The sequence below is a fragment of the Shewanella marisflavi genome (genome assembly GCF_023283925.1).
GTDB classification, from domain to species: domain Bacteria; phylum Pseudomonadota; class Gammaproteobacteria; order Enterobacterales; family Shewanellaceae; genus Shewanella; species Shewanella marisflavi.
Map to the genome: position 1 here is coordinate 57672 of NZ_JAKIKX010000004.1, position 115343 is coordinate 173014.

A 115343-nucleotide genomic window follows, 5' to 3' on the forward strand; every position below is an offset into this window, starting at 1 on the left:
TCTATCGCCTGCAAGGGAAAAACAGAAAGCGCGTTAGTCAGTTAGCCTATCTTCTCGCCCGTTTCAGACAGGGGGCCGAGGCATTGCCCGATGCGGCTGTGGTGCTCGATTCAGAAAACAATATTGCCTGGTGTAATAAGCTGGCACAGCTGCTACTTGGCCTGGTATGGCCCCAAGATAATGGTCAGCGGATCGACAACCTAATCCGTCACCCTGACTTTGCTAAATACCTAAGGCAAGCCGATTTCGATGAGCCATTCGAGTTGATCGATACCCATAGCGATGGCCGAGTGTTAGAGATACGCATCATGGACTATGGCTCGGGGCAACGTTTGCTTATTGCCAGGGACATTACCCGTATTCGGCAACTTGAAGGGATGCGCAAGGAGTTTGTGGCCAACGTCTCTCACGAGCTCAAGACGCCGCTGACGGTGTTGCAAGGATACCTCGAGATGATGCAGGGGATGGCTGAGCCAGATTCGCCCAATCTCAAGGCGGTTTCACAGATGCAGCAACAAACCAATCGCATGCGATCTATGGTCGAGCAGCTGCTGGTGTTGTCGCGCATCGAAGATGGCAGCGCCGTTAACCTGGAGACCAAGGTGAATATGGGGCACCTCATCGATACCTTAAAAGAGGAAGCACTGGCCTTGGCCATGGATCAGTATGAGCTGACGATTCAGGCCGAACCCGGGCTGAACCTCTATGGCAGTGAGGTGCAGTTACGAAGTGCCTGCTCTAACTTGGTGTCTAATGCGATTCGTTATACGGAGCCCGGCGGCAAGATCACCATCTGCTGGAAACGGGTGCCTCTGGGGGCCGAATTTAGCGTGACCGATACGGGAGAGGGGATAGCGCCCCAGCACCTTACCCGACTGACCGAGCGCTTTTATCGGGTCGACAGCGCCCGTTCGCGTCAAAGTGGTGGAACCGGACTTGGCTTGGCCATTACTAAGCACGCCCTTAGTCACCATCAGAGCGATCTCATGATTGAGAGTAAGCTAGGTGTGGGGAGTCGCTTTAGTTTTATCATTCCTAATCACCTGCTCGATATACAGCGTTAGTCAGGGTAAGCTTGCTCACACGCCGTCATTATTGACGGCGTTTTTTATGGCGGCCAACCATGACGCAATCTTGACGATTTAATGTCAAACTCAATATAAAGAGGTGAAAATCGGCGTTTACGACAAGTTTATTAGCAGTTGTCATCTAAGTGTCACATCACAGTCATAGACTTGTCACTGTTGCGATTGATACTAGCTGCAACTTAAATGAAACGAGTAAGCAAGTCCGCTTAACACTGGAGCATAGAATGAAACTTAAACAGCTTGTCGGTGCGGTGAGTTTAACAGCCGCTAGTGTATTCTCAGCAGCCTCTGTGGCCGCTCTTGATCCATCACTGCCAACTTATGAGAAGAGCAGCGGTGTATCAGGTAACCTATCTTCTGTAGGTTCAGACACTTTAGCCAACATGATGACCCTATGGGCGGAAGAGTACAAAGAGATGTACCCTAACGTTAACATTCAGATTCAAGCCGCGGGTTCTTCTACTGCGCCACCAGCACTGACTGAAGGTACTTCACAGTTCGGCCCTATGAGCCGTAAGATGAAGCCTAACGAAATCGAAGCCTTTGAAAAGCATTACGGTTACCAGCCAACAGCTATCCGTGTTGCTATCGATGCCCTGGCGGTATTCGTACACAAGGATAACCCAATCAAGGGCCTAAGCATCGAGCAGATCGACGGTATCTTCTCTGCAACACACAAGTGTGGTGGTAGCGATGTTCAGCGTTGGAGCGATGTAGGCTTGGACGGTTCTTGGGCGGCTAAAGACGTACAGCTATATGGTCGTAACTCAGTATCTGGTACTTACGGTTACTTCAAGAAGAAGGCTCTTTGTAAGGGCGACTTCAAGGCTAACGTGAACGAGCAGCCTGGTTCTGCATCAGTGGTTCAGTCAGTTTCTCAATCACTTAACGCTATCGGTTACTCAGGTATCGGTTATAAGACAGCAGGTGTGAAAGCGGTTGCTATCTCTAAGAAGGGTGACAACTTTATCGAAGCGACTGCCGCTAACGCCGCTGACGGTAGCTACCCACTATCACGTTACCTGTACGTATACGTGAACAAGCATCCTAACAAAGATTTGGCACCACTTGAGCGTGAATTCCTGCGCTTCGTACTGTCAAAGCAGGGTCAGCAAATCGTAATGAAAGACGGTTATGTACCACTACCACGTAGTGTGACAGCTAAAGACCTGGAAAAAGCGGGTATCCGTCTGTAAGACTACCGCTTGATATAGAAAAGGCCTCCTAGTGAGGCCTTTTTTGTCTTCCAAATAAGACGATATTTTGTTTGCTTGAGTCGTATTTGACTGCAATCTCATTTGTTGAGTGTGTTTGAATGGCTCACCTTCATGGCAAGTTAACGCCTGCCGGGCGGGTGCTGTACATGGAAGTATCAATGTCGCGGTCACATGGTCAGTGATGTTCCATACATTACTCTGACATTTCCCACATCCCTATGGGTCAGATGTGATGGAGCGACGTATGTGCAGATTGTTAGAAGTTGAAACGTCAACCTGAGGATTAGCTTGATAGGTTTTTGATGGTCAATCCATTACTGTTACTAATAGCCTGCGGCTCGCTGATGTGCAGATACATCTGCTACACGCCGTGCATCCGTCCGTGGAGGCTCGACGATGGCATCCCTGCCATCGACGTCCGCAGATGCATCTACACTTGGTATCTAACGTATCTTCGATTTGGCCGTGTTTGGGGGTGACAAAGGGAATGAAAAAGCTGATTTGGTTTTGCCCCGAAGTGAGTTGTTGGTCAGCCAGTAAATCGCAAAATTACTACTCAATAATTTCTTATCTAAGTCCTGTTTGTGCGATTCACCACAAGAAGTAGAAACTGGACAGATACACAGTCATATTTAAATTATGTGACTTTTGGGTGATTTTAAGCCTAAATTCGTGCGCGTTTTGCCGTTGTTGATGATGTAAACCATCTTAAAATCAACTGATTGCAATCCTTGTCAAGTAGATAATAGGTTTGGAAAAAGCGCATGCGCGTTTTTCCAGATGGATTACTTATATGAAAAGCGGCAAAATGTTGATAAGTTCATTACATACAGATAGTTAACTGTGCGCGTTTTCACTGGTCCAACGAGGTAAATGCGCATGCGCACTAATAAAATGTTATGAGTATTGATATGGAATACAGTGTTCATTTTTCACTGACTATTCAAAGTCTTGATGGTTCGAAAGCGGCATCGTTCGGTAAGCGAATGACGCTGCCGTTTGTGCCATTTATAGGTCTGCGATTGGCGGAGAGAGAAGGAGCCACTGATCCCGTGGTATCTGTGGTTTGGTCCGCATTAGATCAGGAGTTCCGCTGTCATATCGACTCCTCAGAAGTTGAAATGGCCGACGGCTACGATTTGGACATGGCCTTTCTGATCGACCAAGCAAAAGCCAATGGCTGGGAAGGAGCTGGTCGTATTTATGACACCAACTCATAACAAGGCCATTAAGGTCGTTCCGGGCCGATGGCCCTCCACCGGACGGCTTTCAGCCGCCGCTTATGGCTGGCGTTAGCTCTATAACAGAAATGGTAACCGAATGAATGATCTATATACTCAAGTGATCACCGTCTTTTTAGGTTTTTTTGCCATCATGAATCCTATCGCTAATACCGCAGCCTTTGCTGGTCTGGTAGGAGGTAAAAGCAAAGCAGAGCAAATTAAAATTGCATCGAAAGCACTCATTATTACATTTATTGTAATTCTATCTTTTGCTCTACTTGGAAAGGCAATTTTTCATTTATTTAGCATCACCATCTCCGCATTGAGGATAACTGGGGGCATTTTGGTGTTTCTTGTCGGGTATCACATGCTTAATGGGCATAGTTCCAAGATGCATTCAGCTGAAGGTAGTGAAGAAACGGATATCGCGGTATCGCCCCTGGCAGTCCCTCTTCTTGCTGGGCCTGGAACCATAGCAACGGCAATGAATTATTCTTCCTCAGGAGGAATAGCGGGGATATTAGTGACTGTTTCTGTATTTGCAGTTATGTGTCTTATCACTTTCGTCTGCTTTATTTTTAGTTCAAAGATTCTGGCAGTAATAGGTGAAAGTGGTCTTAGTATTGTCACTCGACTAATGGGGCTAATTCTTGCTGTCATGGGAACGCAAATGGTGATTACTGGGGTAACCACTGTTGTCAGTAACATCAGCTAGCAAGGCCATCCCAAATCGCCCTTCAGGCAGGACGTCGCTGACGCTCCGCTTTTTTAGTGGCGTTATCACATAGAAAACTCACATATATAGATCTGAGGTTCTAACTCGGTGTGAACACAGTTATGACCTTGTGAGGCACATCCATTTATTGACATCTATGTCTAACGCCCTGTTTGGCATCCATGTCTCTTGTTCATAGGTATGAAGCTTGGCATCAGTCACTGTGTCACAAATGTGTTTGCACATAAGCCTGCCGCAGGCAATTCAAAACCATGAAGGTAAATGTCGGCAAATTCAGGATAAAAAAAAGCGACCTTGATGAGGTCGCTCTAAGTTCCAAATTCGGAATCTAAGGATAGTTGCGCTAGAAACTATCTAAAGGGAATGATGATGAACGGTCAACACACTGATGATTAATTAAGACCTGTCACTGGATTAACTAATCGATGCAAATTCTGTTCATATAATCAGAGTACTTTCATCGGGTTTAGTTCAGAAAATTTTTTAAATATTTTCATATTTTTCAAAAAACCTCATTAAATCAATTAAAAAACTTCATGTTAAGCCTTGCCTAAAGTAGGCTTGGGTATCTGATTCATTCGCGACTTTAGGGACAATCTTCCATGAAATCTTCTTTCCTAACTGTGCCATTCGCGCCATTAACCATATTCTGCGTGAGTATCACATCCTTCTGCCTAGCCGCTGAGCCGATAAAAGCTGAGCAGATAAATGCCGGGCAGATAGTGGCAGGAGAGAGGGCGGCAGGGGAGAGCGCTTTAAGTGCGATTGAGCTAGGAAAGGTTGAAATCTCCCGCACTCAGGTCTTTGAGCTCACAGACCCCGTGAGTAAGCGGGTGTATCCACTTTGGGTCAAGTTACCGCGCTCTTATCAGCCTGATAGCACGAGGCGTTATCCTGTGATCTATGTGTCCGATGCGCCTTACGCCTTTCAGATCGTCTCGGGCATGACCCGCTTTCCCATGAATAGCGGCAAGATGCGTGAGGCCATCATAGTCGGGCTCTCCTATGCCAAAGGAGATAAGGGGCCGCAGAGCCGAGTGCGCGACTATACCCCATTCACCGATACAGATTGGAAGCTGACCACTGGCGGCGCCAGCCACTACGCAGATTATCTGCAGACTCAGGTTTTGCCCTTCATGGCCGAGCACTACCGGGTGGATGACAAGGAGCGCACCTTCGTGGGCAACTCGCTCGGTGGCCTGCTGGGTGCCTATCTGCTGCTTGAACGGCCGAATCTGTTTGCTAATTATGTGCTGGGCAGTCCGTCGGTGTGGTTTAAAGGCGAGCAGATCTTATCCCTGAAGGCCAAGGAGAGAGCCAAGGAGAAACAGCTGCTAAAACGCCGGATCTTTTTGGCGGTCGGCGCGCTGGAGACGCCGGATAAAGGTGACATGCAACACGACATGGTGGCCGGGGCGGATAAACTTAGGGCGCATTTAAAGCATCAGCTAGGCGATCTCATAGAGCTGGAGTCGCTCACCATTGAGGGAGCGCGTCACGAAATCGCCTTTCCCACCACGGCGAGCCAAGGCCTTTATTGGCTCTTGGCACGTGATGGTCAAAACAGCACTCGGTAAGAGGCTTAGCCTTAAGGCGTTTGATTTGAAGAGGCGCTGGCTGGATTCAGACGCTTAAGCCAGGCCTGAAATTCTGCATCCATGCTGGTGCCCCATTGGGTAACCAGGGCCTGATACCTGGGGTAGTCGCCCTTGCGGGTAAAGCCGAGCATAGTCTCTATTTTGTCTCTGTGGTGCTCCATCATGAAGCGCACCGCCAGATAACCCCAGCGATAGATGCGATCTGTCCCGCCATTTTGCTCATAGCTGGTGTTAAACAGCTCGCTGAGTTCGAACTGCTGTTTGGCGATGATCGCTATGGCCGCCGGGTTGTCATCGCCCTGTGAGATATATTCTCCCAAGCCTTCACTCCACCATACTAAATGAGGCAGTAGCGGCGCAGGTTTAGGGCAATACTCGGGGGCGCTGTGAGAGTCATGTAAAGATGCGCAGAAATCGCCATAGAGATTGAAGTGACCGTCGAGGTAATGCACATACTCGTGGGCCAGATTCCAGATCTGCCCGTTGCGCTCGTAAGCCACAAATTCGGCCTGATTACCTTCCTGATGAGGCAGTCCCTCTAAAAACATGCCGCCGTTGTCGCTGGGCACGTTAAAGTGCGCCGTGACATAACGGGTGTAGTCCTCGCGGCTGTGGTAAACATTGGCGCGCATGCGCTGATTGTTGTCATTGGCTACCGGCTTACCTTGGGTACCAAATAGCTGGTGGAACTTGGCCTCTTGTTTCTGCATTAGTGTGCAGGCTTGGGTGATTTGCTCCTTAGTCAAAGCCTGGGAGCGTATGGTGATCGTGGGGCTGCAGTCGTGGTGTTGACTTAAGACCTGTTGCAAGGAGGCAACGGGAGAGGTTTCACCTGCCTGCAAGGCAAAGCAGGTCAGCAAAGGCAGAGCCATCGCTGTAATACGTGTTAGGGCTGGCTGAGACACTGGGGTTTCCTTATTGTTATTTTTGTATAAAATATCCCAATTGTTCCATTTTCAATCGGTGAAGTCAATTTACACCCGCTTATCAAGATGAGCCCTTTGCTAGCGGCGATGACATTCGAGGCTACCGGGACTAAAATGGCACCAGCCCTTCATCATAAAAAAAGGATTCCTTGTGGCAGAGCAGTGGGATAATCAACAAGACCATCATTCGTTTGCTAATGTCGATGACCTCAGGGTCACACACCTGAGTCTGGCCTTAAGCGTCGACTTTGCAGCGCAGCAACTGAGTGGCAGCGCCCGTTTAACCTTGGACTATCGCGATGGCGATTGTCGCAGCCTCTATCTCGACACGCGTGAACTGACTATCAAGAGTGTGCATGACCAGGCTGGTAATGCCTTGGCATTTCAGCTCGACCAGCAAGATAGCGTGCGCGGTCAGCGCCTGGTGATCACACTCGTCGAGCCCAGCAGCGAGGTTATCGTCAATTACCATACCTCGCCTCAGGCCCAGGGCTTACAGTGGTTATCGCCAGAGCAGACCAGCGGCAAGCTGCTTCCGTTTCTGTTCAGTCAGTCGCAGCCTATCAATGCGCGTAGCTGGGTGCCACTGCAAGACACCCCAAGGGCCAGAATCACCTTTGATGCCGAGATAAAAGTGCCCAAAGGGATGCGCGCCGTGATGAGTGCCATGAATCATGGTGATGCCCCCTTAGAGGGAATATTCCATTTCGAGATGGAAAAGCCAATTCCTACCCATCTGTTGGCCATTGCCGTCGGGGATCTGCACTTTGGCGCTATCGGTCCTCGCACTGGGGTATACGCCGAACCTCAGATGTTGAGTGCGGCGGTGAAGGAGTTTGAAGATACCGAGAAGATGGTCGAGATCGCCGAATCCCTGCTGGGGCCTTATGCCTGGGGACGATACGACATGTTGGTGTTGCCGCCAAGCTTTCCATTTGGCGGCATGGAAAACCCCAGACTCGCCTTTATGACGCCGACGCTGATCGCAGGAGACAAGAGCCTGGTATCGACCGTTGCCCATGAACTGGCACACTCCTGGACTGGTAATCTGGTCAGCAATGCCACCTGGCGTGATCTCTGGCTAAACGAGGGCTTTACCACCTATTTCACTAACCGTATTGTCGAAGCTGTGTATGGCAAGGAACTGGCTGAGCTTGAGGTGGTACTGGAATATGGTCGCCTCAAAGAGGAGCTTATCAGTATGCCTCTCACCTCGCAGACTCTGCCGGCCAATGTGCAGGCGGGTGACCCAAATGATGCCTTTAACCGCTTTACCTATGATAAGGCCTCCATGTTTGTTCATGAGCTGGAGCATCGCCTTGGCCGCGCCGACTTCGACCGTTTTCTGTTTGATTATGTAAATCATTTTGCCTTTCAGGCGATCACCACAGAAACCTTTGTCGAGTACGCCAAGTCAACCCTGCTGACCCAATATGGTGATAAGTTAACTGAGGCCGAGTTGCTGGAGTGGCTCTATGGCACTGGGATGCCATCTTGGTTTGTGCCGCCCACTTCCAATAGTCTGGAGAAGGTCGATCATCTGCGTACTGCCTGGCTCGCCGGTGAGCCCCTCAATAAGGCCAATACGGCTGATTGGCGCGTACACCATTGGCAATATTTTTTAAACAGCCTGCCCGAGGTGCTCGACCAGCAGGCGCTGATCGATCTCGATACCTGTTTCGATTTCAGCCGTAGCACCAATGCCGAAATCGCCTGTGATTGGTATCGAGTGGCGATCCGTAATCAATATGATCCTGTACTGCCTTTCGTTGAGGCATATTTGATTAAAATAGGTCGGGGGAAGTTTGTCAGGCCCCTGTATAACGAGCTGTTGCTGGCGGGATATCAGCAGGAGGTGCGTAGCATCTATCAAAAAGCGAGAGGAGGGTACCATCCATCGCTGTCGGTACACCTAGATAAACAGTTGCTGGGCTAGGTAAAAAAAATGGCAACCCAAGGGGTTGCCATAACAATTAATATGGAGAAAGAAACTTGTGCGCTAGCGAAATTTCTTGGCTCCAGAGACCAACAAGGTCTCAAAGGGAGATGATGAACAAACAATGATGAAAAATCTGTTACTCCTTATCAGAGTCATCATCTTTCACTTAGTTCCCCAGTGATTCAAAAAAAATTGATAAATTGTCATTTTCTCGCCTTAGGCGCTTCCAGGCTCAAAAATCCCATCAAAAAGACAAAAAAAATGGCAACCAAAGGTTGCCATAAAGCTAAATAGTGTCGAGTTATTAACCTATTGCGCTAGCGAGGTTAATGCTCTTGGGACCAATCGGTCGCCAAAGGGAAATGATGATGAACAATGAAACATAAACCAGGTATTCGCAGTAAAGCTTACTTTGCAACGAGTTACCCAATCCGCTAATCCGTTCACTTAATCAGAGTCAGCAAGTCCCGATTAGTTCAATAAAGCTTATAAAAATTTCAGATTTTTTTTCTAAGTCCCAGGAAAGTGGCCATTTTTATGGGTTTTCAACGGGCCTGTATCTTGAGGCCTTGTATGCCTCTGTCCAACTTAGATGTCCATTCGATGACAGACATTTAACGACTAAATTTTAATTAACATTATGATAATTATGGATTAATAAAAAAAGGCAACCAAGGAGGGTTGCCTGTCGATCTATGCAGATCTAGGGGGACTGCGCTAGAAGTCCCTGGGAGAATGATGAACATGAAAAAGCAAATCTTCGCGTTCAATATTTGGAGTATTCAAACAGTGATAAGTTCAAAAAATAAACAAAAATGTTTGAAAATATTTCCAACATTCTCTTATCTACTTGGATTGGTTAACTAAAGCTGAAATTTTTTCTGACAATGATTCGGGGGTCGTGGTGGGAGCGAAGCGCTCCAGCACTTTTCCTTCGCCATCTACCAGAAATTTAGTGAAGTTCCATTTAATCGATTCGCTACCCAACAGGCCTTTAGCCTCACGTTTGAGGTATCGATACAAGGGATGTGCCTGGTTGCCGTTAACCTCTATCTTGGCAAATAGCGGAAAGTTTACGCCAAAGTTTAATTCACAGAACTGACTTATCTCACTTTCGTCTCCCTGCTCCTGCTGACCAAACTGGTTGCAAGGAAAGCTAAGTACGGCAAATTTTTCCGGGCCAAACTGGTCATAGAGTGCTTGTAGGGCCTGATATTGCGGCGTAAAGCCGCACTTACTGGCGGTATTGACGATAAGCAGTACCTTACCTTTGAAATCTGCCATCGACTGGGTGCTGCCGTCGATACGGGTCAGTGAAAAATCATAAATAGACATAGTCGCTTCCTCTCGTTGATGGGATTAGCCTAGCAGTAAAATAGATTGCGCGCAATTTAAATAAGGTTCATTAGGGAAGACACCGACATTGGAGGTGGACTGTGCGGCTTATCTGTTAGCCATCTTTGTAGGTGGTTTATTTCAGTTGTAATAAGGTATCGTTAACTTATGTGGTGAAATGTTATAAACCCCTTTTAAAACAAGTTGATGAAGTATATTTAATGGTGGCATCTGCATCAGTTTGATACCCTGCGGCGATAGTAAAAAGACCTATCAAGGGGTGATGATGAAAACAAAATTGGCGCTGATGATTGTCGGCTGCTTCAGCCTGACGGCTCAGGCGACTAACCTGAACGTGGGGATCAATGATGATGTTATATCCACAGATCTGCAGATGGAGCTTAGTCCGTCGGCCAATCTGGTGATGGGGTATCTTTATTCTGATGATGAAGGCCATAGTATCTCGGCGGCGGCCCATATGACTCATGATGCTGGGGCTCATCATTTTGAGGTTGGCCCTAAGTTTTCGCATTATTGGGCGAAAAACAGCAGTAACGGCAGTGCAGTCGCCATTGGTGGCCGCTATTCGTTAGCGCTGGGATCAAACATTGCGCTAAAAGCCTCGGCTTATTATGCGCCTTCGGTACTCAGTTTTGGCAGCGTCGACGGGCAGTATGAGTTAGATGGTAAGGTCCAGTATCAGGTAAATCCAAGCCTGGGGCTATTTGTCGGTTATCGCAACATACGCTTGCAATATGATGATCGCCGTGACAATACCTTTGACACAGGTTTCTACATTGGCGCGAGCGCCAGTTTTTAAGAAGGTTTCCCCGGTGAACGCCAATTGGCGTTCACGCGCGGCTTGTCAAAGCGCTAAATCTTAACGCCACAGCTTATCCCAAATCTCTTGGTCGAACTCGTCATCATGCTCGTAACGCTTAGGCTGATTAGATTGATGTCGACGCCTCTGCTTGCTGCGCTTGCTACGTAATTCATCCTGGGCATCGAACTCCCACGTTGGGGTTTCTCTAGATGCCATCTCAAACTCATCATAGTGTGACATGATCTCACCTATCTCTTGTGATTGAACCTTAATGCAAGTGGCATGGTAAATAGGCAAGATGACGTTTAGGTGACAGGGAAGAGACGAACTCATGACACGAGCGCCGTGAGGCCACGGCGCTGAAGAAGCTAGGGGACGACTAGTCTTGGCGTATCATCTTAGCGACAAACATACCGTCGCTATCTGCCTGATAGGGCAGTACGGTCAGCATTGACGTCGCCTCGCCGGTAAAGGGATGAGTCAAGGTCTGCAGACTAAAATCAGTACGCTTCTTTAAGAAGGCTTCTACCACGGCCTGGTTTTCAGCTGGGCTGATAGAGCAGGTGGCATAGACCAGCGCGCCGCCGGGTTTTACTGCCTCACAGGCGCGACTTAAGATATCCAGTTGTAGGCTGGCCTTGTCCGTGATGGCGCTGACATCATCTAACCAGCGCATATCTGGGTTGCGACGCCAGGTGCCGGTGCAGCTGCAGGGGGCATCGACCAGTACGCCATCGAAGTGGCGAGCGGGTACCGGTAGGGCATCTGACAGCCAAGGCTGGGTGGTGATCCCTTTGAATTTGGCGCGTTTGGCGCGTTTGGCCAGTTCTTCGAGTGGCTTGCGACGAATATCTGAGGCAATCACCTTGCCACTGGCCTGCTTATCTTGTTTTAGCATCAAGGAGCGCAGTTGCAGACTCTTGCCGCCGGCGCCGCTGCAGGCGTCCCACCAGATCTCATCGGCCTTTGGCGCGCAGATATTGCCTATCACCTGAGAGCCCAAGTCTTGGATCTCTACCTTTCCCTCACTATAGAGAGGCAGGGCATTGAGGTTGAGACTCTTGTGACCCAGGTTGATGGCATCGCTGAAAAAGTCGCTGCCGCTTGCCGTGATGCCTTGCTCGGCGAGTTGGGCTTGAGCCTTTGCTAGGGTGATCCCTTGCAGACGGCCCCAGATAGGCGGACGGCTACACAGGGATTCAACCAGCTGTTGGCGCATCTCTGGTGAAGCAGGAAAGTGTGCCCAAAACCAGTCGGGTGCCAGGTCGTCAAATGCAAATGCTTGGCCGGGAATAGAAGTTTCAAGCAGGGCCTGTTTTTCTGTCAAATTACTGTCGGGCTTTAACTGGCCAAGCTCAGCTAAGCCGCTAAAACCGCGCCATGCCTGAATGATCTCCTGCCAGCCGTGGGATTCAAGGGTGGCGGTCAGTGCGAGCTGGGCAAACCAGTGTTGGGTGGCGTCTTGCTGAGGCAAGCCTTTAAGCCAACCATGCCAGCGAAACAAGCCAAACAGGCTCTCGCGGATCACTCGTCTGTCTTTCGAGCCATGTTTCTTATGGGCGCGAAAATAATCGGCCAGAATACGATCCCCTGGCAGTTTGCTGTTCAGCGTCTCACAAAATAGGTGATGTATGGTCAGGCTATAACTTAGGGCGCGTTTTTCGGCGCCGCTTTGGGCGTCCACCGCCTGATGCAGCGCTTCACCCGATAGGCTGGCAATGGCCAGGTGGGTGGCTGGTGGTGTGTTTGTCGAAGATGTGGAGTCGCCCATGAATATACGCCTAAGCTAAGATCTATTACTAAGGGCGCAAGTGTACCAGAAGTCGGCCTATTTGCTATCACCAAGGTGGTTGCTGACTTCTTAAGATAAGGGGCTCAGGCCTTCATCTTGCTCAAGCATTTTTTCATCTTGTTTGACGCTGTTAATTTCGACTGTCGGTGATCCTTGAGCCCTATTGCCTTCTCAAAGTCTAAGCCAAGGCGGTGGATGATTTATCGCCGTGCTCAGCCTTTGTCATTAGTGCAAAAGCAGAGCAAGTGATAAGCTAGTATTGCTTTTTTTCTAATTGGGGCATGAGTCTGGAAATTTTTTCTGGTATGGTGCGGCTGAAACGAGAGGAGATTATGGAAAAGTACGAACAACTACTGATTTCGCTGCGCCGCGTGATCCGCGCCATCGATATACATTCTCGGCAGCTCAATAAGCAATCAGGTCTTACCGGGCCCCAGCTGATGGTGATGCAGACTATTGCCGCCTATGATCGCCCGCTAGCCAAGGAGATCGCCCAGGAAGTGGCGCTGAGTCCGGCTACGGTTGCCACCATTATCGACCGTCTCGAGGCACGAAACTTGGTGGTGAGAACCCGCAGCGAGTCAGATAAGCGCAAGTGGCATCTGTCGCTCAGTGAGGCTGGTATCGAGATTTTAAGGGCAGCCCCTAAGCCGCTTCAGGAACATTTTATCAAGCGTTATCAAAACCTTGAAGATTGGGAGCAGAGCCAGTTACTTTCAGCCGTTGAACGTATTGCCTCTATGATGGATGCCCAAGAGCTAGATGCCGCCCCTGTGTTGTTAGTTGGGCAGATCCAGGCGGAAGAGTAAGTGGCTAGCGCAGATTCTCCATCGCTTCATGCGCCTGAGCAGCACAGAACAACGGGTCACAATAGTGATGTGTACGCTGGCGAGCGAAAGATAGATAACTGCGCCTTGGTATTGGAAGGTGGCGGGCTGCGCGCCATCTACACCGCGGGTGTGCTCGATGCCTTTTTACAGGCTGGGCTTCATTTTCAGTACTTGGTGGGCGTGTCGGCTGGTGCTATTTATCCTGCCTCTTATCTTTCACGCCAACAGGGTCGTAACCTGACCATTCAACAAAATTTTCTTGCCGATAAGCGCTATATGGGGCTTAAGCATCTGCTGCGCACCGGCAACTATGTGAACACAGATTTTACCTATCGTCGCATGGCCCATGAGTTAGTGCCCTATGATTTTGACGCCTTTGCTCACAGTGAGGCTGAGTTTAAGGTGGGCGCCTTTAACTGCCTCACTGGCGAAACTGACTTTTTTGGCATGAGTGACTTTAGCGATCATGACACCTTATTAGAGGTGCTTATTGCCTCAAGCAGCCTGCCTTTTATCTCAAGACCGACCTGGCTCAAGGGAACGCCCTATCTCGACGGTGGTATAGGCGCGCCGATCCCCTTGGCACAGGCTCGTAAAGATGGTTTCAAGCGCCAGGTGGTGATCCTGACCCAGGAGCAGGACTATCGAAAATCGGCCTTTAAGGCCAAATGGCTGGCTAAGCGTCTCTATCGTCGCTATCCCAAGGTGGCCAATGCCCTGATTGAACGTCACAATACTTACAATCGGGCGCTCGATGAGTTGGCACAGGCGCAAGCTGACGGCACGGCTTTGGTATTGCAGCCCGCGACGCCCCTTGGGCTGTCTCGTCTTGAGCGGGATGTGACTAAGGTAGAGGCCGTTTACCGCCGCGGTCTTCGAGAGGGTGAAGCCTTTATCCCTCAGCTGATGGCGTTTATCGCTAACACCTAGCACCTAGCTACGAGCTACGAGCTACGAGCTACGAGCATCTTGCACGAGTTCCATATTGTCCTGCCACGTAAGGCGCAATCTTTCCTGCAAGCGGCAAGCTCAATCAATATAGCCGCAATCTATCCCTTAACCTTGGTATTAATCAGCTCTGGTGCTTTAGTCGCATTGGCATTGATTTAGGTTGACCTTTGGCTGTTTTACAAGCAACTTAAACAGCTGTTTTATTAAAGTATCAATTTAATCATGATGTTAAAGGAGTCCCCATGGATAAGGCCAAATACGATCAAGGGTTAGCCATCAGGCGCGAGGTGATGGGCGATAGCTTTGTAGACAAGGCGCTGTCATCGGCCAGCGATTTTACCCAGCCACTACAAGAGTTGGTGACCCGCAACGCCTGGGGAGAAGTGTGGGCCAGAGAGGGGCTCGACAGGCGAACCCGTAGCCTGATCACCATAGCCACCCTTGCGGCGCTCAAGGCATCTACCGAACTCAAGGGGCATGTACGCGGCGCACTGCGTAACGGCTGCACCGTCGAGGAGATCCAAGAGGTGTTGCTGCACTCCACCGTTTACTGCGGCATGCCGGCGGGCGTCGAGGCGTTTCGCGCGGCGAATGAGGTGATAGCCGAGTGGGAAGGGGAGTCATAAGGGGACTCTTCCCCTTTTGTTTCTGTTTTTTGCGATTACCGGGGTTGTTGTTTGAAGGGGGGTTGAAGGTTGTACCTTAATGTTAGTTAATTGCTTGCAGCAGGCTTTTGTGCAGATACTGCTGTGACACGCTGTGCGCCATCCCTGGCCGCTCTGCGGTTTCATCCCTGAAACCGAAGGTCACAGCCGTATCTACACTTGGTATTTAACGCTTCTTCGATTGGAGCAGATCCGGGAAAGTGGGCTCAAGCCACTATTCTTGTTAGTAAAACTCTTTAATTAAATGTGACATGACATGTTGAATGCCAGCCAGAAGATAGATTAAAGTATCACCAATTACGGACAGAGCTAGGCCAACTCGAATCAAACATCGACTACGCCATTCAGGGAATGAAAAAGCCAACCACATGCGCCAATCTCCTCCTTTAGTAGATTACTCTGACCCTACTTATTTACATGCTTGGTCTCCTACCTTACAAGGTAGCGTACCTTGCAAGGTCTCACTAATAAGTTTTTATATGGAAAGGAGAATTTATGCCAGATAGAAGTTTTGAAGCATGGAAAAGCTGGAAACAAGCACAACAAAAGTTTGATTATTATATTGTTGCTCTTGGTAGCGCATTGTTTGCATATTTAGGTGCTAGTTTCAAAGTTGAGCATTCCTTAAATTGGGCATATTGTCTGGAGCTACTTTCCTTAACCTCCATTACTGTATCAATCTTATTCGGTATTCTTCGCATTCAATCTGATTTATCTATTCAGTCCATTGACTATAGGAAAACGTACGCGAATGAGCATCTAGATATAGCGAATAAGGTCATTACATCAAATGGACGAGCAATAGACGGTGCGACAGGCAATTTCATACCAACAGAAGATGCAAAAAAAAGACAAATAGACTTAACTAAATTTATTGAAAGCGCTGATAATTCTTTAAAAACTCTAGGTAGCAGTTCGGAGCGCTTTTTTAATATCAGAAATATCGCATTATTCCTAGGATTTTTATTATTGTTGTCATCCAAGGCAGCTGTACTGTGGAATTATCAAGCAACCATATAACTATCACATTAAGTCGCTCGCAGGGTCGCTGGGACAGTAATACATGGGCTCTGTCGCTTCGCTCGGATTTTAGCCCATGTGTTACTGCCCCTTATGTGGGTGTTAATTGGGGGCGAGCTTGAGCTTTGGCTTGGGCTCGCCTTGTTTGTTTTAGCCCTTTAGGACTGATGCTGTGTTAGCCGTTGACGGCGATGATGGAGGGGCGTTGTTCCATCTTGGCGAGCCAGGCGGTGAGGTGGGGTTGGTCGTCGCTTGGGGTGATCTCTAGGTGTTTGATGAAGCTCATCATTACGTAAGCGGTGATGTCGGCGATGGAGAATTGCTGGCCGGCGATAAAAGGCTGCTCGCTGAGCTGTTTCTCAAGCGTGGGTAGAAATTCTATTACGCGCTGGCGGGATTCTTGGCCCCAGGCCTCGACGCAGCGCTCTCTGTCTTCATATATCTTGGTGATGTTTCTAAAGGCCTGGAAGGCGACGAACAGGCCTTGCAACTCACTGATCCGTTGCCACATCTCAATCTGGGCCTTCTCTAGCGCCGTATCGCCAAACAGCGAGTGTGCTGGTGCAGTGATTTCGTCGAAGTAGCGGCAGATAGCAACCGATTCACATAGGGTCTGACCGTCGTCGAGTTCCAGCACCGGAATGCGGCCATTGACACTGATGGCCTTGAACTCATCACTTAGGTTGTCACCGGCGCGCAGGTTAAGACTCACGCGCTCAAGACCTATCTCTTGTTCGTTTAGACCAAGTTCCTTAAGGAAGATATTGACGCGTCTGGCGCTGGGGGTCATGGCTAATTCGTAGAGTTTCATCTATCCCTCTCTGACTCTTGTGGAAGTTGTTGTGGTGGCCTCAGTTGAAGGTTTTTGCTTTAACTGAACGCTCGTTTAGAATAGAATCTAATTCATAACTGAACGTTCGGTCAAGAAACTTGTTGCGAACGCTTAACTAGGGTCTGTTGAACTTTTGCGTTCATTTTTTGCAGCATTCTGTATCGATTTTATACAAGGCAGAGCGATTGCAGTGTAGTGTGCTACATCAATGAGCGATAACGCAGTAGAAAAATGATACAGACGCTGCCCGAAGGGTTCGTCTTGAGTACGTTCAACTTTTTGTTACTCGGCTTTTATATAGAATTACTATACCTCAAGCCTGGTGCCTCAATTTGAACGTACTCAATTAGAACAAAATTTGTTCTCAAAAGATAAACAGACCCTATAAACTCAGAGCAAAATCATCTATGGCAAGAAGTTGTAATTTTGATAGGCAGGAGAAGCTGATAGCGGCCATGGAGCTGTTCTGGCAGAAGGGTTATGCCGATACTTCGGTCGCGGATCTGGTCGAGCACCTTAAGATCAATCGTTTTAGCCTGTATAACAGCTTCGGCGATAAGCTTAGCCTGTACCGTGAGGCGCTGGGCTACTATTTCGATAACCACGCTATGCCTAACCTTTCACCGCTGCTGGCCGAAGAGGCGGGCCTAGACGAGATAGTGACCTACCTTGAAGCCTTTATCGTCAAGCAATCGACCCAGCCTTTTGGCTGCTTCTTGCAAAATGCCGTGCTGGAAAAATACCTCAGCGATGAGGTTGTGCAGGGGATCTGCGCTCGCTTGTTTGATGAGTTGCACCAGACGTTTGAGCGTGTGCTCGGCGCCGCACAGCAAAGGGGTGAGTTAGTGGCCAGCGCCCAAAGTGCGCAGCTGGCCAGCTTTCTGGTGATGCAGATGCAAGGAATACGCGTGCTGGGCAAGGCCAGGCAACAGGCGCGTATTGCCCAAGCGCGTGAGGTGCTACTGAGCTATCTTCATTCGCTTAAATCGAACACAGCTGTCATCTAAGGCCGATTATTTGGCACCTTTAATCAGAGGGATGCCGTTGGTGCCGACCGGAATATAGACAGTGGTATGGTTGGGCGAGTCGGCCATCTTCAACTGAGCATTAATCGCCTCGTGCTGCAGATAGTTAGGCGTTAGCGTCTCGTTGATGATCTGCTGCGCCTTGGCTATCCCCTTGGCCTCTTCGATACGGATCTCCGCATCCTTCTGGGCGATCTCTTTCTGGGTTTCTTTCTCCGACAATAGCTGCTGGGCGGCGAGTTTTTTCTCAACCGCGATAGCGACTATGTCGGGGTAGTTGATGTTACCGACAATCACATTGTTGAGCTGGAAGGGTGACGTCTTGAGGTAGCCGTTGAGTTTGACCGATACTGCCTCGGCGATCTCCGAGCGGTTCTCTTTTAGCGCCACACTGTCATAACGCTGCACCTCGTCACGTACATAGGTACGGAAGGTCTCGCGCACGAAGCGGACATACCAGTTTTCAGCGCCATATTTTTCCACCACCTCTTTTACCGTGCCTGATTTGATGGCGATCACCGCATGAAAGTTAAAGCTGATATTGAGATCGTCCTTGGCGAGGATCTTAAAGTTTTCCGTGTAGGTGTTGGGGCGCATATCTATGTTGATCACCTCGTTGCGCCACAATGATACCCCATAGTTGCTTGGGCCAATCAGGGTGCCGCGATAGCCACCAGCGCCAAAGATACGCGGTTTCTCAAACACATAGCCCTCTTCTCCCGCAGGGGTGTTGGGGTTGGTACAGCCCGTTAGGCCTGTGGCCAGAGGCAGTACGATAATCAGCGGCGCAATAAATTTTAAGCCTTTGGCGTTAAAGCCTTGCGGGGTAAATAGCTTGTTGGGTTTGCGGTTAAACATTAAAAGTCCTTTTTAATAATCAAGATCCAGGGCAAAACAGAGGTAGCCCATCAGTTTATTGACCTGGCTAAATTGCTCGGCGCACCAGGTATCGAAATGGTTAGCAAACAGCTGCTGTGGGTCGAGCGGTTTGATAGCGATAAAGTCTTTGCGTTTAAGCTCGTCTAGCATGGGGTGGTGCTTGTCATAGCCTTTGGGTGGGCGCTGCAGGCTATCCCCCTCCATGACAAAGCCTGCAGCGCTGAGCTGTTTAAGCGCTTGTTTGTAGGCATTAGGGTTGTCGTCGATGCAGCTGCGAATTTGGCTTAGCGCCTTGCTGTCGGGGTGCCAGATCCCGGCGCCGAGAAAGCAGCCGTCATTGGCGATATGCAAATAAAGTCCGGGAGCGTGTACATCTTTGCCCTGAAAATGGCGAAACTGTATGCCGACGTTAACCTTATAGGGGGTCTTATCCTTGCTAAAACGGGCATCACGCTGAGGACGCATCAGGCTACCGCCAACCTTCTTAGGCTCGGCAGTCAGCCGCGGCGAGAGCTGCTTGATATGAGGCGCCATAGCATCGATAAACTTGAGTGCGGGAGTGCGTACCTTAGCCTCATACTCGGCTTGATGGGTCTTGAACCATTCGCGCTCGTTATTGCTTGCCAGCTTGGCGAGAAAATCGAGACAATCCGGGCTAAATAGCGCTTCCTTGGGGGCTGATGTGGTCATAATCTATCTAATAAAAATCAATATCTTGAATAAATTACCATAATAGTTCCTTAGAGTGTTAATACCGCTTGCTGAGGAATAAGGTCACTCGTTATAAAGCGCGATAGCTATGCTATAGTGCTCGCAGCCATGATTGACTGTGATGACAGGAAGAAGAGATGAAGATTTGGGTCGATGCCGATGCCTGCCCCGGCGTGATTAAAGAGATACTGTTTCGCGCCGCCGAGCGCGCCGAGATTGCCGTGACCTTAGTGGCGAACCACGCCATGCGTATTCCGCCGTCGCGCTTTATTCAGCTGGTGACCGTCTCCTCCGGCTTCGATGTGGCCGACAATGAGATAGTGCGCCGCGCCGCCCCAGGCGATCTGGTGATCACCGCCGATATCCCTTTGGCCTCTGAAGTTATCGACAAAGGCGCTCTGGCGCTTAATCCAAGGGGTGAGCTCTATACTGAGCAAAATATTAAGTCCATTCTCAACATGCGTGACTTTATGGATACCATGCGCGCCAGCGGCGTGCAGACCGGCGGCCCGGCGGCTATCGGCCAGAGTGAGAAGCAGGCCTTCGGTAACCAGTTGGATCGCCTGATCACTAAGCACCATAAGCGTTAAGCTGTGCTGCCACTCGATGAATGAGCGCCTGTTTGGCGCTTTTTTTGTGGCTAAAAGTGAGTACTTGCTGACGCCTCAGCGCCTATCAAGATGGAATATCTGCTGCAGGTGAATGAGGCGAGCCTCACATAACTACTTGATTCTGATTTTGTTTCTCTTGCGCCTTCTGTTCAAATCGATTATTTTAAAACAAAAGTTTGCTATACAAACATTTGTTTGTTGCGGCGAGCGATACCTATGCTTAGAGAGATCGCCTGAATGACGGAACGTGAATTAGAAATCTTAGCACTACTCAAGCAAGACCCTTTGATCCCACAGCAGGAGCTGGCCGATCGCATTGGCATCAGCCGCTCAGCGGTAGCGGGACATATCATGAATCTGACCCATAAAGGGGTTATTCGTGGCAAGGGCTATATTCTGGCAGAAGCCAGGTATGCCGTGGTAGTTGGCGGTGCCAACATGGACATTCTCGGTCGCCCCGCGTCTAGTCTGCGGGTGGGGGATTCTAACCCGGGTAGCGTAAGCTGCTCGCCTGGCGGAGTGGGGCGTAACATCGCCGAGAACCTGGCTCGCTTGGGGTCTGATACCCGTTTGATGACCGCCGTGGGTAAAGATGCCTATGGTCAGCAGATCGTCGAGTATTGCCAGCGCGCCGGTATCGACATGAAACCTAGTCTCCAACTAAGTGATGGCGTGACCTCAACCTATCTTTCCGTGCTCGACGGTGATAGCGACATGCATGTGGCGATCAACGATATGGCGATTCTCGAACGCCTGAGTGTGGATGTGCTCAAGGCTCAGCAAGCCATGCTAAAACGGGCGAGTCTTATCATAGTCGATGCCAATCTCAGTGAGCCGGCTTTAGCCTATCTTCTGAGTAACTTTGCTGATATTCCGCTGTTTGTCGATACGGTTTCCTGCGCCAAGGCGGAGAAGATCAAGCCCTATCTTAGTGCCGTGCATACCCTTAAGCCGAACCTCAAAGAGGCGGAGCAGCTTTCGGGGATCTCAATCGCCAACTACAACGAACTGCCGACGCTGGCCAACTGGTTCCATGACCAAGGCGTTAAGCGCGTTTTTTTGAGCCTGGGGGGAGACGGCGTCTTCTACAGCGATGGTCTGGAGCAGGCCCATATTCCGGCCATTCCAGTTGATATGGTCAATGCCAATGGCGCCGGAGATGCCTTCCTGGCGGGCCTAGCCCACGGCTTTATTCAAGATTGGTCGACTCGCAAGTCGACCGAGTTTGCCATGGCGGCGGCAGTGGTTGCCCTGTCGGATCTGGCAACCATCAATCCCAATATGTCAGAAATATCAGTTAACCGAGTTATCAAGGAGTCTCTATGTTAGCGCAGTACCTAGATATCAACCCAGAAGTGAAAGCGGCACTGGATGCCGGCCGTCCTGTGGTGGCGCTGGAATCGACCATCATCTCTCACGGTATGCCCTATCCGCAAAACGTCGAGACCGCTCTCAAGGTGGAGCAGATTATCCGTGACAACGGCGCGGTGCCAGCCACCATCGCCATCTTAAAGGGGCGGCTCAAGGTGGGCATGACCCATGACGAGATCGAGTATCTGGGTAAGGCGGGCCAGGCGGTGATCAAGACCAGTCGCCGTGACATTCCTTTTATCGTTGCTAAGCAGGCCGATGGCGCGACCACTGTGGCCTCGACCATGATTTTAGCGGCGATGGCAGGCATCAAGGTATTTGCCACCGGCGGCATTGGCGGTGTGCATCGCGGCGCTCAGCAGACTTTTGATATTTCTGCCGATCTGCAGGAGCTGGCTAATACTGATGTGGCCGTGGTGTGCGCCGGCGCCAAATCGATTCTGGATATCGGTTTGACCCTGGAATACCTAGAGACCCAAGGTGTGCCGGTAGTGGGTTATGAAACCGAGACGCTACCTGCTTTCTACACCCGCGAGAGTGATTTTGGTGTCGACTATCGTCTGGATACGCCTAAGCAGGTGGCCGATGCTATGACGGCCAAGTGGCAGATGGGTCTCAAAGGTGGCGTGGTGGTCGCCAACCCTATTCCGGCCGAATATGCCCTGGATAAGGCGATGATCGATCAGGTGATTAAAGATGCCGTGGCAGAGATGGACGCCAAGGGTATATCAGGTAAGGCCTCGACGCCATTCCTGCTCGCCAAGGTGGCTGAAAAGACAGAGGGCAGCAGCCTGGCGGCCAATATTCAGCTGGTGTTTAACAATGCCAAGTTGGCGGCGCAGATCGCCTGCGAGTACAGCCGTTAATTGCTAGCAATAGGTATAAAAAAGAGCGCTTAGGCGCTCTTTTTTGTGGGGTTACGGGCAGTTTATCTTGAGGTGACTTTCATTAGTGAGTAGCTCATCGCGGATCAGCCTGAGTAGATAGGTCTCGCGCTCGATAGACAGTCCCTTCTTTTCGCTGTGGGCCATAGTGTGCTCGTTATGGGCAATCGCCTGGTGTATATCGATCCAGACCGGGCGCATGCCATTTTGCAGCTCATGGCTCTCAAGTTTGGTATCGCCCAGCTCTTCGCCAATGGTGCAAACAAAGCAGAAAGATTCCATCTGCACAAAATCGAACCCAGGCTTGTACCAGGGACGAAACTCTTGATAGCGGCCGAACTCGCTTAATATCTCAATAGTGTGGGCGCCGGTCTCCTCTTCCAGCTCGCGCATCAGGGCCTGGCGAATATCTTCGCCCTCATCCACGCCGCCACCGGGAATACTGTAATCGTGATAACGCGCCGTGTAGAGCATCAAGATTTCACTGCCCCTAAGCACTATGGCGCGCGCTGCGCAGCGGGTGAAGCCTTGCCCGACTATCGCATCGGGCGTAGCGGCATTAAGGTCGGGATGGATAGTGGATTTAAGCAGGTGCATAAATGGACTCGGTTGAAGATGATAAAGAGCAAGCCTTAGATGCCAAGTTGATTGAGCTGAGCTTGGTAGTCTTGAATGGCGCGGCTAAGCAATTGGCGTTGCTCGATTGGATTTTCGCCCCTAAGCACCTGGGTGTAGTGGGTTAATAGACGAGTAAGGTAGGTTTGTTGAATCGCCATGGGCGCCGATGACCATAGCCTGTCGCCAATCGCCGTGATGGGATGCTCTGCCTGACGTGCCAGATGCAACAGCTCATAACAGCGCTTGTTCTCGCTGATAAGTCGCTCATCGAAGCGCTTTAGCCCGAGTGCATTGAGCCTCTCTCTGAGTTGATAGGTGTGATGCACAGGGCAGAGCAGAAATTCGATTTTTTGTCCTAGGCTATCGGCTTTTTGCTGAATAGCGCTCACCAACTCATAGGTTAGCTCGCCACCAACGCCTGCGATGATCACCAGATGGGGCGCATCGGTAACATAGTCATCAAGCGGAAGTTTGGCCACATCCATGCAGTGCACCTGCCAGTCGGCGCTATCTGGTCTTGGCGGATAAAAGCGCCTTAGCTTGTCGGTGAGGCCTTGCATGATGTCCGGCACAATATCGACAAAATGTATGGTCGGTGCGGCCTGGCGTTTTAGCAGGGCCGCGCCGAGCAGGCCGTGATCGCAGCAGCAATCCCAGATATGGCCGTAGCGACCATCGACCATGTTTTCTAGCTGAGTGAGGCGTTGACTGAGTTTCAAGCGGTGGACTCGTTATAACCTTAAAGAGGGGCTGTGAGGTTTGACTGGTCTTAGTTTCCTGCCTTGCATTACAGCAGGTCGATTTCCAGCAGAATATCGGTGCAGCCTTTTTTGCAAAACACGCCGTAGTGACCGGTTTTTGCCTTTTCGGTGGGCACGACTAACTTTAGTGGTTGTTTGCAGGTATCACACTGGGCGCTGTTGCCCTTAAACAGTCGCTTGATCAGATTTTTCTGCTCGTTAAAGGACTTCGCCGTGGTCTTGTTGATGGCGGAGAAATCTAGCTTCTGGGTGTTGCTGCTACTTGGCTCTGTCATGCTTAATATCATCAGTTGATAAATAATGGCACTAGTATACCTGTCTGAGTTTCAGGCAAAAGGGGGTCTATGGCCTATTGTGACCATATTAACTCTGGGAGCTAGTCTATATTAGTTAGCTATACTTTAGAGCAAGCGAAGGTATATGAGGTTGAGTGACTGGTTATATGCGTAAGTTCTCTGTGTCTGTGACGCTATTGATGTTTTGCTCAGCCTGGGTGAGGGCTGTTCCTCTTGAGGTCGTCGCCATTAACTACCCGCCGTTCACGCAAGAGTCCCAAGCTGATGGCGACCATGGGACGGCGTTCGGTATGCTGACACAGGCATTAGCCGATTCTCAGGTTACTTTGAAACCACAGTTTTATTCTGCCGCCAGGGCCAATAAGTTGATTCATTCTGGGCAATGGTGCGCTAGTTTCTATCCGCCTAAGCAGGCTTCATCTAACTATGTTCATGTCCCCTTATCTAGCCAACCAGTTGAGTTGGGCTTATATCGTAAGCGTCAAGCAGAGCCTTTTTCCTGGCAAGACTTGTCTGATCTAGCGGGCAGCCGCATCGCCTTTTTAAGAGGGTTTTCTCGTGATGGTCTGGGATTTAAGTTTAATCAGGCGGGGATAACCCTGTTTAATGTGGAAACGATTCGCCAGGGATTACAGCTGTTGCTTAAACAGCGAGTCGACTATGCCTTTGCCGATAATATTTCAGGCCCCATGCTCTTTAGTGAGTTGGGTGTTGATGCCAAAGACTATCAATTTTCCTCGACTTTGCTGGACAGTACACCCGTTGGCATCTGGCTAAATCTTGGCTGTGACGAGGCGGCTAAGGCGCGAAGAGACCTCAATGCCAAGGGGTATTAGCCTGACTTATCCTGGCTGTAGTGCTGGTGTTTGTTTGATAGTTAAACCTTATGTGGAAGGAGAGAAGGCTAAATCAGTCATAGTCCAGAAGCATTTAAAATGTACCATGGTGCAACATATGTTTATTTATTGTTAATATCTTGTTGCTATTGAGTTGGTGTGATAGCTTGTTGCTTGTTGTGTGGTAGTAAATGCCAAATTAGGTCGCAATATAAGAGAGATATACCGAGGCATTTGCTATTCAGGGAAGTTTTAATAAAAGACTCTTAACAAAATAAATATAATGGAGAGACCTCTATGAAGTTAACTAAATTGGCAAGTGCCGTAATGGCGTTAAGTGTAGGCCTGTCAACTCAGGCATTTGCCGATGATGATCGTTACATCATCCAGGTAGACAATGGCAGTAAAGGTGTTGTTAAGGCACTGGCAAAACAGTTAGGTGCACAGATCCATGTAGACGGTAACGGCTTTATTGCTGCGACCTTTGCTGGTAAAGATCTTGCCCAGGTCAAAGGACTGTTAAACAATCCACACGTTAAATTAGTAGAGGCGGATCAGCGTCGTCATCTGATGGGCTTTAGCGATGATGCGGGCAATCCTATGACTCAGCAGGTAACGCCTTACGCTGTTTATCAATCGCAGGCAGATCAGGTGGCCTTCAATGCCGCTGCTGGCATGAAGGTATGTGTTATCGACTCAGGTCTGGACGCGTCTAACCCAGATTTTGTGTGGAACAACATCACTGGCGACAACGACTCAGGCACAGGCAGCTGGAACGTTAACGGTGGTCCACACGGTACACACGTTGCGGGTACTATCGGTGCGGCCGACAACAATGTGGGCGTGATCGGTATGGCGCCAGGCGTCGACATGCACATCATTAAAGTATTTAACGCTGAAGGTTGGGGTTACTCATCTGATTTGGCTCACGCCACTAACTTGTGTAGTGCGGCCGGTGCCAACATCATCAGCATGAGCTTAGGTGGCGGCGGCGCTAACTCGACCGAATCTAATGCCTTCCAGGCGTTTGTTGATGCGGGCGGCCTAGTAGTTGCGGCAGCAGGTAACGACGGTAACAGCGTTCGTTCATACCCTGCGGGTTATCCATCTGTGATGATGGTGGGCGCAAACGATGCGAACAACAACATCGCCGATTTTTCTCAGTTCCCATCTTGTACTTCGGGCCGTGGTCCTAAGGCTACTACGGACGAAACTATCTGTGTGGAAGTGACCGCTGGTGGTGTCGATACACTGTCTACATATCCGGCAGGTATGGCAACCGCAGCTAACCTAACCGCTGACGGCGCTTCATTTGCCAGCAGCGCGATGGAAAACTCAGGTTCGGTTTCAGGTAGTACCTATTACATGGGCACCGCCGAGGCGACCGATTCGGGCGCTAACGGTAATATCTGTGTGATCGACCGTGGTGTGATCTCATTCCATGACAAGGTTGCTAACTGTGAGAGCTCTGGTGGTATCGGCGCGATCATTATCAACAATGAGCCAGGCATGTTGTATGGCACCTTAGGTGACACCAACAGCACTTCAATCCCTGCTGTCGGTACAGCGCAGGAAGATCGTGCGGCGCTATTGGCGGCAAGCACGGCAACTGTGGATATCGGTACCTCGGATTATGGTTTCATGAGCGGTACTTCTATGGCGACACCAGCCGTATCAGGCATCGCCGCCCTGGTTTGGTCTAACCATAACCAATGTACTGGTAGCGAGATCCGTGCGGCGCTGAAAGCCACAGCTATGGACAGTGGTGCAGCGGGTAAAGATGTGTACTTCGGTTATGGTATCGTTCAGGCTGCAGCCGCCGATGCTTACCTGACAGCTAACGGCTGTGCTGGTGGTAATAATGGTGGTGACAATGGCGGCGGAACCGGTGGTGATTTCACCCTGTCGGCAAACGGCTACAAGAACAAGGGCGTTAAGACAGTGGATCTGACTTTCTCTGGCGCTGCTGGTGCAAACGTAGATGTTTACCGTGATGGCAGCATGATCGCGACCACTTCGGCAAGCAGCACCTATACCGACACTATCAACACTAAAGGTGGCGGAACTTACACTTATAAAGCTTGTGATGAAGGGACTACGACCTGTACTGCTGAGCAGACAGTTGTCTTCTAAGTAAAGCTTTCGAGTCACACTAAAAACGCAGCTTAGGCTGCGTTTTTTATGGTTAACTCATTACCCAATAAATGGGAGCAATGAATGGGCCGTAAATGAATGCGTGATGCCCTGAGTGTAAACGGCTAAGTGTTCGCTTTGCTCAGTTTTCTTTGCAGATCTTGCTTGACTATCTCTAATGCCGCCAGTGCCACATCTGGTTCAATCTCATGACTCTCCAGAAGATAAATAAGGTCTACGGCGAGTTTTATGTCGTCACTCGCGTCATCAAGACCTGTCTTAGCTGTGGTCGAGTTATCTGCTGCTTGTGTCATATCCTTCCCTCAAATGTCTGCTGTCGATTCTCACATAGGCCGTCGATGGGAACAAGTTACTTAGGCTGTCCCTTGTATGCATCTATGTATGGCTAAATAAAAAAACAGGCCATAAATGGCCTGTTTTTAGGGTGAGGAAGCGATACGAGATTAGTAGGTATATTTTGCTTCTAAGAAGACGTAACCACCATTAAAGCCAAATGGCGTATTGGTTAATGGATAGACGAAGATACCATTGAAGTTGTTGCTGTCCGGACGCTTCTCTGGATAGACATCAAACAGGTTTTGCGCCCCGGCGGTAAAGCTTAGCGCCTCAGTTGCCGCATATTGCACTGACAAATCCATTACCCATTGGTCGCTATAAGTTACATCGCCAGAGGAATAACCCACGGTGTAATCGCCAAAGTAGCTTAGACGAACGTTGGTCTTGAAGTCGCCAAGCCTATGGGTGAGTCCCAGGTTGCCTGTGTTGTTTGGCGTGGCCGAGGTCATACGGGTTTGTTCGATACGATCGAAGAGTTCTTTACCTACGCCGTCTAAGACTTGCGGGAAATGAATGTCTTGAATTTCCGTTTTGTTATAGGCATAGGCCAGGTTGGCCTGCAGATCGCCCCAAGCACCGATATCAAAGTCCTGGCTTATTACTAGATCAACCCCTCGGGTACGGGTATCGACGGCGTTAATGAAGAAGCGTGCCGATTCGGCATTCGTGCCAGCCAAGGCTTGTGCAACGGCCGGTGAATCATCTGGCGTGACTGAGCTCGACAAGATGATACGGTCATCGACCGAGATCTGATAAGCGTCCAAGGTTACTGCTAGGCCCGCGTCATTACGATAGACCAGACCGAGACTGAAAGATTGTGATAACTCTGGCTCTAGCTCATTGATCCCTAACCCTTTTGTCACGGGTGACAGGGTGTTGAAGGTACCCGACTCTGTCGGTACCAACTGACCCGTGACAGGATCAGGGTTAAACAGGGTAGAGATATTGCTGAAATACAGCTGCTGTACACTAGGCGCTCTAAATCCTGTGTTAATGGTGCCGCGCAGGGCCAGGTTGTCGGTAAAGTCATAACGACCCGCTAGCTTCCAGCTGGTGTTGTCGCCGAAGTCTGAATAGTTTTCGTAACGCAGCGCCGCCGCCCAGTAAAAGTCATCGGTTAATTGGTTTTCTAGCTCGACATAAACGCCGGTGTTATCTCGAGTCTCGTCGACTTGAGATTCTGGGGTAAAGCCCGAAAAGCCCTGGCTGCCAGCGGCGCGATTATCAAAACCCCCATTGATGTAGGAAGCAGTCTCGCCTGCTTCAATTTGGTAGCCATTTTTACGCCATGACACACCCGCGGCAAAGAGGATCTCTGAGTCATTTGCAAAGGAGAAATAGCGCGACGCATCGATATTTACATTGGTTTCACGGGTCGACAAAGTGCCTGCATCAAATTCGGTCGGGCTGTCGGGGCCTAAAGATGCGTTTAATGAGTTAACAATATTGTAGTTAAATGAATTTTCGCCATGGCCTGCGGAGGTATCTATGTTCCATTCACCCAGGCTGAACTCATAGCCAAGCACTAACGAGGTATCGATAATTTCAGGGTTGATCTGGGGTAAGAAACCATCGGGATAAACCTCGGTTAAGTTACGTTTATCCAGGGCTCTGCGGTAGAAGGCGCCAGATTTGGTTTCGCGTTGGCTCACGCCACCGAAGGCGTATAGCTCGCCGTTGTCCGAAATAGCCTTGGCTGCGTTGATGAACAGCCCTAGGTTGTCGTATTCGGCATCGCCAACTTGGTGGCTCTTGCGATTAAAAGTAGCTTCGCGAGGATCCGGCGAACCATCGGCTAGCTGCGGATACTGCTGGCGAGGATCTAGCCCAGCTCGGTTAGTGCTATTTTTATGATGGGCCTCGAGAGAGACATTAATGAAGCCATCGTCACCCAGGGCTATGCCGTGGTTGGCGCCCACTCGCCACTGTTCACCGTCACCCGCGTAGGTCTGGCCGGCTTGTGCCGATACGCTACCACCTTGTTCACTGTCTTTTAGCACCACGTTGATGACGCCGGCAATTGCATCGGAACCATATTGCGCCGATGCGCCGTCGCGTAGGATCTCGATACGCTTGATAGCGGTCATCGGAATGGCGTTTAAGTCGACGTTAGATGAGCCTTTACCTACAGTGCCACTTAAATGGACCAATGCCGAACCGTGACGACGTTTACCATTGACCAAGACTAAGGTGTGATCCGGTGACAGGCCGCGCAGGCTTGCCGGGCGCACCGCATCTGAGCCATCGGTTACCGATGAGAATGGAAAGCTGTAACTTGGCGCGGCAAATTGCAGTGCCTTAGCCGTTTCTGTCATCCCCGTCGATTCGAGCTGCTCGGCGGTGATAATGTCCACTGGTGCCACACTATCTGTGGCGGTACGTAGTGCGATACGTGAACCTATGATCTCGATTTTTTCGAAGTTGGCTTGTTGATCTAAGCTGGCTTGTTGATCTTCAGCGTGGACGCTAGGAAGGATGAGTGCAGATGACACTGCTAATGCGGAAACAGCTAAGCGCATAAGGCCTCTTAATAATTTGTATGTAAAACAATAATGAGAAGCGCGGGATATTATCACTGTAACAATTGTTACATTTAGAAGGATATGTACTAACTCATTGCAGACGGTTCTATTGGGAGCTCGCATTAGGGTATCGGAGGGCAATCTTATGTCGCCTAATGCCGCTACAGAGCTTGATGACGTTTGTAACGGATCTTTGCGAGCGTTTTTGTGTGGCCCTTTGAGTAGCTCTTTATGTATGAGCTTTTCTGTATGGGTCTTTCTGTATGGGCCTCGCTGTATGGATTTAGGTATCGCCTTAATCCAGGCTGGAAGATTAACCTAGCGGCCTCCAGATAAAAGCGCACTAAGCATGAAAAACGACGGCTGCTTTGGGTAAGCAGCCGTCGTGTAAAAGACTCATCTGGATAGCTTATTCAGCAGGGTTTATTCAGGATAGCAGCGAGTCACTGTCAGCGGTGCACTGCGATGCTTCTCGGAATCTGTGACAAAACACTTATCACCGCTTATCCAAAGCTGCACGATTTGTGGCAGCTCAAAGTTGCGGCCCATTAACAGCTGCCCGTTAGGATCCGTATGGGGACTGCGTTCCAGGGCCAATCGACTGTTTTGAGTGAATGCATCGGCGGCTAGGGTCACCTTCTCCATCTGTAACAGTTTGGCGATGGCGTTTTCCAGCTCAGTCAGACTCTCAGCACTCGGTTCGCTGACTATTGCAGGTACTGGGGCAGGCACAGGATCTGGCAAAGCAGCGTCTTGTGCCTGCAGTGAGCAGCCAAGGAGCGTTAACGGCATGAAGCCGATCATGATACGAACTATGCGTTTCATCATAAATCCTATTCAGGCTGAGTCAGAATCCGGCTATTTAACAGCAGATTTTGCTTGCGCGTATCTTCGAGAATGTAACCTGTGTCGATAAATCCTGGTTTGACTTGGCTACGTGCCGCGCTTGCAACCTGGGCTGGACAGAAGTTGCTATCGCGATAGTAAAGCGCCGCCGATAACAGACCTTCATTTTGGTCACCTAAAGCGTGGTTGAAGTCATCAGCCACATCACAACCAGGTACTTCGCTTGCTAGCGTTGGATTGCTGCTGGGGACAAAGCCGTCAGAGTAATCACCAAAGCCTTTATCGTTCTCACCCTTAAATTGAATGGTGAAATAGGTGGTGCCACAGTTTGGTGTTGGGTAGAAGCCATAGGGCTTACCACAGGTGGTGCCGCCAATTTGGATCACCTCAACATCGATACCGCGCAGGCTGTTGATTAGTGCTTCACTGGCTGAGCAGGTGTTGTCGGTCGTGAGGACAAATACTCGTGACAGATTAAGTGTCGGTAAACTCTGACCGCTTGATAGAAGGCCTGGATTAAAGCCAAGAGACTCATCGATGAAAGGCATTGGGGTCAAGGTTTGGCCTGTGACAGGATCTTTGGTTGGGTATTTGTCGTTAAAGGTGCTGCGCTCAAAGATACGATTTTGTGTCGCTTCTTTACCGGCAATCATGTAGCCCAGCTGGCTGGCCATGGCCAGTAAGCCACCACCGTTGTATCGCAGATCCAGCACTAGGTCGTCAACCTTAGCGGTTGCCAGAGTGTTGATGGCATCGAACAGACCGCGCTCCGCGGTGGCGATGTGGGAATTGAACTGTAGATATCCCACATTACCTGTTGGGGTGCTCACAACTTTAGTATTTTGCACTGGGGTTGAAACCACTGTTTGCGCCGTCAGTATCACATCTCGGGTCTGACTTGCGCCCAGATCTTGTATCGTGAATCGAGTCTCTTGTCCGGCATCGCTAGGGAACAAGCCATTATTTAAGGTATTGATTGACGCCATGTCATTGGCATCTTTTACGCTTACGCCATCTATGCTAACGATGACTGCCCCGCGGGTGATATTGGCATTGCTGGCTGGAGTGTTTGGTTCAGTGTAAGCAACGGTCACTTTTCTGTCTGTGGTGGCAGTGAGCTGCTGTAGATGAACACTCATGCCATAGCCGACCGATGCACCCGACTGATTAAGTTGTTCCCATTCGCTGGTAGGCATAGAGAAATGGAACTGATCTTTGGGGTTGCCTGATGGCGATAGGTTTTCGGTTTTCAGCAGGCTGAAATATTCCAATACCTGATAAGGCGCCGGATCTCTGTCGATGATCTCGCTGTACCAGAGGTAGGTGTCGTTACTCCACGAACGTAACCAGAGCTTCTCCTTGAGACCCGCATCGCACTGAGCCGCTAACTGTGTATAAGGGGTAAATTCCCCCTCGACCCATGTCACCGTGCCGCCCGACCCCGTGCCGATGGAACCGCCGTTGCCAGAGGTATCACTACCGCTGCCTCCTCCACTACAGCCAGTGAGCAAAAGGCCTGAAGCGAGCAGGCTTGTAAACAGAGCATTAGAGATTGACTTCATAAATAATCCTTTATTCTTAGACTCTTGTAACTTGGCACGTTGCGATTGTTATCGGCTCTTGCAAGTGGATACACGGCTGCAACATAATTTTCACTATCTTAGCTAAGATTTGTGAGTAGGTATAGCCTGAGCGCGAGAGTGCGTAGACCTTTGTTGTTTGTTTTTGAGCTAGTTTGTAGACGAACCATAGAAACCAAAGGGGGTGACGCCTAGTGATTCAATATAAACCGTCGATAACACAGTAGAAATGGCTGATAAAAGCGCAGAGAGCACGATTTTAATGTTTTATCGGTCACCCTCTACAAAGCAGTATCAATTGCAGCGCTTTATAATCCACTTTCTATCTCCTGTGCTGATACGACCGCGATGTATCGCTCTGCTGGTAGACAATACCCTAGATAACAGAGTCATAGTGGCTTAAGGGTAAATAGAACCCAGGAAATAGAGTTGCAATATCAATAGGCTATGATTAAATGAAATGAGGTCCTCTGGTAGCCGGTTGCCATAGTTAACAAGTTGAATCCATGATGAATAATTATCTGCTCGATCTCATTGCTGTGATCTGTTTCTTTAGTTGTTGGATCGGGTACGCCCGCTTTGCCCGTCAGAAGGCTAAGACAACCAACTGTATTGCCCGTTGTTTGCACCAGCACAGGGTGCATTGGATGTATCAGTTACTTGGGCGCGAGGTGAGGGTGGCCGAGGCCGCATTACTGGCTAACTTAGAGCGTAATATTACCTTCTTTGCCAGTACCACTATGTTGGTGCTCGCCGGTGTGTTAACCCTGTTTGCTCAGGTTGAACGCCTGGAGGCTGTCATTACCTCAATCCCACTGACGGCGCCCCCTGTGCATCTGCTGATCCAGTTAAAATTGGGTATTTTGACCTTTATCTTTGTGATGGCCTTCTTTCAATTTACTTGGTCTATGCGTCAATATGGGTTTCTCAACGTGATGGTGGGGGCGACTCCGGTTGATAAGAGCGGCAACGACGAACGTCTCAAGGATTACGCCTATCAGATGGCGATAGTACAAGATAGGGCCGCCCATGCTTACAACTATGGCCTGCGTTCCTACTATTTTTCGATGGCGGTGCTGGGGTGGTTTTTCCATCCACTGCTGTTTATCGCCTCTAGCCTAGTGGTGGTCTATACCCTGTATCGCCGCGAATTTAAGTCCAGAGCGGTGCAGGCCATCACTCACGGGATGTTGATCCTCGATGAGCGCGAGCAGACGAAAGCAGCTAGCACTAATGGCCTTTAAGAATTAAAGGGGTATTGATTTCTGTATCTGGATGGCAAGTTGTAACCTTCGGGTTTCACTTGTTACCTGACTGTTAATTGTTGTTTTTGATAATGTTTTTTTGCTTAGCTTTTATGAAGTTTTTATTGCGCTATTCCTAAACTATGGCTTATCGTTAGCGCCGCTAGGAGAGCACAGGATATTTATTCTTATAAATATCAGAAAATTACAATGGATTGAGTTCAACACCTTTCTATTTTTATCTTTTATTCTCCTAGCTTCATAAATATAAGGGAATACATTGATGAAAAAATCAGTAACAGCCGTTGCCATTCTTCTTGGTCTTAGCAGCATGAGCGCACTCGCGGTGCAAGACAACGCCTTTCAACACGAAGCTGGTTTGAACTACCAGTCTAACTCTGAAGAGTTCGGCGATGGTCTGTGGAAAGCAAATTACAGTTACTATGTGACGCCAGTGGATCAGAGCAGCAGCCCATATGCCCTAAATGGCTTCCTGGCGCAAAGCTCTAATCTGGGTGCCTACTACAGCAACTTTGACGATGCCGACCTGGACTCTTACGGTATCGACGGCACCTATGTTTTCGCCTCAAAGTGGTTTGTTGGTGTGAACTATCAGAAGCACGACTATGCTCACTTCGATTTCGACACCTATGGCGCTGAAGTGGGTTATTACTTCAACGACTCTTCAGCTGTTTCTGTCTTCTATGCCGATGGCGATGAGGGTATTGAGGAGCGCTACGGTGTGAAGGTTCGCAGCTATATCGCGCTACAATCTACTGCCGGTGTGGATCTACAGGCTAACTGGACTCACAGTGACAATGACGACATGATCAACCTAGGCGCCGATTGGTATGTGAACAATGCTTGGTCTGTGGGTCTGGGTTATACCGATACAGAGTATGATGATGCATTTGATGTAAGAACCTCATACTGGCTGCGTATTTCTGATAACGTCTCGGCGAACTTCCAGGTCGCGCGCGTGTTGGATTCTGACTTCGACGGCGTAAACATTGGTCTTGGCCTAGTAGGTCGTTTCTAAGTCTAAGCCATGATTTGACTGTAAGGCCTGCTGGCGCCCTGGCTTGGCAGGCCTTTACTTTTACTTTGGCGATGCCGAATGTATCGCAGGGGTTGTTTTACCATCGCCTGTAAACCTTACTCTGCTAACCGATTGCTTTAACCTCGGCATCTTAAAGCCAAGTCTTAACCCACTTCGACTTATGGTATTCAGGCTTATTTCACATGGATTGAGGCTTTAACTGCCTAAAACTCTGTGGAGTCAAAGGTCTTCTGAATCTTTATTACCTCTGGGAGCGCCTCATTTAGCGCGGCGACACAGCTGGCGTCTAATTTGTCTCCAGACAGTCTATTCAATTCGGCAAAGGCGTCGGCGTTCGTCCAGGCTGATTTATAGGGACGTTCGCTAGTGAGCGCGTCAAATACATCGGCCACCGCCACAATTCTTGCCTCAATGGGGATCGACTCACCGGCCAACCCGGCAGGGTAACCCGAACCGTCTATGGCTTCATGATGATAGAGCACGATATTGCGTAACACCTGAGTGTGATCCAGGTTGCTCAAGTGGTAGTTACAGAGCAGCTTGTCGATCAAGTTTCGCCCCGCCTCACAGTGTTTTTGCATCTCTTTGCGCTCTTGTGAGGTGAGTGGGCCACGTTTAAACAATATCTCGTCGGGCACGGTGATCTTGCCGATATCATGTAGAGGCGCAAACAGGAAGATATGTTCGATAAAGTGGTCGTTTAAATTTCTGTCATCGGCAACGCGTTGAGCGATCAGTCGAGAATAGTGGGCCATGCGGCTGAGATGGCCAGCGGTTTCCGGATCGCGAAAATGGGTCACATCGATGGCTGTTTTCATGGTCGAGGCGAGGGTCATGACCTCGCTTAATTCGTTGATCACCATTAGTGCCAGCAAGTTGCCGATAAGATCTAAGTGTTCAAGACAGCGTTTATCGAAAACATCTTTATCTTCGCTATTAAAGAAGATAAAGCCTAGCAGGTTGGTGCCAGACAGCAGCGGTAGGGTATAGCTACTGCGATAGCCTGCCTCATAAATCTTGATTGCGTGTTCGTGTTGGCTGTCCTCATAAATGCTGAGGTCTTGTACTACTCTGGCGGCGCGGGATTTGGCTATCTGTAATAGCGAGTGGCATTGACTGAGATTGGCTTGATAATGATTGAGCGGCGAAGGTTTACCGCTGTAAATAAAGGTGCGTACGAGATCGCTTTCTTCGTCAAACAGAGCGATGGCAATGCGAGTGATTTGTGGCAATTTTTCTTGTGTGGAGGTATGCAAGTGAGCCAGCTTGCTCATGAGTGATGAGTGATGAGTGTTGATTAAGATCCGTAGAGGTGTAGTACATGTGCCGCTCCCTTGCCATGCGGGTCGCTTGTTAAAGCCAAATGTCGCCAATACTCATTATAGTCAACAGATATGCATAGTTAGCACTATACCAAGGTATTAGCTAAAAAAGGCGTAAAAGCATGACCTTAATCAAGATACCGAGCCAATAGCCCGGTATCTGAGGTCTGTAAAGGAAGTTTATAAAAGACGCAGGGAGATGGGGTTATAGCGCCTTATCCAGCGCCTGTGAGACATCCTGAATAATGTCATCGATATGCTCAATGCCAACTGAGATACGAATTAGGTCTTCTGATACCCCCGCCTTGGCGAGTTCCTCACCGTTGAGCTGCCTGTGGGTGGTGGTCGCCGGATGGCAGGCTAAGGATTTGGCATCGCCTATGTTCACCAAGCGTAGGATCATCTGTAGCGCATCGATAAAGCGTCCACCGGCGGCTTTTGCTTCTTCGCTGGTTTCGGCCTTGATCCCAAAGCTGATGATGCCAGAGGCCTTGCCAGAAGTGATCTTCTCACAGTTACTACGATAGGGACTGTTTTGTAGTGCACCATAGTTGACCCAGCTTACTCTTGGGTCTTGCTCGAGAAACTTCGCCAGCGCCAGTGCATTATCGCAGTGACGTTCCATACGCAGGGCCAGGGTTTCTAATCCTTGCAACAGCAGGAAGGCACTCTGAGGGGCGAGGGCGGCACCAGTGTTGCGCAGCGGCACCACGCGGCAGCGACCAATAAAGGCTGCCGGGCCGAAGGCCTGGGTGTAGATCACACCATGATAGGAGGGATCTGGTTCGTTGAGTAAGGCAAAACGTTTAGGTTGCGATGCCCAGTCAAACTTACCTGAGTCGATGATCACCCCGCCTATGGTGGTGCCATGGCCGCCAATATATTTAGTGAGCGAATGGATAACGATATCGGCGCCATGCTCGAAGGGGCGGCAGAGCACCGGAGTGGCAACGGTATTATCTACGATCAGCGGTACGCCATGCTTATGGGCCAACTCCGCCAAACGGGCGATATCGACAATATTACCCGCCGGATTGCCGATAGACTCGCAAAACAGCGCCTTGGTATTGTCATCGATATGGGCTTCCAGCGCCTCGAAATCGTCGAAGGCTGCCATGCGCACCTCTACTCCTTGCCTCGGCAGGGTGTGGGCAAACAGATTATAGGTGCCGCCATAGAGCTGACTTGTGCTAACAATATTATCGCCCACTTGGGTTAGGGCTTGAATTGCATAGGTGATGGCTGCCATACCCGAGGCGAGCGCCAGTGCGCCTATGCCGCCCTCAATAGCGGCGAGACGCTGTTCGAGGACATCTGTTGTGGGGTTCATGATGCGAGTATAGATATTGCCCGGCACCTTAAGGTCAAACAGGTCGGCCCCATGTTGGGTATCGTCAAAGGTATAGGAGGTGGTTTGGTAAATGGGAACCGCGGCCGCTTTGGTCGTCGCTTCCGATGTATAGCCGTGATGCAGTGCTAAAGATTCGAGTTTCATCTTGTTCATCCTATCCTGAGTAAAAACCTGTGACCAAAAATGACCATATCATTTAGACTTCTAGATGTCTAAATCTTTTTTTGTTCGCTGAGATTAATGCTTAAACTCCCCGATATCGCAATCAGTTTTGTCTTTATTAGTCTTAAATCTTTGGTTGCACCTGCCTCAATTAAGGGACAAAAAATAGCCATTTTGTTATGCCTTATAGGGGAATTTTTGTCCCACTTTTAATGCTTTAGTTGTAACTAAATAAGGTGTATCTGCTTTATTGGTTTTATCGTTATAAAACTACATTGTTAACAGTTCTCAGGATTGGCTGGCGATCAAGATCACATTTTTAATCTAAAAACTGTTGTTAAGTTACAGCTCGGTGTCGGAATGTGACCTCAATATCGGAATCAAAGTTAACAAACTTTTACCATAAGGCATCCCAGTTTAGTAACGGTTGATGTTTGCGATGGCAGCTTTTCCAGACAAGATTAAGACGATAAAGAAGGGCTTAGATGTGCCTATCGCAGGTGAGCCTCGGCAAGAGATTGATTGCTGCGCTCGACCTGCAAAGGTAGCACTGCTAGGTGAGGAATATGTTGGCCTAAAACCCACACTCTTGGTGGAGGTTGGCGATCGGGTTAAGAAGGGCCAAGCGCTGTTCGAAGACAAGAAGGCACCAGGTGTGCGCTTTACCGCGCCGGCCAGTGGCCTGATTGTCGAGATCAATCGCGGCGAACGCCGTGTATTGCAATCGGTCGTGATCCAAGTGGAGGGCGAGGAGCAGATCACTTTCCAAGCCTATTCAGACCTTAATCTGCTCAGCCGTGACGCCGTAAAACAAAACCTGGTAGAGAGTGGTCTATGGACCGCGCTACGTACCCGTCCTTTCTCGAGAGTGCCCCTGCTGGACAGCGAGCCTGTGGCAATATTTGTCAACGCCATGGACACCAATCCTTTAGCCGCCGATCCTCGGGTGATCATTAAAGATCAGCAAGAGGCCTTCGCTGCCGGACTCAAGGTGCTTAGCTATCTGACACCGGGCAAGATTCATCTGTGCCACGATGTCGGTGAAGCCCTGCCTGGTGCTGACTTGCCTCAGGTCGAAAGCCATCAATTTGCCGGCGTGCATCCCGCCGGACTGGTTGGCACCCATATTCACTTTATTTCACCTGCTAGCCTGGAGCGTCCAGTCTGGCATCTGGGTTATCAGGATCTCATCGCCTACGGCAAGTTGTTCTTGACCGGTGAGCTCTATACGGATCGCGTTGTCGCTCTAGGTGGGCCGACGGCGCTTAATCCAAGGCTGCTGCGCACTCAGCTCGGCGCTCAGTTAAGCGAGCTGGTAAAAGGCGAGGTTAAGCCTGGCAGCAATCGTATAGTGTCAGGCTCTGTATTGGCTGGCCATACCGCCGAAGGCGTTCATGACTATCTGGGCCGTTTCCATCAGCAGATCTCAGTGCTCGCCGAAGATATTAAGCATCAGCTGATGCCATGGGTACGTGGCGGCCGCGATAAGTTTTCTATTACCCGCGCCGTGACCTCTCGTTTTAAGGCCACTAAACGTTTGTTTGACCTGACCACCAACGCAGGCGGTTCTCATCGCGCCATGATGGCCTTTGGCCAGCTGGATCGCGTCATGCCGCTGGATATCTTACCCACGCTTTTGGTGCGCGATCTCGTGGTGCGTGACACCGATGAGGCTCAGGCCTTAGGGGCCTTAGAGCTGGATGAGGAAGATTTAGCCCTGTGTACTTTTGTCTGTCCCGGTAAGTATGACTTCGGGCAGGAACTGCGCATCTGCCTAGATATTATTGAGAGGGAAGGTTAATGAGTAAGCAAGACAATAAGCCAGATGTGCAAGAGAACTACTATGCCCATGGCTCGTCGATGCGCAGTTTCTTGCGCTCGCTGCTTTATGCCCATGGCCGCAGCACTAAAGGCAAGGTGCATGTGCGTGACGCGATTGATGTCAAACGTACCATGACCTTAGTGGGCCTTTGCCTGCTACCTGCCATATTGTTTGGTATTTATAACATAGGTTTACAAGCGCAGCAGGCATTGGCCGCTGGGCTGACGACACCAGAGAGTTGGCAGTTATGGGTGTTCAATGGCATTTCTGGAGGCCTCAGTGAGCAAACTGGGCTTTTAGGGCTATTTGCCTATGGCCTGAGCTTTTTCCTGCCCATCTATCTTACCGCGCTGGTGGTGAGCCTGTTTTGGGAAGTGGTGTTTGCCAAGGTGCGTCGTCAGGAGCTGCATGAAGGCTTCTTCGTTACTGCCTTGCTATTTACCTTGATTTTGCCGGTATCAACACCGCTTTGGATAGTTGCCCTGGGCATCACCTTTGGTGTGATCATGGCCAAGGAGGTGTTTGGTGGCATGGGGTATAACTTTTTAAACCCTGCGCTGGCCGGTTACGCCTTTATCTATTTCGCTTATCCGACAGAGGTGGCGCAGATTGCTCAGTTTGTGGCGGTCGATGGTTTCTCTGGCGCGACTGTGCTGCACGAAACTGCGGCGGGTAAGATGAGCTTTGAAGGCTACACCTGGTATCAGGCCTTTAGTGACCCGCTTTGGTGGGATGCCTTCTTTGGCTTCACCGTGGGATCGATTGCCGAAACCAGCACGCTGGCCATTCTTTTCGGTGGCCTGCTACTGCTGTTGACCCGTCTGGCCGACTGGCGTGTGGTGACAGGGGTAATGGCTGGCATGCTAGCCACTGCTCTGCTGTTTAATCTCATCGGCTCAGATAAGAACGCCATGTTCGCCATGCCGTGGACCTGGCATCTGGTCACTGGTGGTTTTGCCTTAGGGATGATGTTCATGGCGACCGACCCGGTCACCACTGCGTACACCCGTCAGGGTAAGTTTGCCTATGGTGCTCTTATCGGTTTCATGACTGTGCTGATCCGCGTGCTGAATCTCAAGATGCCAGAGGGGATTATGCTGGCGATACTGTTTGCCAACTTGTGGGCGCCTATTTTCGATTACCTGGTGGCGCGCAGCAACATCAAGCGGAGGCTGAAACGTAATGCCTTATAAATCTGAACATATGTTAAGGATCCAGACCGCCAACTTTTGGTCGTCAATTCTCGCATCCTTTTTGTTTCGTCGTTCCAGCCGCGCCGAGCGCGACACTATGGAGAAGCAACGCTAATGGCATTTAAGAAAGATACTGTTGTGGGGACCATGATCTTCACACTCGTCCTCTGCCTCTCTTGTTCTTTTATGATCACAGGTACGGCCGAGGTACTCAAAGAACGTAAGTTGGCCAAGAAGCGCGATGAGCTTAAGCGTTATGTACTCATTGCCGCCGATATCGATATCGGGGGAGATAAGGACTTTCGCGCCATCTTCGAGAAGTCGGTGACGCCTATGCTGGTGGATCTGGATTCTGGCGAGATAGACACTCAGGCCAATGTACTGGATTTTGACGACCGCATGGCGGCCATCAACCCGCAGACCTCGATCAAGCCTAAGAAGGATATCGCCAAGATTAAGACCCGCGCTAACCAGGCTCGCGTATTCAAGGTGTTTGACGAAAAAGGTGAACTCCATGCCGTGGTGCTACCCATCTATGGCAAGGGGCTCTGGTCGATCATCTATGGTTATGTGGCACTTAAGCCAGACCTGAACACTATCGAAAACGTGGTCTTCTATGAGCATGGTGAAACGCCTGGCATAGGTGATTTTCTCGATGACTCGGCCTGGACCGATAAGTTTAAAGGCAAGCAGCTGTTTGATGATAAAGGAAAAGTCTCTTTCAGTGTGGTTAAGGGTGGCGCTGAGCCGGGTGATCTGCATGGTGTTGATGCGGTCAGTGGCGCAACCATGACGGGGCGCGGCGTACAACGTGCCGTGCAGTTCTGGTTCGGTGTCGAAGGTTATCAGACCTTCCTTCACAAGCTAAAAGCGTCGGAGGTTTAAGATGAGTAAGAGTATGACGGCGACCCGGGATATTTTAACCACGCCCATCTTCGCTAATAACCCGATTGCCATGCAGGTACTGGGGGTCTGTTCGGCGCTGGCGGTGAGCAACTCGATGCAAACCGCTTTGGTGATGACGCTGGCGGTGACCTTTGTGTTGGTGTTTTCCAACCTGATCATCTCCACGATCCGTAACTTTATTCCTAACAGTGTGCGCATCATCGCTCAGATGACTGTGATCGCATCCCTGGTGATTATCGTCGATATGGTGCTGCAAGATGTGGCCTATGAACTATCGCGCCAGTTGTCAGTGTTTGTGGGCTTGATCATTACTAACTGTATCATCATGGGCCGTGCTGAAGCTTACGCCATGAAGATGCCACCACATCTGGCCGTAGTAGACGCCATGGGTAACGCCATGGGTTATGGCGTTATCTTGCTCAGTGTCGCCTTTGTGCGTGAACTGCTGGGCTCGGGTACCCTGTTTGGCCATGAGATCCTTAAGACTGTTGAGAACGACGGCTGGTATCTGGCGAACGAGATGTTCAAGCTACCGCCGAGTGCATTCTTCCTGATTGGCTTACTGATCTGGGCCATCAATGTTATCCAGCGTAAGCGAGGTTAAGGCTATGGAACACTATATTAATCTCTTTGTTCAGGCGGTCTTTATCGACAACATGGCGCTCTCTTTCTTCATGGGCATGTGTACTTTCCTGGCCGTGTCGAAAAAGGTGTCGACCTCTTTTGGTCTGGGTATCGCCGTGATTGTGGTGATGACACTCGCGGTGCCGCTAAACCAGCTGATCTATGCCAACGTGTTGGCTCCTGGCGCGCTGGCCTGGGCCGGCTATCCCGAGCTTGACTTGAGCTACCTGCAGCTGATCACCTTTATCGGTGTGATCGCCGCACTGGTGCAGATCCTGGAGATGTTTCTGGATAAGTACATTCCTAGCCTCTATCAGAGCCTGGGGATCTTCCTGCCGCTGCTAACGGTTAACTGCGCTATCTTCGCCGGGGTGATCTTCATGGCAAACCGCGACTACAGCCTGGCTGAGTCAGTGGTGTTTGCTACTGGGTCGGGTTTGGGCTGGGCGATGGCGATTGTGCTGCTGGCCGGCCTGCGTGAGCGGATGAAGTTCCACGCCATCCCCGCGGGGCTGCAAGGTGTAGGCATCACCTTTATTACCACGGGCCTGATGGCATTAGGCTTTATGTCTTTCTCCGGCATTTCGCTCTAAGTGGCGTGCTTAAGTCAGTGCATTAAGAAAAGGGTTATTAGATGGAAATGGCAATAGGCATAGGCATGTTCACCATAGTCGTGTGCATGCTGGTAATAGTGATTTTAGTCGCCAAGAGCAAGTTAGTGATCAACGGTGATGTCAGCATTCGCATCAATGATGACGATGAGAAGAGCATTACCACGGCGGCGGGCGACAAGCTGCTGGGCGCGTTGGCAAGCAAGGATATCTTTATTCCTTCCGCTTGCGGCGGTGGCGGTACCTGCGGTCAGTGCCGAGTAAAGGTGAAGTCTGGAGGCGGCGATATTCTGCCTACCGAACGTGACCATATCAACAAGAAAGAGGCCAAAGAGGGTTGTCGCCTGGCCTGTCAGGTGGCGGTGAAGACTGACATGGAACTTGAGCTGGAAGAGGAGATCTTCGGCGTCAAGAAGTGGCAGTGTGAGGTGATCTCAAACGACAACCAGGCCACCTTTATCAAGGAACTGCTGCTTAAGCTGCCCGAAGGTGAAGATGTTAAGTTTAAGGCCGGTGGTTACATTCAAATTGAAGCGCCGGCTCATCAGGTGAAATACAGCGATTTCGATATCCCGACCGAGTACCGTGACGATTGGGAAAAGTATGGCCTGTTCGATCTGGTTTCGACCGTAGATGAAGATGTGCTGCGTGCCTACTCTATGGCTAACTACCCTGATGAGAAGGGCATTATCATGCTGAATGTGCGTATCGCTACGCCGCCAGCCGATGGTTTGCCGCCGGGCAAGATGTCTTCTTATATCTTTAATCTTAAGGCGGGTGACAAGGTCACTATCTCTGGGCCATTTGGTGAGTTCTTTGTCAAAGAGACAGATGCCGAGATGGTGTTTATCGGTGGTGGTGCTGGTATGGCGCCGATGCGCTCACATATCTTCAACCAGCTTAAGGGTGAAAAGACCAAGCGTAAGATGACTTTCTGGTATGGTGCTCGCTCATGCCGTGAGATCTTCTATCAGGAGGATTTTGACGCACTGGCGGCTGAGAACGATAACTTTGAGTGGCATGTGGCTCTGTCGGATCCGCTCCCCGAGGACAACTGGGACGGTTACACCGGCTTTATCCATAATGTGCTCTATGAGAACTACCTGAAAAATCATAAGGCGCCGGAAGATTGTGAGTTCTACATGTGTGGCCCTCCAATCATGAACTCCTCGGTGATCAACATGCTGGAAAGCCTAGGTGTTGAGCAAGAGAATATCCTGCTGGATGACTTCGGAGATTAACCCTGAGTCTGTTAAGAAATAAAAACGCAGCCATTGGCTGCGTTTTTTGTGGGGAATTTATAACTTTTCTTGCAAATACTTTATTGCTTTTTGATTACCACCATTCGCACTTTTATTCATCCAGGTTTCTCCTGCAGTCGTGGATTCTCTGTCCAGCAAATATTTCCCTAATCTATATTGGGCCTCACTATCGTTATGTTCAGCGGCTTTTCTCAGCCAGGTTAATCCCAATTCTTCATTAACGGGGATGCCTTCACCCTCAAGATAAAGTTCACTGAGATTTAACATGGCTGTTGTTTGCCCATGCCACTCTGCGGCAGAACGATAGAGGCTAACGGCTTGCTCAATGTCTTGCTTAACACCAAGGCCTAGGCGATACATCTCTCCAAGATTATTCGCGGCAGTTGAATCTTGTTGCTTGAGTGCCAATTCGTAAAAATGACGGGCTTGTAGGTAGTCCTGCTTAATCTCATTTCCAAAGAAAAAGAGATTTCCAAGTTTCATGTTTTCGTTATAGTTTCGTAACTTGCAAAAAGTGGTGTAGAGCTCAAGGCCATATAGCATGTTTTGAGGCACACCTTCTCCGTTCATATAGAGTAGACCTAACCGCATATAAGCATAAGGATGTTCTCCTTCAATGCCTTTCTTATACCAAGCGATAGCTAGGTCTAAATCATGATGGTTGGGGCTACCATATTCGTATAGTTGACCTAAGTTAACGGTCGAGTCAATTTCTCCTTGTGAGTAAGCTTTCTCAAAATATGCAATGGCTTTATCAATATCGTGCTCGACTAAATCGCTTTTGTAGTAGATGAGCCCTAGGTAGTGGGTTGCTAGGGAGTTACCTTCAGCTATCTCTAATAAGTAGGGGAGTGCGAGTTGATCATTTTTTTCTGTTCCTAAGCCTAAATGATAGGCTTTACCTACTTCATAGTAGGCTTGCTCTAAGCCGAGATCTGCTGCTTGTTGAAAAAGAGACAAGGCTTTAGTTCTGTCCCGCTTAACAGAGTTTCCATCTCGATAGATGGTGCCCAAATTATATAAAGCTTGGGGATTATTCATGGTCGCCGCTTTATTGAAAAGCTCTAGCCCTAATGCCGTATTCCGTTCAACATGATCGCCATTGAAGTAGATAGAAGCCATGTTGTTTAGCGCTAGTGCATTATTTTGTTGAGCCGCAAGCTGGTATAACTTTAGAGCTGTATCAATATCTTGAGGAACGTATTGTCCAGATTCAAAATAGGTCGCTAAGTTAACCATAGATCCCGCATCACCTAATTCCGCGGCTCTCTGGTAAATCTGTATAGCTAACTTCTGGTCTTGCTCTACAAACCAACCGAAATCGTACATATTGGCCATATAACCAACAGCAGATTTATGGTTTTGCTCAACGGCCAATAGAAGGTAATGTACACCCTTCTCGGGGTCTACTTTGGTGGCTACGCCATCGAAATATATAGTCGCCAAATTGTACTGAGCAGAAGCATTACCTGCGTCGGCAGCGAGTTTGTACCATTCAAATGATTGCTTAACGTTGTCTTTTTCAAAATGGTAGAGATACGCTAAACCTAGATAACAGGAAGCTAGCTGTTGCTTAGCACCAAGTAAAAAGTTTGCCTCGGCCTTTAGCAAGTCCTTCCTGGCTGGCTCGTCTAAATAGAGAAATCCTAACTCGCATGAAGCCATTGGAGCGTTCAACGAAATTGCTCGCTGATAATAATCTATCGCTTGATCGAGGTTTTGATCGACAAACTCACCATTTCGGTAAAACGCTGCAAGGTTTATTAAGGCTTGGGTATCATGCTGTTTTGCAGCTTTTAGATACCAGTGAAATGCAAGTTCGTTGTCTTCTTTAATACCTAGTGCGCCAACATCATAGATTAACCCTAATTCACTCTGAGCTCTGGGTAGTCCCTCGTTTGCAGCCTCTTTATATAGCATGAGTGCTTTTTCGGGCTGACCACTTTCATAGTATTGCTGCGCTAGCGTTAGCTTTTCCTCGCTTGTTAATTTTGAGCTTTCTACCTGTAGATCGATAGACGGATTACTAGTCATCTCGGAGGAAGGGGGGTTAGTGTTAGTTGCAACGCAAGCACTTAGCATTCCTAGGCAAAATAAAGTCGAAATGGTACGGTACATGTCATTCCTTTAACATTTGTTTAATGCTTTTGCATCATATCGTTAGGGCTAGGAAAAAGTAAATGTCTATATTGCGGCTCAGGCAATTTAGGGACTGTCATTATGGTTTGATCTACATCAAGGAGCCTGTAGTAGGGGATCTCTATATTGTTTTGTTATCTAAAGGTTAATAAAGCGAATGATATGAGCGACGAGCTAGCGGGCAGTGAGAGCATAACGCCAAAGAGTACCTATACCGTGTCGGCCAGGGGCAAGGCCGATCACCAATCTGTGATGAAGTTTTTAAGGCAACACTTTGGTGCAGTGCCGCTGGCCCAGGTAGAGAGCGTATTTGGTTTTGTGGAGCGCTCTAGCCTATATGGTGGCCGTTTTTATCTGATGCGACAGTTGTCTGAGCGGGACGTAGGCTTGTTGGCTGATAACAATATTGGTATCAGGATCCCTTTTACCAACCACTTTGCCACTAAGGAGGAATTTGACGCCAATCGATCCTTGCTGGCCAAATATCATCACAAACGCAACTCAATCATCTGCACCAATGACGACCTGGCTTATTGGATTAAGCAGGAGTTTCCCGACTATGACATCGAAGCCAGTGTGATTAAAAATTTGACCAAGGCCGAGCAGCTTGAGGAGGCGCTTACACTCTATGACACTGTGGTCTTGCCCATGGTACTCAATGATGACGAGGCGTTCTTGAGCGCGCTGCAACATAAAGATCGTATCCGTCTATTCGCCAACGCAGGATGTGCTTATACCTGTCCGGCTCGCACCTGCTACAAGTCTATCTCTAAGTTTAATAAGGGCAATGGTGGCGAGTTTAAATGTTCGCAAGACCTCAAGGCCCGTGAGATGCAGGGCATGGTAGATTTTGACCTCACCCGTCTCAGACGTCTGGGATATCATAAGTTTAAGCTGCTTAGGGCCAGGGCGGGAGAGCAGACGGGCTATTAGCAGCGCGCGTCCGATAACCTATCGATTTAGGTTATCGGTCATTGCGGGTTATCGGCCGATGATTTCGCCTTTAAGCGAGTAGGCGGCGAGCAGTAATTCCTGCTTCTCTTGTTGTCCCACCTGATGTTTATCTAACACCAGCATAATGTCGTCCAATACGGCTAAAAACTCCTTTTCATTGATGTTCATGGTCTTGTGCGTCTCAATCATGCTCTTACCCGTATATTCCTGTGGCCCGCCGGTTGCGGCGCAGAGAAACTCCGTCACCTTTTCTATTACGGCGTGACGATCTGAATTGAGGTAACGGCTGGCGATATCGGGATTGTCTGCATGGGTATCAAAAATATCTGTCGCTATCTTGGCTATCTGAGTCTCACCGCCAAGACGTTCATAAAGCGTGGCATCACTCATAGTCTTGCCTCACTGGTTGCCGACACCTGGAGGTCGGTATCTCCTTACTTAGGTGATCAATTGTAGTTGTCATCAGGAGAGGCGAGGCTGCGTTAGCCGCGTCAGTTACCGTGAAGGCGAGTTAATTTGTAAGCGGATGATTCTTTAGGGCTTCTGGCTATTAAAAGATTGTTTGCAGGATGATATTTGTCTAAGCAGCCGTTTTTTAAGGGCATGAGATGAAGCTGGTGAGCAGGCGTTGCACTCCTGTGAACTTTACAATTTGTTCACATTTTTGATTTACACCTGTTTTTATTTGGGTATATTGTATACAGAATATTTTATCTCACGGGTAATGTTGTTATTCGTCTGGAGGGAAGCTAACACGCCAAGGATATGGCTAATTAACCTAAAACCTAACAATAAGAGTGACTAATAACATGACCCATAAACTTACATTAGCCATTTTGGCCGCCCTGTTAACGAGCCCTGCCAGTGTGAGCGCCAAACAACCCGAATTTGCTGCCGACCATTGTAAGGCTGGCGAGATCAATGCTCAGCATTATCGTAATTTCCCCGCCGCTTTAGATGAGGCTAAGGCGCGCCATGCCAAGTTGTTTGAGCGTAAGCGTGCCATGGCTAAGCCTGGTAGCGACGCTCTCGAAGAGCTGGGGGATACCCCCCAAGCGCTGGCGCTGTCGGCGACACCAAACTATGTGATTCCGGTGGTGTTTCATGTCTATGGAACAGAGTTCAATGGCAAGACAGTCAACGATGCAGTGATCATTGATGCGCTTAACAAGACTAATGAAGACTTTCAGGGACGCACAGCGGATTTTGCCGATATCGATCCCGAATTCCAGGGGGTAAAGCAGGCGCTCAATATCGAGTTTCGCCTAGCTAGTATCGATCCTAATGGTAATCCCACTTCCGGTATCATCTATCATCCGGCGTCTTCTGGGGCGGGCAACTACTCAAGCTCCGACGTGAAACGGGATCATTGGGATAACTACAAGTATATGAATGTCTACATTCAGAACGATCTCTATGCCGATGGTGTCACCAATAACTCAGGTGTGGCCTGGTATCCGGACTCCACCATGTCCAATGAAGGCCTGGCACGTGTGACCTACAACGGCGCCTATTTGGGGAGCAATACCGATGAGAACTTCCGCTCAGTATTGACTCATGAGTTCGGTCACTTCCTGGATCTGATCCATACCTTCGAAGGTGGGTGTAAGCGTGGCATGGAGCGTCGCTGTGATACCACAGGCGATGAGAATTGTGACACGCCGCAGCAAAACAGCTGGCAGATGAACCCAGGTGATGGCGGCGTAGTGAACTGCATGGGCCAAACCATCAACTGGCAGAACTTTATGGCTTACTCAGATCAATATGCCAATTTCACCCAAGATCAGGTAGCCCGTATGACCAATGGTCTGGATAGTCAGGCTCGTGCGACCCTCTGGTCGGCGCAAAACCTGGCCGCGACTGGTGTGGCTAACTAATACAGAAAGCCATTAAAAAACGCAGCCTTGGCTGCGTTTTTTTGTTTGGGTTAGGCTGGTTTGCTTTGGATTAGTCAAATTGCTAGACAAATACCGGGGCGTCATATTCATAGCCCTCGTCGGTATAGGCAGTCACTATGGCATCATCCACTAAGCCGGCGGGGGAGCTTACCTGAGTCTCAAAGAAGTGCGTGATCTGCTGGCGACGACCGTGAGCCGCCCAGCTTTCGCCATCGGCCCAGATCTCGTTGAAGACGATAGGATAGTCGGTGCGGCTGGCACTCGGATGGTCTATCTGACGGGTGAGAATGTACTGAATACACCCCTGTTCCCGCAATGAGTCGGGCTCCAGTGCCTTGAGTACTTCAAAGAGTTCGGCTTCCTTGCCCGCCTTGGGGCGAAACTGGGCTATCACAAAAACACGAGTGGACATGGGTAAGTTCTCCTCAGAATAAAGACCGAGTTTAGCCTAGTTTTTCTATGGGTTGAAGCCGAGGCCTTTTGCTACCTGTCAAAGCCATTGGTGAAGGAATCACTAGCCTTGTTAGGTCGACAATTTATTGGGAGTCACGTTATCTCACCCGCATTATTTGGGGGCTGCGAGCAGTATTTGGCGAAGCATGTGAGCGACTGGCGAAGCAGGAAGGCTGACTTTGGCAGGTGGGTGAGCAGACAGATGACGGCGAGTCTAGCTCGCCGCCTGAGTTGGTTTTAGTGATCTCGCTGTTTAATACGACCTTGCTGGCTGTGAGACGCTGCGCCGCGGGCCTGTGTGGACTGATGGCTGGTATTTCGCTGATAGCTCTTTGGCTGAGGGCTTCGCTCTCTTTGAAAGGCGTTGGGCTGAGGGTTCCGCTCTCTTTGAAAGTTATTGGGCTGATGGCTCCTTTCTCTTTGAAAGTTATTGGGCTGATGGCTCTTGTCGCGTTGAAGCCCTTTATCACGCTGATAGCTGTTGTTGCGCTGAAGGCTCTTATCACGCTGATAGCTGTTGTTGCGCTGAAGGCTCTTATCACGCTGAGGGCTCTTATCACGCTGAAGGCTCTTATCCCTTTGCCCTTGGCTCTGATGTGACCAATCCCTGGCTTTAATGCCCGAAGCTCGGTCGGCCTTTGGCTCGCCTTTTAGGTTGAGCTTGTCCCTTTTTTCATAGTATTTGGTCGGCTGCTGATGTTTATCGGCGCGAGTGACCTTGTGCTGACGAGTATCACTTAGTTTGTGGCTAAAGTTTTGCTCTCGACGTGCTTGGATCTGCGCTGAGCCCTGATGTTTAGCCGGATTCATTTTGTCATGGCGTCCGACATTTTTGTGCTGCTTGACATCATAACGGTTTGGGCGATATTGACCATAGCGAGCCTTGACCTTAGGCGAGCGGTAGGCAACACCGTGTCGATGTGCCGGTTTATGGTTCCAGCGCTGTGCGCCGTGACTAGTCACTATGCGTTTGTGGGGACGATAGTGCGCCGTATGGTGATGGTGAGTTACCACAATGTGACGGTGTCTCCAGCTAAAGGCACTGAAAAAGAAGTTAAAACTGATGCGAATCCCGCTGTTCCAGTAAAAGTGGCTTGAAAAATGCCCAGGGCGATAGTAACCATAGCTCGGTGGATAGGCCCAATAAACGGGTGGGTAGTTATACCAGTGCCAGTGTCCATAGACCACGCGGGTGTCATAGTAAGGCACATAGATCACCTCCGGCTGCACCGGCTCTATGATGATCTGACGATTGACCTTAGTGACGCGCATATTTTTCATCTCATCGAAGGCGTCGGCCTCTTCTGCCTGCTGTCTCAGGCCTTGAATGCTATCTAAAATCCGCCCCTCGTCTTGCAGGAAGGCATCCCCGAGTTTCTGGGTCCATTCTAGATCGTCGCTCAGGCGTTGCAGCACATCGGGAAAGGCAACCAAAGCGGTGACGCTGGGATCCCAATCTTGCTTCTCTGCGCGTTTGACTGCTTCAGCGCTGTCTAAGTTTTGATGCTTGTCACGCCAACGCTTGGCCTGAACGACCTCAAGCGGGTAGGTGGAAGCAATCAAAATATGGGTGAGCAAACTGTCTGGATATAGTGCGATGGGAGCCAGCATCTGTGCTAACTCGGCGTTGCTAAACTGTATCTCCTGAGCAGCATCTTGCGTCCCTTCCAGTGCCGATACTGAAGGACTAAGCAGTGACTGTGAAACGGCAAAGAGCAGGAGCAAAGTCCATTGTCTGATGCTTTTCATAACGTCTCCTAGGCTTATCTGTCATTGGATTTGATCAGATGATAAACCGCCCAAGATGAACATTAGCTGAAGGCTATTTTATTCCTGAGATACCTATTGGTCGACGTCAGCCATGTGATGGAGAAAAGCGAAGAGCGAAGTACACGAAAAGCAACTATAGTTGTAATCATATCAGCTTATTAGCGGTAATGATTCGGTGTGTTAATGATATAAAAAAACCAAGGTAAACTGGGGTAAAATAACTAACATCATCCCCCTGAGGGAGAGAATTATGGGGCAGACGGAGAGCGGGTGCTAGGTGAGTATTCAGAAAAAACTATTAGGTTTGCTGACGCTGTTATTCCTATTTGTATTTGCCAATATATTCATGGCTTACTTTTTAGAGCAAAAGAGTGAGCAAAAACTGAGTTCGGTTAATCATACCCATAACTTGCTGTCCTACTCAGATCAGCTTTTATTGGCGCTGGCCAATGCCGAGACGGGGCAGAGGGGGTATCTGCTCACGGGCCAAAGGCATTATCTTCAGCCTTATAACCTTTCGCTTAACACCATCGACGACTTGCTGAATAAGCTCACAATACTCACCCAGGACAACCTGAAACAGCAACAACTGTTAGGGCGCTTGAGCGCAGAGGTGGAGTTTAAAATAGCCGAGTTAAAAGAGTCATTAGCGCTTCACGAGCAAGACCAAGTTGCTGCTATGGCACTGGTGCGCAGTAATTTGGGCCAAGAATATATGGATAATATTCGTCATTATATAGATGATTTTAATCGCGAAGAGCAGCGCTTACTCGACATTCGTGTGGCCGAGCTCAGCGAGGTGAGAAGTGATATTAGGACCGTTTTTATCATTGAAATCATAGTGACTCTGTTTTTGGCATTGGCAATTTTTGTGCTGATCAGAAAAGATTTGTTTGCCCCCTTAACTAAATTAGTCGATGCCACAAAGCGAATGGAGGCGGGGGAACGTCAACACCTGACCGATTTCTTGCCCAACAACGAGATCGGTTACTTGATGTCATCATTTTACAAAATGAGCGAAGCCGTATTTCAAAAGCATCAGCAGCTGCATAAACAGGCGCATCTCGATGAACTCACGGGAGTCAGTAATAGGGTCTGTCTGTTTAAAGACATAAGCCATGCGATAGAGCAGGCGCTGCACAAAGAGACTATTTTGGCATTACTGTTTTTGGATATCGACAATTTCAAACAGATAAACGATAAGCATGGTCATCATTGCGGAGATCAGCTTTTGAAAGTGCTGGCAACAAGACTAACCCAGAGTTTGCGGCGCAGCGACGGTATTTATCGCTACGGTGGTGACGAGTTTATTATCTTGCTCAGTGATATGAGCAGCGTAGAGGAAGTTCATAAAACCCTAGCTGGGGTCGTCGCAAAAATGCAAGGTAGCTTGAGTTACCAAGGGGAAGAGCTGCCGCTGCACTTCAGTCTCGGTGCCGCACTGGTGCCTCAGGACTGCCAAGACAGTGAAACCTTGATTCGATATGCCGATATTGCCATGTACGTGTCTAAGCGAGAGGGACTGCAAAAACTGGTCTATTTCGAGCCCAAGATGCTTGAAGACAATAGCCAACAGCATACGGAGTCTTAACCTTGAGCTGTGCCAGCAAACCTTGAGGCTAACTTTAGGCCAGCATTAACTCGCAAATTGTTGTTCAAACATGAGTTCAAACTTGGCGCCACCTAAGCTCTTACTCTCATCTATGGATAGTGAGCCCTGATAGCTGTCCACCAAGTCACGCACTATGGCCAACCCGATACCATGTCCCTTCGCATAAGTGTCGGCGCGTTTTCCCCGTTCTAAGATGGTTTGCCGCTGAGCCGGGCTAATGCCTTGCCCATCATCTTCGACGCTGATAATGAGCTTGCCTGAGCGGCTTTCAACACTGAGTTCGACTCGTGATTGCGCGGCTTTACAAGCGTTATCCAGCAGGTTACCCAACATCTCGGTCAGATCGCTCTGATCGCCATAAAAGATATCTTGGTTATCAGGCACCTTGCCATAGTTCAGTTGCACATCAGGGTGGATCTTGACCAATGTACGCAGCAGTTTATCTGAGACTTGATTGACCTTAATCCCCAGATGCCAGGCGTTACCAGCCGCGCTCTGCGCCCGTTTGAGCTGATGGCCTATGGTGCGGTTAATCTGACTCACCTGTTCCTGTGAGGTCGCACTGAGATCTTTTTGACTTTGAATCACGGCTAAGGGGGTCTTCAGGCTGTGGGCCAAATCAGAAAGCGCATTACGATAGCGGCTGCGCTGGCGCTGCTCGGTACTGAGTAGGGTGTTGAGCTGTTTGGCCACATCTTGCAATTCGTTGGGGTAGTGACCGCTGAGCTGCTGCGCCTCGCCGCGCTGTACTTGTCCAAGCTCCTCTTTAAAGCGGGCCAGGGGTTTTAGTGTCCAGGCCAGCCAGGCAAATTGGGTCGCCAGCAAGACGGCCGTCAAGATAAACAGCCAGGTCCAGAGGTGTTGACTAAAGGCCTGTTGTTGCTGCTCGACACCAGCCAAGTCTTTGATGATGTGGACGGTAATAGGGGCGCTTAATGATTGCGGCTCAGTCGGGGCAAAGCGCACGCTAAAGCTGTAGATGAGATGGGGTTTGCCGTCCACCGTTATATTGCCAAATTCGCTGCGTCCCACCTTAGGGTGTGGCAGTGGTGCTGTCAGGCTAAGGCCAAGAAAAGAATTAGATGACCAAAGGAGGGCATTGTCAGTTGCGCCGTCGCCCTGGCGGTCGCTAGCAGTTAGGTTATTGTTCTGACGAACAATAATGGCATAAAGGCCAGAGCCGATAACATTAAATTGATTTTCCAGCAGCGCCTCTGGCATATAGAGTTTGCCGTCTTCCATCTCAGTCACGGCTAATACCGAATAGAGGTAGGCGCTCAGCTGCTCATTGACGTTATTAAGCACCTGTTGTTTAAAGGCGTTATTAAGAGTAAAGCCGATGGTGGGTAACAGCAGCAGGATCAATAGTAGCGCGCTGATGATCAGGCGAACCCTGAGGGAGTTAAGTTTGCCCTGTGGGGCTCGCTGACTGCTCATGCAATGGCCTCGGCTTAGTTGTCGTTGTCCAGTGGTTTGAGGCGATAGCCCTGGCCACGCAGGGTCTCAATCAGACCATACTGACCGTCTGGGTCGAGCTTTTTGCGCAGGCGGCGGATAAAGACCTCGATAACATTGGAGTCGAGATCGAAGTCCTGATCATAGATATGTTCGATAAGTATGCTCTTGGACTTCACTTCACCGATATGCAGCATGAAATACTCAAATAGCTTGTACTCTGAGCCGCTTAGACTCACGTTTTGTTCGCCAAATTTAATCTCATGGCTACTGGTATTAAGGGAATAGGGGCCATTTTGGATTAGGGGACTGGACTTGCCTGCCGCCCGGCGGATCAGCGCCTTGAGGCGAGCGATCAGTTCTTCGGGGTGAAATGGCTTGGTTAGATAGTCATCGGCGCCAGCGTCTAACCCTTCAACCTTGTCCTGCCAGTTGTCGCGGGCGGTGAGTATCAGTATGGGATAGTCTATGCCCTGTTGCCTAAGTTGTGCGATGAGGGCGATACCGTCTAGTTTAGGCAAACCGACATCGATAATGGCTGCGTCATAGGGATATTCCTGACCCTGAAACAGACCCTCTTCACCATCGCTGGCGATATCTAAGGTGTAGTGGGCATCGAGCAGGTGCTGCTTCAAGTTTTCCTGCAGGGCTAAATCGTCTTCAACCAGTAGTAATCGCATTAGCGTGTCCTTTGTTGTTATTCAGGCTATTGCCTGCGCATCTGCCCGGTAACCGCGTCGATGGCGACATAGAAGACGACACCATCTTGGCTGAGCAATTTAGCGCGGTAGCCGGGATTGCCGTTGACTCGCGTCGATTGTACGCTGAGTACTTTGGCGTTATAGCGTCCCTTTACCATCTGTGTTGCCTGCTGACGATTCTTAACTCTTAGATTTTGATGAGTATTTTTTTGAGCAGCGATTAACATGCTGCTCGTCGACGCCGATATGCCCAAGCCAGAGGCATGCCCTTGCAGTGGCAATATCAGCGAAAGGGTAGCGAGCAAAATTAAGGCTGTTTTCATCAAAATCACCTGTGTTGAATTCTCCGAACAGTGTAAAAGATCCTATAAAAATAAGAAACATATGCCTTCAAACGCGATGTGAGTTAAGAGGTTGCGGGCAAAGGTTAGCAAGCATTATGGCTAGCGCCAGATGAACGCTACCTGAATGCTGTCATTGTCTCCATCTTATTGAATCGGTTAATTTTTAATGTTCAGCTTATGTTCATTTTCAATCCTTTCTAATGGCCTTAAGCAAGGCGAAAGCCATTTGATGGAGATTGATTATGAACAGATTCACGATTGAAAATAGTGCGGCCACGGCGGATAGCTCTCGCGTTGGCCTGGGAAAGCTGGCAAATGCTGTGCAGACAGCGGCCCTACTCGTGATGCTGGGCAGTAGCGCTGTGATGGCGGCGGATGATTGGGTAAGCTCTGCATCGGTCAGTGTGGCACAAGATCAGCAGACGTTGTCACAAGGTTTTAGCCGCGCCGCACAGGTGATGACTGACACCCAAAAGGCAAGCGCCGAACAGCTTAAGTTACAAGCGGTGACACCGGCGCAGCGCAAGACCCGTGATCAGGTGATTGCCGAGCGCCAGGCATCGACACAAGTCGCCGGTAAGACGTTAAAGTCGTCGGCCCAGCGGCTCGAGGCCGGGATTTACCATGAATTTGCTATCTACGAGGCCAGTAGTCGTCTGTTTGAAGATGTTGACTATGACGGCTTCTATCGCACCTTTAGTGTGACCTTCGATGCCGACGTGCATAGTTATTATCTGGGCGAGCATGCCAATGTTTATGCCGATCTCTATCTGAGCCGCAATGGCGGGCCTTGGGAGCTCTACCACACCACTGATGTATTCACTATTGTGGATGATGCCAGTGACGATGACTTTGAAGTGTTAACCACATTACATGCTGGCTATCCAACGGATCATTATGACGTGTTGATTGATCTCTATGAGGTGGGTTACAGCGATATCGTGGCGACCATCAGCAGCGACGATGTGGATGATCTCTATGGTTTGCCGCTAGAAAGCGCCGACCGCGACCAATATTTTGTCGATGAGGAAGTGGTGGTGAGTGGTGGTAGTCTCTCGATGGGATGGCTGGCGAGCTTGCTGGGAGTCGTGGGCATGATTTATCTCAGACGTCGCCAGCAGGGCTAGTGGGCGCCTTTTGTTCATTAGCTCATTTAATCACTGAATCCAATACTCGGCTAAACCAATCGGACAAGGCTAGATAATCATGAAAATACTGTGGTTATTTAGCCTGCGAATGAAGCAAATTTCACAAAATTTTGCCCATGACAGGCGTATATTACCAATCACTAGGTACACGTCTGTGAAATGGGGGAGACGATGACACAAGAGATTAGGGCCGAACAGGTGAAGGTATACAAGGTGTGGGACAAACCCACGCGTATTTTTCACTGGGTTAATCTTGCATTGGTTATGACGATGATTTTTATCGGCTTTGTGATGCTATTTAAGGGTGAAATAGGCATCAGCGGACTCGAGGCTAAGATAGGCTTGAAGACGCTGCATGTCTGGGTTGGTTACTTGTTTGCGGTTAACCTCACCATCAGGCTGATCTGGGGGGTTATTGGCAGCAAGAGTGCTCGGCTGAGTCAATGCTTGCCGGATCTCAAGGGGTTAGCCAAGTATAAGGCCAAGCTGGCTAAAGGGCAGTCACCTCAGTATTTAGGCCATAACCCTATGGGGCGTTTGGCGATATTTGCCATGATGTTATTGTTGGTGACCATAATGCTTACCGGATTGGTGCGCGCCGGAACCGATATCTATTATCCACCATTGGGCGGCGCGATCAGCGAGTATATCGCCCAGCCAGGTGTGGATGGTGCCAGCATTAAACCCTATGACGATACTGGCGTCGATGCGCAAAAAGTCGCGACCTTAAAACCTTTTAAGTCACTGGCTGGTGAGATACATGTGTATAGTGTTTATCTTTTGATCTTGATGATAGCCCTTCATGTGGCAGGGGTGATCGTTGCCGAGCTAAAGCATCAGCCAGGATTGGTTTCTGCAATGATCTCTGGCAATAAGGGTCTTACTAAGCCTGCCGAGGATGAGGAGCAGTAAACCTCTTGCCGATCCAGCCACTATCCTATGGCTGAGTCCTATTTAAAATTTGCAGCTCAGGCTGCATTTTTTATGGCCTGTCACTTGATCAGATTTGGGTGAGTTAACCCCATGGCGGTATTTTGCACGAGGTGGAATTAAAGACTTAATTTTATGCGATTTTTGGTCTAGTATGTTAGCTACTTGTAAATGTTTCGTTTCCGGGGGAAGCATGAAGCGCGCATCTTTGCTGGCACTGTCTTTGGCAAGCCTTATCGCATCAGGATCTGCGATGGCGGTTGCCGATATCAAGGGATATTACTTAGGGGCCATGGCGGGGTATTCCCAGCTTGAGGCGGGAGATTTTGACGAGTCAGCCGTAAGTTACGGTCTCTATGGCGGTTACTACTTCAGTAAAAACTTCGCCTTGGAGAGCACCTATGTGCTTACCGATAATTTTGTCGATGTGGGTGATGTGAAGGCCAATCAACTATCGCTCGCCGCTAAGTTTCATCACTATTTTGATAATACCTATTCGATGTTTATCAAGGCGGGAATGGCGGCCACTAAGGTCGATGCCGATCTCGACTATGATGGTGATGGCTGGCTCTGGGGAGCAGGATTTAATATGGCGTTTAAAAATGGCGTCAATGTTCGTATCGCCTACGAGATGCTCTATACAGATCTTGATGCCAGCGGGCTTGAACAGCAGGTTGAAAGCGATTGGGGCAATGTCTATCTGGGCGTGCACTACCAGTTCTAGTCCGAGAGGATGATGTAAAAAACGCAGCCAAGGGCTGCGTTTTTTTGTGTTTGTTCGGCTTAATTGAGTGCGTTATTTACCCGGTAAGTATTTAAATCTGGCCATCTGTTCGCCGTGATGCTCGACGATTTTCGCGACCTGCTCATCACTCAATACCTGACGCCACTGATTCTTACTGCCCTGGCGGAAGAAGGATTTAGCGTTTTCATGTTTTTCGACGAATCCTCGCTTGGTTTCTTGAGCCTTGAGCTGGGCAAATGAGGAGTGCTTAATGGCGTTCTTGAGTCGGTTGGGGTCCTTCTTTAGCCCGAGGAAAGACTCTATTTTGCGAAACACCTTCTTGGGGTTATCTAAGATATCTTCATAACGCAGGATCAGCTTGGCGTCTTCGGGATCTTGAGTCCAACTAGAGACATGCATCGACCAGGAGGTGATGACCTGGGGCACGTTTTCGGGTTCGTTGGGTGTGCCTGTCATCTCTTCCGCCATATAGGCGATGGTTTCATCTAGGCTGTAACCAAAGTAGTTAGCCATAGATACCGTCACATCCAAGGGGTTTCGCACGATATAGATGGAACCTGAAGTAACCGTGGAGTTATGCAGCGGGTGATCATTAAAGGTTCCCAGGTAGTTATGGGTCTTTACAAAGGTGGTGCCGTGGGCCTGTCTGGCGATATCGGCCTGCACTGTTGGTCTCAAGGCGCAGATCTCTTCCAGGCTAAGATCGGTTGTCTTGCGACCGTCCTGAAGATGGGCTTGAAAACGGTGCGCTGCTGACTCTGCGGTCGAGATAGTGTGCATTGTGTTGATATCTATCCCTTGCTCGGCATTTTGAATGTAATTCTCAAGAAACGCACGAACCCAAGTGTTGCCTGATTTGGGATAGGAGGCGACCCAAAGTATATTCCCCATCAATAAGTCCTTTCATTATTCTTATGACCAGCTGGACGTAGGTGTGTCCGAGTACAGGGATAAGAAACTACCGATTTGCCAGGCAAATGGCAAGGGAGAGTAAGGTAAGCCTTTCTTTGCTGTGGCGCTTTGCCTGCTAATTCATGGCTAACAGATTGGTTTGATGGCAAAGAGTGGTTATGCTGGATCTCTTTAGGACCATTTTTCGGCAAGGGAGTTAACAATGTTAGGCCAAATCATCCATAAGCCCAGTTTATTGGGCGCCCTGTTTGCTCTCACTGTGAGCCCTAGCCTTTGGGCGCAAGGCGACGAGTTGGCGCAGTCGGTCAAGCAAGCCATGCCGGCGCTCTCCAGTCTCTATCTCGAGCTGCATCAACACCCTGAACTTTCCTATCACGAACAGCAAAGTTCGGCGCGAATAGCCGCCGAATTTGATGCTTTAGGGATGTCGGTTACCCGTGATTTTGGTGGCCATGGCGTAGTAGGCATCTATCGCAACGGCAAGGGGCCGACCGTGATGATCCGCGCCGATACCGATGCCTTACCCATTGTCGAGGAGACGGGTAAAGCCTATGCCTCTAAGGTCACCACTCTAGACGCACAGGGCAATCAAGTTGGTGTGATGCATGCCTGTGGCCATGATGTGCATATGACCAATCTGGTGGGGACGGCTCAGCAGCTGATCAAGGCAAAGGATAAATGGCAGGGGACCTTGATGCTGGTGGCCCAGCCTGCCGAAGAGGTGGGCGGCGGGGCTAAAGCCATGTTGAAACAGGGACTGTTTAGTCAGTTCCCACTTCCTGATCATATTCTGGGGCTACATGTCAGTGCCTCTGTCCCTGCTGGTAAGGTGGCCATCGCCCCGGGTTATGCCCTGGCGAATGTCGATTCTGTGGATATCAGTGTCAAGGGGCGTGGTGGTCACGGTGCCTATCCGCATACAACGGTCGATCCTGTGGTATTAGCGGCGCGCATTGTGCTGGCGCTGCAAACTATCGTCAGCCGCGAGGTGTCTCCCTTGGCACCCAATGTGATCACTGTTGGTTCAATTCACGGTGGCTCGAAACATAACATCATAGGCAACGAGGTAAAGTTACAACTTACGCTACGTTCTTACGATCCTAAGGTGCGTGAGCAGCAGATCGCCGCCATCAAACGCCTTACTCAGGGGATCGCCAGCAGTGCAGGACTGGACGAGGCCGAGTGGCCAGACGTTTACGTGCATCAAGAGGAGAGCATTCCTTCGACCTATAATGACCCGGATCAAACCGCCTTGGTGAAGGCGAGTATTGCTAAGCAGCTCGGGGATGACAATGTCTGGGAGGCGTCGCCTGTGATGGCTGGGGAAGATTTTGGCTTGTATGGTCTAACCCCAGAGAAGCGCCCCATTACCCTGTTTTGGCTAGGTGCGGTGCCTGCGGATGACTATGCTGCCAGTCAGGCATCGGGTGCGATTTTGCCCTCACTGCACTCAAGTAAGTTTGCGCCCGACTATCCGGTGAGCCTGGAGGCGGGAGTACAGGCGATGAGCCGGGCGGCGATCGATCTGTTTAACCACTAGCAGCCAAGGGCTAAAGGCCGGGAGGTGAAATTCCCGGCCAGATTTAAAGAGTTAGGGGAGGGTTGGTGTATCGAAGCCGTAACTGGCCAGAATTTCTTGCCCTTGAGGCGACAGAATAAATAGCGCCAGTTCGGCAGCGTGAGGCTGTGCTTCTCGGATCACCGTCAAGCCATAGTTAGCCCCCACACTCAAATGGTCGGGCAGTTGCACTATGTTAAGAGGTTTTACTTCTTTCTGGGCCAGTACGGCATTGGTGCAGTAAGTCAGAAAAATGTCCGCCCGTTTGTTTTCCATCACCCAGGCATAAGGATTACGCCCCTTGGGAGGCTTGGCGCTGTCAGGGCCGCCCGTTAGCTGCAGCGCCTTTGCCTCAAGCCGTTTCTGGGCGCCGACAGATACCTGCTCCGCCCGTTCAAACACTTTAAAGGCGTAGTCGCCAGCGGGATCTGCCTTGGGGGTTGAGGTGCCCAGGCGTATCTTGTTATCTAGCATCTGGTTAAGCAGGTTATCGCTACTGAGCTCAATCTCAGGCTGGGCTAATGCGCAGAGTTTGTTGCGGGCAAACATCACCACATGGCCGCTCAGTGATGCCTGACTCAGGGTTGTTGGATGTTTCATGTTAGCTGAGGCGAACAGATCGACCTTTTCGCCAGATTCGATCCGCTTTCGCAGCAATCCAGAGGGAGCAAAATCTGCTGTCACCACTGCGTGAGTCTTGCCTTGATAGGCGCTAATTATTTCCGTCATCGCGGCCTTTAGGCTGCCTGCGGCGCGAAATTCGATTGCGGCATCGTGTGCGGCGAGGTGACTGCTAAAACCGGAGCCAGCAATGAAAAGTGTGCCCAGAATCCACTGATACTTCATGAAGAAAATTCCCTATTACTCATTGAATGCCATATCAAATCATCAGATAAGGGCAGCAGCAATTGCCCGAACAGAGATAAGTTAGACTTTGTCGCACGGATCGCTAAATTAAACTGGTGGCGAGACAAAATGTCGCGCACTAGAGGGAGTCTGTCTTGAGCTTCCTGAGTTTGGGTTACTCATTCACGTTTGTCTTATGCCAGCAATTTCTTTATTCCCGTGCTTTGATTTTATCTACGAGCTAAGTCGATAGGTTTGGCCCCGAGCTCTCACATTTGAATGTTTGGTTTGCAATGACGCTGTGGCTGAATATACTACGCCCTTTATAAAATCCATTCTTTCCCTTTTTTATCAATTGGTTAAGTTTGTTTTATGTGTTGGGTTTTCGCGTTAAAAGAGAGTTGTTATGTTTACATTTTCGACAAAAAAAATACTTATGGCCTTTATTGGAGTAACACTTGTTGCCGGGTGCGCAACGGGTAATACGCCTGAGGCGAAGAAAGCTAATGCTCGCAAGGAGACACAAGAGGCTCTAGGCAGCATCTATGCTCAGCATCCTGGTGCAAAAAAAGCGGTAGCTAACTCAATTGCCCATGTGGTTTGCACTGGTAGTAATAGCTACCTGTTTGCCTTGTCGACTGGCGGCGGAGTTTGTGTACTTAATGAGGGTGGTAAAAGCAGTTACTACCGTTTCGCAACTGGGGGCGTTGGCGCGGGTATAGGTTGGAAGCAGGTTGCCTTTGTACAAGCCTTTATGAAGCGAGATGCTCTGCAAAGATTTAAAGAATCAGGCTATGAGGGACAGGCACAGGCTGAAGCCAGTGCGAAATATAAGGAAAATGATGAGCAAGTGTCTGCCAATCAATCTGTGGATGTCGATGGCGTAAAAACCTATCAGGTTAACCTGTTGGGGGCAGCAGCTCAGGCAACGGTGCAAGGTTATAAATACTGGCCTACCGATTTCAGTGAAGATTTTATGCAGAACAAAGGATAGTCTGATCTAAGGTCATGAGCGCCAAGGCTGACAGTCTTGGCGCCAGTCAATTTGCTCAATCAGGTTAGCTTTGGTAAAGCAACAGGCCGATCAGTTGGCCAAAAAAAAATGCCGTCATGCCTAATAATCCGAGTACCGCCAGTGCTAAAAGAGGTTTTAACAGCTCTGGGGTGGCGCTCCATACCTTAATTAGTGAATTCATACTCATCCTTTAGTCACCTTCCCGGGAATGTATTCCCCGAGAGACTGTCCGTTCATCCTGCGTTATATATTAGCCTTAGATCTTGCCATAATAAAGTGGCATTTATGTTAAATCTTTTCTTGGTTTAACTATTTCATCAATGCCTTACCGCCAATGATCTTAAACGCTGGAACACCGCGTATCAGCGTGTCTCTGGCAAAACACTGATCACATTGGGGGCAGTGACAGGGAGTATGGGTATCGTCCTCGATAATCCGCTCCTTAAAGCATTTTACCAAGGCGCCTTTACCCCCTTTACGATACTTAAACAGCCTGGACTTGCATTTGGCGCAAAAGATCTCGACCGTGCGCTCCGGTGCTTTCTTGTTGGGTCTTGCCATAGGTTTAAAAGATGATTAACTATGAAGCAAGGTTAACAGGTATCGCGGACTAACTCGAATGGCACCTTGGGATGTCGAGGTTTGTTTGCTTGTTAACCTTAACCTAACTTGGCTATAGTAGTGGCCTGGGTTCAAGGATTGACGTTACTTCATGATAAAAATAATAAAACCTCTATTAGTTACATTTCTCTTTTTACTTTTTTTGCTTGCTATCTCGGTTTATGTGGCGCTTCATTTAAGTCTGCCTAAGTTGTCTGGCGAGGTGAGCAGTAGCAAGATAGCGGCTAAGGTGACCATAGACAGAGATCGCCTTGGCACCGCGGTGATCCATGGTGAGAATCGCCAGGATGTCGCCTTTGCACTGGGCTTTTCCCATGGTCAGGACAGGTTCTTTCAGATGGATCTGCTAAGGCGAAATTCAGCCGGTGAGTTGGCCGAGTTATTTGGTGAGCCTGCCTTGGCGCTGGATAAGTCGCGCCGTTTTCATCAACTTCGTCAACGCGCAGAGCGTATCTATGGGCAACTGCCTACGGCTCAGCAGCAGTTGTTGCAACGCTATGCCGATGGCGTCAATCAGGCGTTGGCGGCGCAGACCCTTAAGTCGTTCGAGTATCTGCTGACCCGCGCCAAGCCTGCGCCCTGGCAACCTGCCGACAGCCTGCTGGTGATCTACAGCATGTATCTGGACTTGCAAGGCAACAGCCTCAAGCGTGACCTGACTCTAGATCATATCGAGCGCCGCTTCGGCAGCGAAATGCGCGCCTTTATTACCCAGACCTCAAATTATCAGGCGGCGCTGGATAACAGTCTGTTTCCCTCTGATCCGCCGCCTGTCCCGAGTATGACCTCTTTGGCTGACACCTCTTTGGCCCAGCGCCTGGCGCTGATGATAGATGAGCCGATTGAGGTGGGCAGTAACAACTGGGCGGTTACCGGTGAGATGACCCACACCGCCAGTGCCATGTTATCCGATGATATGCACCTCTCTTTTGCCGTGCCCATCATCTGGTATCGGGCGCAGCTTAACTATCCTGATGCTAAGGGCAATGCCGTGCAGGTCACCGGGGTGTCGCTGCCTGGCGCGCCAGCTATAGTGGTGGGCAGCAACGGTAAACTGGCCTGGGGCTTTACCAATGCCTATATCGACACCGCCGATTGGGTGGCGCTGGACAGTGACGAGTCGCTTGAGGTGGTCAACGAGACGATCAAGCTACCAAAGGGGGAAGTGGACTTTGCCATCAAGCTGTCGCGCTTTGGCCCGGTGCTGCAAAAAGGCGATCAAGCCTATGCGCTCGCCTGGGTGGCCCATCAGGATTATGCGGTCAACATGGAGCTGATGGCGCTGGAGCTGGTCGATAACGTGCCCGAGGGACTGGCACTGGCCAGCGGCTTTGGGATTCCGGTGCAGAATTTGATGTTGGCCGACAGTCAAGGTCACGCCGGATGGCAGCTGGCGGGTGCCGTGCCCGCCAGAACCTTGACCAGTGATATCACACTAACAAGCGAGCAGATTGAATGGGCGAAGTGGCAGCAAAGGGATAGCGAGTTGCCTTCGCGTCTGGATCCGCCCGGCGGCCGGTTATGGAGTGCCAACGCCAGAGTGATGTCGACCCATGACGCGCAGCGTTTCGGCGATGGTGGTTATGCCCTGGGGGCCAGAAGCGCGCAGATCCGTGACAGATTGCTGGAGCAGGAGAAGTTCGATGAGGGCGATTTTTATCGGATTCAGCTCGATAACGAGGCGCGCTTCTATCGTCCCTGGCAGAGCTATCTGTTAGATGCTTTGATGCGTGAGCCCAAGCGCTTTGCCAAGGATATAGTACAGATCAGAGACTGGCAGGGCTGCGCCTGCGCCGAGTCTGTCGGCTTTACTCTGGTAAAAGCGTTTCGCAGTCAGATCCTTAACAGCGCCTTTGCCCCCATCGAAGCCGAGCTGGCCAAGGAGCAACTGAGCCTGGCGGTGCTAAAACGTTATCTTGAGCCTGGTATCTGGCAACTGCTCAAACAAGCGCCCAGCGACTGGCTACCCAAAGAGGTCGCCAGCTGGGATGAGTTAGTGATTGCCAGCTATGTCGCCGCCCGTGATAAGCTGCTTAGCCAGTACAGTGACGATGGCGAGCTGAGCGCGCTCAACTGGGGGCGGGTTAATACCCTGACGATACAGCATCCTTTTAGCCGTCAGATGCCGCTCTTGAGCCGTTTCCTAGATATGCCTCAGGTGGCGGGCTTTGGTGACACCTTTATGCCAGCAGTGCAGCGCAAAAGTTTTGGCGCCTCCCAGCGCTTTATCGTGCAGCCAGGGTATGAAGAGCGCGCCATCATGACGATACCAGGCGGTCAATCTGGTCATCCCTTGTCGAAATATTACCGCGCTGGATTTGGTGAATATGCTCGCGGCGCAGTTACGCCGCTGCTTCCTGCTGAGATAGAGGCGAGTCTGAGCTTAATCCCCAGAGAGCGCGCACATTAGTCAGATGTAAAAGTCAGCCATAAAAAAGCCACCGCAAGGGTGGCTTTTTTATGGCTGAAGAGAAGCGTTAAGCCAGTGGCTCAAGGGGTTTGTAGCGCAGCAGTTCGGCCGGTAGCTTGACCCCTTGGGCGCTGATGGCGTTGATACGCGCCAGATAGGCGGCGCCATACATCAGGTGTTTGGCCAGATCCACCGCGTGACGCTTGCTGTAGTCGTCCAGGTAGCTGCCCTTGGCCCATTGGTTGAAGGCGCCAAGTGCGGGGCCTGCCCAGATCTGGTAGTCCATCTCACGGCCTTGCTCACCTGTGTTTGACCAGCGGCTAGACAGCCCCAGATACCAGCGGAAGATGAGCGCCATCTTACGCTTGGGGTTACCCTCGGCGCGCTCTATCTGCTTGGGATCGCGCTCATTAAAGTGAGCAACCGTACCGGCCCAGATCTCATCCAGGCTCGCGCGAAACACCTGCTTCTCCAGCTTGTCGCGCTCATCAACGGGTATCGCCTCTATCGAGTCGTAGCGGCTGTAAATCTCATACAGCTTATTGGCGCGCATAGGGAACAGGGTGCCACGCTTGACGACCTGTAGCTTAACGCCCATCTCAAACATGTCTGCGGCCGGAGCCATGGTGACATCCGCCATTTCGGTTGTGGCCAGCAGCTTACGGGTGTGGTCGCTGGCGCCAGCCTCGACACAGGCTTGGTTGATGGAGCCTGTGACTATGTAGGCGGCGCCCATGTTAAAGGTGGCCAGGGCCGCATCTGGGGTGCCAATGCCTCCGCCACAACCCACGCGCAGGGGCGTCTCATATTGATACTTGGCCTGGATCTCCTCCTTAAGCGCCAGGATGGTGGGCAGCAGAGTCACCAGAGGACGGTTGTCTGTGTGACCACCTGAGTCAGCCTCGGCGGTGATATCATCCGCCATGGGCACCAGTTGAGCCATCGCCATCTGATCATGGGTGATCAGGCCTTCATCGACCAGCTTTTGCAGCATCTTGACGGGCGCAGGTTGCATAAACTTCTCGGCGACTTCGGTGCGGCTCACCTTGGCAATCACCTTGTTGCCGATAATGACGTGACCGTTGGCGTCGCGGTTCAGGCCAGCGGCGCGGTAGTAAACGATTTGCGGCGTCAGTCCCAGAAAGGCCGAGGCTTCTACTGTGCGTACCTTGTGTTTAAGGAAGAGCTCGACACTGCCGCGCTCGAGCGCGGGCTCGCTGGGGCTGTGGATCAGGTTAAACATGTAGGGGCCATTAGGTAGCGCGGTTTGGATACGCTCGATTGCCTGCTCGACCCGGCTTGGGATCAAACCTGCCGCGCCAAAGGAGCATAAGATCCCCGCCTTGCCCAGAGCGATCACTAACTCTTCCGATGAGATGCCGTTGGCCATGGCGCCGGCGTAGTAGGCGTATTTGACGCCGTGAACCCGGCGGAAGTTGCTGTCGCCCAGGCTCTCTGTGCCCAGTGCCGGGGTGAAGGCGCTGACTGGGTGACCTGTGGCCTGCTCGCCGGTCGCCAGGCTGGCCTCTGTGGCGATACCTACGCCTTGGTCGCCATCGTTGATCACATAGCAGGCGCGGCTGAAATCTTTAAGCTGGCTCGCCATGGTGGCGCTGTCAAAGCTTATCTTGCTGTCGCTTACCTGCCATGGCCAAGGTGAAAGCTGCTCGTTTGCGGTAGTTGGATTCATTTAAACAAGAACCTTATTTTATGATGGCCGACTTAGGCAGTGCCTTGCACCTCTCCTAAGCCAGCCGCTTTTATTATGATTATTGGCTGAGCCGGATATCGGTCCGCTCAGTATCCCCTTAATTACTGCGCTTCTTCGATGCAGATTGCGATGTCGGTGATCTCGTAGATCCGCAGGCCATCCTTGCTCAGGCTGGCATTACCTGTGATCACTCTCTTACCGGCTTCCTCTTTAATCGAGGTGATGCTGACATCCATCGACATCTGCTTGTTCAGTGGGTTTATCTGACCACGATACTTCCACTTGATATTGGAGAGGATCTGACCAAATTTCGGGTTGGTAAACCCGGCGCCCAAGTCTTTGCTGATGGCATAAGTCTGCATGGTTTCTATGATAGCTTCAACGCCTAATGAACCAGGCATCACAGGATCCTGATGGAAGTGGAACTGGAAGAACCAATCGCTAGGATCTATGGTGCGCTCGGCGTAGAGATAGCCCTGGCCGTGGGTGCCTCCGTTATCGACAATCTCGACGCTGTCGATAAAGTTCAGCTGACCGCCTGCCAGACGATAGTGGGGCTGACCTGTCGGCGCATTGAAGTGACGACTCTGTTTATCCAGCAGGTTGACCTTGATATCTGGTGCTATCCCCTTGGCCTGATGCCAAGGCTGAGTGACCTTACCATTGTCTAATCCCAGCTGATCTTTAAGCGCCTCGGCCTTGAAATAACCAAACACAGCTGTGCCACGATAGAAGGGTTCACCATCTGTGCTCAGCTCGAAGCTAAAGCTCTGAATGATGTTGGTGCCAGCCATCACGGTTGAGAGCAGGCGCGAGTCGTTGACGATCGTCTTGCCGCGAAGATCCACCTGACGCAGCAGTTCGCCACTACCGTCTAAGTTGCGGAAGAAGAGCTCGAGACCAGGGAAACCGAGTGTGGTGCCCATGTAGCCCGAGATAAAGCCGTTTGGCTGCAGGGCGATCTCCATCATCACAGAGTAGGGCATCAGCGCCTGATGGCTGTTGTTATCGAAATACCAGGCATCCTTGGGGACCTCATATTCGGCAATACAGCTGGCAGGGCGCTTGAAGTCGCCGCGCTGGCCGTTAACCTCTATCACACGCGTGGTGAGCTGCAGATCACCACAAGGAGTGCGCGGCGGGATCATGCCGCGGTAGATGGCAAACTCTGGACCGAAGCATTTTTCGATATCGCCGGTGGCAAACTCGAACAGATGATACGGCGTAAAAGGCACTGTATCTGGTACCCGGTTCGGGTAGTCAGGGATGACAGGCGCCTCCACATGCGTTAGCGGGATCACGCCCTTGTTAGGGGCGGCGTTGAGATCGGGGATCTGAGCCATCAGCGGTGCATTAGTCATCAGCGGAGCATTAGTCATCAGCGGGGCATTGGCTGATGCACCTTGACCGCTTTTGGCCTGTGAAGCGCCTTGCTTCGTCTCGAGAGCTGGGTAGCGGGTGCACTCAGATTCTTCTTTGATCATTACCCCCAGATTCTGGAAGTCCACCACCACCTTGCCATCAAGCAAGATATCGATATTCGCCTTGGCGTATGGGCGTGGGCTAAAGCCTATCTCGGTCACTTCCATACGGTAGGTGAGACGGGCCGATTGCGGCAGCACCTGACCACGGCAACGTACCTTCTGCGAGGCATTTTCCAGTGGCTGGAAACGACCATTTTGGGTTTGGGTGTGCATGCCAAGGTGCAGCATGTAGAACTGCAGTAACTGGCCACAACCTTCGGCCATCAGTGAGCCGGCCATCACCTGGTCACCCTTGAAGTGACAAGGGAAGTACCAGTGGTTAGGCTCGAGCTGCTTATGGCCTTCGACCAGTCCAAGGCCCCAGGCGCCGCCGTTTCGTTCTACCTTACTGACCTCTTCGATCATCAAGAACTTCTCGGAGGCGAAGCAGAGTGAGGGTTGCGCCGGGCCTGCGTGGGATGGACCGAAACAGCCTTGAATATCGGCCGACAAGAGTTTATGGATCGCAGCATAATCAAATTGGCTGCGCGGACAGTCCAGGAGTGGATTAAAGGTCTGCTTAGCGGCGCGGCTGCGAGCCAGCAGCTCCTCTTCGGTGCGGATCACCCCTTTGCCGTCAGCCAGCTCGGCGTCGGTGAAGAAGCCAGCGCAGCCGCCATCCATCTTGAGGATCATGGTATCGCCAACGAAACATTCGTAGGAGAAGAAGAACAGCAGGGTATCGCCATTTCGGGCGAAGTTGTTGATCTTAATTTCATACCTTAGGGTATCGCCGCCACGGGGTAGGTCCCCTAAGAAGGTGAGGGTACAGTCAAGCAGGCGATAGACTCGCTCGCCCTTGTTCTCGAAGTCTATGCCCAGGTAGCTAATTAGCATGAGGTCACACTGACCCGATTCCACCGCGACCGCCCAAGGGATCTGACCATCGACCAGGTAGGGGGCATCCACTGGAATGTCGTATTCCGTGGTCATGGTGCTGGGCTTATATTCGCCCAGTTTGGCATCAAGCTCTGTGACCCGTGATACTAGCAGATAATCTGTGGTGGGCAGGCGCACACGGCGTGAATAACTGTCGATGACGTCATACTCTGGGCCGAATACTTTGGCAATATCGCCCTCGGCGTATTCCACCAGATCATGGTAGTCCCAGATGCAGGGCTTATGGGCTGGAACTGGCGCGCGGTAGGGCGAGACCAGATCATGCCTTGGCCTGAGTGGCATCTGGGTGACGCTTGAGGCCGCAGTTGACGCCGATGGGCTATCTATGGCTTGGGCCAGTTGCTGCTTAAGCAGCAGATCGGCCACTTTCAGGCCTGATTCACGGCTCTTGAGGAAAGCGAGATGGGCCTGACGGGCCTTTTGTTGATTGTCATGAAAGGCGCTGAGATCAGGGTTGCTGATCGGTGAGCCTGGTGGCTGAGCTGAATGCTGGGTCATAGTGGGTAAGTTACCTGTTGCATCGCCTGTCATCGACGGCGTGGCAAACTGTGATTCTTGAGTCGTGTTCGAATTAACCTGGCCTAAATAGCTTATAAGCTTGGCCACTTTTTTCGGTTTAGTCTGAACTTGTCCATTGGCCGCGGCCAACTTATCTTGCAGCGCTGACAGTTGCGTCAGCGGCTGGGTCAGTATGTGGTCTATGATGCCGCGTCCACCCAGGGTGACCCGCTTGATCAGGCTACGCCCCTCATGGGTGGTGAGATCCTGGTCTAGCCTTTGGGTCAGCGCGCTGCGTTGGGTATGGGTTTGAGTAAGGTGCACCAATGCGCTCTGATCTTCGCTGAAGTTGGCGACCAGGGCATTGTCCGCGTTTTCTTGTGTCATGCGCAGCAGTGTGGCGATAAGGCTGGTCATGCCGGCGGCGGCAAAGCTGTGGCCCAGTTGTTGGTCGCTCTGCACCAGACGAGCCTGCGCCGTAGGCAGCTCTGCCATCAGTTGTTGGGGCTGATGCTGGCTGCAAGGCGCCACACTCATTTCGACCAGTGAGATCTGATCGGCATCTGTGCCATTGAGAGTCAATAGCTCATCGCACAGGCGCGCTAATTGATGCTGAGGACCAAAGTTGAGGCTCTCCATCTTGCCATAGGCGCTAGCGCCACGCTGGCTTTGGTGAGATGAGGTTTCCAGCACCAGGGCGCCGGCGCCTTCCGCCAGTCGCCAGCCGTTTGGATTGCTCTGACTGGCCACAGGAGCGATAGCATTTTTCAGCATCACCTGCTCCAGGCTGCCACAGAGATCGACCGCGGCGATCACCACGGCATCAAGCTGCTCCTGCACCATGATATTTTCCGCCACATCCAGGGCGCGGCCCACAGATTGCTCGCCAGCGGAGATGGTGAAGGCCGGACCGCTGAAGTCCCACAGGGAGGCGATACGCGAGGCCATGATGTTGCCGATAAAGCTGGTGTATTGGTTTAGCTTGGCGGCGTCGAGCACGCTGTCCATGGCTAAGGCCTCAAGCTCGCGATACTGGCTGTCACTCAGGCTGGCGCCCATGGCATCCAGACTCTGTTTGAGCTGAGTGTGCAGGTTTACCCGGCCGCGGAACTGGTGCAGTTCCAGCTCTGTCTCCATGGCGACCAAGACGGCCACTTTTTGCCCTGGCTGTAACGCTGCGTCGCGTATCGCTTCGTCGGCGACTTTCATCAGCATCAGCTGTTGGCCGATAAGGCGGTCGTCTTCATTGGGGGGCAGTTTAAAGCGTAGAAAATCCAGCTCGAAGCTATCAACATAGGCGCCTTGGGGTGCCGAGTCGAGGCCAAATTGTGCTAGCAGTTCTGGGTGCTGATCTAACCCTTTCCAGCGCGCTGGCGGCAGGGGCACAAAGGCCTCTTGCTCTTGGCGAATACAGGTGTCGAGTGCGTTAATGCTGCCAAGAGGGCCAAGATGCGCCGCAATACCACTGATCACAAATTGCGGTGTCGAGCCGTTGTGACAAGGCGCAGTTAACTGCGGCGATGTCGCTGTGGTTGAAGGCTCGCACTCTGTGGGCGTATAGGATTCTAATAACAGATGAGCATTACAGCCGCCGAAGCCAAATACCGACACCCCGGCTAATCGCGCCGCGTTAGCGGCCTTAACTGGCCAAGGCGTCACCTGACTGGGCAGGGTATGAGCGCCAAATAGGCCATTTGGCGATTCAATGGCCTCACTGAGGTTGATCCCCGGCGGTAACACGCCCTGGCGCATGGCGAAGATCATCTTCATGATCCCTGGCATGCCTGCGGCGGTAAGTAAATGCCCTAAGTTGGACTTGGCCGAGCCTATCATGGGCGCGCTTGCACCTTCGAGCCTAGGGGCAAAAAATTGCTCCATAGAGGCCAGCTCTACCTTGTCTCCCAGTGGGGTGCCCGTGGCATGGCATTCGATCACTTCGATATGTTTAGGATCGACGCCGCCGTCGCGATAGGCACGCTCGAAGGCCTTGACCTGCCCCTTACTGTTGGGGCTGAGCACAAACTGTCCCTTGCCGTCATTAGACAGGCCGATGCCGCTGACGATGGCGTAGATCTTATCATTATCACGCTCGGCGTCTTCGAGGCGTTTGAGTGCCAGTACCCCAGCGCCTTCTCCGGCAAACAGCCCCTTGGTATTACGATCGAAGGGGGCCGAGAAGCCATGCTCTGGGTAGGCGTGGAAGATGGAGAAGCCCATGTTGATAAAGAAAGGGTCGGCGCCGGAGACGGCGCCCGCCAACATAAGATCGGCCTTGCCTGTGTTGAGATAGTCGCAGGCCAGTTTCAGCGAATAGACTGAGCTGGCGCAGGCGGCATCCAGGCTAAGCTGAACGCGCCCAAGGCCAAGGGCATCGGCCACTAGCTTAGAGGTGTTGTGGGCAATAGCACCATTGGCAACGTCTAAGGTGGTGGTAGCGGGACTATGGGCGTTGTAGTCGCTCAGCCTGAAGTCTGGACAGGCCAGCTTCTGCTTAAGGGCTTTTTCTACCGCCTTATGGTAGAGGGGCAGAAACAGCTCATTCGATTTTGCCGTAGGGAAAGAGAGGGTGCCCATGATGATGCCGCAGCGTGATAGCTGAGGAGAGTCCAGGGCAATGCCCGCATCGAGCAGGGCATTGCGACTGGTGTCCAGCGCCCACAGCAGACTATCGTCCATCCCCTTAAGTTGTTCGGGCGCCAGCTTATAGCCATAGGGATTAAAGTGAAAATCTTCAATATACCCGCCCTTATCACAGTAGAAGCGATCGGCCTCGCCCTGCTCGCCACGATAGTCGGCTAAGTGGGCGCCGAGCTTGTCATCGCTGAGTTGGGTGCGAGAGTCGCGTTTGTCGAGCAGGTTTTGCCAAAACTGCTTAGGGGTCTTGGCGTCCGGGTAGAGGTTTGCCAGACCCACGATGGCAATCTTGCCATGACCTCGGGTCTTGCTTGGCGCTTGTTTGGCAGAAGGCGCTTCATTTGAAGGCATTAGACTTCCTCTTGAAATAGGGTATTGGCGAGCGGTGGCTCACCTTGAGCGCTGCGCTGTTGCAGCTTAGCCAGTTCACGCTTGAGTCCCAGTTGCAGCACAGTGAGGCTGACGGGAACTCTGTGGCTGATCAGTGTGCCCAAGGCTTTGAGCAGGGTGATCACCTCGTTTGCGCCGCGGGCATTGACCGGCACGCTGACGTGGGGTGTCTCGCTGGCTTTTAGAATTTTATCTATCAGGGTGCAGTTTTGTCTGTCGGCACCGACCTCGACAAATAGCGCAGCCCCCTGATGGGTTGCGCTCTGGATGAGCGACTCAAAATCGAGGCGATGGCAGAAGGTCTTGGCTATCGAGGTCGCGATAGCTTCGGCACTCAGGGCCTGAGTCTCGTTGACGGCGCCATCTTGGCCATCGATGAGGCTGGCGGCGCTGATAAATTTGACCGGATGCTCGGCGGCTTCGGCCATGAGAGCTTGATGATAGAAGGCCTGCACCTGCGACTGCAGGCTTAAGGCCGGTGGCGTATGCATGGCGGTCACTCGATTGGCGGCTATGCCACGCTTACCCAGTTCTTGTAACAGGGCCTGGCAACTGGCCTGACAGCCAGCGATCACGCAGGTATCCCCCTGAGTGATGGCAAGATAGGCTCTGGGGTAACGCTGCAGCAAAGGCTGAATATCATCGCCTTGGCATCGCACCAGAAAACTGTTCCATTCGAGAGGGTCGTTCTCTGACAGTTGCCAGTGACGACGAACCGCCTTGAGCGGACCTGAGATCTCCTCGGTAAACAGGGGATCGCTCAGGGTCTTATCGATCAAGCTATGGGGATCTTGCCACACATCCAGGCTGGCCCACATGGCGGCTTCACCCATGGAGTAACCCAGGGCAAAGTGAGGCTGCACTGCAAATTCATCCACCAAGAGCTTGGTCAGCAGGTAGCTGGCGCCCACACCGGCAATAGCCATCTTGCTTAGAGGCATCTGCTGAGTGCCGGCCTTATCATCTTGATAGATCATATCGGCCTGCAGCATCGCCTTGAGATCTCCTTGCTGCTGCAAGCGGCTAAACAGGGCCGGAAAGTAGCTGTGCAGCTCATGCAGCATATCTGGGTAGATGGTGCCAACGCCGGGATAAACGAAGGCCAGCTTGGCCTGACCCAGCGGCGCGGCGCTGAAATAGCTACCCGATGGCGTACGGTATTCCCCTTTCTCCTTACAGACCTTGGCCAGCGCCTGGCTCATGGCGGTGATCTCCTGCCCAAGCGCCTCGATACTTATGGCCTGTAAACAGATCACAAAACGTGTCGGGCCGCTGGTGACAAAGGCATCGAGATTTTGCTGCATCAGCTCAATGATCGCCATCTCCCGCACTAAGGGCTGGGTCTGTGATAAGGCGAGCTTATCCAAGGCCGCCGCCAGGGCCCATAGACCTTGGTTGAGCGCGGCTTCACTGCTACCGGGTAGCAGAAAGAACAGCTGGCTGGCCGATAGTAGCGAACGCGCCTTGAGCCGGCCTGTGCCTTGTGTCAGCACCATGGCCAGATGAGTTTGCGCTTTCCCTTGCTGAGGCTGGGTATTCTCCAGGGCAAGCGTCGCCACTCGCCCTTGATAGGGCTCGGTAAACCAATAGTGACGCCGGGTATCTGAACGTCTAATGGTTCGCTGTGCAATATCAGCGATCAGGCGACACAAGGCGTCGAAGCCCTTGTTCATGTCATTGATATGCACTCTGCATTGAACACTATCCGGTTGGCGTTTGGCCTGTGCCAGCGCGCCTTGCAGTGCACTGCTCTGGTTTTGACCATATTGCAGCGCCGCCAGATGGGCATGAGGGTGCAGCTTGTGCTGCGCCGCCTTGAGCGCTGGCATCAGCAGCAATGTTTGCTGGGCGCCTTGCAGGCAAACCAGATCGCCTGTGGCGACCCTGCTCACTGCCTGCTCTAGCGTCTGAGCCAGCTTATTCTCAGTAAGGTCTGTCTCAGTTTGGTCTACTTGCAGCTCGCGAACTGGCTGATTGGCTAAGGTATCGGGCAAGGCTGCATCTTTTGGCAACAGCAAGAGGGCGACCCGCAGTGGGGTCGCGCCTTCGCTGTTAGCGTTAGCATTGCTTACCTTTTGGCCAAACTCCTGGGTCACTGCGTCGCCTCCTCGTTGGCCGTTTCATCGCGCGCGCCGTGTGGCACGAAAGCGGCATTGAGGGTTGAGCTTATGGTGATCCTGGCCCCTTTCATCAGGGCGCTCAGGCGGCCATCTTGATGGTAAAGCGCCACATCGGCCGTCAGGCTTCTGCGATTGCTCTTGACCACGTTCAGCTCGATATAGCCGGTTTCGCCGCCGTGCATCGGCTGCACACTGATGAACTCGTCGATGGCCGATGGCAAACTGGCCGCCCCATAGCTGAGCCTTGCCCAGACCAACATTGCTTGGAGCAAGAGATCTTCGGCAAAAGGCTGACAGCCTGCGCTGCTTAGGCTAGGTATAAACTCGCCGCAGTCGGCTTCGCGCACCTGGGGCAGGCTAACAGAGGCGATAAGCCCCTGCTCATCGAACCTCAATACCTTATCCAATCCCTGCAGTCTTGGCCCATGAAACAGGGTGCCGTCACTGTAGAGCGTGCTGGCATCGGTCACCGCCTCGTCATTGTGCTGCCCCTCGAAGGCCTTGATTGGCGCCGAGCTGTCCTCGCTATCCATCAAGCAAAGGTTCGCCTGGTACTGCGGCCGTCCCTCGCTGCTTATTGAGGCCTGAATGGCCGTCAGGCTATCGCCCTTATATTCAGGGGTTAGCGTAAGCACTAAGGTTTGCGGCGCTTCGGTGTCGAAAATAATGCCTTTGAGCAGCTTATAGCTGCGCACCTTTACCGGGGCGCCAATGTGCGCCCGAGCGGCTTCACGCATCCATTGGATAGCACAAACCGTCGGTAATACCGGGTTACCGCCGATCACATGGTCTGAGACAAAGGCCATGGTCGCGGGCGTTAACTGGCGCGTTAAGGTGGCAGGCGGCAGCGGATGCTGTGCGACGTGCACCTCATCCGCATCAGGCTTTTTTACTGAGCTTGCCTCATCGGCTTTAGCTGTGTTGCCTTGCATATCACTGCCTACCAGCAGCTGCGCGCCACTTGGGCTTAGCAACTTGGTGGCAAACAGCTCGGCACCCGCCTGCAGTGGGATCACATAGACGCCGCGATCGACAAACATCTTCTTCAGCGCAGGATTGACCATGCCGCCATCCCAAGGGCCCCAGTTAAAGCTCATCACCTTGGTCTGCTCGTTTAACTGAGTCAGTTGCAGTGCCGCCTTGTTGAGGATCTCGTTCGCCATGGCGTAGTCACTCTGGCCTGTGTTGCCATAGAAACCCGCCGCCGAAGAGAAGAGGGCAACCAGTTTAAGCTGGGTCATATCCAGTACAGAGAGCAGAGCTTGTAAGCCTCTGACCTTAGTGCCATAAACACGCGCTAGCTCGTCGAGCTGCTTGTCTTGAATATGCTTATCGGCCAATACACCGGCGCCGTGGATAAGGCCTGTGATAGGGCTTATCTGGGTGATGATCCCCAGCGCATGGGTGATAGACTCGCTGTTGGTCACATCCATGGCGAGATATTCGGCCGATGCACCTACCGCCTCGAAGGCTTTGAGGGCGGCGTCAATCTCAAGGCTGCTCTTGATCGGCCAGATTAAGGCATCTATCTGCTTAGGCGTTGGCTTGTCACCGCTAGCCATAATATGGGCGATAGCAGCCTGCTTGAGTTGATCGACAGACTTACCTTGTGCCCAGCTTGGTCTTTCTGCCGCCGAGAGATGTTGGCTGCGACCTGCGAGAATAAAGTGCGACTGACAACGCTTGGCCAGCGCTAAGGCGCATTCAAAGGTCACCCCTTTTGCACCCCCGGTCACCAGTATTTTATCTGTACTGTCTAGGTTGGCGGCTTGGGTGTGTATCGCTGCCTGTCCTGGCTGTAAAGCGTGGCGGGACAATTGTCCGTCGGTATCGACACTGATCCCTACCTCGCTAAGCTGGGTCTGTGCATCGAATAACTCAGCCACTATGGCATCGCCCAGCAGAGCGGCGCTCATCGTTGGGGCGAGATCCAGCGCGCGGCAGAACACCTCAGGCCACTCGTGGCTTAGTGTCTTAGTCAGGCCCGACAGTGCTGCCTGATTGAGCTCACTCTTGGCCAGCAGTTCAGGTGATAGGTAGCCGAAACCGCCATCGATACGGCTGACGCTGAAGAAACAGCGGCGTCCAGTTTGTTGACTCAGTTGACCATGCAGGTGCTTAGCCCACAGGAAGGCTGAGCTGAGATGGTTAAACCCTGTCTCGGTTAGCGAAAGCGCTGGCGTGGCCTCACTGTCAGCCATGGGCTGCAGGTGAACAAAGCCTGTGATAGCGCCATGCTCGGCTAGGATCTCAGCCATGGTCTCCTGAATGTCGGCTTCGCTTAACCCTTTTGGCTGCACGCTAGACACGGCGCTGCTTAGCGGTGACTGTGGCATCCCCTGAGGAAGTCGCACCACCACGACATTGAGCCCTTTGTTGCTGAGTTTCTCGGCCAGTACCCCGGCATTGTGACCATCATCTTGGATCACCAGGGTAGCATTGGCGGCGAAACCCTCGGCATCAGGCTTCGCCGCTTCAAGCTTTTTTAGCGCCACCTCGCTGTGAGGCGGTAACTCGACTAAAGGTTCGGCGGAGATGGCTTGCACCTGGTTAATCGTGGCGCTCTCCTCTTGCTTGCCTGTCGTTTCTGCCATAGCGCCCGCGGCGGCTTGTTGAACATGAGAGCCAGCGGCGGCTTGTTGATCATGAGCGCCTGCGGCGGGCAGCTTGCTATTCATGTAGGCGACTATTTCACCCAGGGTGCGGCACTCGGCCAGATCTTCTGGGTTGAGATCCGGTAGTCCCGGTAGCTCATCCTGAACTGTGCCTAAGATCTCGACCCGTTTAATTGAGTCGATACCTAGGTCGGCTTCCATATCCATCTCAAGGGCCAGCATTTCAGTTGGGTAACCTGTCTTGTCGGCCACCACGCTCAGCATGGTCTGCTGCACCTGTGATGATGACAAGCCAGCTTGAGTTTGTGCTGTCGGCTGTTGGTTGGTCATAGCGCCTGCGGCGGCTTGCTGAATAGGTGCGCCCGCGGCAGCTTGTTGACCATGAGCGCCTGCAGCTGGCAGCTTGCTGTTCATATAGCTAACAATTTCACCTAGGGTGCGACACTCGGCCAGATCTTCTGGGTTGAGATCCGGTAGTCCCGGCAGTTCGTCTTGAACCGTGCCTAAGATCTCGACTCGCTTGATAGAGTCGATGCCTAGGTCGGCTTCCATATCCATCTCAAGGGCCAGCATCTCAGTTGGGTAACCTGTCTTATCGGCCACCACGCTCAGCATGGTCTGCTGCACCTGTGTTGATGACAAGCCAGCGCCTACTTGAGTTTGTGCTGTCGGTTGTTGGCTGGTCATAGCGCCTGCGGCGGCTTGTTGACCATGAGCACCTGCAGCTGGCAGCTTGCTGTTCATATAGCTAACAATTTCACCCAGGGTACGGCACTCGGCCAGATCTTCCGGGCTGAGGTCTGGCAGTCCTGGCAGTTCGTCTTGAACCGTGCCTAAGATCTCCACCCGCTTGATAGAATCGATGCCAAGGTCGGCTTCCATATCCATCTCAAGGGCCAGCATCTCAGTTGGGTAACCTGTCTTATCGGCCACCACGTTCAGCATGGTCTGCTGCACCTGTGAAGATGAAAGTCCGTTGACTTCTGCGGTGCTTGTTTGAGCATGTACTGCTGGCTGCGCGCTAATCGTAGCGCCTGCGGCTTGTTGACTATGAGCATCTGCGGCTGGCAGTTTGCTGTTCATATAGCTAACAATTTCACCTAGGGTACGGCACTCGGCCAGATCTTCTGGGCTGAGTTCAGGCAGTCCTGGCAGCTCATCTTGTACTGTGCCTAAGATCTCCACCCGCTTGATAGAATCGATGCCAAGGTCGGCTTCCATATCCATCTCAAGGGCCAACATCTCGGTTGGGTAACCAGTCTTATCGGCCACCACGTTCAGCATGGTCTGCTGCACCTGTGAAGATGAAAGGCCGTTGACTGCTGCGGTGCTTGTTTGAGCATGTACTGCTGGCTGCACGCTAATCGTAGCGCCTGCGGCTTGTTGAACAGGAGCGCCTGCGGCGGACAGTTTACTGTTCATATAGTCGACGATTTCACCCAGGGTGCGGCACTCGGCCAGATCTTCTGGGCTGAGTTCGGGTAGGTTTGGCAGCTCATCTTGTACTGTGCCTAAGATCTCCACCCGCTTGATAGAATCGATGCCAAGGTCGGCTTCCATGTCCATCTCAAGGGCCAGCATCTCGGTTGGGTAACCGGTTTTATCGGCTACAACGTTTAGCATGGTCTGCTGCACCTGTTCACTGCCCAGCTTAACACTTGGTGCAGTGCTCACTGGCTCAATGGCAGGTGATTGCGCAGGTGCCATTGGTTGAGGGGCGATAAGCTGCACAGTTTGCTGCACTTTAGCAGGTGTAGCCACTGGCGGATAAACCGTCGCTTGTACCTGAGGTACTGGCGTAACTGCTGGCGCGGCCGGCGGCACAGTGGCTTTTACTGGGTTTGGCGCCGGAGTCGATGCTGGCGTGAATGCAACCTGGCTAGGCGTGCTCGCCTGCTCAGCAACAGCTCCTTGGCTGAGCAGGCTTAAGGCGCTTTGATGGCTTTGGGCTTGCAGCTCAAGGAACTGGGTATGGCTCTGTAGCGTCTGGGCCTGGTGTTGGTGGAACTGCTCCATTGAACGTTGCAGACTCTCAGGGATCGCCACACCGGCGGCAGCCATTTGAGCTTGCGCCGTCATCAGCTGAGTGAAGGTGTCACCATATTGCTGAGGAATGGCGAGGAACTGCTGATGCAGCTGGGCGGTTTGTTGCTGCGCTGCGAAGAATTGGCTCAGGGCATCGCCATTGCCTGCTTGTAGCTGACTGCTTGCTTGGGTGTGGCTCTCGACGGCTGTTTGAGCCGGAGAGACCTGCTGTGCTGGGACTGATTTTTCCACTATCTTCTCTACTTCTACAATTTTTTCCACTTCGACCAGTTTTTCCACTTCCACGATCTTCTCTTCGATCAGGGTATTGGAAGAAATAGTGCCTGCATGGAGTGACTTTTCCATCTTGGCTTTGGTCGCCGGACTAATATAGTTGGTCGCGTTGAGGGTGATGTTCATTGGCGATGCTGGCTCAATCGGCGCCGGCTCGGCGCAATAGGGATCCAGTTGCTCGAGCGCTATGCCGTTGACGGCCAGCTGAATCGCCGCCTGGCGAAGTTGCAGGTCGCTGTCGCCCTTAGGGTTAGGGTTTAGGCTGATGGTACTGATGGAGTCAAGCTGCTCGCTCAAGGTACCCTCGACCAATTTTTGCAGAATATTCTTAGGGCCAAATTCGACAAATATCCGCGCGCCATCGTCATACATCGCCTTTAACTGCTCGCTAAAGCGCACCGATTGCAGCATGTGCTGCTTAAACTCACTCTTGATGGTCTTGGCGACATTGGCGTAGCGACCACCGCTGGCATTGGCATACACAGGACGATGCGGCTTAGTAAACTTCACCTTATCGATCGCCTTGGCAAAAGGTGCCTGTGCATGGCCCACGAGTGGGGTGTGGAAAGCGCCGGAAACTGGCAGGGCAATCGCCTTAAAGCCGAGTTCGCTCAGGGCGCTGGCAGCTTGCGCCGTGGCCTGGGTTGGACCTGCGATGACCAGCTGAGTCGGTGCGTTGTAGTTGGCGACCTTAACCCCCTCAAAGTCAGTAAGGGTTGATTCCAGTCGAGTCAGATCTTCGGCGGTTTTGGTGATGATGGCATACATGGCACCGCGATCGGCACCCTCGGCACTTTGGCTGGCCATGGCATCGCCACGGGCAAATGTCAGCTGGTAGTAGTCTTCCAGGCTGATCACGCCGCCAGCGCACAGGGCGCTAAGTTCACCAAAGCTATGACCGGCGACCATATCGGCTTCAAAGCCCGCGGCGCTCAGCAGAGCATATTGCCCCATGGAGATGGCACCGATGGCGCTCTGGGCATTAGCGGTATTGGTCAGTAGTGCCTCTTGTGCCTTGCGCTCTTCAGTCGTGAAGACTGGCACCGGGTACACCAGTTGCGACAACGGCGTCTTATCCTGGCTGGCAAACACCTTGTCGGCCATTACAAATTGCTCGCGCATCTCAGGGAAGTGGCAGGTAAGCTCAAGCCCCATATTGAGGTATTGGGCGCCTTGACCGGCAAACAGGGCTGCAACCTTGGCTTCTGTTGGCGCGGCGCTGCGGTAATATACGCCACCGGGTAGTGACCATTGTGCCTGGTCATCGCCTTGTAATTTGGCCTCGGCCTGACTCAGTAGTTTATTGAGTTCATCTTTGTTTCGTGCAACCAGACCCAGTCGCGGCGCATCGGCCGTCAGGGCGCGCAGAGGGTGTTGCTTGGCCAGGATTTCCAGAGACTCACTTGCGTTTGCCGTTAACAACTGGCGCAGGTTTTTGAGCAGGTCAGCCTTATCGGCGCCGCTGATCAGCAAGCTTTGTGGCACGGCGCGCTGGCGGAATTGGGTCAGCTTGCCCTGATCTCGGCTATGTTCGCGCTGGTACTCTTCGAGCACAAAGTGGAAGTTGGTGCCACCAAAACCGAAAGAGCTGATCCCGGCGCGGCGTGGCGTGCCATCGGGACGCGACAGCCAAGGGCGGGTCTCGGTATTGAGGTAAAAGGGCGACTGCTCAATATTTAGCTTAGGGTTAGGCAGATTCACATTGATAGTGGGCGGTAACACCTTGTGGTGTAGCGCCAGCGCCGCCTTGATAAGGCCAGCGGTACCCGCGGTGGACTTAGTGTGACCTATCTGAGATTTCACCGAGCCCAGGGCAATATGTTGTTTGCTGTCGCAGCCTTCGCTAAACACAGAGGTCAGGCCGTTAAATTCGGCCACATCGCCAGCGGCGGTACCAGTACCGTGAGCCTCGACAAGGCCGAGAGTGTGCGGCGCAAATCCCGCATCATCATAGGCGCGTTTCAGTGCCTTGGCCTGGCCTTCTGGGCGCGGTGCATAGATAGATTTAAACTTGCCGTCCGATGAGGCGCCAACGCCTTTGATCACCGCATAGATGCGATCGCCATCGCGCTCGGCATCTTCCAGACGCTTAAGCGCCACCATGCCAATCCCTTCGCCTATCATCATCCCTTTTGAATCGACATCAAATGGTTGTATCGTTTCGTTGGTGGTAAAGGCTGGGGTCTTGGAGAAACTCATGTACATAGAGGGTGAGTTATCTGTGCAGACGCCGCCGGTGATCATCATCTCAGAGCGGCCTTCTACGAGTTCGCTGAGCGCCATACGCATGGCGGCCAGAGAGCCGGCGCAGGCAGCGTCGACTACGCAGTTCATGCCGCCTAAGTCGAAGCGGTTAGCGATACGTCCGGCGATCACATTACCCAGAGAGCCGGGGAAAGAGTTTTCTTCCCAGTGGATATATTGATCCTGGAACTTCTTGATCAGCATCTCGCTGTCGGCGTCGCTGATGCCGCTGTGTTTAAACACCTTTTTGAGCACAGGATATTGCAATCTGGCATTGAGGCTGTGGCTGATCTTCTGACCACCGCCCACCCCTAAGGTGATACCTATCTTGTTTCTGTCATAGTCGCCAGGCAGATTAGCATCGGCGAGTACCTCTTTGGCCACAATGAGGGACAACAGTTGCGAGGTGTCGGTGAGCTCCAAAATGTTGGGCGGCAGACCAAACTCCATAGGGTTGAAGTTAACCTCAGGCATGAAACCACCACGCTTACAGTAGCTCTTATCGGGCGTGGATTTGTCGGCATCATAGTAATCTTCTGCCTGCCAGTGGGTGTCTGGCACCTCGGTAATGGCATCTATCTTGTCGCAGATAATATCCCAAAACTTGTTGAGATAGCGCGAGTTGGCAAAGATGCTGGCCATGCCAACAATGGCAACGGGCATATCTTTTAGACGCTTATTGAGTCGCTTGTCTTCGCTGTGCGTCGAGCTTGTTGTATCGGTTTGGCTCATTATGAGTCTCCGTTAACCACCTGAAGCTCAGGTGTTTGAATGTCAGCGCCGGGTGTTAGCTGTGCCATGGTGGCACCGGGGAAGCGCTGTAAAAATGTGTGGTAGTTGCGCACCAATAACTTACGCAGATGAAAGGGGCCAAAGCGCAGTACATGTTTAATGTAACGCTTGGTCGCCTGGGTATTACCGTCTTGATAGATATCTAAGTAGATCCAGTCACTATCGGGATCTATGCCCAGCAATACAGAATTTGGTTGTGCGTCTGTGAGCTGAGGCGGTAGCGTGAGAGAGGCCACCTGCAACACGCTGTCGCCATCTGCTTGGGGCAGGGCTAAGGTGCGAGCCAGTGTCTCTGGATTTAAGGTATAGGTGACTATGTCGCTGCCCTGAGCGATAGGTAGCTGGTTAAAATAGTGCTCGGGCACCTGAGGGGGTTCGATACTGCCGATGCGCGATACGCCATAACGTTTGAGGCAACGGGCGAGTCCAGAGCGTGACACATTGGGATTGATAAACTCCTGGGTCACCTTCAGCAGTCTGTCCAGGGGCATCTTAAGCTGATAGCGCAGGCCGACCACCACATATTCCTGCATAGGGGTCAGCGTGGTATTGAGGTGATGGGGCGTATTGGGTGTGTCGTTGATCGAGTCACGCCTGCGCCATTTACGCACCGTTGCCTCGCTGATATTGAGCACTTTTGCCAGCTGACTCACAGGTAGATCTGAGTCCTGAATAAAGCGTCTCATCTCGGGCGTGGTGGTGGCGTTCTTGTGCCGGTACTCACTGGCGCTCAGTTTACCCCCGCTAGAATGGGTCTCGGCGGGCGGCGTCTTGTGATTGGGCTTTTCGCGCATAGATATTATCGGTTTCCATCAATAATCTATTGGGACAAATCATAAATCGGCCTATGTTACCGAGGACGAATTCCCCTAGGTATTTTCGCCTCTGGCCGTTTGTTCTATCGCTAATAGAGCAGCAGACTACAGTAGCTTGCTGACCAATACAATCACCTGGGACTTAAAAGTCATCAAAGCTACTATTTTGGCTTACACATGTTCACTATTTGTGACGAAAGTTGGCAAAATTCTTCCTGTGAGTTAAAGCGTGATCTCGATCAAAAGTCCTTGCTGTTTACAGGCCTATACTGGTTGTTAATAGACCGATTACAACTCTCTGTTTTTGTTTGCAGCTAACACGATTTTTAGTGGCAGGTAAGGAGGTCGTGGTGCTGTTACCTATTGGAATAACAGATCAAGGAGGCCAATATGGCTGAGTTTACCACCGAGCAGATTCGGAATCTGGCGGTGCTCGGACACACAGGGGCGGGCAAGTCCACTTTGTTAGAGGCACTGCTGTTTCAGGGAAATGCGATCACTCAAAAAGGCAGGGTGGACAAGGGCACAAATCATGCTGATTTCACTGCCCAGGAAAAAGACCACCGACATAGCCTAGAACCTTCCTTCCTCAATCTCGATTTCGACAATCATCACATCAATTTTATCGACACCCCGGGTCTGCCCGATTTCTTCGGCCGAGCGCTCTTACCCCTCAGCGGTGTGGAGTCTGTGCTCTTGGTGGTTAATGCCGTAACCGGTATAGAAACCATCACTCAACGTGCGTTCGAGGCCGCCAGAGCCCAGGGCAAGGTGGTGATGATCGCCATCAACCATATCGACGGCAATGGCGCCAATCTGCCTGGGCTGCTCGATGAGATTCAAACCAAGTTTGGCCATCGCTGCTTGCCGGTCAACCTGCCCAATGTGGCGCTGGATGATGTGATTGACTGTTATCTGCACCCGCAGCCCGAGTTGCAGGGCCAGGCGCTGTTTCACGATGTGGCCAGTGCCCGTGATGAGCTGGTGGATACTGTGCTGGAGGAAGATGATGAGCTGATGGCACTGTATCTGGAGCAGGGGGAAAACCTGACACCCGAGCAGTTACATGAGCCGCTGGAAACCGCTCTGCGGATGGGACACCTTGTGCCAGTTTGCTTTACCAGTGCCGAAGAGCAGGTGGGGATTGGCGCGCTGCTGGAGCTGATTATTAAACTCAGTCCTAATCCGCTAGAGGCCAACCCTCCGCAGTTTATCAAGGGACAGGGTGAGTCGGCATTGCCTGTGGATGTGACGCAATCGAGTGATGATCATGCCCTGGCGCATGTGTTTCGGGTGGCGATCGATCCCTTCTTTGGTCGTATGGGGGTCTTTCGGGTTTACCAGGGCACCATCTCTCTGGGGATGAAGTTGTTTATTGGTGATGGTCGTAAACCGATCAAGGTAAGTAACCTGTTTAAATTGCAGGGAGATAAGCAGATCAGCGTGACCTCAGCCGTGCCGGGTGATATCTGCGCCATCTCTAAGGTGGATGAGCTGACGGTGGGCGCCGTGCTTCACGACAGTCATGATGAAGATGAGTTTCATCTGCCTGAGCTGGTATTGCCCCAGCCGATCTTTGGTTTAGCGGTATCGGCCAAGCGCCGCGGCGATGAGCAGAAGATTGCCGAAGTGCTTAATAAGCTGGTGGTGGAAGACCCGAGTTTGCATATCGCCAAGAATGAGGCCGAAGGGCAAACCATATTACAAGGCCAAGGGGATCTGCATCTGCAAATCGCCCTTGAGAAAGCCCATGACCTGTTTAATGTCGACATGGAAACCGATGTGCCAGCCGTGGCCTATCGTGAAACCATCACCCGCAGCGCGACGGCGCGTTACCGTCATAAGAAGCAGTCTGGCGGCGCGGGCCAGTTTGGCGAGGTGGAATTAACCGTTGAACCTTTACCAAGAGGAACAGGGTTTGAATTTGTCAGCAAGGTGGTGGGCGGTTCGGTGCCCAGCCAATATATCCCAGCGGTCGAGAAGGGGGTCAAGGAGGCGATGAGTGGTGGCGCCTTGGCGGGTTTCCCGATGCAGGATGTACGAGTGTCTCTGCTCGATGGTAAACACCATAGTGTCGATTCGAAGGAGATCGCCTTTGTGATGGCAGGCAAGAAAGCCTTCCTGGAAGCAGTGCAGGCGGCCAATCCTGTGATATTAGAGCCCATTGTTGAGATGCAGGTACAGGTCGCCCAGGAGCATGTGGGCGATATTACCGGCGATATCAGCGCTAACCGCGGCATCATCTGTGGCACTCAGGCTCAGGGCAATGGCAAGGTGGAAGTTGAGGTTGAGGCCCCGCTGGCGACCGTCGACGACTACTCGACCCGACTTAAATCCCTCACCGGTGGTGATGGGCAGTTTGCCATGACCTTCAGTCGTTACGATGTGGTACCGGATCATGTGCAGAAGTCACTGATCTCTGAGGCCAGAAGCCATTAGCGGCTCTTTAAAACAAAGAGCCATTAGCCAATAAGGCATAGCCGTAAGGTCGAAGAGGAGGAGCTTGGCTCCTCCTTTTTTATTGCGCTTGCCTGAGCGGCCGATTAGGGTGCTTACTCACGGTAGTCGATGACGAGGAAATGGACGATGGTGATAAGCAAAGCGAGCGCCGAGCATTATCAGTGGGGTGAAGAGTGTGATGGTTGGCATCTGGTGAAGCGCCCGGCGCTTAGTGTGATTCAGGAGCAGGTGCCGGTGGGGCGAGGTGAACAGCGCCACTATCACAGCGTGGCCGAGCAGTTTTTCTTTATTCTGTCTGGCTACGCGCTACTGGAGGTGGAGGGCGTTGAATATCGACTCTCGGCCCATCAAGGGCTGCATGTCGCGCCGGGTCAAGCTCATTGCCTGCGTAATGGTGGTGAGCAGGTACTGGAATTTCTGGTGACATCGACGCCGCCAAGTCATGGTGACAGGGTAAATGTCTAAATAAAGGCCTAAGTAAAGACCTAAGTAGAGGCCTAGAAATGAAACGGCTCACACTTTCGACGGTTTCCTTTTAGGACAAGTAGTTATAGTCTATTTTTAATAAGCCAGCCTGGCACTTAGGCTATGATGGTTGGCAGTCATCGGGAGGTTTTATCATGGAAGGAGTAAGACCTTGGCGCTTTGGGTTATTGGGCCTTTTGCTTGGGCTCATGCTGTGCCTGGCACCAACAATAGATGCTCTAGCCAGGGATGAAAGTGTCACTGCCGAGCAGGCCCGTGAGATAGTGCGCCGCGCCGATGAACAGATGCGTGGTAATTCCAGTTACGTGGTGGCGACCATGAATATCGTGCGGCCGAACTGGACGCGCTCGATGAGTATGAAGAGCTGGACCAAGGGGCAAGATCTCTCCTTGGTACTGGTGACGGCGCCAGCTAAAGATAAGGGTAGTATGTCGCTCAAACGCTACCGTGAGATGTGGAACTGGGTTCCCGCCATCGAGCGCATCATCAAGATAGCCCCCTCTATGTTGAGCCAGTCGTGGATGGGCTCTGATTTTACCAATGACGATCTGATCAATCAGTCATCGATTGTGGTCGACTATCGTCATCAGCTAGTGAAGCGCGAGGCGATTGAGGGCGACGACTGCTTCGTTATCGACGCCTTTGCCAAGCCCGATGCGCCAGTAGTGTGGAGCCGCATCCGTTTATGGATCTCGACGTCTCATTATCTACAGCGCCGGGTTGAGTTTTTCGATGAGTTTGACGACTTGGTCAATATCCTGACAGCCTCTGATATTCAATCTATGGGCGGACGTATGTTGGCGGCCAAGATGGTGATGATCCCCGCCGATAAGCCGGGGCAGCGCACCGAGCTTATCACCCATGAGGCGGCCTTTGATTTTGAGATTGGGGATGACTTTTTCTCGAAGCAGCAGATGAAGGCGCTGCGAGACTAGCGTTACCCCAGCAACAGGAGACGGCTAAGCATGTTAATCAAGCTGGCATGGCGTAATCTCTGGCGGCAGAAGCGGCGTACCTTGCTGACCGCCTTTGCCCTGTCGCTGGCGCTGTTTTTATCGCTCTTTACGCGCAGTATGCAAGAGGGAAGTTATGAGCATAATATCGATAACAGCGCCCGCTTCTCCACTGGCTTGATCCAGCTGCAATCTCCCGAATTTGCCATCACAGAGAGCATCGAAGACTTGCTGCCCGGTGATGATGCGTTTATCGCGCCGGCAAAAGCCTTACCTCACATCACTTTTGCCCTGCCCAGAATCGAATCTTTTTTGTTAGCATCGAGTGACGAGCGCTCTAAAGGGGTAATGGTGTATGGCGTGCGCCCCGAAGCTGAAAATGCTTATTCAGGCATAGTGGATAAGTTGGTGGCAGGTGAGTACTTAACCCCGAAAGCGCCACAGGTGTTGTTGGGGCAGGGGTTAGCCGAATACCTGAAGCTTGGTGTGGGTGATGAGCTGGTGCTCTATGGTCAGGGCTACCATGGCCAGACGGCGGCGGGTGTCTACCTTATCGTCGGCATACTGCGTTTTCCCTTGGCCCAGCTGGACAATCAGCTGGTGTATATGCCGCTCAGTGCGGCGCAAGAACTGTTCTCGACCGGCGAACAGGTGACGCAATGGGTATTGCATAGCGATAGGTTGGATCAGGTCGACCAGCTGACGCAGCAGCTGTCGCACCACTATGGTAGCGCGGTGAAGGTGCGCGACTGGCAGTCGTTGGCGCCTGAGATGGCGCAGCAGATCGCCTTAGACAGGGCCGGCGGCCTGTTTATGATCTGTCTGCTATACCTAATCGTCGGCTTTGCCCTGTTTGCGACCTTGCTGATGATGACCTTGGAGCGCCGACGTGAATTTGGTGTCATGTTAGCCACCGGCATGGGGCGGTTAACCTTACTGCGTTTGTTGGTGATTGAGTCGGGCATGATCGCCTTGCTGGGTATGGCTATGGGCCTGCTGGTCAGCCTGGTAGTGATCGGCTACTTCTATTTTCATCCTATTTCTCTGACAGGTGAAACCGCCAAGATGATGCTGGAGATGGGCTGGGAGCCGGTGATCCCCATGAAGGTGTCCCTTAACTTGGTTGGTACACAAGTCTTGATTGTTTTGGCGCTGATGACGCTCTGTCTGCTCTATCCACTGTGGCGGACCCAGCGTCTCGTGGTAGTCGCGGCGCTTAAGGGAGGTGACGATGCCCAATAGAGCACAAACTCGTCTGCAGCCGCCCATGTTGCTCCTGCTGGCCTGGCGCAATTTATGGCGCAATCGCCTGCGTACCAGCATCATGTTGTGCGCCATGGTGGTAGGCTTGGTGGGCGTGGTGGTCATGATAGGCTTTCTGACGGGCATGTACGCCAACATGATCAATAATGCCATCGCCTGGCAGACCAGCCACCTGCAGTTGCACCATAAAGAGTATCTCATCGATCCTGACATCACTTCCCGAGTGACGGCTCCTGCCCCCGTGTTGGCTAAACTGGCTCAGCTTCCTGAGGTGACAGGCGTTTCGCCGCGATTCTTGGTGCAGGGGATGCTGGCCTCGCCTCGAGCGAGCCGCGGCATTCGCATCAATGGCGTGGACCCTGTCGCCGAGGCTCAAGTGACGCCCATCGCTGGCAACATTATTGAGGGCGACTGGCTCAACGCCACGGGACGCCACCCCATAGTGATCTCAGAGAAAACCGCTAAGCGGCTCAAGTTAAGACTCGGCGCCAAGGTGGTGCTTACCTTTAGCAATGCCGATAAGGCAGTGAGCGGAGCGGCCTTTCGGGTGGTAGGGCTGTATCGCTCGCCCTCTAGCAGCTTTGATGACGGCAACGCCTATGTGCGCCGGGAGGAGTTGTCGCAGATAGCGGGTTTGGATGGCGTACATGAAATCGCTATTCGCCTTAATGATGCCAATACCTTATCTAACAGCGCCGCTAAGGCGGTGGCGAAACGGCTGGCAAGTGCGGTGGCCCATGAGGATGTAGTGCGCGACTGGCAGCAGATCCAGCCCATGTTAGCGACCATCATCGCTCAGATGGGCACCAGCAACGGTATCATTTTGTTGATCTTCATCTCTGCCTTGGGGTTAGGGATAACCAATATCATGTTGATGGCGGTGTTTGAACGAACCCGGGAGTTTGGCGTCTTGATGGCGATAGGTATGGTTAAGGGCAAGCTGTTTCGGCTGATTTTATTGGAGTCTTTACTGCTGGGGCTTAGTGGCGCGCTATTGGGGCTGGCGCTGAGTATAGTGGTGATAAGGATACTGGCCCATACCGGCATCGCCCTTGGCAACATGGCCGAAGGCCTGGGCGCCTTTGGGGTGTCGACGACCCTTTATCCTCAGGTGTCGCCCAGCCAGTACCTGGCGACCCTGCTGATGGTGGTGATCGTCAGTCTGCTAGCGGCCCTCTATCCGGCCCGGCAGATCATAAAGCAGCGACCTGTGGATGCCATGTCGCAAAAGCACTAACACTATGACTACTGACGTTGAATATTGATGATGAATAGTTCTTGGAGTCGAATGAGATAATGACAATAGCAACCAAAGGATTAACCAAGGTCTATAACCCGGAGAGCGATTTTCCAGTCACCGCGGTTAAGCCGCTGGATCTGACCATAGCTCAGGGGGAGTTTGTTGCCATCATGGGGCCGTCTGGTTCGGGAAAAACGACACTGCTGAACATGATAGGTGGCATCGACAGTCCCAGCAGCGGCGCTGTGTTGATTGACGGTGAGAACATCGCTAAGTTGGGTGAGCAGGCATTAATCGCCTTTCGCCGCGATCACGTAGGCTTCATCTTTCAGGACTATAGCCTGTTGCCTGTGTTAACGGCTCTGGAAAATGTGGAATTTGTCATGCAGCTGCAAGGGCGCAGCGAAGCCGAATGTCGCGAGCGGGCTACAGAGCTGCTCACTCAGGTAGGGCTTGAGAGTCAGATGCATAAGATACCGGCCAAACTCTCTGGCGGGCAGCAGCAGCGGGTGGCGGTCGCGCGGGCCTTAGCGTCTCGTCCCAGATTTGTAATGGCCGATGAGCCCACCGCCAATTTAGATGCCAAGAGCACCGCCGAATTACTGGATATCATGCAGCGATTAAACGAGCAGGAGGACACGACCTTTATCTTCTCAACCCATGATCCCAGGGTGATTGCCAGGGCGAAACGGGTCATTGTCTTTGAAGATGGTCAGTTGGTGGAGGACAGATGTCAGTGACGCGCAGCGCCCCGGCGCTGTTTGGCCTCTTGACCTTAGGGCTGGCCTTGCCATCGCTGGCATCGCCTATCCCTGGTGTCGCCCCTCAGGACGCCTGGCAACTTGATGGTTATGTAAGTTACTTAGGCTCTGTCATCGACCCAGATAATGGTGACGCGCTGTGGGATAACCTGATACATCAGCGGCTTAATCTGGAATATCGTTGGGATGCAGGTGTTAGGATGAATCTGGGGCTGCGTAATCGCCTGACGGCGGGTGACTCGGCCCGATTGCCTGGTTATGGCGAGCTCTTGGGCTGGGATCCCGGCTACTGGGATCTGTCACTCAACTGGCTCGACAGGGATGGTTGGGTTGGTAATAGCCAGTTAGATCGCGTCTATCTTAGCTGGCAAGTCAATGCCGATTGGCAGCTAAGTGCAGGCAGGTTCAGAGTCAATTGGGCCATGAGCACCCTGTGGAACCCAAACGATATCTTTAACGCCTATTCGATTTACGATGTCGATTATGCCGAGCGCCGCGGAGTCGATGGCCTTAGGGTCAATCGCCGTTTGGGCGTTGCCAGTCACCTCGAGCTGGTTTATAGCCAGTCAGGGGAGCAGAACCATTACTACGCCGGTCGCTATCTCGGTCATTACTCGGGATGGGATTGGCAGATTATTGCTGGCAAGGCCGCCGAGGATATCGTCTTGGGCTTTGGGTTTGCTGGCGATATTGCCGGGGCAGGGTTTCGCGGCGAATATAGTCATTTCGAGCCTCAAGAAGAGTTATCGGTTCAGTCAGGCCCTGATGTTGCGCCTTTGGGGAGCGTCACGCACTTCTCGAGTTCGGTGGCGACGTTAGAGCTGGATTACAGCTTTGCGTCTGAGGCCAACTGGCGCGTGCTTGGCGCCGCGCTCTATATCTCATCGCCTCTATCCATAGACAATGCCCTGCTGTATCTGAATCTGCCGTTAACTGCGCGCACGTTGAGTTTTACGCCGTGGACCTTTTACCTGGAGACAGGTTTGGATCTGTCGCCGCTGAGCCGCCTTAATGGCACAGTAAGCTATTATGATGACGGCTCCTATTTCTACGGCGTCACCTACCAGTATTCCCTGGCCGATGATTGGCAGTTAAGTGTGATAGGTCAGCGTTTCGATGGTTCGCCCGCCAGCCTCTTTGGTCAATCGGCGTCTACTTTGGGTTGTCTGCAGCTCAAATGGAGTTTTTAGGGGAAGTCCTGTTTTTAGTGAAAGTGGTGTTCCACTTGTCCGAATGATACCCTTGAGTCGACGCTATTTTTGATGGATACCCCAGTTTTTGAACACCTCTCTCGCTTCTTCGCTGCCCGTTAACCTATACCTATGTGAGTTGTCACAGCCTATTGGCGAGGACACGAAGCAGGCGCTGCGCCAGTGGTTACCCCAAGATGAGCGCAATAAAGTGGATCGTTATCTGCAGCCTAAGGCTCGAGAGAAAGCGCTGCTGGTGAGGTGTTACCTGCGTGCGCTGCTCTCTGAGGTAGATGCGCGCCAGCAAGCCGATGCCAGCCTGGCAATTAAACCTGATGCATGGCGTTTCGATTATCTGGAGAAGGGTAAGCCTGTGTTAGCCAGTGATTGCGCCGAACGTTCGGGGCTGATATTTAACCTCAGCCATAGTGGCGACTATTTGCTGCTGGCTATCACTCAAGGAACTGATGCGTTGGCGTTGGGAGTGGATATCGAGCGAAAGCGGCAAAACACAAACATCCATGCCATTCTCAATCATTATTTTACCCCCCAAGAAACCCAGGCTTTGTTGGCTTTGCCCGAGCATCAGCAGCGGGATCGTTTTTTTGATCTCTGGGCGCTTAAGGAGTCGTATATCAAGGCGAAAGGGATGGGGTTGGCCTTATCCCTAAAATCTTTTTATTTTGAACTCGCTAGCATGCAATCTCAGACCTTAAGCTTTGTTGGGAGAGAGCCGCAAACGGCCGGTATAGCGCAGTCGGTAAGCCTGTTTTTGCAGGGGGATGAGGGGCGGGGTATTCCAGCAGGTCAATGGCAGAGCTGGCTCGGGCAACTTGAGCGGGAATATCGTTTTGCGCTTAGCATTAAGACGGAGCGTGAAATTACCTGGCATTGCCACAGCGTGGGTATCCAACAACTGCTGTTATCTTGTTAAGTTAAAAAAGCAGGAAAACCTCAGTTTTCCTGCAAAAGGGAGTATTGGCGGCCTGCCACCCCTTAGGGCGACAGGTTAAGGCTTAGTAGTTCGCTTGGAAGGTTAACCAGAGTTTGTCTGTGTCGTTAGAGAAGCCATAACCTTCATCGGCGCCGCTGAAGCTTGCGTATTTCACACCGACACTGTAGTTATTGAGGAAAGGATAGGTCGCCGATACGCCCCATTCCTTACCCATGTCCACGTCACCGTAGTCGGAATCGAATTTGTGGTATTTGGCCAGCAGCTTGAGTCCGGCAACTTTAGCCGTGAGGATAAGGTGGGTATCTATGATACCGTTTTCCCAGTTCCCTTTGCCGCCGAAGAGGAACTTATCTGTCCAACCGTTGAAGGCATGTAGGGTCGCCAGTGGGGTAATGAAGCCCGCCTTGCCATCGTCAGAACCTAGTACCTCGTAACCAATTTTGGCGCCAAAGAGATCCAAGTCCACTCCCGCCCCAAGTTTATAGTAAGCCGCTGAGTAGCTGACAGGGTTATCGCCGCCTTCAGACTGCTGGGCGTATTCAGCTTCATAGTTGAACTTTAGTTTATCGAGTTTGATATCGCCCGAGGCACGCAGACCATAGGTGTCGGTCGAGAAGGCTGCTACATTGACGTTGTCGATCAAGTAGGCGTAGCCACTGAGCTTGATAAACTCTAACCCTTTGTAGTTAACATTAACTAGGTGAGTCTTATTCTTGTGCTCATCTTTGCCAGAACCTTCGGCGAAGATGCGATTTACGTTATTCACATAGGCGTAGTAAGCCGTTAGTCCTGCAACCTCAGTGTTCTTCACCGAGAAAGCATCATAGGTCTGTTCATTTTGGCGGAAGCCAACACCACCGACGAAACGCTGGTTGTCGAGCAGGATGCGCTGACGACCATATTGGGCCAAGGTGTTAGCCGGGCCACGATAACCGATAATGGCCTGATTAATCTGTGTATATTCATAGTCGGCAATCAGAGGTTCGTCGTCGGTAGAACGCACATCGTCCACTTCAGCCAAGGCAAACAGCTTGTAGAAGTCACCAGTTTGATAGGTCAGGCGCGTGCGCAGTGTGGTTTGGTTTTGCTGGTCTACATCGGCCAGATCCACATCTTCATAGCGCAGGCGAAATTTCACTTTCACCTGAGAGTCATCGATAAAAGCCTTTTTTAGTGGGTCAACACTTTCTGCACTAAGGGCTGAGGTTGAAAGACTGGCAAGTACGGCGAGGCTGAGGGCGTGAAGTTTCATTAATTGTAATCCTTTTGTATGGTCATTGCTCTTGAACTGTTATAGGTCTGCAAAAGGATTGATTTGTTGATCTAAAACAATGTTACATTGTGATTGATTTTTTCTGTTAATAATTGTGATAAAGATCATTAGCTTATACTTAATTAGGGGTATCTCTAAAGTGGTATGAGTGGCGATAATTAAATAATTCTGCTTGCACTCTAATAGTGTAGTTGAAAGGGGGCCTTGCTTTTCATCTGCAAGAAAAGTGACTGTACGAGGGGAAAAAGGGATGGTGTGGATAAAAAACAGCCCGCTGTTGCGGGCTGCTGATTGCTATTGCCTTGCCAGACGATGGTTTTCCGGCGGATTTTCAAAGTCGCTACGATAAGGATTGATGTCTAAGCCGCCACGCCGCGTATAGCGGGCATAAACAGTCAGTTTAGCGCAGTGACACAGACGCTTGAGATCGACGAAGATCCGCTCTACACATTGTTCGTGAAACTCATTGTGTTGTCTGAAGGAGATCAGATAGCGCAGCAGTTTTTCTCTATCAATCTTGGGCCCTTGGTAGCGAATCATCACACTGCCCCAGTCAGGTTGCGAAGTAATTAGGCAGTTTGATTTCAAAAGGTTAGAGGTTAGTGTCTCGGCCACTACACTCTTGTCATCAGTGCTATCGATAAGATAATCGCTGCTGAAATCGTAGTCATCGACTTCGATATCTAGATCGTCGATACAGGTTCCTGGTAGCTCGACTACTCTTTGATGAGCAAACTGTTTCGGCTCGATGATCTTAACCACTACTTCACCACCAGCGCAGGCGGATAAATCTTTAGCCAAGGTCTGTTGCACCGCTTCGATAGACTCAAAACGAGTCTGGTTAAAGCTGTTGAGATAGAGCTTGAAGGATTTAGATTCGATCAGATTGTCGCTGTTAAAGTCGAGGATAAACTCGGCTATGGCGACCATGGGTTTGCCCTTGGCATTCAGCCAGGAGAGTTCATAGCCGGTCCAGATATCGGCGCCATGGAAAGGCAGGGTATCGCCTAAGGCTATGGCGTCACGATTGAGCTTGCGTGGTACACCCTGTAACAGTGAGGCATCGTAATTAGCCTGATAGCCAGTCGATTTGCCTAAGGTTAGTTGGGATAACGCGGGAGCGTCGTGATAAGGGTCATGAACCTGTGTCATCAATCGTTTTTCCATGTCAAAATAGAGGCACATTATACTTAAATTTTGGGTAACTGCTAAGTGTCTTCTTTGTCTGCGTTGGATCAATTTTTTACGCTTTATCATCAAGTCTATAGCGACAAACTGGGTGAATCTCCTCGATATTATCCCTTGGGCGAAGCTTCTCCCTGTGTGCTTGAGTGTGATCTCGATAGGGTCACTCAATCGCCTGAAAACTCAGTGCAGTGGCAAGCGATAAAACGCGAAGATGAAGGTCAGTTTGACAATATTGAGCATGCCTTATCCATGAAGTTGCACCCCAGTATTCAGCCATTTTATGGACGCTATTTTTCGGCTCCTGTGATGTTTGGTTCGGCATTTGGCGAAGGTGAGCTGTTACAGGCCTGGAATCAGCAAGATTTTGAGTATCTGCAGCAGAATTTAATCGGTCACCTTATGATGAAGGCGAAGTTAAAGCAGCCGCCGACCTGGTTTATCGGTGTCCTCGGGGAGGGCGATGAGATGTTGGTGGTCGATAATGAAACTGGCGGCGTCTGGATAGAGGTGCCGGGTGAACTGCCCCATAGGCAACTGGCGGAAAGCCTAGAGGCCTTCATTGAAGGCCTGACGCCTAGGGTGAGTCCAGCGCAAAAGCCTCTCGAGGAGTCGCTGCCTGAGACCGATCATCCTGGGATCTGGCAGCGATTAAAGATGATGTGGCGTCACCTGCGCCCCAAGAAGTAAGGGCTTAAGCAGGCTAAGTGCTGGCTAACCGTCTAGAGATGATCCCAAGAGATGTTGGAGACGATACGGCAGTTATCGCACTTGAAATGGAACAGATCTAACAGCGGCGATGGTTGAAGCCAGTCCGTATTACCGCAGCGCGGACAGGGTCTTTGCTGCTCAGAAGCCAGACTCTCGCCACCCACTCGATACAGATAGTAATAGGTCGGGATTTTGGTGAGGTATTCAATGCGCCCGCGCAGGTCCCAGCCGCGGCGAAACAGGTCACTGTCGCAGCGGCTCAGTTCATCGAGGGCGGCGAACTCTGCCTTAGTAGCGGCGGCCATCTGCAGTTCATCACAGGCTTGCCATTCGGTTTGCCATTTGATCACCCTTTTATGGTCGCCATTAAAGGTGGCCGGGATCTGATACAGAGGAATAGGCTGCAGCGTATCGCCGTTGCGAAGGGGTGAGCACATATGCACATAGCTGGTATAAAGCAGTTGCCAGCTAGGGGGCTCAGTGCTGCTAACTTCTGAGTTAATATCCTGTCCAATATACTTCTCTCTGGGGTGCAGCAGCTTAGCTTGAGTGAGTTCATCTAGGGCAACATTCACCCAGGGACTGTTGAAGCGCTTCGCCAGACTGCTCTTTTCTGGTAACAGCAGACGGACTCTAAACTCCCCCTCGTTAAACGCCACGGCAAACTCGCGTCCTAATACCTGGCCGTTGGCGCGGTAGGCTTCGAGCAAACCGTTGATTGCACGTTCGGCTGCGGTGATCGTGGTGTTGTCAAAACACTCAAATCTGAGTTCTACCACGTGCATTAAGAAGCGTCCTCATTGTTGAGTCGCGCTTCAAGCTTGGCGATACGGTCTATTAGGGTTTCTTGATTAGCACTTAGGCGGCTGACTTCTTGCTGCAGTGCAGCGAGTGTCGCCTCCTCTTGAGGGGACTGTGTAGGCGCTGCTGGCGTGGCATTATTGAGTATTATGTTGGCGCGATCTTCGCTCGACATAGCCTTAAATCGTTGTAGGCCTTGTACCAGGATGGGCATGGGAAGAGAGTTACCCAAGCTCGCCTTAATCAGTGCCAGGCTGGGAGACTTACCAGCCAGACTTAATTTTTGTGCGGCGGCGAGCACCTGTTCGATAGGACTCATGGTTAGTTAAATTCCTTACTTTTTAGCATAGCTGACACACACTTAAGGATGAGTTGATCATAACTTGTTGATATTTAGGTTTTTACTTTTTTGGCATAAGCTTTGCTTTATCTGTGTCCAGTTATAATAGATAAACAGGACGTGAAAGTGAAAACAAAATTAATAACCGCATTAGTCTTCGGTGCTACTAGTTTAGCGCTATCTGGGTGTGTATTAAACGTGGGTGAAGGCGACAAAGGCTGGAGCAGTGGAAACTCTTGGGAGCGTATTCAAGAGCAAAATCGTGCCAATTTGTCTAAATTGACACTGGGGATGAGTCGAGATCAGGTGATGACCTTAATGGGGACGGCAGACTTCAATGAGGCTTATACCAAGGAAGATAAGGCGATCAATGTGCTTTACTACCGTACTCAACGCACGCGCGGAGACGGCACCACAACCAAGGATGAGTGTACGCCAGTCGTGATTAGTGATGATCGCGTTGTGGGCTGGGGCGAGAAGGCCTACCACAACATGTAATGTAAGCCGCTAATTAAAAGGCAAGCCTTTCGAGCTTGCCTTTTTTGATCGGTCAATATCTTACATCTATATTGGTGTCAGCGTTTTTATCTTAATTGGAAACCTGATTAGGCGCGCAGCTGAGCGTCTAAGTGATCGATAACCTCTGTCCATTGGGCATCTTCGGCCAAGGCTTCGGCTAAGAAGTGACGCTGAGCGGTATTCCAAAAAGGGGCCTGCGCAATATGTACGCCTTGGGCGATCGAGTGTTGTTTGAGGAATTCCTCTATGGCGTCGGGGTTACTTGATAGTCCGAGTTGATCAAATAGGGCGGCTAGATCCGGTGGTGTAATATCCATTTTTCCCTCACTTAATTAATTGAAGAGGCGCTCTCATAAGTATGCAATAAATTGATAAAGTGTCGAATCGATTAAAGTTTGCACTTTTTTACAAGCTTGTTACATTGAGTGTTGTTGATCTGAATCAAGGAATAACAGCAATGACGCCAACAGACATCCCACCTGTTCAAGAAACCTATAAAGCTGTCTATTTAACTGCTGAAGACCTAAGGGTTGCCGCTTCTATTCTCTACAATGCCTACCATGATGATCCCTTTTTTATCGCCGCTCTGCATAAGGGGGACAAGGCGCAATATGAGCAGAAGTTGCGTGGTGCTATCCGTGAAGAGTTACACACCCTTTGGCAGGAAGAGCAGGCGCTGATAGGTCTGTTTGACGAAGATCGTTTAATCGGCTTGGCCTGTATCGTAACTCAGCAGGTACCGCTGGGAGAGGCCAGATATTGGCATTGGCGACTCAAGATGCTGTTAAGTACAGGGTGGCAGTCGACCCAGGCTTTAATGAAAAAAGAATCATCGATTCTCGAGCATCTTCCTAGCACCCACTGCGGTATCTTGCAGTTTATCGCCGTGACCCCCATTGAGCAGAAAAAGGGGTTAGGAAAGCGCCTTATCCAGGCGGTGATGAGTTGGTGTGATGAGCAGCCTGAGTTAGAGGGAGTAGGTGTTTATGTGACCCATGATGAGCATACACACCTATTTTCAACCATGGGTTTTGCACCCATAGAGCGATTGACCATAGGCAGCGTAGAAGGTGAGCTGCTGTTTTACCGGAGTCCTGAGGTTGAGTAAGCAATATCAGAGTTTTAAGGCGTTTTATCCTTTTTATCTGTCGCAGCATAGTGATGCCAGGTGCCGCGGGATGCACTATTTGGGTAGCCTCTTGGTGTTAGCTTTACTGCTGACGGCTCTATTATCATCCAGCTACTGGTTGCTCTGGTTATTGCCTGTGGTGGGTTATGGTGCAGCTTGGATTGGACACTTTGTGTTTGAGCGCAATAGACCGGCGACTTTCGAGTATCCCTTGTATAGCTTTTTAGCCGATTGGGTCATGCTGGTGCAGTGGTTAACCCGCCGTCGAGATCAATAGTTGTTTGAGTAAGCTCACATTTAGCCTGGCCTCTTGTGAGAGATCGCTTACAAATGCGTGAGCTATTTTCCAGATATCCTAGCTGTTTATGACGGCGGATAATATTTATTCTGTTATTTTCAATAGCTTAAGCATCGAACTTTGGTTGGTTAAAAATCAAGCTATTTACAATTGTTTCTTATGGCGTACATTTTTAGATTGGTCTGGTTATACTGAGTCCAAGTTAACCAGCTTGCTTTAATCACGCAGATATTGATGTTCTAGGAGATGAAGGTCATAGCGTGTCAGGGACGAACAAGGATATGGACGGTGGCATGGAATGACACCGCTATGGATGAATAAGCGTCAGGGATGCTAAGAGCTAGCTGAAATAAAGGACTATAGTGCAGGATGCGCTGGATCCCATAGGATATGGGAGTGCGGTTAAATGAATTAACCGTCCAGGGATGATAAAGACAGGACGTTTCAGGAGTTTGGGAGACGGCAGGATGTCGATGTGATCAGGATGATGCAGGGAGCACGGCGAAAGCAGGAAAGCTTACACAAGAGTATAGAAAAGGCGCACTTTTATCAGTGCGCCTTTTCTATTTGTGGCCTTTGATCATATGTGATCAGCTCTGTTGTCTTTTGCCTTTAAGTTTTAGCCATTATAAATGCCCGTCATCGTGTGAGACATTTCTTACATTAATGTGCGACATAAAGCTGAAGGCAAGCTGATTATATCTGCATAAAGATATATTTTAAAATTATATCAATGGCTTATTTGATTTTGTTGATATGACAATCATGTGGCAGTGATTATAGTGTTTTGCGAGGTACTTTGTTTTGTTGCGGCCTTCGCTAGAATTAACAGTGTTCAGGGATGAATGGTTAGGGAAAGGTCAGGAAGACCTAAACATCATCAGGAAGATGATGGCAAGGATGGTACCAGGATGGACGCTCAAGGATGAGTGGTAACTAGGGAAGGTCAAACATTCACGGATGATTGAATTCTGCTCAGGATGGCAGATAACACGGAGTGTATGGAATGGAATCCCATGGAAGAAACTGGACATGCTTAAGGATTAAGCATACTTGGTAAATGGATCACCAAGCACAAGGAAGGTACCTTAGCACTGATAATAAGTACTTTAACGAGTATTTAAGTGTTAACAGGTACAAGGAATAAAGGGACCAAGGAAGATGCAAGGAGCATAAATTCGCAAGGATGGAGCAGGGAGCACTTTCATAGCTGGATTGCTTAGCGAAAAGATAGAAGGCGCGACTCATGATTGAGCCGCGCTTTTTCTTTGCCCAGAATAAGGCATTGGACGTGAAGGCTTCTCTGGGTTATTTACACCCGCCTGGCTTACAACCACCGCGACTGCCGCAGCCGCCACCAAGCGAGCCTCTTGCCTCAGGGGCCTCAAGCCATTCCGGTTCCGGGAATATAGGCCATTGAATTTTTTCTACTTTCTTACCATGCATCCATATGTGCGCGCGATATTGATTAAGGCCGTCAGTACTAAATTCCAGCAAAAACTTTGCTTTCCAGGTCAAGCCGCTGCTGCCGCCTATGCTAGGACGGGCAGACTCCATGGCGATGGCCAGGAGTTGTACTCGCTGTTTTTTACATTCGCTGTTGGCAAAAAGGCGGCTTAGCTCTGCCATTTGTCTGAGTTGCCAGAAGAAAGCGGCAATGACCACCAAGGCGGCGATCATTAAAAAATCTGTCATCATGCTTTGGTTACCTTAAAGAGTCCGCCGATGGCATTGGCTAGGTTGGGACTACGCTCAGGATCTCTTAATGCCATCAAAAACTGAGTTCGTATTGCTGGAATAGCCACGATATCAGCAAAGATCTGATTAAAGAAGGCCTGTGGTTGTTTTGCTAAAGCTTCGAGATAGATCTTGCGAGTCTGATCGTCTTTTAATGCCGTCCAGTTTCTACCTGCGATGGTAACTAAAGCGACGTCATCTAACGCCTCTTGATCATCTAAGTATTGAATTGCTTCTTGAGCCAATGCAGGCATAGAGGCTAAGGCGCGCAGATAATAGAGTCGATGTTCGCCGCTCGCCTGATAAAACTCACTAAGCAAGCGCTGAGCGAGGGGCTCGCTTAGCGTCAAATGTTCAAGCTGCTGACAGAGGGCAATTTTCACCTCAATGGCACTGTGATCAAAGGCGCTGAGTAGCTGAGCGTCGTGGTCAAGTTGATTGGCACGCACGCAGATATCAGCCAGGCCCTGTAAACCGACATCTTGCCACCGCTCAGGGGAAACCTGTCTTGACAGATATTGGTAGGCAAATTCATATTGCGCCGAAGCTGGCAGTCCTAACTGCTTACGTACCAAGGCATTGAAGAGCGCCAGCTTTTCTGCATTGGGTTTGAAAGCAAAAGGGTGGTTAGCCAGCTTATCTTGTTGCTCCTGAGAAAGTGTCTGAGTCGGGTCGCTTCCAAGGGCTTCGAGTACCATGCGAATAAATTGGGTTCTTGGTGCCGGTGACAGCAAGCCTCTCTCATCTAAAGGTAATTTGAGAAACCAGATGTAGTGTTGATTGGAGTTATCCCAGAAGACGATGGCAAACTGTGCGTGCCCCTGAATCGGTGACGGATATGGTGCTGCCAAGGCTTCTATCTGAGAGAAGGCCATCATGTCGATATGCTGCACCCGACGGCCCAGATCATAGACTTGGAATTGAGTATTTGCCGTGCTGAGAAATTGAGTAAGGGTCGTGATTTCAGTCATTAGAATGCCGTTTGCTTACAGGGGACAGAATAAATGGCGCTTATTATAGGGAGAACTTAGGTGAGATGGTACAATTTCCCGAGAATTAGCCTGTGGTCACGCGGGCAAAATGGCGTTAATCATTATAGAGGTGAGTGTGTCTCTCTACAGCGAAAAACAGTTATGGCTTATCGAGTCGGAGTTAAAGCGATTGGAGCTTTGGCAAGAGACGCCACCTTCGCCAGAGGCGATGGCGGATCCGACGCCATTTGCCTGTGAGACGATGGCCTTTGAGCAGTGGCTACAATTTATCTTCTTGCCAAAGATGAGGGCGCTCATTGCAGCGCGAAGTGCACTGCCCACTAAGATTGCACTGGGCCCAATGGCCGAGCATGTATGGCAAGGTAGGGCAGAGATGGCTACGTTAATTAACATTATTATTCAATTAGATGAGCATTTGAGTGGATCCAATTAACCCAGCAGATTCAGCATTAGCGGCGGCCGATAGGCCGGCCAGTACAGATGAAACGATAGCAGAGCAGGCTGCACCGAAGATTGAGATCCTCTACGAAGATGAGGACTTGGTGGTTATTCATAAGCCAGCAGGATTGTTGGTGCATCGCAGCTATCTTGCGCGGCGGGAGAAGTATTTTGCAATGCAGATGACCCGAGACATGGTGGGGTGTCATGTGTTTCCCGTCCATAGGCTAGACAGACCCACCTCCGGGGTACTCTTGTTTGCCAAGAGTAGTGAGATGGCGAATCAACTGTGCGAGCAATTCGCCACTAAATCAGTGGAAAAGCATTATCTAGCGCTTGTGAGGGGTAATATGCATACCGCTGGCCTGCTAGACTATCCGCTTAAACAGGAACTGGATGAGCTTGGCGATAAAGATGTCGACCCAAACAAGGCTGCCCAAGAGGCACAAACCAGTTATCGGCCCCTGCTTAACAGTGAGCTCCCTTACCCATCGGGGCGCTATGCTAGCAGTCGTTATGCTTTAGTGCATCTGACGCCGCATACTGGCCGTAAACATCAGCTTAGGCGGCATATGGCGCATTTACGCCATCCCATTATTGGTGACACCACCCATGGCGATGGTAAGCAGAATCGTTTTATGCGCGAGCATAGTGGCATTAATCGACTGTGGCTGATCGCCAAGAAGCTAGCTTTTAACCATCCCAGAACAGGCGAACGTATCAGCGTTGAAACTGAGTTGGAAACCGAGTGGCTTGAATTGTTTGCGCTTTTAGGTTGGGATGAGACGGCGTTAAGCGGCGAACAAGCTCAGTTGATCTGTTAGGCTCGATCTTCTTAACGTAAATGGCGCCAGAAGGCGCCATTTTTTGCTATTTGGAGAGCACGCAGGCAGATGTTACCGCCTTAAGGGGCGTGACTCTATCCTCTGATGGATCAGTTTCTGAAGGGGGATGCGGGTTGAGAGAAAGGGATTGAACGGTTCGGAAATAACACATACGTCTGATGTGCGCGCTACGCTGAACATGCTTTAGATGTTTCTGTCGGCTCGAGTGTCGCATCTAATTGATCCTTGAAACTCAATAACCTAGTGTAGCTATCAAGCTTTCAATAAAGTATGTTTAGAGTATAAGTAAATATTGGGCTGAGGGCTAAGTAAAACATGAGAAAAGTGAATCTGGTTTTTGGAACTGTTTATGGTAATGCGCAGTTTGTTGCTGAAACCCTGCAGGAGGAACTGAACGCTGCCGGTGTAGAAGTGACCTTGATGGCGCCAGAAACTCTAAATGGTTTTGTTCCTCCTCAAGAGGAGTTATTGCTGGTGGTGACCTCGACCACAGGCCAAGGCGATCTGCCCGATGATATTAGCCCTTGGTTTGAAACGTTAAGGGGTGAGGCGCCCTACCTGCCAAAGTTGCAATATGGTGTGGTGGCCTTAGGAGATTCGAGCTATGAAACCTTCTGCAATGCCGGAATACGATTCGATGAACTGTTAGCTGAGCTAGGTGCAACCCGCATAGGTAAACTACTCAAAATTGATGCCTGCGAGACGATGGAGCCAGAGGTCGAAGCAAAAGCATGGTTGAAACAATGGACCCAACAAGTCAGCGACAGCAAGGCAGAGTAAGCCGCATAAGTCGTCAATGGTTTAAGTTTGCCCAGCGGCTGAGTCAATCTCTGCTGCTGCCCATTGCTATCTTGCCCGCTGCTGGGGTGATGATTGGCCTGGCGACTAACCCTATCCCTTTTATCTCCGCCGATGTAGCCACCCTAATGTGGACCGTGGGCAATCTAATCTTTTCCATGATGCCCATGTTGTTTGCGGTAACCATCGCCATCGGGTTTTGCCGGGATCAGGGGATAGCCGCCTTTAGTGCCGTGTTTGGCTATGGCGTGTTTTTTTCCAGCCTATCGGCGCTGGCTAAGATCCATCAACTGCCGACAGAGGAGATATTGGGTCAAGCCACCATAGATACTGGCATTGCAGGGGGCATGATTGTCGGTGCCTTTACCTGCCTTGCGGTCAAATACAGTGAGCGACTTCGTCTGCCTGCTGTGTTCTCCTTTTTCGAGGGGCATCGCTCGGCGCCGCTCCTTATGTTGCCTGTGGCAATGTCACTCGCCTACCTGTTTCTCTTGCTTTGGCCGCTTCTATCTCAGTGGATTGAGCAGATCTCTAATTGGACAGTTTATCAAGAGCCTGCTGCGGCATTTGCCGTCTATGGAACGGTTGAGCGTTTATTGATCCCCTTAGGATTACACCATATCTGGAATGCGCCTTTTTACCTGGAAATGGGGCAGTACTTTAATGGCGATGAATGGGTTCGTGGTGAGGTGGCACGGTATCTGGCAGGCGATCCTATGGCGGGTAATCTCGCTGGTGGCTACCTGATTAAGATGTGGGGCTTGCCTGCGGCGGCGCTGGCGATCTGGCGCTGCGCCGACAAGCATGAACGCAATCGGGTGGCCGGCATTATGCTTTCTGCGGCAACGGCCTGCTGGCTAACCGGGGTGACTGAACCAGTCGAGTTTGCCTTTATGTTTGTCGCGCCCCTGCTATTTATTCTACATGCCTTGATGACAGGTATTGCCTACGCTATTACCATCTCATTGGATATCCACCACAGCGTGGTATTTTCCCATGGCTTAGTTGATTTCAGTCTATTGCTGGCTCAGTCAAGAAATGTAGAATGGTTTTTGATACTCGGGCCCCTCACCTCTGTGATCTATTACCTTGTCTTTCGCGCGTCGATATTGGCCTTTAACCTGAAGACCCCAGGACGAATGGAGGCCGATAGCGGTCAGCGAGCAGGGCTTATCTCTATGATATCGGCCCTTGGCGGACAAGATAATATCCTTGAGTTGACAGCTTGCCTTACCCGACTGCGCATCAGTGTTAAACGCGCTGAGCTTGTGGATAAGGCTCAGTTAAACAAGCTAGGTGCTAAAGGCGTAGTCTTGGTTGGTCATGGCGTGCAGTTGGTCTATGGCACTAAAGCAGAGAGTATCAGGCGTTTATTGCAGCGCTATTTAGACAGGCACAAATCGTGAAAAATTGAAGATAGAGGTAGATAAAATGCAGCAGAGAGTGTTAATCACAGATTGTGCCGATGCGCCAGGGCTTATCACTAAGATCACTGGTGTCTGTTATGCTCACGGGCTCAATATCGTTAAGAATAGTGAGTTTGTTGATAATGCCCAGGGGCGTTTTTTTATGCGCACCGAGTTGGAAGGGACCTTCGATGAAGCGCAATTTCTTGCCGATATCGATGAGGTTCTGCCAGAGCAGCGACATCGAACCTTGGTGGCCAAGGGAACTAAACGTGTCGTGGTGATGGTAACCAAGGAAGCCCACTGTTTGGGGGATATCCTGATGAAGGCCTATTATGGTGGCTTAGATGTGGAGATCGCGGCCATCGTAGGTAACTATGACACCTTGAAACCTTTAGCTGATAAGTTTGATGTGCCTTTCTATGACGTGTCCCATGAGGGGTTGACACGTCATGAGCATGAACAGGCGATGTTGACCATTATCAATCAATATCAACCAGATTATCTGGTATTGGCCAAGTTTATGAGGGTGTTAACCCCTGAGTTTGTCGAGCAGTATCCCAATCGCATCATCAATATTCATCACTCTTTCCTGCCCGCCTTTATCGGCGCGTCACCTTATCGTCAAGCGTGGGAGCGCGGAGTGAAGATCATTGGCGCGACGGCCCATTTTGTGAATAACTGCCTCGATGAAGGGCCCATCATCAAGCAAGATGTTATTCCTGTCGATCATAGTTATAGCGCCGAAGAGTTAGCCAAGTGTGGCCGAGATGTCGAAAAAAGCGTGCTTAGCAAGGCCTTACAATTGGTGCTTCAAGAAGATGTGATAGTTTATGGAAACAAAACCGTGGTGTTTTAGTTTCTGAAGCAAGAAAAGAAGCAATAAAAAAGAGCCTTAAGGCTCTTTTTTTACGCTAAATGATAGGCTTAGTAGTTAACCGCTAGAATCTGATCGTCACCATAATTCATAGTGATATCTTTAATGGTTACCGTACCTAAGGTGTAACGTTCAATCTTGGCTGCGGTGCGATCAGCGCCGTTGCTCAGGGCAAACTGGTGGAAGCTCTGATCGTTACAAACCAGGCGTGGGAAGACGCGTTGCTTATTGATACGGTACTCTTTCAGTGTGCCGTTAAATTCAATCATGCTGTTACTTGCGCCAGCTTTGCAGACTGCAACTAAGGTTTTTTCCATCTGAGGCGACATGGCGGCTTGTGTAGAGAAGGCCAGTGGGGCTAAGGCGATGGTGGCAATCGTTAGTAACTTTCTCATTTCGTGCTCCTAGCATATTTTCGTTGGGATCGAGTATGAGTAAAGCGCGTTATTAAATGAAAAGCTGTTATCCATTTGTCGCGAAATGTATCGGTATGTGAGGAGTGGATCGGCATGTGTCTAGGAGTAACAGAATATGTCTGCATACCTCTTTAGGTATAAAAAAGCCAGGTGGATACCTGGCTTTTACGTTTATTGACTGCGGAGATTAGTCGACAATACGCAGTAGTTCGTTGATACCGACCTTGCCACGTGTCTTAGCATCGACCTTTTTAACGATGATCGCAGCGTATAAGCTGTAAGTTCCGCACTTAGAAGGCAGGTTACCTGACACGACTACAGAGCCCGCAGGAACACGGCCATAATGAACTTCACCAGTTTCACGGTCGAAGATACGGGTGCTTTGACCAATATAAACACCCATTGAAATAACTGAACCCTCTTCGACGATAACGCCTTCGACGATCTCAGAGCGCGCACCAATAAAACAGTTATCTTCGATGATGGTTGGGCCGGCTTGCAGCGGCTCTAAAACGCCACCGATACCCACACCACCAGAAAGATGCACGTTTTTACCTATCTGTGCACATGAGCCGACGGTAGCCCAGGTATCGACCATAGTGCCTTCGTCAACATAGGCGCCTAGGTTCACGTAAGAGGGCATAAGGACAGTATTTTTACCGATAAAAGAACCCTTACGCACGGCGGCTGGCGGAACCACGCGAATCGCTTCCTGTTTGAAGCGGGCTTCATCATAGTCGGCAAACTTCATCGGTACTTTATCGAAGTATTTGGTTTCAGCACCATCGATCACTTGGTTGTCGAAGATACGGAAAGAGAGCAGTACCGCTTTTTTGAGCCACTGGTGTACATGCCACTGACCGTCAATTTTTTCAGCGACGCGTGCTTCACCTGTATCAAGCAGGCTGATGGCTTTTTCAACGTCGGCGCGAACACTTGGTTCAACCGTGCTAGGGGTAATCTCTGCGCGAGCTTCAAAAGCTGCTTCTATACGTTGGCGTAAAGCCTCCATTAACGTCTCCCAATTATCATGAAATAGTTTGTTAATTAAACATGGTTTTGCGTATCGAGCGCCTTGACCAGTGCCTCACTGAGCGCCTCTTGTTGTGTCTCGTTCAGTTGCTGCCCATCGTCCGTTTGCAACATAAAGAAGTCTTCGGCGCGCTCACCTATGGTGGTGATCTTTGCCGCCAGCAAGGTAATCTGACAACGATAGAAGATATCCCCCACCTTAGCCAGTAGGCCAGGGCTGTCTAGGGCGATCAGCTCCATCATGCTGGTGCCTTGCTTGCGTGCGGGTAAGAAGCTGACCTGAGTCGGCACCCTGAAAGGCTTCATCTTACGGGGAAGCTTCTTAAACTTAGGCAGTTTTGCCGTATCACTGCTCAATGCTTTAACCAAGGCCTTTTTCAGTCCGTGGATACGCGAAATCTGCGACACCGGGCTGCCATCTTGCTCTAAAATGACGAAAGAATCCAGTGCATAGCCATCTTTTGAGTTCATAATACTGGCGTCATGAACATTGATATTCTTGTTATCTAATACCGCCATCACTGTGGCGAACAGCTTGGGTTTATCTGGGCTGTAGATAAAGAGCTCGGTACCGCCCCGTGTGGTGTGTTTCGAGATTAAGACCAAGGCCTCGTCATGTTTATGTTTTAAGATGGCTTCGGCGTGCCAGGCGACCTGATTGGGCTGGTGGCGCAAGAAGTAATCGGCCTTGAATCGCTGCCAAAGAGTATCCAGGCTTTTTTCCTTGATACCGCGGCGTAGCAGTTCTTTTTTCGCCTTGGCTTGGTGCTCCCGCACGCGGGCGCGAATATCCACCGGTTTCTCTTTACCTCTTGCCAGTACCCTTTGGGTGGAGAAATAGAGATCCCTCAGCAGTGAGCCTTTCCAGTTGTTCCAAGTCTTTTCGTTGGTCGCGCAGATATCGGCCACGGTCAGGCAGTAAAGATAACTCAGGTGCACGGCGTCGCGCACGCGATCGGCAAATTCGGCGACCACATCGGGATCGGAAATATCCCGTCGCTGGGCGGTGACCGACATCACCAGATGATTTTCGACCAGCCAGCTCACCAGACGGCCATCGTGTTTGTTCAGTCCATGCAGATCGCAAAAGTCTTGGGCATCGACGGCGCCGAGCTTACTGTGATCGCCACCGCGTCCTTTGCCTATGTCGTGGAAAATGGCGGCGAGCACCAGAAGACCCTTTTTAGGCAGCTGGTTGATCAATATCGACCCGAGGGGGAACTCATCTTTTTGCTCGGTTTGTGAGAAGCGCTCGATATTGAGCATCAGCCTGTGGGTATGCTCATCGACGGTATAGGCGTGGAAGAGGTCAAACTGCATCTGGCCTTCGATATTGCGCCAAGCGGGCAAGTACGCCGATAAGATACCATGACGGTGCATCAGTGAGAGTGAGGCAATGCCTCGTGGATGGCGCAGGATTTCCAGAAACACCTTGCGACAGGCCTCGTTGTCCATCAAGGGCTCGGTCAGTGCACGTCTGGCGCGTCTTAGGCTGCGCAAAGTAGGGGCGTAGATCCCTTTAATGTTAGAGTTACGCGCCACATGTAAAAACACCCGCATGATCTCTACAGGATCGCTGAACAGGTCTGTCTGAAGCGATTCGATAAAACCGCCGCGACGTTGGTACTGATCATCGATGGGCTGGATCTTAAGCTCTTTGGTGTGCCCCAAGGTGGCGCGCTTAAACAGCTGCAGCAACATCTGGTTTAGCTCCATCACCCGGCGCACTGTGCGGTAATAGCGCTTCATCATCTGTTCGACGGCTAGCTGGGTTTCATCTTTGTAGCCGAGTAACTCTGCGACCTGGCGCTGCAGGTCGAACAGCAAGCGGTTTTCATCGCGACCCGAAATCAGGTGCAGGGCAAAGCGCAGTTGCCACAGATAACCTTGACACTCTAGCAGCTCTTCAAGCTCGTCTTGCTCCAGAAAACCATGAGCGACCAGCTCTTCGGCGCAACTGGCGTCAAAATAGCGCATGGCGACCCAGGTGATAGTTTGAATATCTCTTAATCCGCCTGGACAAGATTTGAGATTGGGCTCTAGGTCGAAGGCGCTGGCCTTGGCATGACGGGTCACCTGCTCATCGCGTTTGGCGACAAAAAATTCGCTGGCCGGCCAGAAATCCTGGGCGCGCACCATGTCATACAGGGTATTGAACATGGCTTGAGGGCCACAGAGTAACCTGGCTTCGAGTAGGTTAGTGGCGATGGTGATATCGTCTTTGCCTTGGGCTATGGTCTCATCCAGCGTTCTGACACTATGGCCGACCTCGAGTCCAGCATCCCAGAGGAAGGCGATAAACTGGCTCAGTTTTCCTTCATCAGAGGTGCTAAGGTTTGCTTGGATCAGAAAGAGTAGATCGACGTCTGACTGAGGGTGCAGCTCGCCCCGGCCATAGCCGCCAACGGCAATTAAGGCAACGGGGGAGGTATCGAGTTGATGAGCTTGCCACTGCTCAATTAGCAGTTCATCGACGAAGCGGCAGCGTTGATTCACCAAAGCAGTGACGGATTCGCCAGCACTGAAACGTTCGAGTAGTTCTTGATTTTGTTGTTTTAAGGCGTTTTTTGCTGTTAGCGCTGTGTTCATTGCAGTCCTTAACCTGAGAGCAAGAATAGCAGGCCGAGCAGCCTGCTATTCGAGTAAACCACAATTTAGCCTAGGGTGCGATTAGTGGTTGATGATGCGGGGGAAGTTTTCCTCTTCACGCAGGGTTAGCACCTCGACACCCGTTGGGGTGATCAGTAGCGTGTGTTCCCACTGGGCAGAGTTTTTGCCGTCAGAGGTGGTGACCGTCCAGTTGTCGTCTTTGTCGAGCACGCTGGTGTGGCGACCGGCGTTGATCATCGGCTCGATAGTAAAGCACATGCCAGGACGCAGTACCGTCTTGTCGTTGTTCTTGTAGTGCATTACCTGAGGCTCTTCATGGAAGCCCGCGCCAATACCATGGCCACAGTAGTCGGTGACTATGCTGTACTTCTCTAGGCCCGTCTTCTTGCTCTTCACATATTTTTCGATGATGGTGCCAATCTCGCCGAGCTTCATGCCAGGACGCACCTTTTTGATTGCCTCATAAAGACTCTCTTGAGCCACGCGGCACAGACGCTTGTCTTTGGCGCTGACATCACCGATCAGGAACATCTTAGAGGTATCGCCATGGTAGCCATCTTTGATGACTGTGATGTCGATATTGATGATGTCGCCATCTTTCAGGGCACGATCGCTGGGAATACCGTGGCAGATCACTTCGTTGATAGAAGTACAGATAGATTTTGGAAAGCCATGGTAGTCAAGCGGTGCCGAAATTGCGCCTTGCTCTTCCGTGTATTTAGCGCAGATATCATTGAGTTCATTGGTGGTCACCCCGGCTTTGACATAAGGGGCTATCATCTCTAATACCTCGGCGGCAAGTTTACCCGCCGCGCGCATTTTTTCGATCTCTTCGGCTGTTTTTATCACTATACTCATTAAGCTTTCTCTGTTGTGTCTGTCGTCAATTTTGAGACGCCTTGGGGCGCTAAAAATTTGTGTTGGCGTCGATATTATGGTATAAAGCGCGCCGTTATGTTTGACTCTTGTTGATGACATCGCTTGATGCATCATTAAAGAGTGAATGTGGCGGCCATTATACATGGCTATGACTAAATACTAAATCACACACGTATCGACACGTTCTTCGGGGTGCCTATTTAGGTCGGAGATATGGGATGCGTGGAGGTCTAACCCCTAATTTTTAAGGTAAAAAAATGACTACAGTTTCAATGCGCGACATGCTTCAAGCCGGTGTTCACTTCGGTCACCAAACTCGTTACTGGAACCCAAAGATGAAGCCTTTCATCTTCGGCGCTCGTAACGGTGTACACATCATTAACCTAGAGCACACTGTGCCTATGTTCAATGAAGCACTAGCGTTCATCAGCAACGTAGCATCTAAGAAAGGTAAAGTACTTTTCGTGGGTACTAAGCGCGCTGCAAGCGAAGCGATCAAAGAAGCAGCAATTTCTTGTGATCAATTCTACGTTGACAACCGTTGGTTGGGCGGCATGTTGACTAACTGGAAAACAGTTCGTCAATCAATCAAGCGTCTAAAAGACCTTGAAAGCCAGTCTGTAGACGGTACTTTCGACAAGCTTACTAAGAAAGAAGCGCTAATGCGCACTCGTGAGCTTGAGAAGCTAGAAAAGTCTCTTGGTGGTATCAAGAACATGGGCGGCCTACCTGACGTTATCTTCGTTATCGGTGCTGACCATGAGCATATCGCTATTAAAGAAGCTAACAATCTAGGTATTCCAGTTGTTGCTGTTGTTGATACTAACTCTTCTCCAGACGGCATCAACTACATCGTTCCTGGTAACGATGATGCGATGCGCGCTATTCGTCTTTACGTTGAGTCAGTTGCAGCGGCTGCTAAAGCAGGTCGTGGTCAAGACCTAGCTGTACAAGCTGAGCAAGACGGTTTCGTAGAAGCTGAATAATAAAGGCGAGATGAATTTCATCGCCCTTATTAACCAAAGATAGTTTATTGGTGAACAGGGGCCCTTAAGGCCCCTGTTTTTTCACATTTGATTTGTAGAGTTACCTATAGAGGATTTAACAATGGCAATTACTGCTGCCCAAGTTAAAGAACTACGCGAGCGTACTGGCGCTGGCATGATGGATTGTAAAAAAGCGCTAACTGAAACCAATGGTGACATTGAGCTAGCGATTGAAAACATGCGTAAGAGCGGTGCTGCGAAGGCTGCTAAGAAAGCGGGTAACATCGCTGCTGAAGGTACTATCCTGATCAAGCAAGGCGAAGGTTTCTCAGTACTTCTAGAAGTTAACTGTCAAACTGACTTCGTTGCAAAAGACTCTAACTTCCTAGCATTTGCTAACGAAGTACTGGATGTTGCTGCAGCTGGCAAAGTATCTATTGCCGACCTACAAGCTCAGTTCGAAGAAACTCGTGTTGCGCTAGTTGCTAAAATCGGTGAGAACATCAACGTTCGTCGCGTTGAGTACATCGATGGTGCTAGCCAAGCTTCTTACCGTCACGGCGACCGTATCGGTGTTGTTGTAACTGGTGAAGCTGACGAAGAGACTCTGAAGCACGTTGCTATGCACGTTGCCGCTTCTAAGCCTGAATACGTTAACCCAGAAGACGTACCAGCTGAAGTTGTTGAAAAAGAGAAAGCCGTTCAGATCGAAATCGCGATGAACGAAGGCAAGCCTCAAGAGATCGCTGAGAAGATGGTTGCTGGTCGTATGAAGAAGTTCACCGGTGAGGTTTCTCTGACTGGTCAAGCTTTCATCATGGAGCCTAAGAAGACTGTTGGCGAAATCTTAAAAGAGAAAGGCGCAACAGTAACTAACTTCATTCGTTTAGAAGTTGGTGAAGGTATCGAGAAGAAAGAAGAAGATTTTGCTGCTGAAGTTGCAGCGCAAATCGCCGCTTCTAAGGCGTAATCGCCAGTTGTAAGATACCCTAAAAACCGCAGCATTCGCTGCGGTTTTATTATGCCAATTAGATTACTGCACAGCGCACTTTTTTCGATATAATTGGCTCGTTACCCATCGGCATTTATCAGGATAAACAACTATGAGCACAAATCCAAAACCTGCTTTTCGACGTATTCTTCTCAAACTGAGTGGCGAAGCCTTAATGGGCGAAGAGGGCTTTGGCATCGATCCCAAGGTGCTAGATCGTATGGCACAAGAGATTAAAGAGCTGGTTGAGCTTGGTATTCAGGTAGGTGTTGTGATTGGTGGTGGTAACCTCTTCCGTGGTGAAGGCCTGGCAAAAGCGGGCATGAACCGTGTAGTGGGTGACCACATGGGCATGTTGGCTACCGTAATGAATGGCTTGGCGATGCGTGATGCGCTGCACAGAGCCTATGTAAACGCGCGTCTGATGTCAGCAATCCCGCTAAAAGGTGTCTGTGACGACTACAATTGGGCTGAAGCGATCAGCTTGCTCAAGTCTGGTCGAGTGGTGATTTTTGCGGCCGGTACAGGTAATCCTTTCTGCACTACAGATTCTGCGGCATGTTTACGTGGAATCGAGATTGAAGCCGAGGTTGTGCTCAAGGGGACTAAGGTTGATGGTGTTTACTCCGACGATCCAGTCAAAAACCCAGAAGCAGTAAAATATGATGAGATGGGTTATGGCGAAGTGCTCGAAAAAGAATTGAAAGTGATGGATCTTGCTGCATTTACCCTTGCAAGAGATCACGATATGCCTATCTTAGTCTTTAATATGAACAAGCCTGGTGCGCTTCGACGTGTTATTATGGGTGACCATGAAGGTACGCTTATTAGAAGTAGCCGTAAGACTGCCGAATAAATAAACCTGATACGAACGAATTAAAGGATATTAAACGTGATTAACGAAATCAAACAAGATGCCAAGAGCCGTATGGCGAAATGTGTTGAAGCGACTAAGAATCAAATGGCTAAAGTACGTACTGGTCGTGCTCATCCAAGTCTGCTTGATTCAATTAAGGTGCCTTACTATGGCTCGCTGACACCGCTTAAGCAGGTAGGCAACGTTTCTATTGAAGATTCTCGTACTTTGGCGATTACTGTTTTTGATACCACAATGATCGCAGCGGTAGAAAAGGCCATCATGAGTTCAGATCTGGGCCTAAACCCTATGTCTGCCGGTACGACTATCCGTATTCCACTGCCAGCATTGACTGAAGAGCGTCGTAAAGACCTGATCAAAGTGGTTCGCGCCGAGGCTGAAAACGGTCGTATCGCGGTACGTAACGTACGCCGTGACGCTAACTCTGACGTGAAAGCGCTTGAGAAAGAGAAAGAGTGTACTGAAGATGATGTACGTCGCACTGAAGATGAAATTCAGAAGTTTACCGATGCGCACATCAAGCAGATCGATGAGATCTTGGCGGCAAAAGAAGCAGAGTTGATGGAAGTCTAATCTCCCTGTTTCGTTACTAGAGTTCGCACGCCGTGTAGGGGTATACTACACGGCGTTTGCTATTTTTAAGGGTTGTAATAGATGTCAATCGAATCTCAATCTGGCTCTGAGTTATCTAATGAAGCACTCACAGAGTTAGTTAAACAGTCGATTCCCAAGCACGTGGCTATCATCATGGATGGTAATGGACGCTGGGCACAGGCGCAGGGTAAGCCTCGCGTTGTCGGCCATAAGGCTGGTGTGAAGACTGTTCGTCGTGCCGTAAGTATGGCGCGGGAGATGGGGATA

At 50.8% G+C, this 115343-nt stretch carries 99 protein-coding genes (2 of these 99 cut by a window edge); 56 read left to right on the forward strand and 43 right to left on the reverse strand.

All coding sequences use genetic code 11. From position 1 onward, the window contains the following. The 5 genes from phoR to L2712_RS09910 form a co-directional block, all read left to right on the forward strand. On the forward strand, positions 1-1064 hold the 3' portion of the coding sequence (phoR, locus tag L2712_RS09890; RefSeq protein ID WP_033537481.1) for a phosphate regulon sensor histidine kinase PhoR. 235 nt of this gene lie to the left of the window's left edge; only the last 1064 of its 1299 coding nucleotides appear in the window; the start codon falls outside the window, past its left edge; its stop codon occupies positions 1062-1064. Between the two features lie 248 nt (positions 1065-1312). Continuing rightward, positions 1313-2284: a PstS family phosphate ABC transporter substrate-binding protein gene (locus L2712_RS09895; protein WP_033537482.1), complete on the forward strand. Its 972-nt coding sequence runs from the start codon at positions 1313-1315 to the stop codon at positions 2282-2284. Between the two features lie 932 nt (positions 2285-3216). Then, entirely contained in the window at positions 3217-3525 is a 309-nt protein-coding gene (locus L2712_RS09900; RefSeq protein WP_140946872.1) for a hypothetical protein, read from the forward strand. A gap of 100 nt (positions 3526-3625) precedes the next feature. After that, a complete protein-coding gene (locus tag L2712_RS09905; RefSeq protein ID WP_033537484.1) occupies positions 3626-4243 on the forward strand; it encodes a MarC family protein in 618 nt (205 codons plus the stop codon). Positions 4244-4866: 623 nt separating this feature from the next. Further along, positions 4867-5841 carry an alpha/beta hydrolase gene (locus L2712_RS09910; protein WP_248977697.1) on the forward strand — a complete coding sequence of 325 codons (975 nt, stop codon included), beginning with the start codon at positions 4867-4869 and terminating at the stop codon, positions 5839-5841. An 11-nt stretch (positions 5842-5852) separates the two neighbouring features. On the opposite strand, the gene L2712_RS09915 is transcribed toward L2712_RS09910, so the two are convergent. Continuing rightward, the gene (locus L2712_RS09915) at positions 5853-6734 is read right to left on the reverse strand and encodes a collagenase (protein ID WP_033537760.1); all 882 of its coding nucleotides are present in this window, start codon (positions 6732-6734) and stop codon (positions 5853-5855) included. A gap of 205 nt (positions 6735-6939) precedes the next feature. Here L2712_RS09915 and L2712_RS09920 point away from each other — a divergent pair, with 205 nt between their 5' ends. Further along, positions 6940-8724: a M1 family metallopeptidase gene (locus L2712_RS09920; RefSeq protein WP_033537485.1), complete on the forward strand. Its 1785-nt coding sequence runs from the start codon at positions 6940-6942 to the stop codon at positions 8722-8724. Between the two features lie 849 nt (positions 8725-9573). Here L2712_RS09920 and L2712_RS09925 read toward each other — a convergent pair. Beyond that, a complete protein-coding gene (locus L2712_RS09925) occupies positions 9574-10062 on the reverse strand; it encodes a glutathione peroxidase (RefSeq protein WP_033537486.1) in 489 nt (162 codons plus the stop codon). 283 nt (positions 10063-10345) lie between these two features. Here L2712_RS09925 and L2712_RS09930 point away from each other — a divergent pair, with 283 nt between their 5' ends. After that, positions 10346-10882, forward strand: coding sequence for a YfaZ family outer membrane protein (locus tag L2712_RS09930; protein ID WP_033537761.1), 537 nt, complete (start codon positions 10346-10348; stop codon positions 10880-10882). A gap of 60 nt (positions 10883-10942) precedes the next feature. Here the strand turns inward: L2712_RS09930 and L2712_RS09935 are convergent, their stop codons facing one another. Then, positions 10943-11218 carry a hypothetical protein gene (locus tag L2712_RS09935; RefSeq protein ID WP_248977698.1) on the reverse strand — a complete coding sequence of 92 codons (276 nt, stop codon included), beginning with the start codon at positions 11216-11218 and terminating at the stop codon, positions 10943-10945. Positions 11219-11264: 46 nt separating this feature from the next. After that, the gene (locus L2712_RS09940; protein ID WP_033537488.1) at positions 11265-12656 is read right to left on the reverse strand and encodes an RsmB/NOP family class I SAM-dependent RNA methyltransferase; all 1392 of its coding nucleotides are present in this window, start codon (positions 12654-12656) and stop codon (positions 11265-11267) included. Positions 12657-13009: 353 nt separating this feature from the next. On the opposite strand from L2712_RS09940, the gene L2712_RS09945 reads away from it, so the two are divergent. From L2712_RS09945 to L2712_RS09960, 4 genes are all read left to right on the forward strand, one after another. Next, on the forward strand, positions 13010-13486 hold the full coding sequence (locus L2712_RS09945) for a MarR family winged helix-turn-helix transcriptional regulator (RefSeq protein ID WP_033537489.1): 477 nt from the start codon (positions 13010-13012) through the stop codon (positions 13484-13486). Positions 13487-13576: 90 nt separating this feature from the next. Beyond that, positions 13577-14437 carry a patatin-like phospholipase family protein gene (locus L2712_RS09950; protein WP_033537762.1) on the forward strand — a complete coding sequence of 287 codons (861 nt, stop codon included), beginning with the start codon at positions 13577-13579 and terminating at the stop codon, positions 14435-14437. Positions 14438-14700: 263 nt separating this feature from the next. Continuing rightward, positions 14701-15084, forward strand: coding sequence for a 4-carboxymuconolactone decarboxylase (gene pcaC, locus L2712_RS09955; RefSeq protein ID WP_248977699.1), 384 nt, complete (start codon positions 14701-14703; stop codon positions 15082-15084). A 534-nt stretch (positions 15085-15618) separates the two neighbouring features. Next, complete coding sequence (locus L2712_RS09960; protein ID WP_248977700.1) at positions 15619-16143, forward strand: hypothetical protein; 525 nt, start codon at positions 15619-15621, stop codon at positions 16141-16143. Positions 16144-16318: 175 nt separating this feature from the next. On the opposite strand, the gene L2712_RS09965 is transcribed toward L2712_RS09960, so the two are convergent. Beyond that, entirely contained in the window at positions 16319-16954 is a 636-nt protein-coding gene (locus L2712_RS09965) for a glutathione S-transferase (RefSeq protein WP_248977701.1), read from the reverse strand. Positions 16955-17382: 428 nt separating this feature from the next. Here L2712_RS09965 and L2712_RS09970 point away from each other — a divergent pair, with 428 nt between their 5' ends. Continuing rightward, positions 17383-17982, forward strand: coding sequence for a TetR/AcrR family transcriptional regulator (locus tag L2712_RS09970; protein WP_248977702.1), 600 nt, complete (start codon positions 17383-17385; stop codon positions 17980-17982). Between the two features lie 6 nt (positions 17983-17988). Here the strand turns inward: L2712_RS09970 and L2712_RS09975 are convergent, their stop codons facing one another. Both L2712_RS09975 and L2712_RS09980 read right to left on the reverse strand, forming a co-directional pair. Beyond that, positions 17989-18858, reverse strand: coding sequence for an SPFH domain-containing protein (locus tag L2712_RS09975; protein ID WP_248977703.1), 870 nt, complete (start codon positions 18856-18858; stop codon positions 17989-17991). Between the two features lie 12 nt (positions 18859-18870). Next, entirely contained in the window at positions 18871-19569 is a 699-nt protein-coding gene (locus tag L2712_RS09980) for a DUF2461 domain-containing protein (protein ID WP_248977704.1), read from the reverse strand. A 158-nt stretch (positions 19570-19727) separates the two neighbouring features. Between L2712_RS09980 and L2712_RS09985 the strand changes: the two genes are divergently transcribed. From L2712_RS09985 to L2712_RS09995, 3 genes are all read left to right on the forward strand, one after another. Next, positions 19728-20180, forward strand: a complete 453-nt coding sequence (locus L2712_RS09985) for a YaiI/YqxD family protein (protein ID WP_088904164.1) — start codon at positions 19728-19730, stop codon at positions 20178-20180. Between the two features lie 258 nt (positions 20181-20438). Next, on the forward strand, positions 20439-21530 hold the full coding sequence (locus tag L2712_RS09990) for a PfkB family carbohydrate kinase (RefSeq protein WP_248977705.1): 1092 nt from the start codon (positions 20439-20441) through the stop codon (positions 21528-21530). Continuing rightward, complete coding sequence (locus tag L2712_RS09995; RefSeq protein ID WP_033537497.1) at positions 21524-22438, forward strand: pseudouridine-5'-phosphate glycosidase; 915 nt, start codon at positions 21524-21526, stop codon at positions 22436-22438. Before L2712_RS09990 ends, L2712_RS09995 begins: the two co-directional genes overlap by 7 nt. Positions 22439-22489: 51 nt before the next feature. On the opposite strand, the gene L2712_RS10000 is transcribed toward L2712_RS09995, so the two are convergent. The 3 genes from L2712_RS10000 to L2712_RS10010 form a co-directional block, all read right to left on the reverse strand. After that, positions 22490-23053 (reverse strand): NUDIX hydrolase, encoded by a 564-nt coding sequence (locus tag L2712_RS10000; protein WP_248977706.1) that lies wholly within the window; start codon positions 23051-23053, stop codon positions 22490-22492. Between the two features lie 35 nt (positions 23054-23088). After that, on the reverse strand, positions 23089-23793 hold the full coding sequence (locus tag L2712_RS10005; RefSeq protein WP_248977707.1) for a tRNA (adenine(22)-N(1))-methyltransferase: 705 nt from the start codon (positions 23791-23793) through the stop codon (positions 23089-23091). Positions 23794-23861: 68 nt separating this feature from the next. Beyond that, the gene (locus tag L2712_RS10010) at positions 23862-24110 is read right to left on the reverse strand and encodes a type 2 periplasmic-binding domain-containing protein (protein WP_033537500.1); all 249 of its coding nucleotides are present in this window, start codon (positions 24108-24110) and stop codon (positions 23862-23864) included. 155 nt (positions 24111-24265) lie between these two features. Between L2712_RS10010 and L2712_RS10015 the strand changes: the two genes are divergently transcribed. Together L2712_RS10015 and L2712_RS10020 are read left to right on the forward strand one after the other, a co-directional pair. Beyond that, entirely contained in the window at positions 24266-24967 is a 702-nt protein-coding gene (locus tag L2712_RS10015) for a transporter substrate-binding domain-containing protein (protein ID WP_248977708.1), read from the forward strand. A gap of 297 nt (positions 24968-25264) precedes the next feature. Then, the gene (locus L2712_RS10020) at positions 25265-27100 is read left to right on the forward strand and encodes a S8 family serine peptidase (protein ID WP_088904169.1); all 1836 of its coding nucleotides are present in this window, start codon (positions 25265-25267) and stop codon (positions 27098-27100) included. Between the two features lie 125 nt (positions 27101-27225). Here L2712_RS10020 and rsmS read toward each other — a convergent pair whose 3' ends face one another. The 4 genes from rsmS to L2712_RS10040 all read right to left on the reverse strand — a co-directional run bounded on the left by rsmS (position 27226) and on the right by L2712_RS10040 (position 32387). Continuing rightward, positions 27226-27414 carry a pleiotropic regulatory protein RsmS gene (gene rsmS, locus L2712_RS10025; protein ID WP_248977709.1) on the reverse strand — a complete coding sequence of 63 codons (189 nt, stop codon included), beginning with the start codon at positions 27412-27414 and terminating at the stop codon, positions 27226-27228. 150 nt (positions 27415-27564) lie between these two features. Next, complete coding sequence (locus tag L2712_RS10030; RefSeq protein WP_248977710.1) at positions 27565-29976, reverse strand: TonB-dependent receptor plug domain-containing protein; 2412 nt, start codon at positions 29974-29976, stop codon at positions 27565-27567. 426 nt (positions 29977-30402) lie between these two features. Continuing rightward, positions 30403-30804, reverse strand: coding sequence for a hypothetical protein (locus tag L2712_RS10035; RefSeq protein ID WP_248977711.1), 402 nt, complete (start codon positions 30802-30804; stop codon positions 30403-30405). Positions 30805-30812: 8 nt separating this feature from the next. After that, positions 30813-32387, reverse strand: coding sequence for a S41 family peptidase (locus L2712_RS10040; protein ID WP_248977712.1), 1575 nt, complete (start codon positions 32385-32387; stop codon positions 30813-30815). A gap of 524 nt (positions 32388-32911) precedes the next feature. On the opposite strand from L2712_RS10040, the gene L2712_RS10045 reads away from it, so the two are divergent. Both L2712_RS10045 and L2712_RS10050 read left to right on the forward strand, forming a co-directional pair. Next, entirely contained in the window at positions 32912-33649 is a 738-nt protein-coding gene (locus L2712_RS10045) for a DUF599 domain-containing protein (RefSeq protein ID WP_428618096.1), read from the forward strand. Positions 33650-33932: 283 nt separating this feature from the next. Next, positions 33933-34688, forward strand: coding sequence for a putative porin (locus L2712_RS10050; RefSeq protein ID WP_248977713.1), 756 nt, complete (start codon positions 33933-33935; stop codon positions 34686-34688). A gap of 224 nt (positions 34689-34912) precedes the next feature. On the opposite strand, the gene L2712_RS10055 is transcribed toward L2712_RS10050, so the two are convergent. Further along, on the reverse strand, positions 34913-35941 hold the full coding sequence (locus tag L2712_RS10055) for an HD domain-containing phosphohydrolase (protein ID WP_248977714.1): 1029 nt from the start codon (positions 35939-35941) through the stop codon (positions 34913-34915). A 295-nt stretch (positions 35942-36236) separates the two neighbouring features. Next, positions 36237-37526 carry an O-acetylhomoserine aminocarboxypropyltransferase/cysteine synthase family protein gene (locus tag L2712_RS10060; RefSeq protein WP_248977715.1) on the reverse strand — a complete coding sequence of 430 codons (1290 nt, stop codon included), beginning with the start codon at positions 37524-37526 and terminating at the stop codon, positions 36237-36239. Positions 37527-37983: 457 nt separating this feature from the next. Here L2712_RS10060 and L2712_RS10065 point away from each other — a divergent pair, with 457 nt between their 5' ends. From L2712_RS10065 to nqrF, 6 genes are all read left to right on the forward strand, one after another. Further along, on the forward strand, positions 37984-39345 hold the full coding sequence (locus L2712_RS10065; RefSeq protein ID WP_033537765.1) for a Na(+)-translocating NADH-quinone reductase subunit A: 1362 nt from the start codon (positions 37984-37986) through the stop codon (positions 39343-39345). Then, entirely contained in the window at positions 39345-40559 is a 1215-nt protein-coding gene (locus tag L2712_RS10070) for an NADH:ubiquinone reductase (Na(+)-transporting) subunit B (protein ID WP_248977716.1), read from the forward strand. The genes L2712_RS10065 and L2712_RS10070 overlap by 1 nt, the downstream gene beginning before the upstream one ends. A gap of 114 nt (positions 40560-40673) precedes the next feature. Beyond that, positions 40674-41444 (forward strand): Na(+)-translocating NADH-quinone reductase subunit C, encoded by a 771-nt coding sequence (locus L2712_RS10075; protein WP_033537510.1) that lies wholly within the window; start codon positions 40674-40676, stop codon positions 41442-41444. 1 nt (position 41445) lies between these two features. Then, complete coding sequence (locus tag L2712_RS10080; RefSeq protein ID WP_033537511.1) at positions 41446-42069, forward strand: NADH:ubiquinone reductase (Na(+)-transporting) subunit D; 624 nt, start codon at positions 41446-41448, stop codon at positions 42067-42069. Positions 42070-42073: 4 nt separating this feature from the next. Next, the gene (nqrE, locus tag L2712_RS10085; protein ID WP_033537512.1) at positions 42074-42682 is read left to right on the forward strand and encodes an NADH:ubiquinone reductase (Na(+)-transporting) subunit E; all 609 of its coding nucleotides are present in this window, start codon (positions 42074-42076) and stop codon (positions 42680-42682) included. 41 nt (positions 42683-42723) lie between these two features. Continuing rightward, positions 42724-43941 carry an NADH:ubiquinone reductase (Na(+)-transporting) subunit F gene (nqrF, locus tag L2712_RS10090; RefSeq protein WP_033537513.1) on the forward strand — a complete coding sequence of 406 codons (1218 nt, stop codon included), beginning with the start codon at positions 42724-42726 and terminating at the stop codon, positions 43939-43941. Positions 43942-43998: 57 nt separating this feature from the next. Here the strand turns inward: nqrF and L2712_RS10095 are convergent, their stop codons facing one another. Further along, complete coding sequence (locus L2712_RS10095; protein WP_248977717.1) at positions 43999-46080, reverse strand: SEL1-like repeat protein; 2082 nt, start codon at positions 46078-46080, stop codon at positions 43999-44001. Between the two features lie 183 nt (positions 46081-46263). On the opposite strand from L2712_RS10095, the gene L2712_RS10100 reads away from it, so the two are divergent. After that, positions 46264-47034, forward strand: a complete 771-nt coding sequence (locus tag L2712_RS10100; protein WP_248977718.1) for a hypothetical protein — start codon at positions 46264-46266, stop codon at positions 47032-47034. A gap of 48 nt (positions 47035-47082) precedes the next feature. On the opposite strand, the gene L2712_RS10105 is transcribed toward L2712_RS10100, so the two are convergent. Beyond that, the gene (locus tag L2712_RS10105; RefSeq protein ID WP_088904177.1) at positions 47083-47445 is read right to left on the reverse strand and encodes a group I truncated hemoglobin; all 363 of its coding nucleotides are present in this window, start codon (positions 47443-47445) and stop codon (positions 47083-47085) included. Positions 47446-47864: 419 nt separating this feature from the next. On the opposite strand from L2712_RS10105, the gene L2712_RS10110 reads away from it, so the two are divergent. Further along, positions 47865-48932: a M43 family zinc metalloprotease gene (locus L2712_RS10110; RefSeq protein ID WP_248977719.1), complete on the forward strand. Its 1068-nt coding sequence runs from the start codon at positions 47865-47867 to the stop codon at positions 48930-48932. An 82-nt stretch (positions 48933-49014) separates the two neighbouring features. On the opposite strand, the gene L2712_RS10115 is transcribed toward L2712_RS10110, so the two are convergent. Beyond that, positions 49015-49365, reverse strand: a complete 351-nt coding sequence (locus tag L2712_RS10115; RefSeq protein WP_033537517.1) for a putative quinol monooxygenase — start codon at positions 49363-49365, stop codon at positions 49015-49017. Between the two features lie 278 nt (positions 49366-49643). Next, entirely contained in the window at positions 49644-51155 is a 1512-nt protein-coding gene (locus L2712_RS10120) for a DUF3300 domain-containing protein (RefSeq protein ID WP_248977720.1), read from the reverse strand. A gap of 298 nt (positions 51156-51453) precedes the next feature. Here L2712_RS10120 and L2712_RS10125 point away from each other — a divergent pair, with 298 nt between their 5' ends. Next, positions 51454-52767, forward strand: coding sequence for a diguanylate cyclase domain-containing protein (locus L2712_RS10125; protein WP_248977721.1), 1314 nt, complete (start codon positions 51454-51456; stop codon positions 52765-52767). Between the two features lie 45 nt (positions 52768-52812). Here L2712_RS10125 and L2712_RS10130 read toward each other — a convergent pair whose 3' ends face one another. Genes L2712_RS10130 through L2712_RS10140 form a run of 3 tightly spaced genes read right to left on the reverse strand, consistent with a single transcriptional unit; the run spans position 52813 to position 55267 of the window. Beyond that, positions 52813-54225: an ATP-binding protein gene (locus L2712_RS10130; RefSeq protein WP_248977722.1), complete on the reverse strand. Its 1413-nt coding sequence runs from the start codon at positions 54223-54225 to the stop codon at positions 52813-52815. Positions 54226-54239: 14 nt separating this feature from the next. Then, entirely contained in the window at positions 54240-54923 is a 684-nt protein-coding gene (locus L2712_RS10135) for a response regulator transcription factor (protein WP_088904182.1), read from the reverse strand. Positions 54924-54949: 26 nt separating this feature from the next. Continuing rightward, complete coding sequence (locus L2712_RS10140; RefSeq protein WP_198387130.1) at positions 54950-55267, reverse strand: PepSY domain-containing protein; 318 nt, start codon at positions 55265-55267, stop codon at positions 54950-54952. A 263-nt stretch (positions 55268-55530) separates the two neighbouring features. On the opposite strand from L2712_RS10140, the gene L2712_RS10145 reads away from it, so the two are divergent. The 3 genes from L2712_RS10145 (at position 55531) to L2712_RS10155 (ending at position 58090) form a co-directional block, all read left to right on the forward strand. Then, the gene (locus L2712_RS10145) at positions 55531-56415 is read left to right on the forward strand and encodes a choice-of-anchor H family protein (protein WP_248977723.1); all 885 of its coding nucleotides are present in this window, start codon (positions 55531-55533) and stop codon (positions 56413-56415) included. 192 nt (positions 56416-56607) lie between these two features. Next, complete coding sequence (locus L2712_RS10150) at positions 56608-57348, forward strand: cytochrome b/b6 domain-containing protein (protein ID WP_248977724.1); 741 nt, start codon at positions 56608-56610, stop codon at positions 57346-57348. A gap of 211 nt (positions 57349-57559) precedes the next feature. Beyond that, positions 57560-58090 (forward strand): outer membrane beta-barrel protein, encoded by a 531-nt coding sequence (locus L2712_RS10155; RefSeq protein WP_088904184.1) that lies wholly within the window; start codon positions 57560-57562, stop codon positions 58088-58090. A 72-nt stretch (positions 58091-58162) separates the two neighbouring features. Here the strand turns inward: L2712_RS10155 and L2712_RS10160 are convergent, their stop codons facing one another. Then, positions 58163-59002: a sulfotransferase domain-containing protein gene (locus L2712_RS10160; protein WP_088904185.1), complete on the reverse strand. Its 840-nt coding sequence runs from the start codon at positions 59000-59002 to the stop codon at positions 58163-58165. Between the two features lie 223 nt (positions 59003-59225). On the opposite strand from L2712_RS10160, the gene L2712_RS10165 reads away from it, so the two are divergent. Then, positions 59226-60563, forward strand: coding sequence for a M20 metallopeptidase family protein (locus tag L2712_RS10165; RefSeq protein ID WP_248977725.1), 1338 nt, complete (start codon positions 59226-59228; stop codon positions 60561-60563). A gap of 51 nt (positions 60564-60614) precedes the next feature. On the opposite strand, the gene L2712_RS10170 is transcribed toward L2712_RS10165, so the two are convergent. Beyond that, positions 60615-61427, reverse strand: a complete 813-nt coding sequence (locus tag L2712_RS10170; protein ID WP_248977726.1) for a molybdate ABC transporter substrate-binding protein — start codon at positions 61425-61427, stop codon at positions 60615-60617. A gap of 406 nt (positions 61428-61833) precedes the next feature. Here L2712_RS10170 and L2712_RS10175 point away from each other — a divergent pair, with 406 nt between their 5' ends. Next, the gene (locus tag L2712_RS10175; protein ID WP_033537526.1) at positions 61834-62421 is read left to right on the forward strand and encodes a lipid-binding SYLF domain-containing protein; all 588 of its coding nucleotides are present in this window, start codon (positions 61834-61836) and stop codon (positions 62419-62421) included. A 64-nt stretch (positions 62422-62485) separates the two neighbouring features. On the opposite strand, the gene L2712_RS10180 is transcribed toward L2712_RS10175, so the two are convergent. Together L2712_RS10180 and L2712_RS10185 are read right to left on the reverse strand one after the other, a co-directional pair. After that, positions 62486-62623, reverse strand: a complete 138-nt coding sequence (locus L2712_RS10180) for a hypothetical protein (RefSeq protein WP_157704951.1) — start codon at positions 62621-62623, stop codon at positions 62486-62488. A gap of 128 nt (positions 62624-62751) precedes the next feature. Beyond that, positions 62752-63003 carry a hypothetical protein gene (locus L2712_RS10185; RefSeq protein ID WP_088904188.1) on the reverse strand — a complete coding sequence of 84 codons (252 nt, stop codon included), beginning with the start codon at positions 63001-63003 and terminating at the stop codon, positions 62752-62754. Positions 63004-63154: 151 nt separating this feature from the next. On the opposite strand from L2712_RS10185, the gene L2712_RS10190 reads away from it, so the two are divergent. Continuing rightward, complete coding sequence (locus L2712_RS10190) at positions 63155-65473, forward strand: penicillin acylase family protein (RefSeq protein WP_248977727.1); 2319 nt, start codon at positions 63155-63157, stop codon at positions 65471-65473. Between the two features lie 67 nt (positions 65474-65540). Here L2712_RS10190 and pfaD read toward each other — a convergent pair whose 3' ends face one another. The 5 genes from pfaD to L2712_RS10215 form a co-directional block, all read right to left on the reverse strand. Beyond that, complete coding sequence (gene pfaD / locus L2712_RS10195) at positions 65541-67163, reverse strand: eicosapentaenoate synthase subunit PfaD (protein WP_248977728.1); 1623 nt, start codon at positions 67161-67163, stop codon at positions 65541-65543. 122 nt (positions 67164-67285) lie between these two features. Beyond that, on the reverse strand, positions 67286-73090 hold the full coding sequence (locus tag L2712_RS10200) for a hotdog fold thioesterase (RefSeq protein WP_248977729.1): 5805 nt from the start codon (positions 73088-73090) through the stop codon (positions 67286-67288). Beyond that, complete coding sequence (locus L2712_RS10205) at positions 73090-75225, reverse strand: PfaB family protein (RefSeq protein WP_248977730.1); 2136 nt, start codon at positions 75223-75225, stop codon at positions 73090-73092. Before L2712_RS10205 ends, L2712_RS10200 begins: the two co-directional genes overlap by 1 nt. Beyond that, entirely contained in the window at positions 75222-83159 is a 7938-nt protein-coding gene (locus L2712_RS10210; RefSeq protein ID WP_248977731.1) for a type I polyketide synthase, read from the reverse strand. The genes L2712_RS10205 and L2712_RS10210 overlap by 4 nt, the downstream gene beginning before the upstream one ends. Then, positions 83159-84013: a helix-turn-helix domain-containing protein gene (locus L2712_RS10215; RefSeq protein ID WP_033537532.1), complete on the reverse strand. Its 855-nt coding sequence runs from the start codon at positions 84011-84013 to the stop codon at positions 83159-83161. Before L2712_RS10215 ends, L2712_RS10210 begins: the two co-directional genes overlap by 1 nt. A gap of 411 nt (positions 84014-84424) precedes the next feature. Here L2712_RS10215 and fusA point away from each other — a divergent pair, with 411 nt between their 5' ends. The 8 genes from fusA to L2712_RS19130 all read left to right on the forward strand — a co-directional run bounded on the left by fusA (position 84425) and on the right by L2712_RS19130 (position 93321). Next, positions 84425-86473, forward strand: coding sequence for an elongation factor G (gene fusA / locus L2712_RS10220; RefSeq protein WP_248977732.1), 2049 nt, complete (start codon positions 84425-84427; stop codon positions 86471-86473). Positions 86474-86620: 147 nt separating this feature from the next. Next, positions 86621-86959: a cupin domain-containing protein gene (locus L2712_RS10225; protein ID WP_248977733.1), complete on the forward strand. Its 339-nt coding sequence runs from the start codon at positions 86621-86623 to the stop codon at positions 86957-86959. Positions 86960-87114: 155 nt separating this feature from the next. After that, positions 87115-87915, forward strand: coding sequence for an outer membrane lipoprotein-sorting protein (locus L2712_RS10230; protein WP_248977734.1), 801 nt, complete (start codon positions 87115-87117; stop codon positions 87913-87915). A gap of 30 nt (positions 87916-87945) precedes the next feature. Beyond that, a complete protein-coding gene (locus tag L2712_RS10235; protein WP_248977735.1) occupies positions 87946-89175 on the forward strand; it encodes an ABC transporter permease in 1230 nt (409 codons plus the stop codon). Continuing rightward, entirely contained in the window at positions 89165-90433 is a 1269-nt protein-coding gene (locus tag L2712_RS10240; RefSeq protein WP_248977736.1) for an ABC transporter permease, read from the forward strand. The genes L2712_RS10235 and L2712_RS10240 overlap by 11 nt, the downstream gene beginning before the upstream one ends. Positions 90434-90492: 59 nt before the next feature. Beyond that, positions 90493-91176: an ABC transporter ATP-binding protein gene (locus L2712_RS10245; RefSeq protein WP_033537536.1), complete on the forward strand. Its 684-nt coding sequence runs from the start codon at positions 90493-90495 to the stop codon at positions 91174-91176. Then, on the forward strand, positions 91167-92387 hold the full coding sequence (locus L2712_RS10250) for a hypothetical protein (RefSeq protein WP_248977737.1): 1221 nt from the start codon (positions 91167-91169) through the stop codon (positions 92385-92387). The genes L2712_RS10245 and L2712_RS10250 overlap by 10 nt, the downstream gene beginning before the upstream one ends. An 88-nt stretch (positions 92388-92475) precedes the next feature. Beyond that, a complete protein-coding gene (locus L2712_RS19130; RefSeq protein ID WP_283104808.1) occupies positions 92476-93321 on the forward strand; it encodes a 4'-phosphopantetheinyl transferase family protein in 846 nt (281 codons plus the stop codon). A gap of 82 nt (positions 93322-93403) precedes the next feature. On the opposite strand, the gene L2712_RS10260 is transcribed toward L2712_RS19130, so the two are convergent. After that, positions 93404-94594, reverse strand: coding sequence for an alginate export family protein (locus L2712_RS10260; RefSeq protein ID WP_248977738.1), 1191 nt, complete (start codon positions 94592-94594; stop codon positions 93404-93406). 315 nt (positions 94595-94909) lie between these two features. Further along, complete coding sequence (gene queF / locus L2712_RS10265; protein ID WP_198387134.1) at positions 94910-95767, reverse strand: NADPH-dependent 7-cyano-7-deazaguanine reductase QueF; 858 nt, start codon at positions 95765-95767, stop codon at positions 94910-94912. Between the two features lie 60 nt (positions 95768-95827). On the opposite strand from queF, the gene syd reads away from it, so the two are divergent. Then, on the forward strand, positions 95828-96490 hold the full coding sequence (gene syd, locus L2712_RS10270) for a SecY-interacting protein (protein WP_248977739.1): 663 nt from the start codon (positions 95828-95830) through the stop codon (positions 96488-96490). Between the two features lie 32 nt (positions 96491-96522). Here the strand turns inward: syd and L2712_RS10275 are convergent, their stop codons facing one another. Then, on the reverse strand, positions 96523-97296 hold the full coding sequence (locus L2712_RS10275) for a Zn-ribbon-containing protein (protein ID WP_248977740.1): 774 nt from the start codon (positions 97294-97296) through the stop codon (positions 96523-96525). Beyond that, a complete protein-coding gene (locus tag L2712_RS10280) occupies positions 97296-97631 on the reverse strand; it encodes a hypothetical protein (protein ID WP_248977741.1) in 336 nt (111 codons plus the stop codon). Before L2712_RS10280 ends, L2712_RS10275 begins: the two co-directional genes overlap by 1 nt. Positions 97632-97778: 147 nt before the next feature. Between L2712_RS10280 and L2712_RS10285 the strand changes: the two genes are divergently transcribed. Next, on the forward strand, positions 97779-98150 hold the full coding sequence (locus tag L2712_RS10285) for a DUF3192 domain-containing protein (RefSeq protein WP_081953753.1): 372 nt from the start codon (positions 97779-97781) through the stop codon (positions 98148-98150). A gap of 107 nt (positions 98151-98257) precedes the next feature. Here L2712_RS10285 and L2712_RS10290 read toward each other — a convergent pair whose 3' ends face one another. Continuing rightward, the gene (locus L2712_RS10290; protein WP_248977742.1) at positions 98258-98488 is read right to left on the reverse strand and encodes a DUF2789 domain-containing protein; all 231 of its coding nucleotides are present in this window, start codon (positions 98486-98488) and stop codon (positions 98258-98260) included. Between the two features lie 140 nt (positions 98489-98628). On the opposite strand from L2712_RS10290, the gene L2712_RS10295 reads away from it, so the two are divergent. Next, entirely contained in the window at positions 98629-99279 is a 651-nt protein-coding gene (locus L2712_RS10295; protein WP_248977743.1) for a GNAT family N-acetyltransferase, read from the forward strand. Further along, positions 99272-99577, forward strand: a complete 306-nt coding sequence (locus L2712_RS10300; RefSeq protein WP_248977744.1) for an Mpo1-like protein — start codon at positions 99272-99274, stop codon at positions 99575-99577. The genes L2712_RS10295 and L2712_RS10300 overlap by 8 nt, the downstream gene beginning before the upstream one ends. Positions 99578-100906: 1329 nt before the next feature. Here the strand turns inward: L2712_RS10300 and L2712_RS10305 are convergent. After that, positions 100907-101296: a DUF3301 domain-containing protein gene (locus tag L2712_RS10305; protein ID WP_248977745.1), complete on the reverse strand. Its 390-nt coding sequence runs from the start codon at positions 101294-101296 to the stop codon at positions 100907-100909. Beyond that, positions 101293-102306, reverse strand: a complete 1014-nt coding sequence (locus tag L2712_RS10310; protein ID WP_248977746.1) for a DUF3549 family protein — start codon at positions 102304-102306, stop codon at positions 101293-101295. Before L2712_RS10310 ends, L2712_RS10305 begins: the two co-directional genes overlap by 4 nt. Positions 102307-102415: 109 nt before the next feature. Here L2712_RS10310 and L2712_RS10315 point away from each other — a divergent pair, with 109 nt between their 5' ends. The 5 genes from L2712_RS10315 to purU all read left to right on the forward strand — a co-directional run bounded on the left by L2712_RS10315 (position 102416) and on the right by purU (position 106673). Further along, entirely contained in the window at positions 102416-102760 is a 345-nt protein-coding gene (locus L2712_RS10315) for a YqcC family protein (RefSeq protein WP_198387135.1), read from the forward strand. A gap of 55 nt (positions 102761-102815) precedes the next feature. Next, entirely contained in the window at positions 102816-103589 is a 774-nt protein-coding gene (truC, locus tag L2712_RS10320; RefSeq protein WP_248977844.1) for a tRNA pseudouridine(65) synthase TruC, read from the forward strand. 336 nt (positions 103590-103925) lie between these two features. Continuing rightward, entirely contained in the window at positions 103926-104390 is a 465-nt protein-coding gene (locus L2712_RS10325) for a flavodoxin (RefSeq protein ID WP_088904208.1), read from the forward strand. Further along, positions 104342-105814: a PTS transporter subunit EIIC gene (locus tag L2712_RS10330; RefSeq protein WP_088904209.1), complete on the forward strand. Its 1473-nt coding sequence runs from the start codon at positions 104342-104344 to the stop codon at positions 105812-105814. The genes L2712_RS10325 and L2712_RS10330 overlap by 49 nt, the downstream gene beginning before the upstream one ends. A 25-nt stretch (positions 105815-105839) precedes the next feature. Then, complete coding sequence (gene purU, locus L2712_RS10335) at positions 105840-106673, forward strand: formyltetrahydrofolate deformylase (protein WP_088904210.1); 834 nt, start codon at positions 105840-105842, stop codon at positions 106671-106673. A gap of 68 nt (positions 106674-106741) precedes the next feature. On the opposite strand, the gene L2712_RS10340 is transcribed toward purU, so the two are convergent. From L2712_RS10340 to map, 4 genes are all read right to left on the reverse strand, one after another. Further along, positions 106742-107086, reverse strand: a complete 345-nt coding sequence (locus L2712_RS10340; RefSeq protein ID WP_033537551.1) for a DUF3718 domain-containing protein — start codon at positions 107084-107086, stop codon at positions 106742-106744. A gap of 208 nt (positions 107087-107294) precedes the next feature. Further along, positions 107295-108119, reverse strand: coding sequence for a 2,3,4,5-tetrahydropyridine-2,6-dicarboxylate N-succinyltransferase (dapD, locus tag L2712_RS10345; RefSeq protein ID WP_033537552.1), 825 nt, complete (start codon positions 108117-108119; stop codon positions 107295-107297). Between the two features lie 35 nt (positions 108120-108154). After that, a complete protein-coding gene (glnD, locus tag L2712_RS10350; protein ID WP_033537553.1) occupies positions 108155-110728 on the reverse strand; it encodes a bifunctional uridylyltransferase/uridylyl-removing protein GlnD in 2574 nt (857 codons plus the stop codon). Positions 110729-110809: 81 nt separating this feature from the next. After that, positions 110810-111637, reverse strand: a complete 828-nt coding sequence (gene map, locus L2712_RS10355) for a type I methionyl aminopeptidase (RefSeq protein ID WP_258311761.1) — start codon at positions 111635-111637, stop codon at positions 110810-110812. A gap of 248 nt (positions 111638-111885) precedes the next feature. Between map and rpsB the strand changes: the two genes are divergently transcribed. The 5 genes from rpsB to uppS all read left to right on the forward strand — a co-directional run. Continuing rightward, entirely contained in the window at positions 111886-112614 is a 729-nt protein-coding gene (rpsB, locus tag L2712_RS10360; protein WP_033537555.1) for a 30S ribosomal protein S2, read from the forward strand. 121 nt (positions 112615-112735) lie between these two features. Next, a complete protein-coding gene (tsf, locus tag L2712_RS10365; RefSeq protein WP_088904212.1) occupies positions 112736-113584 on the forward strand; it encodes a translation elongation factor Ts in 849 nt (282 codons plus the stop codon). A gap of 133 nt (positions 113585-113717) precedes the next feature. Beyond that, positions 113718-114461, forward strand: a complete 744-nt coding sequence (gene pyrH, locus L2712_RS10370) for a UMP kinase (RefSeq protein ID WP_033537557.1) — start codon at positions 113718-113720, stop codon at positions 114459-114461. A gap of 36 nt (positions 114462-114497) precedes the next feature. Further along, positions 114498-115055, forward strand: a complete 558-nt coding sequence (frr, locus tag L2712_RS10375) for a ribosome recycling factor (RefSeq protein WP_033537558.1) — start codon at positions 114498-114500, stop codon at positions 115053-115055. An 81-nt stretch (positions 115056-115136) separates the two neighbouring features. Continuing rightward, positions 115137-115343 carry the start of an undecaprenyl pyrophosphate synthase gene (uppS, locus tag L2712_RS10380; RefSeq protein ID WP_033537559.1) on the forward strand. It continues 585 nt past the right edge of the window, so 207 of the gene's 792 nt are visible here — the first part of the coding sequence; the start codon lies at positions 115137-115139; its stop codon lies off the right edge, out of view.

Excerpts from the sequence above, each read along its gene's own strand:
- L2712_RS10030 (WP_248977710.1), bottom strand. The coding sequence starts at position 29,976 with ATGCGCTTAGCTGTTTCCGCATTAGCAGTGTCATCTGCACTCATCCTT.
- L2712_RS10070 (WP_248977716.1), top strand. The coding sequence starts at position 39,345 with ATGAGTAAGCAAGACAATAAGCCAGATGTGCAAGAGAACTACTATGCC.
- L2712_RS09940 (WP_033537488.1), bottom strand. The coding sequence starts at position 12,656 with ATGGGCGACTCCACATCTTCGACAAACACACCACCAGCCACCCACCTG.
- L2712_RS09945 (WP_033537489.1), top strand. The coding sequence starts at position 13,010 with ATGGAAAAGTACGAACAACTACTGATTTCGCTGCGCCGCGTGATCCGC.
- L2712_RS10200 (WP_248977729.1), bottom strand. The coding sequence starts at position 73,090 with ATGCCTTCAAATGAAGCGCCTTCTGCCAAACAAGCGCCAAGCAAGACC.
- tsf (WP_088904212.1), top strand. The coding sequence starts at position 112,736 with ATGGCAATTACTGCTGCCCAAGTTAAAGAACTACGCGAGCGTACTGGC.
- L2712_RS10295 (WP_248977743.1), top strand. The coding sequence starts at position 98,629 with ATGACGCCAACAGACATCCCACCTGTTCAAGAAACCTATAAAGCTGTC.
- fusA (WP_248977732.1), top strand. The coding sequence starts at position 84,425 with ATGGCTGAGTTTACCACCGAGCAGATTCGGAATCTGGCGGTGCTCGGA.
- L2712_RS10260 (WP_248977738.1), bottom strand. The coding sequence starts at position 94,594 with ATGAAACTTCACGCCCTCAGCCTCGCCGTACTTGCCAGTCTTTCAACC.
- glnD (WP_033537553.1), bottom strand. The coding sequence starts at position 110,728 with ATGAACACAGCGCTAACAGCAAAAAACGCCTTAAAACAACAAAATCAA.
- L2712_RS10305 (WP_248977745.1), bottom strand. The coding sequence starts at position 101,296 with ATGATGACAGATTTTTTAATGATCGCCGCCTTGGTGGTCATTGCCGCT.
- L2712_RS09910 (WP_248977697.1), top strand. The coding sequence starts at position 4,867 with ATGAAATCTTCTTTCCTAACTGTGCCATTCGCGCCATTAACCATATTC.
- L2712_RS10310 (WP_248977746.1), bottom strand. The coding sequence starts at position 102,306 with ATGACTGAAATCACGACCCTTACTCAATTTCTCAGCACGGCAAATACT.
- L2712_RS09970 (WP_248977702.1), top strand. The coding sequence starts at position 17,383 with ATGGCAAGAAGTTGTAATTTTGATAGGCAGGAGAAGCTGATAGCGGCC.
- L2712_RS10215 (WP_033537532.1), bottom strand. The coding sequence starts at position 84,013 with ATGCGCGAAAAGCCCAATCACAAGACGCCGCCCGCCGAGACCCATTCT.
- L2712_RS10045 (WP_428618096.1), top strand. The coding sequence starts at position 32,912 with ATGATGAATAATTATCTGCTCGATCTCATTGCTGTGATCTGTTTCTTT.
- nqrE (WP_033537512.1), top strand. The coding sequence starts at position 42,074 with ATGGAACACTATATTAATCTCTTTGTTCAGGCGGTCTTTATCGACAAC.
- L2712_RS10065 (WP_033537765.1), top strand. The coding sequence starts at position 37,984 with ATGGCAGCTTTTCCAGACAAGATTAAGACGATAAAGAAGGGCTTAGAT.
- L2712_RS09990 (WP_248977705.1), top strand. The coding sequence starts at position 20,439 with ATGACGGAACGTGAATTAGAAATCTTAGCACTACTCAAGCAAGACCCT.
- L2712_RS10050 (WP_248977713.1), top strand. The coding sequence starts at position 33,933 with ATGAAAAAATCAGTAACAGCCGTTGCCATTCTTCTTGGTCTTAGCAGC.
- L2712_RS10275 (WP_248977740.1), bottom strand. The coding sequence starts at position 97,296 with ATGCACGTGGTAGAACTCAGATTTGAGTGTTTTGACAACACCACGATC.
- L2712_RS10115 (WP_033537517.1), bottom strand. The coding sequence starts at position 49,365 with ATGTCCACTCGTGTTTTTGTGATAGCCCAGTTTCGCCCCAAGGCGGGC.
- L2712_RS10170 (WP_248977726.1), bottom strand. The coding sequence starts at position 61,427 with ATGAAGTATCAGTGGATTCTGGGCACACTTTTCATTGCTGGCTCCGGT.
- L2712_RS10225 (WP_248977733.1), top strand. The coding sequence starts at position 86,621 with ATGGTGATAAGCAAAGCGAGCGCCGAGCATTATCAGTGGGGTGAAGAG.
- L2712_RS10095 (WP_248977717.1), bottom strand. The coding sequence starts at position 46,080 with ATGTACCGTACCATTTCGACTTTATTTTGCCTAGGAATGCTAAGTGCT.
- L2712_RS10000 (WP_248977706.1), bottom strand. The coding sequence starts at position 23,053 with ATGCACCTGCTTAAATCCACTATCCATCCCGACCTTAATGCCGCTACG.
- purU (WP_088904210.1), top strand. The coding sequence starts at position 105,840 with ATGCAGCAGAGAGTGTTAATCACAGATTGTGCCGATGCGCCAGGGCTT.
- L2712_RS10130 (WP_248977722.1), bottom strand. The coding sequence starts at position 54,225 with ATGAGCAGTCAGCGAGCCCCACAGGGCAAACTTAACTCCCTCAGGGTT.
- L2712_RS10105 (WP_088904177.1), bottom strand. The coding sequence starts at position 47,445 with ATGAGTGATGCCACGCTTTATGAACGTCTTGGCGGTGAGACTCAGATA.
- nqrF (WP_033537513.1), top strand. The coding sequence starts at position 42,724 with ATGGAAATGGCAATAGGCATAGGCATGTTCACCATAGTCGTGTGCATG.
- L2712_RS10245 (WP_033537536.1), top strand. The coding sequence starts at position 90,493 with ATGACAATAGCAACCAAAGGATTAACCAAGGTCTATAACCCGGAGAGC.
- L2712_RS10040 (WP_248977712.1), bottom strand. The coding sequence starts at position 32,387 with ATGAAGTCAATCTCTAATGCTCTGTTTACAAGCCTGCTCGCTTCAGGC.
- L2712_RS10160 (WP_088904185.1), bottom strand. The coding sequence starts at position 59,002 with ATGGGGAATATACTTTGGGTCGCCTCCTATCCCAAATCAGGCAACACT.
- L2712_RS09935 (WP_248977698.1), bottom strand. The coding sequence starts at position 11,218 with ATGAGTTCGTCTCTTCCCTGTCACCTAAACGTCATCTTGCCTATTTAC.
- L2712_RS10290 (WP_248977742.1), bottom strand. The coding sequence starts at position 98,488 with ATGGATATTACACCACCGGATCTAGCCGCCCTATTTGATCAACTCGGA.
- L2712_RS09975 (WP_248977703.1), bottom strand. The coding sequence starts at position 18,858 with ATGTTTAACCGCAAACCCAACAAGCTATTTACCCCGCAAGGCTTTAAC.
- L2712_RS09985 (WP_088904164.1), top strand. The coding sequence starts at position 19,728 with ATGAAGATTTGGGTCGATGCCGATGCCTGCCCCGGCGTGATTAAAGAG.
- L2712_RS10075 (WP_033537510.1), top strand. The coding sequence starts at position 40,674 with ATGGCATTTAAGAAAGATACTGTTGTGGGGACCATGATCTTCACACTC.
- L2712_RS10150 (WP_248977724.1), top strand. The coding sequence starts at position 56,608 with ATGACACAAGAGATTAGGGCCGAACAGGTGAAGGTATACAAGGTGTGG.
- L2712_RS10180 (WP_157704951.1), bottom strand. The coding sequence starts at position 62,623 with ATGAATTCACTAATTAAGGTATGGAGCGCCACCCCAGAGCTGTTAAAA.
- pyrH (WP_033537557.1), top strand. The coding sequence starts at position 113,718 with ATGAGCACAAATCCAAAACCTGCTTTTCGACGTATTCTTCTCAAACTG.
- L2712_RS10240 (WP_248977736.1), top strand. The coding sequence starts at position 89,165 with ATGCCCAATAGAGCACAAACTCGTCTGCAGCCGCCCATGTTGCTCCTG.
- L2712_RS10230 (WP_248977734.1), top strand. The coding sequence starts at position 87,115 with ATGGAAGGAGTAAGACCTTGGCGCTTTGGGTTATTGGGCCTTTTGCTT.
- L2712_RS09930 (WP_033537761.1), top strand. The coding sequence starts at position 10,346 with ATGATGAAAACAAAATTGGCGCTGATGATTGTCGGCTGCTTCAGCCTG.
- L2712_RS10010 (WP_033537500.1), bottom strand. The coding sequence starts at position 24,110 with ATGACAGAGCCAAGTAGCAGCAACACCCAGAAGCTAGATTTCTCCGCC.
- L2712_RS09915 (WP_033537760.1), bottom strand. The coding sequence starts at position 6,734 with ATGGCTCTGCCTTTGCTGACCTGCTTTGCCTTGCAGGCAGGTGAAACC.
- L2712_RS10210 (WP_248977731.1), bottom strand. The coding sequence starts at position 83,159 with ATGAGCCAAACCGATACAACAAGCTCGACGCACAGCGAAGACAAGCGA.
- dapD (WP_033537552.1), bottom strand. The coding sequence starts at position 108,119 with ATGGAGGCTTTACGCCAACGTATAGAAGCAGCTTTTGAAGCTCGCGCA.
- rpsB (WP_033537555.1), top strand. The coding sequence starts at position 111,886 with ATGACTACAGTTTCAATGCGCGACATGCTTCAAGCCGGTGTTCACTTC.
- L2712_RS10100 (WP_248977718.1), top strand. The coding sequence starts at position 46,264 with ATGAGCGACGAGCTAGCGGGCAGTGAGAGCATAACGCCAAAGAGTACC.
- pcaC (WP_248977699.1), top strand. The coding sequence starts at position 14,701 with ATGGATAAGGCCAAATACGATCAAGGGTTAGCCATCAGGCGCGAGGTG.
- L2712_RS10235 (WP_248977735.1), top strand. The coding sequence starts at position 87,946 with ATGTTAATCAAGCTGGCATGGCGTAATCTCTGGCGGCAGAAGCGGCGT.
- L2712_RS10035 (WP_248977711.1), bottom strand. The coding sequence starts at position 30,804 with ATGAAACGCATAGTTCGTATCATGATCGGCTTCATGCCGTTAACGCTC.
- L2712_RS09965 (WP_248977701.1), bottom strand. The coding sequence starts at position 16,954 with ATGAAACTCTACGAATTAGCCATGACCCCCAGCGCCAGACGCGTCAAT.
- L2712_RS10165 (WP_248977725.1), top strand. The coding sequence starts at position 59,226 with ATGTTAGGCCAAATCATCCATAAGCCCAGTTTATTGGGCGCCCTGTTT.
- L2712_RS10325 (WP_088904208.1), top strand. The coding sequence starts at position 103,926 with ATGAGAAAAGTGAATCTGGTTTTTGGAACTGTTTATGGTAATGCGCAG.
- L2712_RS10340 (WP_033537551.1), bottom strand. The coding sequence starts at position 107,086 with ATGAGAAAGTTACTAACGATTGCCACCATCGCCTTAGCCCCACTGGCC.
- L2712_RS10140 (WP_198387130.1), bottom strand. The coding sequence starts at position 55,267 with ATGAAAACAGCCTTAATTTTGCTCGCTACCCTTTCGCTGATATTGCCA.
- L2712_RS10185 (WP_088904188.1), bottom strand. The coding sequence starts at position 63,003 with ATGGCAAGACCCAACAAGAAAGCACCGGAGCGCACGGTCGAGATCTTT.
- L2712_RS10250 (WP_248977737.1), top strand. The coding sequence starts at position 91,167 with ATGTCAGTGACGCGCAGCGCCCCGGCGCTGTTTGGCCTCTTGACCTTA.
- L2712_RS09980 (WP_248977704.1), bottom strand. The coding sequence starts at position 19,569 with ATGACCACATCAGCCCCCAAGGAAGCGCTATTTAGCCCGGATTGTCTC.
- L2712_RS10280 (WP_248977741.1), bottom strand. The coding sequence starts at position 97,631 with ATGAGTCCTATCGAACAGGTGCTCGCCGCCGCACAAAAATTAAGTCTG.
- L2712_RS10110 (WP_248977719.1), top strand. The coding sequence starts at position 47,865 with ATGACCCATAAACTTACATTAGCCATTTTGGCCGCCCTGTTAACGAGC.
- L2712_RS10080 (WP_033537511.1), top strand. The coding sequence starts at position 41,446 with ATGAGTAAGAGTATGACGGCGACCCGGGATATTTTAACCACGCCCATC.
- L2712_RS10175 (WP_033537526.1), top strand. The coding sequence starts at position 61,834 with ATGTTTACATTTTCGACAAAAAAAATACTTATGGCCTTTATTGGAGTA.
- L2712_RS09900 (WP_140946872.1), top strand. The coding sequence starts at position 3,217 with ATGGAATACAGTGTTCATTTTTCACTGACTATTCAAAGTCTTGATGGT.
- L2712_RS10020 (WP_088904169.1), top strand. The coding sequence starts at position 25,265 with ATGAAGTTAACTAAATTGGCAAGTGCCGTAATGGCGTTAAGTGTAGGC.
- L2712_RS09960 (WP_248977700.1), top strand. The coding sequence starts at position 15,619 with ATGCCAGATAGAAGTTTTGAAGCATGGAAAAGCTGGAAACAAGCACAA.
- L2712_RS10060 (WP_248977715.1), bottom strand. The coding sequence starts at position 37,526 with ATGAAACTCGAATCTTTAGCACTGCATCACGGCTATACATCGGAAGCG.
- L2712_RS10120 (WP_248977720.1), bottom strand. The coding sequence starts at position 51,155 with ATGAAAAGCATCAGACAATGGACTTTGCTCCTGCTCTTTGCCGTTTCA.
- L2712_RS09925 (WP_033537486.1), bottom strand. The coding sequence starts at position 10,062 with ATGTCTATTTATGATTTTTCACTGACCCGTATCGACGGCAGCACCCAG.
- L2712_RS10145 (WP_248977723.1), top strand. The coding sequence starts at position 55,531 with ATGAACAGATTCACGATTGAAAATAGTGCGGCCACGGCGGATAGCTCT.
- L2712_RS10330 (WP_088904209.1), top strand. The coding sequence starts at position 104,342 with ATGGTTGAAACAATGGACCCAACAAGTCAGCGACAGCAAGGCAGAGTA.
- rsmS (WP_248977709.1), bottom strand. The coding sequence starts at position 27,414 with ATGACACAAGCAGCAGATAACTCGACCACAGCTAAGACAGGTCTTGAT.
- L2712_RS09895 (WP_033537482.1), top strand. The coding sequence starts at position 1,313 with ATGAAACTTAAACAGCTTGTCGGTGCGGTGAGTTTAACAGCCGCTAGT.
- pfaD (WP_248977728.1), bottom strand. The coding sequence starts at position 67,163 with ATGAATCCAACTACCGCAAACGAGCAGCTTTCACCTTGGCCATGGCAG.
- L2712_RS10190 (WP_248977727.1), top strand. The coding sequence starts at position 63,155 with ATGATAAAAATAATAAAACCTCTATTAGTTACATTTCTCTTTTTACTT.
- L2712_RS10315 (WP_198387135.1), top strand. The coding sequence starts at position 102,416 with ATGGCGTTAATCATTATAGAGGTGAGTGTGTCTCTCTACAGCGAAAAA.
- L2712_RS10135 (WP_088904182.1), bottom strand. The coding sequence starts at position 54,923 with ATGCGATTACTACTGGTTGAAGACGATTTAGCCCTGCAGGAAAACTTG.
- queF (WP_198387134.1), bottom strand. The coding sequence starts at position 95,767 with ATGACACAGGTTCATGACCCTTATCACGACGCTCCCGCGTTATCCCAA.
- L2712_RS09995 (WP_033537497.1), top strand. The coding sequence starts at position 21,524 with ATGTTAGCGCAGTACCTAGATATCAACCCAGAAGTGAAAGCGGCACTG.
- L2712_RS09905 (WP_033537484.1), top strand. The coding sequence starts at position 3,626 with ATGAATGATCTATATACTCAAGTGATCACCGTCTTTTTAGGTTTTTTT.
- L2712_RS10155 (WP_088904184.1), top strand. The coding sequence starts at position 57,560 with ATGAAGCGCGCATCTTTGCTGGCACTGTCTTTGGCAAGCCTTATCGCA.